General features: G+C 65.4%; 116 protein-coding genes, 1 tRNA gene, 5 pseudogenes and 1 CRISPR repeat array (1 of these 123 cut by a window edge). Of the genes and pseudogenes, 79 read left to right on the forward strand and 43 right to left on the reverse strand.

What is annotated here, in order from left to right:
- From BLV97_RS07045 to BLV97_RS07055, 3 genes are all read left to right on the forward strand, one after another.
- On the forward strand, nt 1-165 hold the end of the coding sequence (locus BLV97_RS07045; RefSeq protein ID WP_035843853.1) for a DUF484 family protein. Its footprint begins 543 nt before the window's first position; only the last 165 of its 708 coding nucleotides appear in the window; the start codon falls outside the window, past its left edge; its stop codon occupies nt 163-165.
- On the forward strand, nt 162-1,085 hold the full coding sequence (locus tag BLV97_RS07050) for a tyrosine recombinase XerC (protein ID WP_035843850.1): 924 nt from the start codon (nt 162-164) through the stop codon (nt 1,083-1,085). Before BLV97_RS07045 ends, BLV97_RS07050 begins: the two co-directional genes overlap by 4 nt.
- A gap of 132 nt (nt 1,086-1,217) precedes the next feature.
- Nucleotides 1,218-1,910 (forward strand): CDP-alcohol phosphatidyltransferase family protein, encoded by a 693-nt coding sequence (locus BLV97_RS07055; RefSeq protein ID WP_035843848.1) that lies wholly within the window; start codon nt 1,218-1,220, stop codon nt 1,908-1,910.
- Nucleotides 1,911-1,921: 11 nt separating this feature from the next.
- Here BLV97_RS07055 and BLV97_RS07060 read toward each other — a convergent pair whose 3' ends face one another.
- Nucleotides 1,922-3,496, reverse strand: a complete 1,575-nt coding sequence (locus BLV97_RS07060; RefSeq protein WP_035843847.1) for a 5-guanidino-2-oxopentanoate decarboxylase — start codon at nt 3,494-3,496, stop codon at nt 1,922-1,924.
- A gap of 129 nt (nt 3,497-3,625) precedes the next feature.
- On the opposite strand from BLV97_RS07060, the gene BLV97_RS07065 reads away from it, so the two are divergent.
- The 5 genes from BLV97_RS07065 to BLV97_RS07085 all read left to right on the forward strand — a co-directional run bounded on the left by BLV97_RS07065 (nt 3,626) and on the right by BLV97_RS07085 (nt 8,301).
- Nucleotides 3,626-4,390, forward strand: a complete 765-nt coding sequence (locus BLV97_RS07065; RefSeq protein ID WP_051646130.1) for an ATP-binding cassette domain-containing protein — start codon at nt 3,626-3,628, stop codon at nt 4,388-4,390.
- 79 nt (nt 4,391-4,469) lie between these two features.
- Nucleotides 4,470-5,816, forward strand: coding sequence for an IS5 family transposase (locus BLV97_RS07070; protein ID WP_092164001.1), 1,347 nt, complete (start codon nt 4,470-4,472; stop codon nt 5,814-5,816).
- 160 nt (nt 5,817-5,976) lie between these two features.
- Nucleotides 5,977-6,753, forward strand: coding sequence for a transporter substrate-binding domain-containing protein (locus BLV97_RS07075; protein ID WP_035843845.1), 777 nt, complete (start codon nt 5,977-5,979; stop codon nt 6,751-6,753).
- A 10-nt stretch (nt 6,754-6,763) separates the two neighbouring features.
- Nucleotides 6,764-7,516, forward strand: a complete 753-nt coding sequence (locus tag BLV97_RS07080) for an ABC transporter permease (RefSeq protein ID WP_051646129.1) — start codon at nt 6,764-6,766, stop codon at nt 7,514-7,516.
- Complete coding sequence (locus tag BLV97_RS07085; RefSeq protein WP_035843844.1) at nt 7,513-8,301, forward strand: ABC transporter permease; 789 nt, start codon at nt 7,513-7,515, stop codon at nt 8,299-8,301. The genes BLV97_RS07080 and BLV97_RS07085 overlap by 4 nt, the downstream gene beginning before the upstream one ends.
- 92 nt (nt 8,302-8,393) lie before the next feature.
- On the opposite strand, the gene trpA is transcribed toward BLV97_RS07085, so the two are convergent.
- Nucleotides 8,394-9,185, reverse strand: coding sequence for a tryptophan synthase subunit alpha (gene trpA, locus BLV97_RS07090; protein WP_035843842.1), 792 nt, complete (start codon nt 9,183-9,185; stop codon nt 8,394-8,396).
- 159 nt (nt 9,186-9,344) lie between these two features.
- Between trpA and BLV97_RS07095 the strand changes: the two genes are divergently transcribed.
- From BLV97_RS07095 to BLV97_RS07105, 3 genes are all read left to right on the forward strand, one after another.
- Nucleotides 9,345-10,169: a PhzF family phenazine biosynthesis protein gene (locus BLV97_RS07095; protein WP_035843840.1), complete on the forward strand. Its 825-nt coding sequence runs from the start codon at nt 9,345-9,347 to the stop codon at nt 10,167-10,169.
- Between the two features lie 94 nt (nt 10,170-10,263).
- Nucleotides 10,264-11,361: a redox-regulated ATPase YchF gene (ychF, locus tag BLV97_RS07100; protein WP_035843838.1), complete on the forward strand. Its 1,098-nt coding sequence runs from the start codon at nt 10,264-10,266 to the stop codon at nt 11,359-11,361.
- 53 nt (nt 11,362-11,414) lie between these two features.
- Nucleotides 11,415-11,504: transfer RNA gene (locus BLV97_RS07105), tRNA-Ser, on the forward strand.
- 319 nt (nt 11,505-11,823) lie between these two features.
- A CRISPR array of direct repeats spans nt 11,824-13,577; the repeat unit is 36 nt; unit sequence GTCCGGGCTTGGCCACGCCGCTTCTTCTGCTAGGAT.
- Between the two features lie 72 nt (nt 13,578-13,649).
- On the opposite strand, the gene cas2 is transcribed toward BLV97_RS07105, so the two are convergent.
- From cas2 to BLV97_RS20700, 10 genes are all read right to left on the reverse strand, one after another.
- On the reverse strand, nt 13,650-13,958 hold the full coding sequence (gene cas2, locus BLV97_RS07110; protein WP_210184771.1) for a CRISPR-associated endonuclease Cas2: 309 nt from the start codon (nt 13,956-13,958) through the stop codon (nt 13,650-13,652).
- Nucleotides 13,959-13,992: 34 nt separating this feature from the next.
- A complete protein-coding gene (gene cas1 / locus BLV97_RS07115) occupies nt 13,993-14,907 on the reverse strand; it encodes a type II CRISPR-associated endonuclease Cas1 (protein WP_035843795.1) in 915 nt (304 codons plus the stop codon).
- 56 nt (nt 14,908-14,963) lie between these two features.
- A complete protein-coding gene (gene cas9 / locus BLV97_RS07120; protein ID WP_081825100.1) occupies nt 14,964-18,203 on the reverse strand; it encodes a type II CRISPR RNA-guided endonuclease Cas9 in 3,240 nt (1,079 codons plus the stop codon).
- Nucleotides 18,204-18,339: 136 nt separating this feature from the next.
- Nucleotides 18,340-18,726 (reverse strand): hypothetical protein, encoded by a 387-nt coding sequence (locus BLV97_RS07125; protein WP_035843791.1) that lies wholly within the window; start codon nt 18,724-18,726, stop codon nt 18,340-18,342.
- Nucleotides 18,723-20,048, reverse strand: coding sequence for a recombinase family protein (locus tag BLV97_RS07130; RefSeq protein WP_035843788.1), 1,326 nt, complete (start codon nt 20,046-20,048; stop codon nt 18,723-18,725). Before BLV97_RS07130 ends, BLV97_RS07125 begins: the two co-directional genes overlap by 4 nt.
- Complete coding sequence (locus BLV97_RS07135; RefSeq protein ID WP_035843787.1) at nt 20,045-20,491, reverse strand: DUF2924 domain-containing protein; 447 nt, start codon at nt 20,489-20,491, stop codon at nt 20,045-20,047. Before BLV97_RS07135 ends, BLV97_RS07130 begins: the two co-directional genes overlap by 4 nt.
- A 187-nt stretch (nt 20,492-20,678) precedes the next feature.
- Nucleotides 20,679-23,003: a phage/plasmid primase, P4 family gene (locus BLV97_RS07140; RefSeq protein WP_051646127.1), complete on the reverse strand. Its 2,325-nt coding sequence runs from the start codon at nt 23,001-23,003 to the stop codon at nt 20,679-20,681.
- Entirely contained in the window at nt 23,000-23,227 is a 228-nt protein-coding gene (locus BLV97_RS07145) for a helix-turn-helix transcriptional regulator (protein ID WP_051646126.1), read from the reverse strand. The genes BLV97_RS07140 and BLV97_RS07145 overlap by 4 nt, the downstream gene beginning before the upstream one ends.
- A 222-nt stretch (nt 23,228-23,449) precedes the next feature.
- A complete protein-coding gene (locus BLV97_RS07150; protein ID WP_035843784.1) occupies nt 23,450-25,342 on the reverse strand; it encodes a 7-cyano-7-deazaguanine synthase in 1,893 nt (630 codons plus the stop codon).
- On the reverse strand, nt 25,335-26,117 hold the full coding sequence (locus BLV97_RS20700; protein ID WP_035843782.1) for a hypothetical protein: 783 nt from the start codon (nt 26,115-26,117) through the stop codon (nt 25,335-25,337). Before BLV97_RS20700 ends, BLV97_RS07150 begins: the two co-directional genes overlap by 8 nt.
- Nucleotides 26,118-26,507: 390 nt before the next feature.
- On the opposite strand from BLV97_RS20700, the gene BLV97_RS07165 reads away from it, so the two are divergent.
- The 6 genes and pseudogenes from BLV97_RS07165 to BLV97_RS07195 form a co-directional block, all read left to right on the forward strand.
- Nucleotides 26,508-27,809 carry a site-specific DNA-methyltransferase gene (locus tag BLV97_RS07165; RefSeq protein WP_081825099.1) on the forward strand — a complete coding sequence of 434 codons (1,302 nt, stop codon included), beginning with the start codon at nt 26,508-26,510 and terminating at the stop codon, nt 27,807-27,809.
- Nucleotides 27,806-28,066, forward strand: coding sequence for a DUF7220 family protein (locus BLV97_RS07170; RefSeq protein ID WP_176992636.1), 261 nt, complete (start codon nt 27,806-27,808; stop codon nt 28,064-28,066). Before BLV97_RS07165 ends, BLV97_RS07170 begins: the two co-directional genes overlap by 4 nt.
- On the forward strand, nt 28,066-28,497 hold the full coding sequence (locus BLV97_RS07175; protein WP_051646125.1) for a hypothetical protein: 432 nt from the start codon (nt 28,066-28,068) through the stop codon (nt 28,495-28,497). Before BLV97_RS07170 ends, BLV97_RS07175 begins: the two co-directional genes overlap by 1 nt.
- Complete coding sequence (locus BLV97_RS07180) at nt 28,494-29,012, forward strand: phage terminase small subunit P27 family (protein ID WP_081825098.1); 519 nt, start codon at nt 28,494-28,496, stop codon at nt 29,010-29,012. Before BLV97_RS07175 ends, BLV97_RS07180 begins: the two co-directional genes overlap by 4 nt.
- Nucleotides 29,013-29,125: 113 nt before the next feature.
- Nucleotides 29,126-29,830: a recombinase family protein gene (locus tag BLV97_RS07185; RefSeq protein WP_035843780.1), complete on the forward strand. Its 705-nt coding sequence runs from the start codon at nt 29,126-29,128 to the stop codon at nt 29,828-29,830.
- A 195-nt stretch (nt 29,831-30,025) separates the two neighbouring features.
- A pseudogene (locus BLV97_RS07195) lies at nt 30,026-30,487 on the forward strand (DUF6441 family protein); the annotation flags it as partial.
- Nucleotides 30,488-30,490: 3 nt separating this feature from the next.
- Here BLV97_RS07195 and BLV97_RS07200 read toward each other — a convergent pair.
- On the reverse strand, nt 30,491-30,856 hold the full coding sequence (locus BLV97_RS07200; protein ID WP_035843813.1) for a helix-turn-helix domain-containing protein: 366 nt from the start codon (nt 30,854-30,856) through the stop codon (nt 30,491-30,493).
- 5 nt (nt 30,857-30,861) lie between these two features.
- On the reverse strand, nt 30,862-31,215 hold the full coding sequence (locus BLV97_RS07205) for a type II toxin-antitoxin system RelE/ParE family toxin (RefSeq protein ID WP_035843776.1): 354 nt from the start codon (nt 31,213-31,215) through the stop codon (nt 30,862-30,864).
- 75 nt (nt 31,216-31,290) lie between these two features.
- Here BLV97_RS07205 and BLV97_RS07210 point away from each other — a divergent pair.
- Nucleotides 31,291-31,431 (forward strand): annotated as a pseudogene (locus BLV97_RS07210) (acyl-CoA transferase); the annotation flags it as partial.
- 53 nt (nt 31,432-31,484) lie between these two features.
- On the opposite strand, the pseudogene BLV97_RS07215 reads toward BLV97_RS07210, so the two are convergent.
- Nucleotides 31,485-32,763, reverse strand: a pseudogene (locus tag BLV97_RS07215) (IS256 family transposase).
- Here BLV97_RS07215 and BLV97_RS07220 point away from each other — a divergent pair.
- On the forward strand, nt 32,762-33,151 hold the full coding sequence (locus BLV97_RS07220) for an acyl-CoA transferase (RefSeq protein ID WP_244520982.1): 390 nt from the start codon (nt 32,762-32,764) through the stop codon (nt 33,149-33,151). The pseudogene BLV97_RS07215 and the gene BLV97_RS07220 sit on opposite strands and share 2 nt — an antisense overlap.
- A gap of 13 nt (nt 33,152-33,164) precedes the next feature.
- Here the strand turns inward: BLV97_RS07220 and BLV97_RS07225 are convergent, their stop codons facing one another.
- Nucleotides 33,165-33,536 (reverse strand): bactofilin family protein, encoded by a 372-nt coding sequence (locus BLV97_RS07225; RefSeq protein WP_035843774.1) that lies wholly within the window; start codon nt 33,534-33,536, stop codon nt 33,165-33,167.
- Between the two features lie 123 nt (nt 33,537-33,659).
- On the opposite strand from BLV97_RS07225, the pseudogene BLV97_RS07230 reads away from it, so the two are divergent.
- From BLV97_RS07230 to BLV97_RS07240, 3 genes and pseudogenes are all read left to right on the forward strand, one after another.
- Nucleotides 33,660-34,142, forward strand: a pseudogene (locus BLV97_RS07230) (phage tail tube protein); the annotation flags it as partial.
- A gap of 4 nt (nt 34,143-34,146) precedes the next feature.
- Nucleotides 34,147-34,251 (forward strand): annotated as a pseudogene (locus BLV97_RS07235) (transposase domain-containing protein); the annotation flags it as partial.
- A gap of 467 nt (nt 34,252-34,718) precedes the next feature.
- Nucleotides 34,719-35,570, forward strand: a complete 852-nt coding sequence (locus tag BLV97_RS07240) for a glycosyltransferase family 25 protein (RefSeq protein WP_035843772.1) — start codon at nt 34,719-34,721, stop codon at nt 35,568-35,570.
- A 19-nt stretch (nt 35,571-35,589) separates the two neighbouring features.
- On the opposite strand, the gene BLV97_RS07245 is transcribed toward BLV97_RS07240, so the two are convergent.
- The 7 genes from BLV97_RS07245 to rfbF are packed head-to-tail and all read right to left on the reverse strand — an operon-like array spanning nt 35,590 to nt 41,804.
- Nucleotides 35,590-36,360: a cephalosporin hydroxylase family protein gene (locus tag BLV97_RS07245; protein ID WP_035843770.1), complete on the reverse strand. Its 771-nt coding sequence runs from the start codon at nt 36,358-36,360 to the stop codon at nt 35,590-35,592.
- Nucleotides 36,353-37,408 (reverse strand): class I SAM-dependent methyltransferase, encoded by a 1,056-nt coding sequence (locus BLV97_RS07250; RefSeq protein ID WP_035843768.1) that lies wholly within the window; start codon nt 37,406-37,408, stop codon nt 36,353-36,355. Before BLV97_RS07250 ends, BLV97_RS07245 begins: the two co-directional genes overlap by 8 nt.
- Nucleotides 37,405-38,241 (reverse strand): NAD-dependent epimerase/dehydratase family protein, encoded by an 837-nt coding sequence (locus BLV97_RS07255; protein WP_035843765.1) that lies wholly within the window; start codon nt 38,239-38,241, stop codon nt 37,405-37,407. The genes BLV97_RS07250 and BLV97_RS07255 overlap by 4 nt, the downstream gene beginning before the upstream one ends.
- Nucleotides 38,238-39,461 carry a class I SAM-dependent methyltransferase gene (locus BLV97_RS07260; RefSeq protein ID WP_051646124.1) on the reverse strand — a complete coding sequence of 408 codons (1,224 nt, stop codon included), beginning with the start codon at nt 39,459-39,461 and terminating at the stop codon, nt 38,238-38,240. The genes BLV97_RS07255 and BLV97_RS07260 overlap by 4 nt, the downstream gene beginning before the upstream one ends.
- Complete coding sequence (gene rfbC / locus BLV97_RS07265; protein ID WP_035843763.1) at nt 39,458-40,006, reverse strand: dTDP-4-dehydrorhamnose 3,5-epimerase; 549 nt, start codon at nt 40,004-40,006, stop codon at nt 39,458-39,460. Before rfbC ends, BLV97_RS07260 begins: the two co-directional genes overlap by 4 nt.
- On the reverse strand, nt 40,003-41,055 hold the full coding sequence (gene rfbG, locus BLV97_RS07270) for a CDP-glucose 4,6-dehydratase (RefSeq protein ID WP_244520983.1): 1,053 nt from the start codon (nt 41,053-41,055) through the stop codon (nt 40,003-40,005). Before rfbG ends, rfbC begins: the two co-directional genes overlap by 4 nt.
- Nucleotides 41,037-41,804, reverse strand: a complete 768-nt coding sequence (gene rfbF / locus BLV97_RS07275; protein ID WP_035843761.1) for a glucose-1-phosphate cytidylyltransferase — start codon at nt 41,802-41,804, stop codon at nt 41,037-41,039. The genes rfbG and rfbF overlap by 19 nt, the downstream gene beginning before the upstream one ends.
- Nucleotides 41,805-42,165: 361 nt before the next feature.
- Here rfbF and BLV97_RS07280 point away from each other — a divergent pair, with 361 nt between their 5' ends.
- The gene (locus tag BLV97_RS07280; RefSeq protein WP_092163993.1) at nt 42,166-43,074 is read left to right on the forward strand and encodes a glycosyltransferase family A protein; all 909 of its coding nucleotides are present in this window, start codon (nt 42,166-42,168) and stop codon (nt 43,072-43,074) included.
- Between the two features lie 279 nt (nt 43,075-43,353).
- Here the strand turns inward: BLV97_RS07280 and tnpC are convergent, their stop codons facing one another.
- The 3 genes from tnpC to tnpA are packed head-to-tail and all read right to left on the reverse strand — an operon-like array spanning nt 43,354 to nt 45,694.
- On the reverse strand, nt 43,354-44,883 hold the full coding sequence (tnpC, locus tag BLV97_RS07285) for an IS66 family transposase (RefSeq protein ID WP_035843758.1): 1,530 nt from the start codon (nt 44,881-44,883) through the stop codon (nt 43,354-43,356).
- A 38-nt stretch (nt 44,884-44,921) separates the two neighbouring features.
- Nucleotides 44,922-45,293: an IS66 family insertion sequence element accessory protein TnpB gene (gene tnpB / locus BLV97_RS07290; protein WP_035843756.1), complete on the reverse strand. Its 372-nt coding sequence runs from the start codon at nt 45,291-45,293 to the stop codon at nt 44,922-44,924.
- A complete protein-coding gene (tnpA, locus tag BLV97_RS07295; RefSeq protein WP_035843799.1) occupies nt 45,290-45,694 on the reverse strand; it encodes an IS66-like element accessory protein TnpA in 405 nt (134 codons plus the stop codon). The genes tnpB and tnpA overlap by 4 nt, the downstream gene beginning before the upstream one ends.
- Nucleotides 45,695-45,928: 234 nt before the next feature.
- Here tnpA and BLV97_RS07300 point away from each other — a divergent pair, with 234 nt between their 5' ends.
- Nucleotides 45,929-46,222, forward strand: a complete 294-nt coding sequence (locus tag BLV97_RS07300) for a hypothetical protein (protein ID WP_035843753.1) — start codon at nt 45,929-45,931, stop codon at nt 46,220-46,222.
- 135 nt (nt 46,223-46,357) lie between these two features.
- On the opposite strand, the gene BLV97_RS21765 is transcribed toward BLV97_RS07300, so the two are convergent.
- From BLV97_RS21765 to BLV97_RS07365, 12 genes are all read right to left on the reverse strand, one after another.
- Nucleotides 46,358-46,591, reverse strand: a complete 234-nt coding sequence (locus BLV97_RS21765) for a type IV secretion system DNA-binding domain-containing protein (protein WP_280138174.1) — start codon at nt 46,589-46,591, stop codon at nt 46,358-46,360.
- Between the two features lie 295 nt (nt 46,592-46,886).
- Nucleotides 46,887-47,624 (reverse strand): class I SAM-dependent DNA methyltransferase, encoded by a 738-nt coding sequence (locus tag BLV97_RS07310; RefSeq protein ID WP_210184772.1) that lies wholly within the window; start codon nt 47,622-47,624, stop codon nt 46,887-46,889.
- A 155-nt stretch (nt 47,625-47,779) separates the two neighbouring features.
- Complete coding sequence (locus tag BLV97_RS07315) at nt 47,780-48,178, reverse strand: hypothetical protein (protein ID WP_035843750.1); 399 nt, start codon at nt 48,176-48,178, stop codon at nt 47,780-47,782.
- Nucleotides 48,175-49,482, reverse strand: a complete 1,308-nt coding sequence (locus BLV97_RS07320; protein WP_035843748.1) for a recombinase family protein — start codon at nt 49,480-49,482, stop codon at nt 48,175-48,177. The genes BLV97_RS07315 and BLV97_RS07320 overlap by 4 nt, the downstream gene beginning before the upstream one ends.
- Nucleotides 49,479-49,928 carry a DUF2924 domain-containing protein gene (locus tag BLV97_RS07325; RefSeq protein WP_035843747.1) on the reverse strand — a complete coding sequence of 150 codons (450 nt, stop codon included), beginning with the start codon at nt 49,926-49,928 and terminating at the stop codon, nt 49,479-49,481. The genes BLV97_RS07320 and BLV97_RS07325 overlap by 4 nt, the downstream gene beginning before the upstream one ends.
- Before the next feature lie 196 nt (nt 49,929-50,124).
- Complete coding sequence (locus BLV97_RS07335) at nt 50,125-51,807, reverse strand: DEAD/DEAH box helicase (RefSeq protein WP_035843746.1); 1,683 nt, start codon at nt 51,805-51,807, stop codon at nt 50,125-50,127.
- An 11-nt stretch (nt 51,808-51,818) separates the two neighbouring features.
- Nucleotides 51,819-52,415, reverse strand: coding sequence for a hypothetical protein (locus tag BLV97_RS07340; RefSeq protein WP_092163994.1), 597 nt, complete (start codon nt 52,413-52,415; stop codon nt 51,819-51,821).
- 3 nt (nt 52,416-52,418) lie between these two features.
- A complete protein-coding gene (locus BLV97_RS07345) occupies nt 52,419-53,315 on the reverse strand; it encodes an ATP-binding protein (RefSeq protein WP_035843731.1) in 897 nt (298 codons plus the stop codon).
- Nucleotides 53,312-53,602: a hypothetical protein gene (locus BLV97_RS07350; protein ID WP_035843729.1), complete on the reverse strand. Its 291-nt coding sequence runs from the start codon at nt 53,600-53,602 to the stop codon at nt 53,312-53,314. Before BLV97_RS07350 ends, BLV97_RS07345 begins: the two co-directional genes overlap by 4 nt.
- 152 nt (nt 53,603-53,754) lie before the next feature.
- Nucleotides 53,755-54,360 (reverse strand): helix-turn-helix domain-containing protein, encoded by a 606-nt coding sequence (locus BLV97_RS07355; protein WP_035843728.1) that lies wholly within the window; start codon nt 54,358-54,360, stop codon nt 53,755-53,757.
- A gap of 159 nt (nt 54,361-54,519) precedes the next feature.
- Nucleotides 54,520-55,623, reverse strand: a complete 1,104-nt coding sequence (locus tag BLV97_RS07360) for a hypothetical protein (RefSeq protein WP_035843725.1) — start codon at nt 55,621-55,623, stop codon at nt 54,520-54,522.
- The gene (locus BLV97_RS07365; protein WP_035843724.1) at nt 55,592-56,791 is read right to left on the reverse strand and encodes a hypothetical protein; all 1,200 of its coding nucleotides are present in this window, start codon (nt 56,789-56,791) and stop codon (nt 55,592-55,594) included. The genes BLV97_RS07360 and BLV97_RS07365 overlap by 32 nt, the downstream gene beginning before the upstream one ends.
- Before the next feature lie 234 nt (nt 56,792-57,025).
- Between BLV97_RS07365 and BLV97_RS07370 the strand changes: the two genes are divergently transcribed.
- The 10 genes from BLV97_RS07370 to BLV97_RS07415 all read left to right on the forward strand — a co-directional run bounded on the left by BLV97_RS07370 (nt 57,026) and on the right by BLV97_RS07415 (nt 64,768).
- Nucleotides 57,026-57,232: a DUF6511 domain-containing protein gene (locus tag BLV97_RS07370; protein ID WP_035843721.1), complete on the forward strand. Its 207-nt coding sequence runs from the start codon at nt 57,026-57,028 to the stop codon at nt 57,230-57,232.
- On the forward strand, nt 57,232-57,978 hold the full coding sequence (locus BLV97_RS07375; RefSeq protein WP_035843718.1) for a PD-(D/E)XK nuclease family protein: 747 nt from the start codon (nt 57,232-57,234) through the stop codon (nt 57,976-57,978). Before BLV97_RS07370 ends, BLV97_RS07375 begins: the two co-directional genes overlap by 1 nt.
- Complete coding sequence (locus BLV97_RS07380) at nt 57,975-60,344, forward strand: phage/plasmid primase, P4 family (protein ID WP_244520989.1); 2,370 nt, start codon at nt 57,975-57,977, stop codon at nt 60,342-60,344. The genes BLV97_RS07375 and BLV97_RS07380 overlap by 4 nt, the downstream gene beginning before the upstream one ends.
- Nucleotides 60,335-60,958: a crossover junction endodeoxyribonuclease RuvC gene (locus BLV97_RS07385; RefSeq protein ID WP_425285085.1), complete on the forward strand. Its 624-nt coding sequence runs from the start codon at nt 60,335-60,337 to the stop codon at nt 60,956-60,958. The genes BLV97_RS07380 and BLV97_RS07385 overlap by 10 nt, the downstream gene beginning before the upstream one ends.
- Nucleotides 60,955-61,212, forward strand: coding sequence for a DUF6378 domain-containing protein (locus tag BLV97_RS07390; protein ID WP_035843713.1), 258 nt, complete (start codon nt 60,955-60,957; stop codon nt 61,210-61,212). Before BLV97_RS07385 ends, BLV97_RS07390 begins: the two co-directional genes overlap by 4 nt.
- Nucleotides 61,209-61,418, forward strand: a complete 210-nt coding sequence (locus tag BLV97_RS07395; RefSeq protein ID WP_081825091.1) for a hypothetical protein — start codon at nt 61,209-61,211, stop codon at nt 61,416-61,418. The genes BLV97_RS07390 and BLV97_RS07395 overlap by 4 nt, the downstream gene beginning before the upstream one ends.
- Nucleotides 61,411-61,851: a DUF6362 family protein gene (locus tag BLV97_RS07400; RefSeq protein WP_035843710.1), complete on the forward strand. Its 441-nt coding sequence runs from the start codon at nt 61,411-61,413 to the stop codon at nt 61,849-61,851. Before BLV97_RS07395 ends, BLV97_RS07400 begins: the two co-directional genes overlap by 8 nt.
- A 342-nt stretch (nt 61,852-62,193) precedes the next feature.
- A complete protein-coding gene (locus BLV97_RS07405; protein WP_035843708.1) occupies nt 62,194-63,543 on the forward strand; it encodes a site-specific DNA-methyltransferase in 1,350 nt (449 codons plus the stop codon).
- Nucleotides 63,544-63,547: 4 nt separating this feature from the next.
- Nucleotides 63,548-64,534 (forward strand): DNA cytosine methyltransferase, encoded by a 987-nt coding sequence (locus tag BLV97_RS07410; protein ID WP_081825090.1) that lies wholly within the window; start codon nt 63,548-63,550, stop codon nt 64,532-64,534.
- Nucleotides 64,535-64,543: 9 nt separating this feature from the next.
- Complete coding sequence (locus tag BLV97_RS07415) at nt 64,544-64,768, forward strand: DUF7220 family protein (RefSeq protein ID WP_035843702.1); 225 nt, start codon at nt 64,544-64,546, stop codon at nt 64,766-64,768.
- Between the two features lie 51 nt (nt 64,769-64,819).
- Here BLV97_RS07415 and BLV97_RS07420 read toward each other — a convergent pair whose 3' ends face one another.
- The 3 genes from BLV97_RS07420 to BLV97_RS07430 form a co-directional block, all read right to left on the reverse strand.
- Entirely contained in the window at nt 64,820-65,344 is a 525-nt protein-coding gene (locus BLV97_RS07420; RefSeq protein WP_035843700.1) for a DUF3489 domain-containing protein, read from the reverse strand.
- A 137-nt stretch (nt 65,345-65,481) separates the two neighbouring features.
- A complete protein-coding gene (locus BLV97_RS07425; RefSeq protein ID WP_035843698.1) occupies nt 65,482-65,751 on the reverse strand; it encodes a hypothetical protein in 270 nt (89 codons plus the stop codon).
- A gap of 11 nt (nt 65,752-65,762) precedes the next feature.
- A complete protein-coding gene (locus BLV97_RS07430) occupies nt 65,763-65,945 on the reverse strand; it encodes a hypothetical protein (protein WP_035843696.1) in 183 nt (60 codons plus the stop codon).
- A gap of 110 nt (nt 65,946-66,055) precedes the next feature.
- Between BLV97_RS07430 and BLV97_RS07435 the strand changes: the two genes are divergently transcribed.
- The 45 genes from BLV97_RS07435 to hypB all read left to right on the forward strand — a co-directional run bounded on the left by BLV97_RS07435 (nt 66,056) and on the right by hypB (nt 103,829).
- Entirely contained in the window at nt 66,056-66,616 is a 561-nt protein-coding gene (locus BLV97_RS07435; protein ID WP_035843694.1) for a hypothetical protein, read from the forward strand.
- Entirely contained in the window at nt 66,564-68,594 is a 2,031-nt protein-coding gene (locus BLV97_RS07440) for a phage terminase large subunit family protein (protein WP_176992637.1), read from the forward strand. Before BLV97_RS07435 ends, BLV97_RS07440 begins: the two co-directional genes overlap by 53 nt.
- Nucleotides 68,594-68,803: a phage head-tail joining protein gene (locus tag BLV97_RS07445; RefSeq protein ID WP_028031038.1), complete on the forward strand. Its 210-nt coding sequence runs from the start codon at nt 68,594-68,596 to the stop codon at nt 68,801-68,803. The genes BLV97_RS07440 and BLV97_RS07445 overlap by 1 nt, the downstream gene beginning before the upstream one ends.
- Nucleotides 68,803-70,329, forward strand: a complete 1,527-nt coding sequence (locus tag BLV97_RS07450; RefSeq protein ID WP_035843690.1) for a phage portal protein — start codon at nt 68,803-68,805, stop codon at nt 70,327-70,329. The genes BLV97_RS07445 and BLV97_RS07450 overlap by 1 nt, the downstream gene beginning before the upstream one ends.
- A gap of 5 nt (nt 70,330-70,334) precedes the next feature.
- Entirely contained in the window at nt 70,335-72,401 is a 2,067-nt protein-coding gene (locus tag BLV97_RS07455; protein WP_092163995.1) for a prohead protease/major capsid protein fusion protein, read from the forward strand.
- Between the two features lie 79 nt (nt 72,402-72,480).
- A complete protein-coding gene (locus tag BLV97_RS07460) occupies nt 72,481-72,816 on the forward strand; it encodes a DUF2190 family protein (RefSeq protein ID WP_035843674.1) in 336 nt (111 codons plus the stop codon).
- Entirely contained in the window at nt 72,816-73,127 is a 312-nt protein-coding gene (locus BLV97_RS07465) for a head-tail joining protein (protein WP_035843671.1), read from the forward strand. Before BLV97_RS07460 ends, BLV97_RS07465 begins: the two co-directional genes overlap by 1 nt.
- Complete coding sequence (locus BLV97_RS07470) at nt 73,124-73,753, forward strand: DUF6441 family protein (protein ID WP_035843665.1); 630 nt, start codon at nt 73,124-73,126, stop codon at nt 73,751-73,753. Before BLV97_RS07465 ends, BLV97_RS07470 begins: the two co-directional genes overlap by 4 nt.
- A gap of 59 nt (nt 73,754-73,812) precedes the next feature.
- Nucleotides 73,813-74,070, forward strand: coding sequence for a type II toxin-antitoxin system ParD family antitoxin (locus tag BLV97_RS07475; RefSeq protein WP_035843661.1), 258 nt, complete (start codon nt 73,813-73,815; stop codon nt 74,068-74,070).
- Nucleotides 74,067-74,402, forward strand: coding sequence for a type II toxin-antitoxin system RelE/ParE family toxin (locus BLV97_RS07480; protein WP_035843660.1), 336 nt, complete (start codon nt 74,067-74,069; stop codon nt 74,400-74,402). The genes BLV97_RS07475 and BLV97_RS07480 overlap by 4 nt, the downstream gene beginning before the upstream one ends.
- Nucleotides 74,403-74,442: 40 nt before the next feature.
- Nucleotides 74,443-74,862 (forward strand): hypothetical protein, encoded by a 420-nt coding sequence (locus BLV97_RS07485; protein ID WP_035843658.1) that lies wholly within the window; start codon nt 74,443-74,445, stop codon nt 74,860-74,862.
- 24 nt (nt 74,863-74,886) lie between these two features.
- A complete protein-coding gene (locus BLV97_RS07490) occupies nt 74,887-75,825 on the forward strand; it encodes a phage tail tube protein (RefSeq protein WP_035843656.1) in 939 nt (312 codons plus the stop codon).
- Between the two features lie 2 nt (nt 75,826-75,827).
- The gene (locus BLV97_RS07495; protein ID WP_035843654.1) at nt 75,828-76,265 is read left to right on the forward strand and encodes a hypothetical protein; all 438 of its coding nucleotides are present in this window, start codon (nt 75,828-75,830) and stop codon (nt 76,263-76,265) included.
- 8 nt (nt 76,266-76,273) lie between these two features.
- The gene (locus BLV97_RS07500) at nt 76,274-76,504 is read left to right on the forward strand and encodes a DUF7697 family protein (protein WP_035843651.1); all 231 of its coding nucleotides are present in this window, start codon (nt 76,274-76,276) and stop codon (nt 76,502-76,504) included.
- Complete coding sequence (locus BLV97_RS07505; protein ID WP_092163997.1) at nt 76,485-78,647, forward strand: phage tail tape measure C-terminal domain-containing protein; 2,163 nt, start codon at nt 76,485-76,487, stop codon at nt 78,645-78,647. Before BLV97_RS07500 ends, BLV97_RS07505 begins: the two co-directional genes overlap by 20 nt.
- Entirely contained in the window at nt 78,647-79,273 is a 627-nt protein-coding gene (locus tag BLV97_RS07510; RefSeq protein ID WP_035843647.1) for a DUF2460 domain-containing protein, read from the forward strand. Before BLV97_RS07505 ends, BLV97_RS07510 begins: the two co-directional genes overlap by 1 nt.
- Nucleotides 79,270-79,617 (forward strand): hypothetical protein, encoded by a 348-nt coding sequence (locus BLV97_RS07515; RefSeq protein WP_035843646.1) that lies wholly within the window; start codon nt 79,270-79,272, stop codon nt 79,615-79,617. The genes BLV97_RS07510 and BLV97_RS07515 overlap by 4 nt, the downstream gene beginning before the upstream one ends.
- The gene (locus BLV97_RS21770; RefSeq protein WP_280138175.1) at nt 79,610-79,741 is read left to right on the forward strand and encodes a hypothetical protein; all 132 of its coding nucleotides are present in this window, start codon (nt 79,610-79,612) and stop codon (nt 79,739-79,741) included. Before BLV97_RS07515 ends, BLV97_RS21770 begins: the two co-directional genes overlap by 8 nt.
- A gap of 4 nt (nt 79,742-79,745) precedes the next feature.
- A complete protein-coding gene (locus tag BLV97_RS07520) occupies nt 79,746-80,393 on the forward strand; it encodes a lysozyme (protein WP_035843644.1) in 648 nt (215 codons plus the stop codon).
- A gap of 5 nt (nt 80,394-80,398) precedes the next feature.
- Nucleotides 80,399-80,629 (forward strand): hypothetical protein, encoded by a 231-nt coding sequence (locus tag BLV97_RS07525; RefSeq protein ID WP_035843641.1) that lies wholly within the window; start codon nt 80,399-80,401, stop codon nt 80,627-80,629.
- A gap of 128 nt (nt 80,630-80,757) precedes the next feature.
- Nucleotides 80,758-80,985 carry a hypothetical protein gene (locus BLV97_RS20705; protein WP_143037499.1) on the forward strand — a complete coding sequence of 76 codons (228 nt, stop codon included), beginning with the start codon at nt 80,758-80,760 and terminating at the stop codon, nt 80,983-80,985.
- Nucleotides 80,982-81,869, forward strand: coding sequence for a DUF2163 domain-containing protein (locus tag BLV97_RS07535; RefSeq protein ID WP_035843637.1), 888 nt, complete (start codon nt 80,982-80,984; stop codon nt 81,867-81,869). The genes BLV97_RS20705 and BLV97_RS07535 overlap by 4 nt, the downstream gene beginning before the upstream one ends.
- Nucleotides 81,866-82,327 carry an NlpC/P60 family protein gene (locus tag BLV97_RS07540; RefSeq protein ID WP_244520985.1) on the forward strand — a complete coding sequence of 154 codons (462 nt, stop codon included), beginning with the start codon at nt 81,866-81,868 and terminating at the stop codon, nt 82,325-82,327. The genes BLV97_RS07535 and BLV97_RS07540 overlap by 4 nt, the downstream gene beginning before the upstream one ends.
- Nucleotides 82,327-86,274, forward strand: a complete 3,948-nt coding sequence (locus BLV97_RS07545; RefSeq protein WP_035843634.1) for a baseplate multidomain protein megatron — start codon at nt 82,327-82,329, stop codon at nt 86,272-86,274. The genes BLV97_RS07540 and BLV97_RS07545 overlap by 1 nt, the downstream gene beginning before the upstream one ends.
- A gap of 7 nt (nt 86,275-86,281) precedes the next feature.
- Nucleotides 86,282-87,352: a DUF2793 domain-containing protein gene (locus tag BLV97_RS07550; RefSeq protein WP_035843632.1), complete on the forward strand. Its 1,071-nt coding sequence runs from the start codon at nt 86,282-86,284 to the stop codon at nt 87,350-87,352.
- A 205-nt stretch (nt 87,353-87,557) separates the two neighbouring features.
- Nucleotides 87,558-89,012 carry a sigma-54-dependent transcriptional regulator gene (locus tag BLV97_RS07555; protein ID WP_035843630.1) on the forward strand — a complete coding sequence of 485 codons (1,455 nt, stop codon included), beginning with the start codon at nt 87,558-87,560 and terminating at the stop codon, nt 89,010-89,012.
- Between the two features lie 14 nt (nt 89,013-89,026).
- Nucleotides 89,027-89,260 (forward strand): hypothetical protein, encoded by a 234-nt coding sequence (locus BLV97_RS07560; protein WP_035843629.1) that lies wholly within the window; start codon nt 89,027-89,029, stop codon nt 89,258-89,260.
- Nucleotides 89,261-89,452: 192 nt separating this feature from the next.
- A complete protein-coding gene (locus tag BLV97_RS07565) occupies nt 89,453-90,415 on the forward strand; it encodes an NADH-quinone oxidoreductase subunit B family protein (protein ID WP_035843626.1) in 963 nt (320 codons plus the stop codon).
- A gap of 21 nt (nt 90,416-90,436) precedes the next feature.
- A complete protein-coding gene (locus tag BLV97_RS07570; protein ID WP_035843624.1) occupies nt 90,437-92,038 on the forward strand; it encodes a nickel-dependent hydrogenase large subunit in 1,602 nt (533 codons plus the stop codon).
- A 73-nt stretch (nt 92,039-92,111) separates the two neighbouring features.
- On the forward strand, nt 92,112-92,492 hold the full coding sequence (locus BLV97_RS07575; RefSeq protein WP_210184775.1) for a hypothetical protein: 381 nt from the start codon (nt 92,112-92,114) through the stop codon (nt 92,490-92,492).
- A gap of 12 nt (nt 92,493-92,504) precedes the next feature.
- Nucleotides 92,505-92,837, forward strand: a complete 333-nt coding sequence (locus BLV97_RS07580) for a hypothetical protein (protein ID WP_035843622.1) — start codon at nt 92,505-92,507, stop codon at nt 92,835-92,837.
- Nucleotides 92,825-93,286, forward strand: coding sequence for a hydrogenase maturation protease (locus tag BLV97_RS07585; RefSeq protein ID WP_035843681.1), 462 nt, complete (start codon nt 92,825-92,827; stop codon nt 93,284-93,286). The genes BLV97_RS07580 and BLV97_RS07585 overlap by 13 nt, the downstream gene beginning before the upstream one ends.
- The gene (locus BLV97_RS07590) at nt 93,283-93,591 is read left to right on the forward strand and encodes a hypothetical protein (protein ID WP_035843620.1); all 309 of its coding nucleotides are present in this window, start codon (nt 93,283-93,285) and stop codon (nt 93,589-93,591) included. Before BLV97_RS07585 ends, BLV97_RS07590 begins: the two co-directional genes overlap by 4 nt.
- 98 nt (nt 93,592-93,689) lie before the next feature.
- A complete protein-coding gene (locus tag BLV97_RS07595) occupies nt 93,690-94,691 on the forward strand; it encodes a tetratricopeptide repeat protein (protein ID WP_244520986.1) in 1,002 nt (333 codons plus the stop codon).
- Nucleotides 94,692-94,705: 14 nt separating this feature from the next.
- Nucleotides 94,706-94,891 (forward strand): hypothetical protein, encoded by a 186-nt coding sequence (locus tag BLV97_RS07600; RefSeq protein WP_035843617.1) that lies wholly within the window; start codon nt 94,706-94,708, stop codon nt 94,889-94,891.
- A gap of 12 nt (nt 94,892-94,903) precedes the next feature.
- Complete coding sequence (locus BLV97_RS07605; RefSeq protein WP_035843616.1) at nt 94,904-95,125, forward strand: hypothetical protein; 222 nt, start codon at nt 94,904-94,906, stop codon at nt 95,123-95,125.
- Nucleotides 95,126-95,131: 6 nt separating this feature from the next.
- Nucleotides 95,132-95,995 (forward strand): NifU family protein, encoded by an 864-nt coding sequence (locus BLV97_RS07610; protein WP_035843613.1) that lies wholly within the window; start codon nt 95,132-95,134, stop codon nt 95,993-95,995.
- On the forward strand, nt 95,992-97,173 hold the full coding sequence (locus BLV97_RS07615; RefSeq protein WP_035843611.1) for an NHL repeat-containing protein: 1,182 nt from the start codon (nt 95,992-95,994) through the stop codon (nt 97,171-97,173). Before BLV97_RS07610 ends, BLV97_RS07615 begins: the two co-directional genes overlap by 4 nt.
- Complete coding sequence (gene hypF / locus BLV97_RS07620) at nt 97,170-99,527, forward strand: carbamoyltransferase HypF (RefSeq protein ID WP_210184776.1); 2,358 nt, start codon at nt 97,170-97,172, stop codon at nt 99,525-99,527. Before BLV97_RS07615 ends, hypF begins: the two co-directional genes overlap by 4 nt.
- 3 nt (nt 99,528-99,530) lie before the next feature.
- Nucleotides 99,531-99,824, forward strand: a complete 294-nt coding sequence (locus BLV97_RS07625; RefSeq protein ID WP_035843608.1) for a HypC/HybG/HupF family hydrogenase formation chaperone — start codon at nt 99,531-99,533, stop codon at nt 99,822-99,824.
- Entirely contained in the window at nt 99,821-100,963 is a 1,143-nt protein-coding gene (hypD, locus tag BLV97_RS07630) for a hydrogenase formation protein HypD (protein WP_035843605.1), read from the forward strand. The genes BLV97_RS07625 and hypD overlap by 4 nt, the downstream gene beginning before the upstream one ends.
- A complete protein-coding gene (hypE, locus tag BLV97_RS07635; RefSeq protein ID WP_035843603.1) occupies nt 100,960-101,994 on the forward strand; it encodes a hydrogenase expression/formation protein HypE in 1,035 nt (344 codons plus the stop codon). Before hypD ends, hypE begins: the two co-directional genes overlap by 4 nt.
- Entirely contained in the window at nt 101,994-102,713 is a 720-nt protein-coding gene (locus tag BLV97_RS07640; RefSeq protein ID WP_035843601.1) for a sulfite exporter TauE/SafE family protein, read from the forward strand. Before hypE ends, BLV97_RS07640 begins: the two co-directional genes overlap by 1 nt.
- A 1-nt stretch (nt 102,714) precedes the next feature.
- Nucleotides 102,715-102,957, forward strand: coding sequence for a hydrogenase maturation nickel metallochaperone HypA/HybF (locus tag BLV97_RS07645; RefSeq protein WP_035843600.1), 243 nt, complete (start codon nt 102,715-102,717; stop codon nt 102,955-102,957).
- Nucleotides 102,957-103,829 carry a hydrogenase nickel incorporation protein HypB gene (gene hypB / locus BLV97_RS07650; protein WP_035843597.1) on the forward strand — a complete coding sequence of 291 codons (873 nt, stop codon included), beginning with the start codon at nt 102,957-102,959 and terminating at the stop codon, nt 103,827-103,829. Before BLV97_RS07645 ends, hypB begins: the two co-directional genes overlap by 1 nt.
- A gap of 359 nt (nt 103,830-104,188) precedes the next feature.
- Here the strand turns inward: hypB and BLV97_RS07655 are convergent, their stop codons facing one another.
- Together BLV97_RS07655 and BLV97_RS21400 are read right to left on the reverse strand one after the other, a co-directional pair.
- Nucleotides 104,189-104,647: a hypothetical protein gene (locus BLV97_RS07655; protein ID WP_143037500.1), complete on the reverse strand. Its 459-nt coding sequence runs from the start codon at nt 104,645-104,647 to the stop codon at nt 104,189-104,191.
- 280 nt (nt 104,648-104,927) lie between these two features.
- The coding region (locus BLV97_RS21400; protein ID WP_210184777.1) for a hypothetical protein at nt 104,928-105,199 on the reverse strand (272 nt) is incomplete at its 5' end.

The following is a 105,199-nucleotide window of genomic DNA, read 5'->3' on the forward strand; positions in this document are numbered from 1 at the left end:
CGTTCCGAGGCGCTGATGCGGCTGGATCTGGGCTCCGGCCGCCTGCCCGGCATGCTGGTGATGGGCGCCGAGGACCCGCATCATTTCAAACCCGCGCAGGGCACCGATCTGCTGGCCTTCTTCGCGGGAGTGTTCGAGCGCTCGATGCGGCGCTGGCTGTCGTGAGCCTGGCGATCTCGCCGGCGCTGCGCGACGCGCTGGAGGGATGGCTAGCGCATCTGCGCGCGCTCGACGGGGCGGCAGAGAACACGGCCGAGGCGTACCGCACGGATGTGGTGGGCTTCCTGGGCTTTCTAGGCCGGCATCAGGGCGGCAGCGGCGGCCTGGCTTCGCTGCGCGGCCTGACCCCATCCGACCTGCGCGCCTGGATGGCGCATGAGCGCGGGCGCGGCATCGCCTCGCGCTCGTTGGCGCGCGAATTGTCTGCGGTGAAAAGCTTTCTGCGCTGGCTGTCCGATCGCGAAGGCTTCGACGCCACCGCCGTGCTGTCGGCCCGGGCGCCGGCCTTCCAGCGCAAGCTGCCCCGCCCGCTGGCCGAGGACGCGGCGCGGGCGGTGATCGGCCAGGTCGAAGCCCAGGCCCACGACGATTGGCAGGGCGCGCGGGATGCGGCGGTGGTGACGCTGCTGTACGGCTGCGGCCTGCGGATTTCCGAGGCGCTGGCGCTGACCGGCGCGGCCCATCCACTGCCCGACACTCTGCGCGTCACCGGCAAGGGGGGCAAGGAGCGCCTGGTGCCGGTGCTGCCCGCGGCGCGCGCGGCGGTGGCGCGCTATGTCGCGCTCTGCCCCGCCCCGCCGGCGCCACAAGGGCCGCTGTTCCTGGGCGCGCGCGGCGGGCCGCTTGGCCGCCGCCAGGTCGCCAAGGTGATGGAACAGGCGCGCCTGGCCCTGGGCCTGCCCGCCAGCGCCACGCCGCATGCGCTGCGCCATTCCTTCGCCACCCATCTGCTTTCCGCCGGGGGCGATCTGCGCGCAATCCAGGAATTGCTGGGCCACGCTTCGCTGTCCACCACCCAGGCTTACACGGCGGTCGATACCGCCCGGCTGATGGAAGTCTATGCCCGTGCCCATCCCCGCGCGTGACGAAGCGGGGCATGACGGAACAGCCCCCGTGAAAGCGGCCCGGGGGACGGGCGGAACCGGGTGCCGCCCGTCCCGACCCCGGCGGCCGGGGGCGCGGTTGCAAGTGGTACGATTCTTCTGCATGACGGGACCATGAACGCGCAGCAAAAAGCCTTTCTCGTCCACCTGCTCACCGGCACCGGCGCGGTGCTGTCGATGCTGGCCATGCTGGCCGCGGTCGAGGGCAAATGGGCGCTGATGTTCCTGTGGCTGGTGTTCGCCTTCGTGGTCGATGGGGTCGATGGGCCGCTGGCGCGGCGCTATCGCGTCAAGCAGAACGCGCCGCAGATCGACGGGGTGCTGCTGGATCTGATCATCGATTATCTGACCTATGTCTTCATCCCGGCCTACGCGCTGTTCAAATCGGGGCTGCTGCCGGGCTGGTCCGGATGGCTGGCGATCATCGTCATCACCTATGCCAGCGTGATCTATTTTGCAGATACCAGGATGAAAACAAAGGATAATTCCTTTGCGGGCTTTCCCGGTTGCTGGAACATGTTCGCCATCGTGATCTTCGCGCTTCAACCATCTTCATGGGTCACGCTGGGGCTGGTGGTGGTACTGGCGGGGGCGATGTTCACGCCGCTGAAATTCATTCATCCCGTGCGCACCGAACGCTGGCGCCAGCTGTCGTTGCCGGTGGCGCTGGCCTGGACGGGCTTCGCCGGCTGGTGCGCGGCGGCGAATTTCGAAGCCGGGCCGATCTCTCACGCGGGGCTGACGATCACCAGCCTTTACCTGGTCTTCGCGGGCATCGCCCAGCAGATCTTCCCCGCCCGGGGCTGACCGTCGGCGCCTTAGCCGACCGTCACCTCGATCATCGCCGGACCCGTCGTGGCGCGTGCGCGCGCCAGGGCCGCAGTCAAAGCGGCCGGATCGGCGGCAATGCGCTGATGCGGCAGGCCGCAGGCCCGGGCGAGATCGGCGAAATCGGGGGGCGTGGGATCGCAGCCCAGAACCTCGGCCCCCGCCGCCGCCATCGCCTGTGCGATCTCGCCATAGCCGCGATTGTTCCAGATCAGGAAGATGATCCCCAGTTCCTCATCGCGCGCGGTCATCAACTCGGCCAGGCTGAATTGCAGCCCGCCGTCGCCGGCAAGGCAGACGACGGGGACATCCGGCGCCGCCAGCGCCGCGCCGATCGCCGCGGGCGCGCCATAGCCCAGCGCGCCGTAGCCGGTGGCCGCGTTGAACCAGCCGCCGGGGCGGTCGTGATCGTAGTACAGGTTGCCGGCATAGACCGGTTGCGTGCTGTCGCCCACCACGATCGCCCCAGGCAGGGCGGCGCGCAGCGCATCAAGCAGCCCGACCATGGCGCGATAGCCGGGCCCGATCTCGTCCCAGGCCGCGCGGCGCGCGGCGGCGGCGCGGCCGGCGCCGTCGCGGTCGCGCGGTGCCAGTTCCTGCGCCAACCCCCGCGCCAGCCCCTGCAGCAGGGCGCCCGCGTCGCCGCGCAGTGCTTCTGCCGCCGGGTGGCGGGCCAGTTGATCGGCATCGGCGTCGATGCGGATCATCCCCGACAGGTCCGGCAATCCGCCTCGGCCATACATGTCATAATCGGTCGGCCCCAGTTCGGTACCCACCGCCAGCACCTGATCCGCCGCCGCGATCAACCCGCGCACCGCGTCGAGCGAGGGGCTGGCCGGCACCCCCAGCGGATGATCGTGCAGCAAGCCGCGCGCATTCGCCGTCATCACCACCGGGGCGTCCAGCGCCTCGGCCAGCGCGCGCAGCGCGGGTCCGGCCCGCTTCGCCCCACCACCGGCCAGGATCACCGGCCGCGCCGCGCGGGCCAGGCGCGCGCGGGCCCGCGACAGATCCGGCAGCGACGCCTCGGGCGCCGGGGCGGGCCCGGGCTGCGGCCCGGCCTCTGCCGGCAGCACATCGATCGGCACCTGCAGATGCACCGGCCCGCCGCGCCCCGCCATCGCGGCAAAGCAGCGATCGAGCGCCGGCGCCAGATCGGCGCCCAGCGCCACCTCTTCGGCATGCAGCGCGACCGAGGCCATGGTCGCCAGTTGATCGGGCAATTCGTGCAGATGCCCCAGCCCCCTGCCCTGCGCGGCGCGCGGGTTCACCCCCGAGATCACCAGGATCGGCACCGAATCGGCACGCGCCTGCGCCATCGGCGTCAGCGCGTTCGTGGCCCCCGGCCCGGTGATCACGAAGGCCACCCCCGGCCGCCCCGCGACCCGCGCGAAGCCGTCCGCGGCAAAGCCCGCCGCCTGTTCGTGACGCACGGTCACATGGCGCAGACCCGACCCGGGCAACGCGCGATAAAGCTCGACCGTGTGCACGCCGGGGATGCCGAAGACCGCCGTCACCCCCCGTGCCTTCAGCCCCTCGACCAGGGCCTGACCCATTGCCGCCATCAACGAACCTCCTGCGATTTCATGCCTTCGCGGCCGTTATTCAAACGGATAGCTGCCCAATTATGCGCTTGCGCTCCAAACTGGCACGATGATTTATTCGCCCGCACCCAATCACGGAGAAGACGCTGCATGACGGCTGCCACGGCCCAAAGCGCCCCGCAAGAGAGAAACGGCAATGACCGGTCCGAGGCGATCCGCGTCGAGAACCTGCACAAGACCTTCGGCGAATTGGAAGTGCTGAAGGGCGTTTCGCTGACCGCGCATGAAGGCGATGTGGTGGCGATCATCGGCGGCTCGGGCTCGGGCAAGTCGACGATGCTGCGCTGTATCAATTTCCTCGAAACCCCGACCTCGGGCCGCATCGTGATCGGCGGCGAGGAGGTCGCGATGCGCCCCGACGGAAGCCCCGCCTCGCGCCGTCAGATCGAACATATCCGGCAGCGGCTGGGGATGGTGTTCCAGTCCTTCAACCTGTGGTCGCACAAGACGGTGATGGAAAACCTGATCGAGGTGCCCGTCCATGTGCTGAAGGTGCCCAAGGAGGAGGCGATCGAGCGCGCCCGGACACTGCTGGCGCGGGTCGGGCTTTCCGACAAGGCCGATGTCTACCCCGCCTTCATGTCGGGCGGCCAGCAGCAGCGCGCCGCCATCGCACGCGCCCTGGCGATCGAGCCGCGCGCGATGCTGTTCGACGAACCCACCAGCGCGCTCGACCCCGAATTGGTGGGCGAGGTGTTGAACGTCATCCGCGACCTCGCCAAGGAAGGCCGCACGATGTTGCTGGTGACGCATGAGATGAAATTCGCCCGCGAGGTGTCGGATCATGTGATCTACCTCTACAACGGGCGTATCGAGTCCGGTCTGAACAAATCCTACGGCATTGATTTTGTGTGATTATGGCGACCTTTTGGTCGCTTATGCCTGCAAGGTTTCATATGATTTCTTTGGAAACCTTGCAGATTTGGAAGCCGCGATGAAACACCGTCCGCGCCCCGAGGAACAAGACGATCTCCTGCGCCCCCGCCTGGTCGACATGATCGACATGCGCCACGAACTGGCGAAGCTTGCGGAGCTGATCGACTGGGAGTTCTTTGAGAGCGAATGGGCCGGGTTCTTCCCTTCGTCCAAGGGCCGCCCGGCGACGTCGCCGCGGCTGGTGGCGGGTCTGATGTATCTGCAGCACGCCTATCGGCTCTCCGACGAGGCCGTGGTCGCACGCTGGGTGGAGAACCCATACTTCCAACACTTCACCGGTGAGACATTCTTTCAGCACCGCCCGCCGATCGATCCCTCGTCGCTTGTGCGGTGGCGCAAGCGGATCGGCGAGGACGGGGTGGAGTGGCTGCTGACCAAGACGATCGAGGCCGGGCGCAAATCAGGCGCGGTCGATGAGGGGAGCCTGTCGCGGGTCGCGGTCGACACCACCGTCATGGAGAAGACCATCGCGCATCCGACGGACTCCCGGCTCTACGAGAAGGCCCGGCGCCAGCTGGTTGCCCTGGCCGCGGAGGCCGGGATCGAGCTGCGGCAGAGCTACAATCGGCTCGCGCCCCGGCTGGCCATGCAGGTGGGCCGCTACGCCCATGCCCGGCAGTTCCGGCGCATGCGCAAGGCGCTGCGAAAGCTCAAGGGTTACACGGGTCGTGTCATGCGCGACCTGCGCCGCCACCTCGACGAGATCCCGGATGGCGCCTTGCGCGATCGCGTTCTCGAAGCTCTCTGGCTGGTTAGCCGACTCCTGCACCAGGGGCCGAAGAGCCAAGGCAAGATCTACGCCCTGCATGAGCCGGAGGTGGACTGCATCTCAAAGGGCAAGGCGCGGGTGCGCTATGAGTTCGGCACCAAGGTCAGCATCGCCACGACCCTGACAGGGGGCTTCGTGGTCGGCACGCGCAGTTACCCGGGCAACCCGTACGACGGCCACACCCTCGGTGAGTCGCTCGAGCAGGTCGAGACCCTCACAGACCGGAAGATCTCCTTGGCTGTCGTTGACCGCGGTTACCGCGGGCACGGGGTGGAGACGACGAAGGTGCTGATCAGCGGAACCCGAAAGGGCATCACGCCCGCGCTGGCGAAACTGCTCAAGCGCCGCAGCGCCATTGAGCCCGAGATCGGCCACATGAAATCTGACGGGCGTCTCGCCCGCTGTCCGCTGAAGGGCACCATCGGCGACGCGATCTTCGCCGTGCTCTGCGGCTGCGGCCACAACATCCGCAAGATCCTCGCCCACCTCCGAGCCATAATCACCGCGATTTTGACCGCCGTTCTGGCTGCGCTCGGCGACGGAAACCAGCGGCCCTACGCTGAACTCGGCGCCTGAAACCTTTGTTCATAGTCGACTATCGAGGAACAGGGACCGCCCGACCAGCTGTTCGGCGATCCCCGATCGGAACGGCTGCAGCAGTTCCTCAGAACGGTGGGCTGGTAAGGCCCGCCGCAACAACAGCGAAAAACCGAACGACCAACGGAGAGTGAAGATCATGAAACTCAAGACCCTCATCATCGCGGGTGTCGCCGCGCTTGGCCTCGTGGGCACGGCCCAGGCCAAGGTCATCAAGGTCGGCGTCGCGTCCGAACCCTACCCGCCGTTCTCGACGATGGACGCCTCGGGCCATTGGCAGGGCTGGGAAATCGACCTGATGCACGCGATCTGCAAGGATCAGAAACTGGATTGCAAGATCACCACCGTCGCCTGGGACGGCATCATCCCGGCGCTGACCTCGGGCCAGATCGACGTGATCATGTCGTCGATGTCGATCACCAAGAAGCGTGAGAAGGTCATCGCCTTCTCGAACAAGTACTATGAGACCCCGGCCGCCGTCGCCGCCCCCAAGGGCGCCAAGTTCAAGGCCACGCCGGCCAGCATGAAGGGCCTGACCATCGGCGTCGAGGTCGGCTCGACCAACCAGGCCTATGCGAAGAAGTTCTTCTCGAAGACCGCGACGCTGAAGACCTACCAGACCCAGGACCAGGCCAACCAGGACCTCGCCGCCGGCCGCATCGACGCGACCATCGCCGACGAGATGGCGCTGGACGGTTTCCTGAAGACCAAGCAGGGCAAGGCCTGCTGCGAACTGGTCGGCGCGCTGCCCTATGACAGCGAGACGCTGGGTTCGGGCATCGGCGCGGGCTTCCGCAAATCCGACACCGCGCTGCGCGAGAAGTTCAACAAGGGGATCGCCGACGTGCGCGCCAACGGCGAGTATCAGAAGATCACCAAGAAGTACTTCACCTTCGACATCTACGGCGGCAAGTAAGGCCTGAGGGATGAACTGGCTGTTCGGGCTGTTCGAGCCGGGTCACGCGCTGGGCCTTCTGGCGATGTCCCCCCCCGGTTGGGGGGGGGCTTTGCTGACGGGCCTGTCGCATACGCTGGAAATCGCCATCGGATCCTACATCCTGGGCACCGCCATCGGTGTGCTCGGGGCGTTCGGCAAGCTGTATGGCGGGCCGATCATCAAGGATCTGCTGGCGATCTACACCACCGCGATCCGGGCGATCCCCGAACTGATCGAGATCTTGCTTCTGTACTATCTGGTCCCCGATATCGTGAACCGTTTCCTGCTAAGCATGGGCCGGCCGCGCATCGACCTGCCGCCGATCCTGGTGGGTACGCTGGTGCTGGGCTTCGTGCTGGGCGCCTATATGACCGAGGTGCTGCGCGGCGCCATCCTTGCCGTGCCGCATGGCCAGGTCGAGGCCGCCCGCGCCTATGGCATGACGCCGCTGCAGATCGCGCGCCGGGTGACGCTGCCGCAGATGCTGGCCTATGCGCTGCCCGGCATGGCCAACCTGTGGCTGAACCTGACCAAGGACACCGCCCTGCTGGCGGTGATCGGCTTCAACGAGTTGACCGAAACCGCATTGCAGGCCGGTGGCACCACCAAGGCCTTCATGCTGTTCTTCACCGCCGCGGGGATCCTCTATCTGATCATCTCGGCGCTGTCGGGCCGGCTTTTCGCACTGGCCGAACGCCGGGCGCGGCGCGGCCAGCCCAATATTCGCGGAGGCGGGATATGAGGGCGCTGATCAAGCCGATGCTGCTGCCGCGCCGGCTGTTCCTGCTGGCCGTGGGCATCGCCATCGTGGCCTGGGCGATCCTGACCCTGGATTGGAGCTGGCTGCCCACCTATGTCGCGAACGGGCTGCTGCTGGAAGGGCTTTGGACCACGACCTACATGCTGGTGCTCAGCTGGGCCATGGGCCTTTTCCTGGCGATCTGGCTGGGCCTCGCCCAGGCCGCGGGGCCCTGGTATGTGGCGCTGCCGGCCAAGGGCTTTTGCTCGATGATCCGCGGCACACCGCTGCTGTTGCAGCTGTGGTTCCTGTACTACGGGCTCGGCTCTCTGTTTCCGCAGTTCCCGTGGATCCGCGAATCCTGGGCCTGGGCCTATCTGCGCGAAGCCTGGCCCTACGGGCTGCTGGCCCTGACCATGAGCTTCGCGGGCTATGAGGGCGAAGTCATGCGCGGCGCGCTGCTGGGCGTGCCCAAGGGCCAGTTGGAGGCCGCGCGCGCCTATGGCATGCCGCGCCTCACCATCCTGCGCCGGATCTGGCTGCCGCAGGCGATCCGCCGGGTGCTGCCCACCCTGGGCGGCGAGACCGTGCTGCAACTGAAATCGACGCCGCTGATCGCCACGATCACGGTGCTCGACCTCTATCAGGTCAGCCTGCAGATCCGACAGGATACCTTCATCATCTACGAGCCGCTGTTGCTGCTCGCGGTGCTATACATGTTCTATACCGGATTGATCGTGCTGGCCTTCCGCTTCATCGAGCGCCAGGTGCCCGCGAAACTCGGCTGAAGCCGCGGGCCGGGCCGGCCGCTCCGGCCCGCGCCAAATTCCTTCTCAAGGAATTTGCGAAAACGCTTGCCAAGCGTTTTTCCGCGCCCGGCTCAGGCCGAATGCGCCCCGGCGGCCAGCGCGCCGGCGAAGGCCGCCACCTCGGTCGGGGTCTTGCCGGCGGCGATCTCCTTCACGATCGCGGATCCTACGACGCAGCCGTCGGCCACGCCCGCGATCTCGCGCGCGGTTTCGGGGGTGTTGATGCCAAAGCCCACCACCACCGGCAGATCGGTCGCGGCCTTGATCCGCGCCACTTCCGGCCCGACCTGCGCCGCCTGCGCCGCCGCCGCCCCGGTTATGCCGGTGATCGAGACGTAATAGACGAAGCCAGAGGTGTTCTGCAGCACCTTGGGCAGGCGCGCGTCATCGGTCGTGGGCGTTGCCAGGCGGATGAAGTTGATGCCCGCGTCGCGCGCGGGGATGCACAGCTCGTCGTCCTCTTCGGGCGGCAGGTCGACGATGATCAGCCCGTCGATCCCGGCCGCCTTGGCGTCGGTCAGGAAGCGCGCGACACCGCGCGAATAGATCGGGTTGTAATAGCCCATCATCACGATCGGGGTGGTATCGTCGCCACGCCGGAACTCGGCCACCATGTCCAGCGTCTTCTGCAGCGTCTGACCGCCTTCCAGCGCGCGCTGCCCGGCCAGCTGGATCGTCGGGCCGTCGGCCATCGGATCGGTGAAGGGCATGCCCAGTTCGATGACATCGACCCCCTGCCCCGGCAGCGCCTTCATCACCGCAAGCGAGGTCTCCATGTCCGGATCGCCCGCCATGATGTAGGATACGAACGCCTTCTTGCCCGCGGCCTTGAGTTGCGCGAATTTGGTATCGATGCGGGTCATGCTGGCGTCTCCTCGGCGATGTCCGATCCGATGTGCCCGAGGGCCGCGGGAAAATCAATGTGTTCCGATGCGTTGATCCACCGCATCACCGGGTTTCATTTTCCTTCCGCCCACGGGGCGCTAGCTTCCTGGCAATGCCGGACATACGGGGGACTGGGGATGTTGCAGCGTATCTGTGCCTTTTCCAATGATGGCGCCGGGGGCAATCCCGCCGGCGTCTGGCTTGGGGCACAGTTGCCACCGGAGGCCCAGATGCAGTCGATCGCCGCCGAGGTAGGCTATTCCGAAACCGCCTTCGCCGCCAAACAGGCGGATGGCTACCGGGTGCGCTATTTCGCCCCACAGGGAGAGGTTCCGTTCTGTGGCCACGCGACGATCGCGCTTGGCGCGGCGCTTGCCCAGTCCGAAGGGCCGGCCCGCTTTACCCTGCGCCTCAACACGGGCGAAATTTCGGTCGAAGGACGCCGCGAGGGGGCCGGCTGGGGCGCCGAGCTTACCTCGCCCCCCACCCGGCATGGCCCGGTCGACGCCGCCGAGGCCGAGGCGGCGCTGGCGCTGTTCGGCCTCGAACCCGGGGATATCGACGCGCGCCTTGGCCTTGCGCGCATCAACGGCGGGGCGGATCACCTGCTGATCCCGCTCGGCCATGCCAGGCTGCTGCATGAGGCGCGCTACGCGTTCGACCGCGGCGCGCGTTTCATGCAGGCGGCCGGGCTGGTGACGGTCGCACTTGTCTGGCAGGAGGCGCCGGGGCGCTTTCACGCCCGCAACGCCTTCGCCGGACATGGCGTCTACGAGGATCCGGCCACCGGCGCCGCCGCGGCTGCGCTGACGGGGTGGCTGCGCGACACCGGCCGGCACCAGGGGCCCGTCCACATCCGCCAGGGGGAAGACATGGGCCAACCCAGCCTCATCCACGCCCAGGCCACCGAAGGCGCGGGCAATCCGGTGCGCGTCTGGGGCGCGACCCGGACGCTGCCCTGACCCGGCCCCGCCCCCGCCCTGACCCCCGCTGTACCTTGCGCGGGCGCACTGCCTTGCCTAAAAGCCCCGTGAAACCGGGTTCAAGGAGATGCGGATGGGCTTTCGCATGGGTATTGTCGGTCTGCCGAATGTCGGCAAGTCGACCCTTTTCAACGCGCTGACGCGGACCGCCGCCGCGCAGGCCGCGAACTTTCCCTTCTGCACGATCGAACCCAACGTGGGCGAGGTTGCGGTACCCGATGCCCGCCTCGACAAGCTGGCCGCGATCGCGGGTTCAAAGCAGATCATCCCCACGCGGATCACCTTCGTCGATATCGCGGGGCTGGTGAAGGGCGCCTCCAAGGGCGAGGGCCTGGGCAACCAGTTCCTGGCCAATATCCGCGAGGTCGATGCCATCGCCCATGTGCTGCGCTGTTTTGAGGACGGCGATGTCACCCATGTCGAGGGCCGGGTCGACCCGATCGCCGATGCCGAGACGATCGAGACCGAGTTGATGCTGGCCGATCTGGACTCGATCGAGCGTCGCCTGCAGGGCCTGTCGCGCAAGCTGCGCGGTGGCGACAAGGAGGCGGTGGTACAGGACAAGCTGCTGCGCCTGGCGCAGGCCGCGCTGGAAGATGGCCGCCCCGCCCGCACCGTCACCGTGCCCGAGGACGAGGCCCGCGCCTGGAGCCAGCTTCAGCTTTTGACCGCCAAGCCCGTGCTTTATGTCTGCAATGTCGAGGAAAGCGCCGCCGCCACCGGCAACGCGCAATCCGAGCGGGTGGCGAAGATGGCTGCCGAACAGGGCGCGGGCACGGTGGTGATTTCGGCCCGGATCGAGGAGGAGATCAGCCAACTCGACCCCGAGGAAGCGGCGATGTTCCTTGAGGAGATGGGCCTTGAGGAGGCCGGTCTCGACCGTCTGATCCGCGCGGGCTACGACCTTCTGGGCCTGCAGACCTATTTTACGGTGGGCCCGAAGGAGGCGCGCGCCTGGACTATCCGCCGTGGCACGCTGGCACCGCGGGCCGCGGCGGTGATTCACGGTGATTTCGAGCGCGGCTTCATCCGGGCCGAGACGGTGGGCTATGCGGACTATGTCGCCCACGGCGGCGAGGCCGGCGCGAAGGAGGCGGGCAAGTTCCGTGTCGAGGGCAAGGGTTACGAGGTGAAGGACGGGGACGTGCTACATTTCCTGTTCAACGCCTGAACCGGTGAATTCCCCCCTTGCCCCCTCTGGTCAGTGCCATTAAACGGGTCGGCGGAGACGTGGCCGAGTGGTCGAAGGCACACCCCTGCTAAGGGTGCAGGCGGGAAACCGTCTCGAGGGTTCGAATCCCTTCGTCTCCGCCACTTGCCCTTGCGAAAGAGTTCTCCCGATCCGGCTGCGGCCGGATTTTTCCGTTATATTCAAAGGTTATGCGGGGTGGGCTGTTCACCGTCCTACGCGCTCGGATGCCCGGAGGCGTGCTCTCGGGGCCGAAATTCTCCGGACCTGTTGCCTGCGCAATTTTGGTGAATTTCCGTAAGATATTGATAATAAGAAGATAATTGCGCCTTACGAATTGATCGTTTCGCAGTTCCATTTCCAGTGCAGGCGGCCCTGAAATCCAAACCCATTTCATGGATGTGCGCAGCGGGGGGGGGGGGAGGCGAGTTCACAGCAATGTTCGTCCGGGCTTGGCCACGCCGCTTCTTCTGCTAGGATGTTGGGCCACAGAACCCGCACCGGTTTGTAGTCCGGGCTTGGCCACGCCGCTTCTTCTGCTAGGATGGACATAAAGCACCGGTCGCTTGTTGTCTTCGTCCGGGCTTGGCCACGCCGCTTCTTCTGCTAGGATGACGGCAGGGAGTGCCATCGTAGACGCCCTGTCCGGGCTTGGCCACGCCGCTTCTTCTGCTAGGATCGCCACTTCCGGCGATGGCGCCATGGATCTGTCCGGGCTTGGCCACGCCGCTTCTTCTGCTAGGATAGGGAGGTATCACCACAGCCGCTGAGGTCAGTCCGGGCTTGGCCACGCCGCTTCTTCTGCTAGGATGCTTGGGGTGGTTGGCCGCTCAGCCTGGCTGTCCGGGCTTGGCCACGCCGCTTCTTCTGCTAGGATGGCCGTGCAGGTCGCGACTTCGGGCACCATGTCCGGGCTTGGCCACGCCGCTTCTTCTGCTAGGATCGGTGTCGGCCGCGCGCTCGCCCGGGTCGAGTCCGGGCTTGGCCACGCCGCTTCTTCTGCTAGGATCATGCGCTCAAAGACGCGGCAGCTGCCGTCGTCCGGGCTTGGCCACGCCGCTTCTTCTGCTAGGATAGAATAGCCGATGGCTACCACGATCACGCCGTCCGGGCTTGGCCACGCCGCTTCTTCTGCTAGGATTGGCACGACCGGCGGCGCTTATAGCGGTACGTCCGGGCTTGGCCACGCCGCTTCTTCTGCTAGGATAAACAGTTTGCGAAGGCGATTTCGCAGCTTGTCCGGGCTTGGCCACGCCGCTTCTTCTGCTAGGATTTCGCGCTTCTGCGATTGGGCCAGCGTGACGTCCGGGCTTGGCCACGCCGCTTCTTCTGCTAGGATGCAGGGTATCGACTGGGGTAGTTTGCGCCCGTCCGGGCTTGGCCACGCCGCTTCTTCTGCTAGGATCGGATACTGTATCAATGGCGAGTATATGCTGTCCGGGCTTGGCCACGCCGCTTCTTCTGCTAGGATGATGTTTGAGGCGCGTCGCTGCAAGTGACGGTCCGGGCTTGGCCACGCCGCTTCTTCTGCTAGGATCCTGAAAAACTGGACACCGCCGGCCATTCCCGTCCGGGCTTGGCCACGCCGCTTCTTCTGCTAGGATGATCGCCAAGCGCATCGGCAAGGAAAGCTAGTCCGGGCTTGGCCACGCCGCTTCTTCTGCTAGGATTCGGGGCGCGGCCACCGCGTCGGGATTTATGTCCGGGCTTGGCCACGCCGCTTCTTCTGCTAGGATCGATATTGACGAAGCCCTCGCGCCCTATGGGTCCGGGCTTGGCCACGCCGCTTCTTCTGCTAGGATCCCCGTGACCCGGCTGATGACGACGAAACAGTCCGGGCTTGGCCACGCCGCTTCTTCTGCTAGGATAGACCATTCACGACATCCACTCCTCAACCAGTCCGGGCTTGGCCACGCCGCTTCTTCTGCTAGGATATCACTGAACATGTCCCTGATGCTGATCGAGTCCGGGCTTGGCCACGCCGCTTCTTCTGCTAGGATTGACCAGATAGTCGACCGACCGGATGGTCAGTCCGGGCTTGGCCACGCCGCTTCTTCTGCTAGGATGATCATGATCGACATGATCCCGAAGGTCTAGTCCGGGCTTGGCCACGCCGCTTCTTCTGCTAGGATACAGGCGTCCCGTTTGAGCGCTCCATCCTAGTCCGGGCTTGGCCACGCCGCTTCTTCTGCTAGGATCTACCCCGCGCAACCTCTTGTTGCGCGGGGCTTTTTCTTGGCTGAGCCGCAGAAAAAACGCTCCTTGCCTGCTCAAAACAGCACGAGTTGAGCCGGTTTTTCTGCAGGGGCCTTCGATCTACGCTTGCCGTGGAAAACCTGACTGAGGGCATATTGCTTGTCCGTGAAGAACAGCACCTGCACATGGCCGGGGTCCGGGACGACGTCGCCAACATGTCTTGCATAGCTCTCGGCCTTTTCCTTGCTCCACGCGTGCCGAAGATAGACCGAAAACTGAACCATTTCAAAGCCAAGGTCCAACAGATCGTTGCGAAACCGCGTGGCCCGCTTGCGTTCGGCGCTGGTCAGCACCGGCAGATCGAAAAGCACCCATACCCACATGATTCTGTATCCTGAAAGCTGTTTGAAGCCATTTTCATTCATCGTCGTGGACTTCAGAGGCGATGGGGATTGGCCGGTCCGGGAAGATGAGGCGCAGTTTGCCGTTTTCACACGACTGGGCGAGACTTTGCGCAAGGCGCACAAGAACCTGAGAAAGCGGGCTTGCGCCTTGTGACGTCGGGAAATCGGCCGCAAGGCTGGCCACCAGTGCACCGCGCGCCTCGGCGACCTCGGTGATGCCCTCCGCGCAAAGGCGACGGACGATCAGGTCGACGGTGGGGCGGAAAGGCTCCATCAGATCATCGGCCAGCGCCAGCGCATCGCCGCCTGAGCGATGATGGACGGACAAGGACGGATGCAGCCCCGCGGCCACGATCGCGCGGCCAGTCGCTGCTCTCAGAACGGCATAGCCATAGTTCAGCAGGGCATTCGCGCCCGAGGTGTCGCGGTCACGCCGAAATGCCTTGTCCATCATCAAAGGCCAATAGGCCTGCGCAGCTTGGGCCTCGCGATTGTCAGGGTCGCCGGAGCGCACGGCTGTTGCCAGTCGTCGCAATCGCTCGGAGGGCTCGTTCACGCGCTCGAGCGCCTCCGCCTGTGCGGTGATCTTGTGGCGGACCAGAGTGGCCCAGGCCTGCTTGCGAAACGGCAATGACGCATCAGCCTGTGCCCTGATCCGATGCGCCTGCTGGAAATGCCCGTTGAGCGGCAACATTACCGCCACCGGGGTGAAGTCCTGGCCCAGCACCATGACTGGCACCTGCCGTGCCGCAAGTTCGGCAAGCGCTGTGTTCGACCAGACCATTCCGGGACTGGCCACCAGCACCGCCTCCACATCATCAAACGCGATGCGCCCGGCCTCGCCGTCGCTTGTATCTACCGCCAGGAACCCGCGGCGCTTGTGCACCGAAAGCCCGGGCTTCGTCAGTTCCAGTATCCGTCCAACCATGAGAGCCTCCTTTAGGGAATGCGCCCGAGCGGTTGGCCTGCCTGTTAGCCCATTTTCTAAACTGTCCCATGCGGGATCGTGTGAACCCGCCCCAATTCGTCGATCCGCACGCGCCGGGCGCGGCGGAGCTTCAGTTTGCTGATCGTGGCAAGATCCCAGCGGAAGGGATCGTTTGGCTCGTTGTGCCGTTCGTCAAACTTGCCTGCGTCGTTTATGCCGACGAGCCGCATTCTGTTGGCGCTCGGTTCCAAGCGTACGATCCTCTTGATCTGGTTGCTTCCTTCCACGACACACTTGTTTCTGTCGTCCCAATCGAACACTTGAATGGTGTCATTCTTGTGGACGCGCATGATGAAACGTGCGCTGGGGTGCGCGACGTTCCAGGGCTCGGCCCCACCCGAGTTTGCCGCCCAGATGTCTGTGGCGTGCTGAAACCATGTGCCGTCAGGCGCTTCTAGGATGTCGAGCCAGGAGATTTCACCGGGCACCAGCCATTTGTAGGGCTTGCCATCACGGTCATGAACGGGGCGAACGCCAGCTTCGGGCTTCAGGATACGCAGTTTGCGGTGGCCGGTTTCCTGAACCCATTTCGCCAGCGCCTCGGGCAGGCGCTTCTTGCGCTCTGCCTCCGGCAAGGATTTGTCGCGGGCTAAACTGGTGGCATCCTGCAGACTGAGGCGCATCTTGACGTCGCGCACCTGTCCGATTTCCTTTTCGGTCAAGCCGGTTATGGGTTTGCGCACAACGACATTGCCGATGGTGCGCTCGGCCTGGTTCTCTGGCACATCCCGCACAAGACCAAAGACTGTATCCTCATGCAGCCTGCCGCTGGTCTGCGATGGATCGGTTGGGTCGATGCTGCCGTGTTGCGCACGATGGCTGACGTTGACCTTTTCGACGGCAGCCAGCACGGCGTCGCGGAAACCTTCGAAGGGTTCTGGCGGCGCGGGTAACACGCGGTCCAGCCGCTCCACCCCCAGGTTCCGCGCATGGGTCTGCAACACCTGCACCATCCGCCGGTCGATCACGCCCACCACGGCGGCGTCGATCGCATGGTGGCGGTGATCGTCGCGTGACTTACGGTTGTGATCGCCCAGGTTCAGACCCCAGCGGTGCCGCAACATCGCGGTCATGCGACCGGGCAGGACCCAGACATGGCTGCGTCGCTTGCCCTCGGCATCGGTTTTCGGGAACAGCGCCTCGGTATAGGCGCGGACAACTCGGGCCAGATAGCCGGTGGCGTTCAACTGGCGATCCTCGAAACCGCGCGTCTCTTCCCATTTTTCCATGGCACCGGGCAGAAACCGCCAGGCCTTGTTGGCGGGCAGGTGTTTCGTGCGCCCGATGATGGCAGCCAGATCGAAGAAGTCTGGCTGCCGGTCGGCCGCTGCAGCCGGCGACAGCTTGCCCTTGCGGCGGTTGGCATCGCGGAAACACAGGCTCTTGTTGGCTGGACTGTCGTCGAAGGTTTGCTCGAAGGGCAGGATATGATCGATCTCGATCTCGTCGGAATGCAGCTGATGCAGCGCGATGGGGCGACCGGTGTAGGGACAGAGCCGATCTGCCGGGCCTCTGCCAATCTCCTCCCATAGGCGCATCCTCAAGAACCGGTCGCCGATCCGCGCGCCTTCCACCAGCAGCCCCGCTTTCTGAAGCTCGGCACGCCAGCGATCATTGCGTTTTTCGTTGTCGCGGATGGTTTTCTCGATCTTGTTCAGTTCCTCGGCTGACTTGGCCATGTCTCGCGTGGCCTCGATGACGACCTGCGCAGGCTTACCGTATTCTGCGATCAGCGCATTCATCACGCGCCGGAACTGGCCCAAGGCGATGTGCACGGTCGGGTTGGTGATCCGGCCATAGCGCAGCAGGTCCGTGTCTTTCGGATCGCTGGTTCCGTTGCCGATCATGCGCTGTAGAACGGGCAGCCGGTTGTAGGGCGGCAGGGTATCGACGCCTTCTTCGGCCTGAAAATCGGAGTGGTCCAGCCCCGCCCCGCCAAGCAAAGGCGCGCGCCGGACGGCTTCGTCATAGGGAATGACGTCGCAGCGCAGTTTTTCGACAATCGCCTGCGTCGCTGTCTTGCAGAAACGCAGGTGACCGTCCGGCAGTGGGATCTTCTCGACCCTTTCCGCCACCTCGCGAGAAAGCCCGAGCCTTTCCATAAGCCAGCAGATGAGCTCTTCCGGGTCTGCGACCTCCGATATCTGCCACAGGATTTCCTCTTGCGTGGCGCTGTCGAGGGTCGGCCAGAGCGTCGCCAGCGGTCCGGGTTTCTTCGTATCGCCCAGCAGTCGTGCCGCCACGTCATTCCGTGCAAGCTCCTTCAGGCCGCCCTTTTCGAGGTTGAACTCGGCCTGTGACGGCAGCTTCAGGGTCTTTTTCAGGCCCGACCATGACAGTTTTGTTCCAGCCATCAACGTACGCGCGACAAGATCCCGCGCGGTGATGTCCAGTGGCTGTTCGCCTTGATCGTCGACGATGCGCAAATGGTTGAGCTGTGACAGGATCAGAAACTCCTGTGCGGCCGGGTGCCAGCGCGGCAGCCGGTCCTGATCGGGGAAGAATGTGCATTTCCCCGGACGGACGGGGCGCAGGGGGCGCTGAAAGAAGATGGTGTCGCGCAGCCGCTCGTGCATCGCTTCGGTCAGGGACGGGTGGAAGCCCGCTTGGATGGCCCAGATGTGATCGAACTCGGCCTCCAGAAGAGCGCGTGTCGGGTAGAATTCGTAGGACAGCTTTGCGCCGTCGCCTGCCGGGCGTATGCGCGTTCCTTCACCTCGGACGAGGCGCGCGTGCAGAAAGGCGCCGTATGTCGGGTGCCCGTCTGCCCTCAGTCGCTCTAGAAGGGCGGCCGAGGCGATCGCGATCTTGCCCTTTTCATCCGCATCCTTGTCGGCGCGGCGGTTGCTCTTGAAACCGCGATGTTTCGACATGTGCCAGAGTGCCCGGCCAAGTTGTTCCAGAGCCACCTGTTCGCGCGCGGCCCGAGCCCGTGCTTCGATGGGATTTGCGGCAAAGACCGCGCTGCGGGCATCTGCATCTGATGGCAGCAGGCCAAACCCGATCAGGTCATCGAGCAGCCGCTTCCTTCGTCCCAGGCTTCGATCCTGCCTCCGCCTTGCGCCGCGCGGCATTCTGCGGCCAGCGGCATTCGACTCCTTCGACTGTGGATCCCGACCGTTTGGGAAGATCCTCACCCCTGTCCTTTCAATGGAAGCGGGCCGCGTGTCATTGGTCAAGCGATAGACGGCCCAGCCAAGGGAGTTGGTTCCGAGGTCGAAAGCGAAACGATACATAGGCCCTCCGAAATGCTTGCCAAGCCAGCATATTCCGGGATACCCTAAAATTCCTAGCAGAAGAAGCGGCGTGGTCTTTCCCGCGATAAGGTTAAAACCACACCATTGGGGCAGGCTGCGGCCTGCCCCATCTGTTTCAGACCGATTGCCTGGATGTCTGCGCTTTCCAATCCAGCGGAAACGGCTCCATCAAATTCGCCAGCGTCACGTCCGGCCCCTGTGTTCCGTCCACGATTGCCTCGACTATGTCCGGTGCCAGCAGCGTCAGACGTAGGACGCGCGTCATGTAGGACGGCGCGATCCCCTCGCGTTCAGTCAGTTCGGCGATGGTGGCAAACTCCCCGGAATCCACCATGCGCTTCCACCGGTATGCGCGTGCAAGCGCCTTGACCAGCGTATTGTCGTTCCGGCGCGACTGCGCGACTCCCTCCGGCAGTTGCATTTCCTTGCGGCCGCCGCGCTTCACGACACCGAATGGGACGTGGAGCGTCACCGTCTCGGGGATCGGCGCCCCGCGGGTCATGCGGCCGCACCCATATCGCCGGCCAGCATCTCGCGCGCGAGGCCGGCGAGACCGTCAACGCGCAGCCGGACATTCAGGCCGTCCGCGCCGATGTCTACGCGTTCGACCAGCAGCGCCACGATGCGCGCCTGCTCGGCGGGGAAAAGTTTGTCCCACAGCGGTTCGAGCTGCTGCAACGCCGCGCGGGCGTCGGCCTCGGTGATGTCGTCGGCATGGGCGCGGGCGGCCTTCCACGTCCCTGCGACGATCTCTGGCTGGCGGAATACGGCGCGAAGCTGGTCGATCACTGCGGCCTCGATCTCGCCCGCTGGCACGCGGCCGATGGGGCAGGATCCAGCACCATGCTTCAGCACGGTCTGACTGACATAGTAGCGGTAGAGACGATCCCCCTTCCGGGTATGCGTCGGTGAGAACGCGGCGCCATCTGGGCCGAACAGTAGCCCCTTCAGCAGCGCGGGCGTGTCGGCGCGTGTGCGGGCGGCGCGCTTCCGGGGGCTCTCCTGCAGGATGGCGTGAACCTTGTCCCACATCTCGCGCTCGATGATCGCGTCATGCTCACCGGGATAGCTGTCGCCCTTGTGGACCGCCTCGCCAATGTAGGCGCGGTTGTTCAGCATCCGATAGATGAACTTCTTGTCGATGCGGTGGCCGCGGCGGGTCGTGACGCCGCGCGCGGCCAGTTCCCGCGCCAGCACGGTGCCCGAGCCGATCTCGATGAAGCGGGCGAAGACCCAGCGGACATGTGCGGCATCGCCGGGGTTTTCCACCAACTTGCGGTCCTTGACCACATAGCCCAACGGCGGGACGCCGCCCATCCACATGCCCTTGCGGCGGGAGGCGGCGATCTTGTCGCGAATGCGTTCGCCGGTCACTTCGCGCTCGAACTGGGCGAAGCTGAGCAGAATGTTCAGCGTCAGCCGTCCCATGGACGTGGTGGTGTTGAAGGACTGGGTTACCGAGACGAAGGTCACCCCGTTCCGGTCAAACACCTCGACAAGTTTGGAAAAATCCATCAGCGAGCGCGACAGGCGGTCGATCTTGTAGACCACCACCACGTCGACGAGCCCGTCTTCGATGTCGGCCAGCAGCCGTTTCAGGCCGGGGCGTTCCAGCGTGCCGCCAGAAACCCCACCGTCGTCATACTGGTCGCGCACCAGCACCCAGCCCTCGGAGCGTTGGCTGGCGATGTAGGCCTCGCAGGCCTCCCGCTGGGCGTGGAGGCTGTTGAACTCCTGCTCCAGCCCTTCTTCCGAGGATTTTCGGGTATAGACGGCGCAGCGCAGCTTGCGGAGCACCTTCGATTTTTCCGGTGGCTTCGTCATGTCCGCCCCCTGTGGTTTTTCAGCCCGAAGAACACCCAGCCGTTCCAGCGCGTGCCGGTGATGGCCCGGGCGATCGCGGACAGCGACTTGTACGGCCGCCCCTGCCATTCGAACCCGTTCTGCAAGACGGTCACGACCTGCTCGACGCCTTGATACTCGCGGAGCAGCCTTGTCCCGGCGATCGGCATCATGTCGGCGCGGATGCGGCTCTTCTTCCGGTCGCCGCCGTCCAGGTCTTCGCCCAGCCGTTCGAGCCGCCGGATCGTCTCGGGCTTCAGCCCGCCATAGGCCAGTTCCTGGATACGATAGGCTAGGCGGCTTTCCAGATATCGCCGGTTGAACGGCGGTGGCGCGCTGTCGAAGAGCTCGCGCCACTGCTGCTTCAGGTCGGGCGTCGGGGTCGTCTTCAACGCGGCCAGGCGCGCGGGGATCGGGTCGGTCATGCAACTCTCCGTTTTGGGGTGGTTGCATGACCGCTCTGGTCGGGCGGAAAGTGAAGCGAAGTTTCTCCATCCACAGCAGATACTTCTGCCGCGTCTCTCATCTTCAATCGGCACAGGCCACGGGCGAGAATGGCGCAAAGCTCGGCGCGGCGTTCGAGCGGCTTCATAAGGGCTGCAGGATAGGGGTTCACGCCTCGGGCTCCCCGGTCATCCGGACAGAAATGCCCTGCCAACGTCGTGCACCGGGGCTGCGGGCCGGACGAAACCCTCGCTGCCGCATCGCTTCGCCTAGCGACTTCTGTGAACCTCTGGGAATGCCGTTCCGGTCGGCGAAGCTGGACCAACTGCCGAAGAGATCAGCCGCGGTGGCTCGTTGGGAGGGGCCAGTGATGCACTGCTCTGCAATCCACTGCCCGAAGAGATCCTCGTCCGCAAAATACTCTTCTACTGCTTCCAGAATCGTGGCCGGCGGCGCGAGTCCGATCCGCTGCCATTCGGTACAGCCCTTGAGCATCCAGCCGAGAATGCCGTCGCGTTCTGCGGTGAGAGCGTCTTCGATGGATGCGTCACGTCCTTGATCCGTGAACGTCACGGTGAAGGGCACGAGGTGCAGCCGCCGCCGCATCGCTTCGCCGACACCGTTCAATCGTGGGCGATGGTTTCCTGAGATGATCAGCTTGAACGAGGGGGCGAATTCGAAGAAGTCGCGGTGCATGAACCGCGCCTTGATCGGATCGCCACCGGTGATCGTCTTGATGCGGGTCTCGGCCCAGGCGCGTCCTTCTTCGGTCTCCGTGACAGTCACCAGGCGTGCGCCGCGCAGTCCTGCGAGGTCAGTTGGATGCCGTTCTCCTGAGGCCGCCATGAAGGTGTCGAGTGGCGCTGTGGTGGCATAGCTGCCCATGACGGCCAACAGCGTCTTCAGGAGTACGGATTTGCCGTTGCCGCCAGCGCCATGCAGGAAGAAGAACACCTGTTCCCGCATTGCCCCTGTCAGGCAATAACCGCTCAGCCGCGCCAGATAGGCGGCAAGTTCGTGGTCGCCACCGGTGATCTCGTCGATGAACCTCTCCCAGCGCGGGCAGCTGGAACCCGGGGATGCGATTGTGATCTGGGTGAGCATCCGCGCCGGATCGTGGGGAAGCACTTCCCCCGTCGCGAGGTCCACGATTCCATCGGGCGTATTGAGAAGCATCGGTGCCTGGTCCCAGGCGTCGCTGCTGGTGGCCGTCTGGGGATCCGTTGCGGCGATGCGGAGCACTGCGGCGATGGTCTTATCGGAGGCGATGCGGCGCGCCTCAGAGGGTTTGTCGTGGCCCACTACAGCGGCCCGGCAAACCTGCCGAACCGCTTCGCGAACCGCGCCAAGCTCGTCTTTCGCCCAGTACGTACCGTCCCAATACATCCAGGTGCCCCAAATCGCGACGTGGCGCCAGACTTGCCCGACGGTCGCAACGAAGCTGGCGGCAAGAGCATCCTCGCTCAGCTCAGGTATCGGCAGAACAAGGGCGTTCTTGGCCAGAGCGGCGGGGATTGGCCCGGTGCTCCTTGTGTCGCGCTGGAGGAGAGCGTCGAATTCCTGGCGGAGACGGTCGTCGGGCCAAGGCGGCGCAATCACGGCGGCATTGTGGTTCTGGACGGCGTCCCAGGCCTCGTCGAGAGTTATCTGCCCCGATCGCGCCTGCCGGATCCAGTGCCCGATGACCCTCGAGAGCGCGTCAAAACGCGTGGTCCCGTCGGAACCCCCTTCCCGGATCACGCGAGTCATCAATTGGCGTGCCGTTGGGCCCGGCTTTGCCGTGGGTGTCGATGCGGGGATTATCGCCTGCCCGGGGAGAACCGGCATTCTTGCCACCGCCTCCGCAAACTCGTCGAGGTCGTACTTTTGTGCAGAGCGGCCGACGATGCGCACGATCGCGCGGCGGCCCTGTTTGCCATGGATCGAGCCGGGCACGCGGATTGGCTGATGGGCGCTGCCGAAGGAGGGATCACCTCCGGCCTTCAGAGCAAGGACTTTGCGCAACCGACAGATGCGGCCAATGTCGTCACCCCGACCAGCTTCGGTCAGGCACCAGTAGATGTGAAGCTTGTCGGCGCCGTCGCTGGTCTTGCCGCCGGACGCAACCTCGAGCGTTGCCACGCCAAGATGCTCCACCAGATGGGCGCGCTTGGCCTCAATGTCGCCTTCGTCCAGATCGACGAGAATGACCGCCATCTCGCAAACTTCGCGCGCCTTTGCACTGCCTGGCTGAGCCACCGTCCCAGGCACGATGAAGATGCCGCGTCCCTCGCGCGCCGCGCGTTCGGCCTCAAGCACGATTGTGCCCGCCAGGTACTGGCCGACCGGAGGATACTTGCTCCAAGGCTTGCCAGCCTGCGTACCTTTCTCGGTCAGCAGGCGGACCGGAACGAAGCCATGAGTGTCGCCAAAGACGAGGTCGAGGAAGTCGGCGATCGCAGTTGCATCGGGAGAAAATTGGTCGGGATGTGGGGGCGTGCGAGAAGCGTTCATGCTGGTTCTCCCCCAATCCGGCGGGACGCATCCTCGAAGGCGATGATGTCGTTGGAGCGGTAGAAGACACTGCCGCCGATCTGCAGGTAGGCAGGGCCGGTGCCCGCCCGACGCCACCTTTGCAAGGTACGGACGGATTTGTTCCAGCGTTTTGCGACGATGTGTTCGGGTAAAATCGGGCCGTCCCGATGTCCCGCACCCTCCTGGTCACATTGATGTTGCATGCCTGATCTCCTGCGGCACCAAAATCGGCACCTAACTCATACATAATGACGTGAAATCAGTGTGTTACGCGAGGATCGTGGCGTGACGCCTCCCGTCGCGCTCCGTGACATTTTGGCGGGAAAAATGCAGGAAATACCGTGCGTCAAGCGTTGCTGCGTGACACGAACGCGCTGCTCCGTGACATTCTTGGAGAATCGGTCATCGTCGGGCGATTGCGTTTGCTACTTCGATTGGTCCCGATCCACGATCTTGCAGGTCGGATCGAGTCGGTAGCCGCGCTGCGGCTTGTTCTCGATTAGCAGATCCCGTGGCGGGTCATGCCCCTCAATTGCACGGTAGAATTCCGCCAGCGCGTCCCGGCAACGCTGCACGCATTTGCGCACAGCAGCTTTGCTGACATGAACGGGAAGGAACAGGGACATTGCCGGAACGAAGGTGTGGTTGTCGGAGTTCAGCCCTTTCTTCTGGTCCTCTTCGTAAGCCGGGCGCAGCAGGTGGGCGGCGCTGGCGGACCGCCCGCGTACCTCGCCGAGGCCTCTGACTGTGATGAGGTCATCCTTACCGTCATTGTGAAACGCAACCTGCAGGGGAAAGATGCCCGTATCGCGCGTGCCCGCGTCGAGGGTAGGCGCGGCGACAGAGGGCTCTGCAGAAACATACCTGCCACGCGCGAGGCGGGGCAGGCTTGGCGTTCCTGGCGGATCATTGAGATAAAGGCGCAGAAGGGAAGTCACAGGCAAACTTCGAGAGACAAGGTCGGGCGCATATTTGGCGACGGCGTCTTCGAGGGCCTTTTTGACAGTGTTCGAATGGCGCTGGTGCAGGGCAATGATCCGCTGCAAGGCGTCGGTTCCGGAAAGGTTTGGGAGGCCTTCGACGATCCGTAGCAACTCGCTGCCGAAGCGATCCATCCAGTCTCGCTGGCTGAGGTCTGCCAGCCGACAGGCATGTGCTATCCAATCGAGCGCAATGGTGCGCGATCGCCCTGCATCGCGCGCGCCGCTGATGACGTCGGTGAGGTACATATCGTCCGGTTCGTGAACGTGCAGACCGGTGGCCAGCATGGCAAAGCGCCGGTCGAGACATTGCGAGCAGGCTCCGCAGTGGGTGTGCAGTACCGATTGATCGCGGACCTGAGTGCAACTTATCGATGTCTTGATCAGATCGGCCCCGCCATTCTCGGTAAGACGCGTGATCACCTCCGCCTTGGTCAACCAGGCAAAGCGGTTCTCTATCGGGATGGGCGAGCCACCCAAGGTGTCGAGAAAGGCCCCGAGTTTGACGAGCGACAGAGGATGCGTGGTGCGGGTGGCCATGGTGCCGATCACCTGAGTACTGATCGGGAGGTTATGACTGACGATCCCGTTTTCGTAGAAGGCGATCCGTTTTGCGCCCAGCATGCGGGCCACCACATAGGCGAGCGATGCGAAGAGAAAGGATCGGGATCTTTGTGTGGTTTCTGCGGCCTCAGAACCCTTGCGTGTGGCGCGGATGGGGATGTGCAGGATGCGACCAGGAAAGCGCTTCTTCAACGCTTCTATGAGGAGTTTCTGATGCTTTATGATCTTGTTCGCCGAGAGGTGCGTGACGAGGGCGATGCGCCCTGGCCCTTGGGTCAATCGCTCTACCGCGCCGGAGAGCGAGTCGAGCCCCCCAGAAAACAGGAGGACATCCTCGATCTGACCACTATGCGCGGAATCCCCCGCAAAGTCGAAATACTGCTGCGGGCCAATGCTTTGGCGCCCTTTGTGAAACTCGAACGCCACCTCGTCGTCGGTCAGAAACTCGACGGCGTCGACAAGAGCCGCCGTGACTTCGGGACGATTCCAGATATCGGGGCTGCGCACAGGGATGCTGAAGGTCATTCGCCGCCGCCACCCCGCGCCGAACTCGGGCCGGGTCGCGCCACCGCGCGGAACGGAACTGTCGGCGGCGAAGACCGACGCAGCAACATCAAGAAGGTCGAGGAGAAGCTCGTTGGCGGGCACCAGCAATTGATGCTCGATTGGGTCTGTCTGCAGGTCGAACGTGGGGTTTGCGCCATTGATCCGGATGACCATGTCCCGCACGCGGTCTTGTGACCCAGTCTCGACCCGAACCAATGTCTCAGTCATCGGCACCCCGTTTGTGGCGGAGTTCTTCGGAAATCTTCTTGAAGGCCACGGCGCCAAACACCGTCGCCTGCTGCGTTGAGATGGCGCCGTCCCGATAGACGGTCTTGCCGTACCATCCGCCGGCAAACTCCCGAATGATGCGGGTGGCCTCAAAACAATACTGGGTCAGGGCGGCGTCGAAGCCCGAGCGAGCTTCCATGCTCCGAAAGCGCAGGCCGTCTCCGACATGTGCAGAGAGGGTCCGGTCGAGCCAAGAGTGCAATGTGTCAGACAGTAGCCGCGTGTAAAAGCTACGCGCAAGAGAAGAAAACCGTGCGGATTGCGCAAAGCCGCGCGCAGCATCCCGAACATCGCTAGGTGTTGCTTCGAACAGGCTCGGCATGGCGTCCGTCATTGCGCTCGAGAGGGTCGAGAGCAGCGCCTTGCGTGCGAGTTCCCCGAAATCGCTGCGGTGCCCGAGGCTGCGCGCGACAAGATCAAGGTGCCGCCCCGTGGCAGAGAGGATTTGCAGGAGGTCCGGCGACGAGGCGACAGCAATATCAAGATCGCGCAAACCTTGGCCGAAGTCTGGCGATCGGGCCGCTTGCGGGATCATGGCGAGCAGGCGAACGCATTCGACGAAGAGCGGATCGTGTGCGGCTCGATCCAGGTCACGCTCGGCGGCAAGCGCGCTGGCTTGCAGAACCTCTTCATCCGGAAGGCCGTCTTCCAGAAGTGCCACGACCTCGCGCCACTTCTTCGAACTGGGCAGAACGCCAAGATGAATATGGCCCATTGGTTCTGGTTCCCTAGCGCGTAAGGGATTTCAACCCTGCGGTGAGCGTATTGTCAATTCAAAGATGGCATGGGTGGTTCGGCCGCGGCGGAGGTCTTCGGTACCTCATGATCACATGACGGATGTGACAGTAGGATTGGTAATTGTTTCCACGTGCGCGCGTGAGACAGAAACCCTTTTCTTCTGTCATATCCGTCATACGCAATTACACCTCGGACTCTTGCGCGTTGGGAAGAGCGATGGCGCGAATGCTTTTGGCGTGGCATGACGCACAATGTCGAGAAATGTCAAATAATGTCATTTTTACAATAGTTTACGCCTTTGATATACTGCCCCTAAGGCATCCGTCCCCGCGATTTTGTCTAGCCGGGGGTCAGCAGGGGATCAGGCATGACGAAGGCAGTGCGAGGCGACGAGATCGGGGCTGTTCCGCAAGACCGGGCGGCACTGGCGAGCGGGGCGGGCCTCGCGATCACACACCGCCCGCTCGGGGATCTGGTGCCCTATGCGCGCAATGCTCGCACCCACAGTGAGGCGCAGGTGGCGTTGCTGGCCGGGGCGATCCGGGAATACGGGTTCACCAATCCTGTGCTGGTCGATGGCGAGAATGGCATTATCGCGGGACATGGCCGGGTGATGGCGGCGCGCAAGCTTGGCCTCGCGACGGTGCCGGTGATCGAGTTGGGCCATCTCACGGAGGCGCAGAAGCGGGCCTACATCCTCGCCGACAACCGGTTAGCGGAACAGGCGGGTTGGGACAGCACGATGCTGGCGCTGGAGGTGGGCGAGCTCGATGCGCTCGGCCTCGATCTTGGCACGCTGGGATTCGAGCCCCGTGAGATCGATGCGCTGCTGCGCGGCGATGCGGCCGACCCGCGCGAGGACGAGGTGCCCGAGGCGCCGGCCGTTTCGACCTCCCGGCTGGGCGATCTGTGGCAGTTGGGCGCGCACCGGCTGCTGTGCGGCGATGCCACGGACGCGGGCGGCGTGACGCGGCTTTTGGCGGGTGTTGCGCCGCACCTAATGGTCACCGATCCGCCCTACGGCGTGATGTATGATCCCGACTGGCGCAACCGGGCCGGGGCCTCTGAGACCAAACGGACGGGCAAAGTCCTTAACGACGACCGAGCCGACTGGCGCGCCGCCTGGGCGCTCTTTCCCGGCGACGTGGCCTATGTCTGGCATGGGGCGCTGCATGCCACCACGGTTGCGGACAGCCTCGAGGCCGCGGGGTTCAATGTCCGCTCGCAGATCATCTGGGCGAAGGAGCGGCTGGTGCTGAGCCGCGGCGACTATCATTGGCAGCACGAACCCTGCTGGTACGCGGTGCGCAAGGCCGCGACGGGGCACTGGAGCGGCGATCGCAAGCAAACCACGCTCTGGCAGATTGCCAGCCGCGATCAGGATGCCGAGACCATCCACGGCACGCAAAAGCCGGTCGAATGCATGCGCCGGCCGATCCTGAACAACTCCAGCCCGGGGCAGGCGGTTTATGAACCCTTCTCCGGATCGGGGACGACGATCATTGCCGCGGAAAGCACGGGACGCGCGTGCTACGCCATCGAGCTTGATCCGGCCTATGTCGATGTGGCGATCCTGCGCTGGCAGGCGTTCACGGGGCAGAAGGCACGGCTTGAGGGGGGCGAAAGTTTCGCCGAAATCGCAGTCGCGCGTTCGGAGGGCGCGCCATGAGACAGTCACACCGCCTTTTCACGCTCAAGGCCGCGGCCAATGTCGCGGTCGGCTATGGTGTCACCGCGCTGCTGCAACTCGCGCTGTTCCCGGTGGCGGGCCTTAGCCTGCCGCTGGTCCAGTCACTGAAGCTCGACCTCGCCTTCACGCTGGCCTGGCTCGCACGCATCTATGTACTCCGGCGTGCCTTCGCGCGGTGGGGGCGCGAGAGCAGGCGCGCAACTACCTCCCAGCCTGATCTCGCCGGGGGTGCTTGATGGCACGCCAGCCGATGCAGTTCTCGGATGTGCAGAAGGCCGAGGTCGAAACCCTGGCCGCAGTGCTGTCGTCCGAGCAGATCGCCGATTACTTCGGGATCGGGCGGCGCACCTTCTATGACATGATGGCGCGCGACGAGGAAATCGCCGCACGCTATAAACGCGGCAAGGCCAAGGCGATCGGGGCGATAGCCCAGGGTCTGATCACCAAGGCGCGCAGCGGAGATACAGCATGCATGATCTTCTATCTCAAGACGCAAGGCGGCTGGCGGGAGACCGCGGTCGTCGAACATGCCACCGTGCCTGATGACAGCACAGTAGCGCAGCGCCCGGTGAGGCAAATCCTGCTCGAGAGGTTGAATGCGCTGGCCCTCCGGCAGCAAGGAGTGCCGGACCTGATCGAGGGCGTGGTCGGGACGAGCGGGTCATGATGCGCGGTCGCAAACCAAAGCCCACGGCGATCCGGTTGATCGATGGTAACCCCGGCAAGCGCGGCTACAACGCTGACGAGCCGGTGGCGCCAGAGGGGGAGATCGACTGCCCGCCCCATCTGTCGGACGTGGCCACCGAGGAGTGGCGGCGTATCGCGGGGGCGCTTCAGGACATGGGCGTGGTGACGTTGGTCGACCGCGCGGCGCTGGCGGCCTATTGCCAGTCGTACGGCCGCTGGGTCGAGGCCGAGGAAAAGCTGAAGGAGACGCCGACGCTGGTGAAGACGGCCTCGGGCTACATCCAGCAGAACCCCTGGCTTACCGTCGCCAACAAGCAGCTTGAACTGATGGGGCGCTACATGGGCGAGCTTGGCATCACACCTGCATCGCGGAGCCGGGTCGCCGCGTTCCAGAAGGATGCCGGTCCGCAGGTCACGACGATCCGAATTATCGGCGGCCTGCCGCAGGACGGCGATGCCGGAACGATTGATGCGAGCGACATCGATCTTCTGTAGCCGCTTGGGGCCGCCGCCAGCCAAAAATCCGAATTCGGATCAATACCTTGCCGTACACTCTGCTCGCTTTTGATGGTACACAACTGCGCAACGAACGTTAGGCAGGTGTGTACATGGTCAGAGAGACTGCCCCATCCTTCCGGCTGATCGCCTACGAGCGGGTCTCGACCGCCCGGCAGGGGGCGAGCGGGCTTGGTCTGGAGGCACAGCGGCAGACGATTGACGGCTTTGCCCAATCGCGCGGGGCTGACCTGATCGGACGGTTCACCGAGGTGGAAAGCGGCAAGAACCCCGACCGGCCGGAACTCGGCAAGGCGATTCAACTGGCGCGCTTGACCGGCGCGACGCTGGTCATCGCCAAGCTCGACCGGCTCTCGCGCAACGCGGCCTTCCTGCTGACGTTGCGCGACAGTGGCGTGAAGTTCGTGGCCGTCGATATGCCGGAGGCGAATGACCTGACCGTCGGCATCATGGCGCTGGTAGCGCAGCAGGAGCGCGAGGCGATCTCGCGGCGCACCAAGGAGGCGTTGGCCGTGGCCAAGGCACGTGGGGTGAAACTGGGAAACCCGAATGGGGCTGCGGCGCTCCGGCGGGCGGGGAAGGGTGCGGCACCACTCCGGGCAGCGATAGCGTTGAATGCGGATCGGCATGCGGAAAGCCTCGCACCGGTTCTGGCGGACATCCGGGCGCAGGGCCACACGACATTGCGGTCGATTGCAGAGGCACTGAACGACCGAGGAATGCTCACCCGGCGCGGGGGACAGTGGCATGTGTCGAATGTGCGCAATCTGATCGGGCGTCTGACAGGTGCGCGCTAAATGAGCTCGTTCCCGCAGCCAGGCTTCACGATGTCAAAGAGCAGTAGAGACGAAAGTACCTGCTCCGATGCTACCGACCGAACGGTCTCGATGTCCAAGCCGGAAATGGGCACAATTGTGCACCCTCGGCCGGGGTTGGAGTAACAACACATTGTCGTCGCAACGAAACGGTGATGGCTTGCCATTATCGACCCCAACTCGACCCGCAGCCAGAACTTCCCGAGGTCGGGCGAGAGCCTGGATGCCGCTGCGCTGGTCTGGTCCAAGGCACCAGTCATCGTGGGAGCCCACGACACCGGCCCGCTTATCCGCTCAAAGGACGGGTTCTGGCTGGCGATTCCGCTGCCCGCCGCGGGCAAATCCCTGCGCGGCGGTCGGATCAAGCCCGGCGAATGGGAACGGCGACGCGGTCTGCGCCTGCGCTTCGTCTATCGCCGGACGGGTCCAAGCCTGCTTGTGGCGGAGGGACGGCTGAATACCAAGGGTCAGGCCGTGGTGTCCCGCTCGAAGACCGGACGCGGAAAGGTCACCGCGCCGATCTTCCTGCTGGTGGCGCAGGTGAAACTGCCGAAGCGGCTGGACCTGGCGCGGGACGCCGAGCGGGCGCATGAGGCCGTGCCGGGGCTGATCGTGGCGAACTGGGTGGAGGGGCGGTGATCCTCAATGCCGCGCCGCAGCCGTGTCCCTTCCACGGCGCCGACGACTGGGTGTTTCGGTGTCGCCCAAGCCTTCCAGTGCAACCGGTGCCTTGCCGGGGAACTCCACCATGAGCTTCAGCGAGCCACCCATCGCGCGGACATAGCTGGTCAGCGTCGAGAGCAGCAGGTCGCTCTGGCGTTCGTATTTGGCGACCGTGGCCTGCTGTATGCCGAGCGTCTCGGCCAGTTGCACCTGCGTCAGCGCCTTGGCTTTGCGCAGTTCCTGAAGCGTCAGATATTCGGTGTGCAGCCGCGCAGCCTCGGCCTCGATCCCGGCACGACGGGCGGGATCGAGGGTCGCCAGCTTGTCCTGAAGAGTACGTGCCATCGCCGTCATCCTTTCCGTGTCCCGAGGTGGCGGTCGAACCTTTCGTCGGCCCGTGCGATCAGCAGCTTGTAGAAGCGCTTCTCGCTGCCACCCGATTTGTCCCCGCCGACGAGCAGGATTGCCTGCCGGTCGGGATCGAATGCGAAGGCGATGCGCCAGACGCCTCCGGCGGCGGTACAGCGCAATTCCTTCATGTTCGCATGCTTCGACCCGGTCAGGGTGTCCGCATGCGGTCGCCCGAGCGAAGGCCCCTCGCGTTCGAGGAGCAGCACCCGAGCGAGGATTGCGTCCTGAACCTCGGCATCGAGTTCGTCGAACTCCGGCTCGAACTCGTCGGCGAAGGAAACGGCCCAGGGCATTCGGTCCTCATGTCTTGGAAGCTATATAGCCTTGAAGCACTAATTTTGCAATAACGACTCTCAGAGTGCTCGTAAATGCCAACCATCCGAGAAACCATCCTCACCGCGCTGCACACGCTGCTGCAGACGCTGCTTGCCACCGCCCTGCGCGGCGAGGTGCTGCCCGAGCGTGTGCCTGCTGCGGGCCTGCTGATCCTGCGCGACGGGGAACCCGGGAATGTCCCGCTTGATGTTGAAAAGCGCGGCGGGCGACGCTGCGTGGTTCATGGTTAGGCGGCCTCTGCGATCGGGTCAACGGCGGTCATGGGATCTTTTTGGCGGTGCTTCTCAAGCGCAGCCTTGAGGATGGGCAGCTGCTTATGGGCCTTGAGGCGGCGAAACCCCTTGGCGGCTTCGAGCATGCCGGCGGCGGTCCAACGCAGGCCCATCTTTGCGTTCCGCCACCGCTTCACGTTGCGGCAGACCTGGCGGATCACGCTGTTCATCGACTCGATGATATTGGTGCTGGCGAGCGATCGGCGCAGCTCAGGCGGCAGCCCGAGGCGGGTGACGGTCAGGATCTCGTCCAGCCCCTCGAGGAGGCTCTTGGACACCCCTGGTGCCTCGACTTCGAGCCGGCGGGCCAGATTGCGCACAAGTCGCTCGGCCTTCTCGGCATCGGCCATCTCCCAGGCCTGCCGCAGGGCCCGCCGGACGGCGGCGTGATGCTTGCGATCGAGGCGCTCCGTCACGTTTCTCGCCTTGTGAACCTGGCATCTCTGGATCGGGATGTCGGCTCCGAAGGTCCGCCGGATGGCCTTGGTCAGCGCCTTGGCGCCGTCGACGATGAAGAGGCGGCAGACCGCGGGATCGAGGCCGCGCTCGATCAGGTTGTCCAGGAGCGCCTGCACCGTCGTGGCGTTCTCGGTGGCCCCCTCCACGACGCCGAGCGGATGCTTGTTACCCTCGGCATCGACCCCAACCGCGCCGATCATCAGCAGGCTGTCGTCGAGGTGCAGCCCGTCGATCTGGATCACCAGAAGATCATGCTGTGACAGGTCGGTCGCCATCCACTCGGCCAGCCGCGCCTCCGTCAGTGCCTTGAACCGCCGCGAGACCGCCGACTTCGACAGCCCGGATCCCGCCGCTGCCGACACCCCGGCCTCCGGCAGGCGCACCGCACGACCGAACTTCCGCGTCGAGACATTGATCAGCATCAGGTTCATCGCCCATTGCCCCAGCAAGCCGGCTGAGGCGGCCTCTTGCCAGCTCCTTGCCGGTCGTCTTCGAGCGCACCCGGGGGCGCTCGACCGCGACCTTGCCGCCATGGAACCCGACCCGTCCCGTCGTGCGACCCCAGCGATAGCCCGGCTTCCCGGCATCGCGGGCGTGCGCTTCGCCCGCCAACTCCCGGGCGTCCTCTTCCAGCATCTGCGTCAGGCTCGATAGTCCCGCAACCAGGCAGAACTGCTCGAAGCTCGCGCCGACCGCCTCCCAGGCCTCTTCAACCGCGGCAGTCATCTCGGTCCTGCTGGCCAGCGCCAGCGCCGATGTGGTAGCTCTCTTCATGGTGTTGCTTCCTCTTGGATTTGACACCCCGAGCCTACGGCTCGAGGGAAGCAACGCCACCCCTCACTCCAAGTTCAACATCAGACGGGACATCCCCGGGGAACCCGGCGATCCGGAGGTAACGCTCTCGCCCCTGCGCTACCACTACCAACACCGGGCCGAGATCGAGGCGGTCGCGCGGGGCGTGGATCGTGACGCCGCCTTCGACACGCTCAGCGCCAGCATCGGCGCGGCCATCGCAGCGGATCGAACGCTGGGCGGGTTCTGCGACTGGGTCGAGGCCGAAGCGCCGCGCCCGGTCGATCTGCCGGTCGAGGGCGCGGCCAGCCTGAAGGCGGCCGTCATTTCGGTAGTGCTGCACTACTCCACGGCCGATCCGCTCGGCTGACTGGCCCGGAGTCTCATGCTTCGCTCGTTTTCTTGCAGGAACAGGCCGCGTTGACCTCGGCGCCGCTCTCGATCGTGAGGGTCTGGTAAAGGATTTCGCCGGAGGCCTTGGCGCCGGCGTGCAGCTTGACATCGCCGCCGAATATCTTGCCCTCGAAGCACCCTTTGACAGCAACGCTGGCGGCGTGGATTTCGCCGCTGGCGGATCCGCTGTCTTCGATCACAACCGCGTCCGCGGACATCTTTCCGTCGAACTGACCGCGCAGTTCCATCAGGCCCGGTGCGGACAGATCGCCGGAGAGTTTTGCGCCGGCGGCGAAATGCGATTGCCCCCCGCTGGCGCTGGCTGAGGATTGCTGACCCGGCGTGTCAGGGGGCTGTGACATGGTAGCGGATCCATTCGGCTGAAGTTCGGAATTTGCCGACAAAGACGGCATCGGCATCGCGCATGAGATTAGACGGCCGTCAGCCGCGGAAGATAGCCCAAAAACAAGTTCAAGGAGACCCCCATGGCACGTGCGCAAGGCGCGCGGGCGCAGATGGCGCTTGCGTTCGAGACGACTTATGGAACGCCGCCCGCGGGCGGCTTCACCAAGATGCCCTTCGCCAGCACCTCGCTGGGCGCCGAGCAGCCGCTGCTGAACTCGGAACTGCTGGGCTATGGCCGCGATCCGCTGGCCCCGATCAAGGACGCGGTGACGGCCGACGGCGATGTGGTGGTGCCGCTGGATGTCGAGGGTTTCGGGTTCTGGCTGAAGGCGGCCTTCGGCAATCCAGCAACCACCGGCATCGGCCCCTGGACCCACGAGTTTCAATCGGGGGCGTGGACGCTGCCGAGCCTGTCCATCGAGACCGGCATGCCGGAGGTGCCGCGCTTTGCGATGTATTCCGGCTGCGTGCTGGATCAGCTCAGCTGGCAGGTGCAGCGCTCGGGGTTGCTGACCGCGACGGCACGCCTGGTGGCGCAGGGCGAGACGGTGGGAACGACGACGAACGGAGCCGTTCGCCTATCTCAAGGCGACACTCGAAGCCATCGCGACCGGGCATCCGCAAAGCCGGATCGATGAGTTGCTGCCCTGGAACTTCAAGCTGTCAAGCTGAACCCGACGTGCCGTCCAGCTTACGCTTACGCTTCAACTCACTAATTCTCATTAGGTATGGCTCCGGGGAAGACAGAGGTCCGGAAAAGAGCGTCACATAATCAGGGGAGAAAAAACATGGCACGCATCACACCGTAAAGGATCGATCAGATCCGGGTCAGAGAAAGCAGCATTTGTGCAGGAGCCACCGAGCTCGGTCTGTTGATATGCCTCTGGTCCGCGCATCGCCATACCGGCCCGCGGTCACATCAGCGCCGCACACCGAGGCCTGATACATGACCGCACCTGATCACACGCTCGCGCCGTTCAAAAATCACTTGCACCAATGGGGGCATCCATACATGCACAAATCCCATGAGGGATTCATCTCGTGGCCGAATGCGTCGGAACAGGTGGCCGGATGTGATCGGAATGGGTGGCCGGATGTTCCGGAATACGCACATACGCTACAGGGAAAGGATCGAAAGAATGTTTGATACATACTTCATAAACTTGGATCGCGTGCCAAGACGCGCAGAGTTTATGACCCTCCAATGCCGGTCGGCCGGCATCACGCATCCTATCCGCTTCTCCGCTGTAGATGCCAAGGAGGCCGCACACGATACCTTCACTCGCTACGGGCCGCACGACCCGAACGCGCCCTATTGGGAGATGACCCCGACCGAGATTGCCTGCACAGAGAGCCACCGCGCCATTTGGGAAGCCGTCGCGCAGACAGGCAGACCCAGCGTCGTCCTGGAAGACGATGTACTCCTGTCCACGACTGCGGCAGATGTGATCGCTGGCTTGGCGAACCACGCGGCCAGCTTCCATCTGGTCAAGCTCGACGCGCTCTCGTTCGTGGTGCGGCTGGGACCCGCCGTGTCGCTCGGCCAGCAGAGGCTGCATCCTCTGACGCACCCGGTTCCGAGTGCGGCGGCCTATCTGCTCTCGCCGGCGGGGGCTGCAATTCTGCTCTCACGCAGCCAGAGCTATTGCGATCACCTCGACGACTTCATCACCCGCCCGGCGCCCGGCTATCGCGCCTTCCAGCTCTGGCCTGCGATTGCGGTTCAGGGGATGTTCGCCGCACTCTCCGGTGAGGCGGACATTCCGTCCGATGTGGCCGGCAGCGAACGGACGACTTCCGAGCAAGGCACGGTCCCCCGACCGGCACGCGGTCCCGCGCTCTACCGCCTGCGCAAGGACGCGATCCGAACGGGCCGGAAGCTGGCGCGGCGGCTGTGGCGCGACCGGTCCCTCCGCGCCGCGGGCGGGACAGTGGGCGTCGTTCCGCTGGCGGAGGACCTGCCCCCCTACCGCTCCGGCCCCGGCGGCTGACCCTCCGGCGGCCGCAGAATCATGCCTTGCGGCGCAGGAAGCCGTCGTGGGCGACGGTGATCAGAAGCTTCTGGGCAATGCTCTTATCGATCTCGAATTCCGGATGGTCGCGCAGGTAGGCGTGCAGCGCAGTCTTGGGGTTGTCGCCCAACCCCCAAGGGCGGTCGGTATAGGCATCCGCCGGCATGTCCTCGATCAGCGTGTCGAAGACGACGCAATAGCTTCCGGGCGTGACCACCGGCGCATAGGCCTCCAGTTCGGCAAGCACGTGGGCGTGGGTGTGCATCGAATCGAGGCAGACCAGCACCCGCTGTTTCCCCTCGGCGGCGGTCTGGACCTGCGCGATCACCTCGGGGGCGATGCTCGACCCCTCGATCATGTCGATGCGAGAGGCCATCGGATGGGCCTCGATGGCGGCGCGGTTGTGGGCGCGGATGTCGATGTCGATGCCCAGCACGCGGCGGTCCGACTTGGCGGGGTCCATCGTGGTGCCCGCCTCGATCGCCTCGGCCATGTCGAGAAGCGCCAGCATCGAGGCCGAGAAGATGAGCGAACCACCATGGGCGATGCCGGTCTCGACGATCAGGTCGGGGCGGATCTGCCAGATCAGTTCCTGCATGGCCACGATGTCCTGCGGGTACTGGATGATCGGCCGGCCGAGCCAGTGGAAATTGTAGGAATACTGCGGCCCGGTCGAGGCACGCAGGAAGGCAAGTGCCGCGTCGTTCAGCGGCCGGTCGGCGGCGATTGCGGCGATACGGCCGGGGATCTCGTCCTTGAAGTCAGTCATGTTCGATTCCGATGCAGGTGAATTTGTCGCCTGCCCGGTCGCGGATCTCGGGCAGGTAGTTGCTGTTCATGACCACGATGCGCGCGCCCTCGGGCAGGCGCTGCAGCACCGCCTCGGGCGCCTCGACCATCAGGCCGGTGGCGGCGAGGAAACGGCCCTGCTTGGCCGGGTTGATGTCGATGACGGCGCTGACGGGATGGCCGGCCTGGGCGCGCAGGAGCGAATAGATCACCCCCTTCGACGCGCCGCCCCAGATCACCGAAGGGCCTTCGGCGGCGGTGTCGGCGGCGAGCGTCGCGGTGAAATCGTCCGGCAGGCGCGCGGGATCGGTTGCGTCGCGCACCGGACGGCGCAGGCTGGCGAGATCGGCCACGACATAGAGGTATTGCCCGCCGAAGACGCGGCCCTTGTCGATGATCCGCCCGAACATCCGGTCGCAATCACCGAGGCGGAAGTAGTTGACGTGTTCGTAGAAGATGTCGAACCAGGCGCGGTGGGCGGCGATCCAGTCGAAGCAGGGCACCTCGATGTAGATCAGCCCGCCGCCGCCGTTCGCCCGCGCCAGCCCCTGCAGGAAGGCGACCGGGTCGGGGATGTGTTCCAGCACGTGGCGCAGGATCAGGCCGCGCGCGGCGAGGCCCGCGGCCTCGTCGAAATAGACCTTGCGGATGGCCGGGTTGTCGCCCTCGTAGGTCGGCTCGAAGCCGGTGATGCGGGCGCCCCGCGCGGCGAGCATCTCGAGGAAATAGCCCTTGCCGCAGCCGACCTCGACGAGGTCGTCGAAGCCCATGCCCGCCTCGACGATCCCGGCGACGCGCGAGAGGTGGTCGCGGAACGCCGCGTTGTGGCCCTGCTCGTTCTGGTACTGCGCGTCGTAGACTACCTTCCAGGGCTCGAAGGCGGCATTGTGGACCAGGCCGGTTTCCCCGTCCTCGACCAGGCGCATATCACCGCGCGGCGCGGCACGGGCGGCCTCGGCGCTGTCATACATGCGGTTCTGGAACACCGGCAGGCCGGTCTGGGTGTAAAGCACAGTCTCGCCGCTCATGGCAGGGCCTCCGCTTGCAGGGGAACGCCCACCACGTGGGGCGGATCGAAGAGGTTCTCGAGGCGCGCGCCGAAGCGCAAGAGGTCGCGCCGGCCGTAGCCGTCGGCAATGCGTTCGGCCAGCGCCCGCACCGTCACCGGGCGGCCCGTGCAAATGTTGACGGCGCCGGTCATCCCGCCTAGCGCGACGTCCGCGATCATCCGGCCGGCCTCGGCCACGTCCATGAAGTCGCGCACCTGGCTGCCTGCCGTCATCTCGACCGGCTCTCCAGCCGAAAGGCGCGCGTGCAGGAATGGGACGAGGCGGCGGGGATCCTCCCCCGCGCCGTGCAAATGGAACAGGCGGCACCACGCGAAACTCGCGTCTGTCCCCGCGAACCAGCCCGAGAGCGCGTGGAACGCCGCCGCCTTGGCGCCCGCATAGGGGGTTTTCGGGTCAAGCGGCACGGTGACGGCCAGCGGCCGCCCGATCATCGCGTATTCGAAGCAGGTGCCGATGCCGATTACCCGGCGTACGCCGGCCCGCGCCGCGCCGCGCGCCATTGCTAGTGTGCCGCATAGGCAGTGGTGGTTGAGTGGCGAGGCGAGGTATTCCCCTGGCGTTGCGATCCATGCGAGGTGGATCAATGTGTCGGTGCCGCTCAGCGCGCGCGCCCACCATTCCTCGGTTTCGGCGAACAGCGCGGGGGTGGCGATGGGGGTAACGCCCTCCCGCAGGCCGCCTTCCTGCCCCGGGCGAACGACGGCGCGCAATGGTCGGGTGTCGGCCAGCGCGGCCATGACGTGGCGGCCGACGAAGCCCGTGGCTCCGGTGAGGCAGACTGCTCTGCTCATGTCTCACACATCTCGGGCACGGCGGTGGCGAAGCTCGTGCCCTGCGCCGTCAGCGGGGCAAGCTGCTGGCGTACCTCGTCGGCGATGTTCCACGGCAGGATCAGCACCACGTCCGGGCGGTTCCGCTCCAAGGCCTCCGGCGCCAGAACGGGAATGCGGCTGCCCGGCAGGTACCGGCCGATCTTGGCCGGGGCGGCATCCGCGACGAAGGGCAGCAGGTCGGGTCGCACCCCGGCATAGTTCAGCAGCGTATTGCCCTTGGCGGCGGCGCCGTAACCCGCGACGCTGCGCCCGGCGGCCTTGCAGTCGAGCAAGAAGCGCAGCAGGCCATTCTTCACCGCTTCCGCTTCCGCCTGAAATCCCTCGTAATAGGGCGCGGCATGCATTCCGCGGCGGCGTTCCTCGGTCAGCAGCGCGGCGACGGCGGGGGTTTCTACATGCGCGGCGCTCCGGTGGCAGCCGTAGACGCGCAGGCTACCGCCATGCGTGGGCAATTCCTCGACATCGAAGACGCGCAAGCCCTGGGCGGCAAAGATCCGCGCCACGACAAGCAGCGAAAGATACGAGAAATGCTCATGGTAGACAGTGTCGAACTGCCGGAACTCGACCAGCCGCATCAGATGGGGGAACTCCAGCGTGATCATTCCCTCGGGCTTCAGGCAAGCAGCAAGGCCCGCGGTGAAGTCGTTGATATCGGGCACATGGGCATAGACGTTGTTGCCCGCGATCAGGTCCGCCTTGCGCCCCTCCGCGGCCAGACGGACACCGAGATCGCGCCCGAAGAAGGCGCGCAGGGTCGGCACGCCGACCGCCTCGGCCGCATCGGCTGTGCTGTCGGTGGGCTCGATGCCAAGGCAGGGGATGCCCGCCTGCACGAAATTGCGCAGCAGATAGCCATCGTTCGAGGCGACTTCGATGACGAAACTATCGGGGGTCAGCTGCGCGCGATCGGTCATTTTCGTGCAATAGGCTGCGGCGTGCGCCAGCCAGCCCTTCGAGGTGGAGGAGAAGTAGGCATATTCGGCGCTGAAGAAGGTGTCAGCGCTGGCGAAATCCTCGGTCTGGACCAGATGGCAAGTGTCGCAGACGAACAGGCGTAGCGGGAAATGCAGCTCGGGCGCGTGCAGCGACTCTGCAGAGAGATAGGCATTTGATGGCGGCGCAGCTCCGAGATCGAGGAAGCGGCGGCTCAGCGGCGTCTGGCAGTGGCGGCAATTCATGCGGTGATCGGCTCCAACTCGGCCAGCAGGGGGTTGTTCTGGTCGCGCGGCGAGAGGTTCGCCACGGGCAGTGGCCAGTCAATCCCGACCGCCGGGTCGTCGTAGCGTAGCCCGCCCTCATGTGCGGGAGAGTAAGCCGCAGAATGGCAATAGGTCACCTCGCTGTCCGGCGCCAGCGTCTGAAAGCCATGGGCGACACCTTGGGGCACGTAGACCGCGCTGCGATTGTCCGGCGTCAGTTCGACCGCGCACCACGCCCCGAAGCTTGCCGAACCCGCGCGCAGGTCGACGAGAACGTCGAGGATCGCACCCGCGGTACAGCGCACCAGTTTCGCGTCCGCCGCTGGAGGGCGCTGGAAATGCATACCGCGCAACGTTCCGGCCTCGCGGTTCAGCGAGACGTTCATCTGCACCCACCGCGCCACAAGACCATGGGCGCCAAATTCCTCGGCGCAGAAGATGCGGGCGAAGAGGCCGCGCGCGTCGCCGCGCGGTTCGGGATCAACCCGCCAGGCGCCTTGAAGGGACAGCGGGGCGAAGATCATGGCGCGCCGTACTCCGCAATCTGATCCTGGGTCAGGGCAACCGGATCAGAGCCGCCCAGCATCGCGCGATACCATGCGACGGTCTTCTCGACAGCCTCGGCGAAGGACCAGCGCGGCGCCCAGTCCAGCCGTTGGCGGGCGAGGTCGCTGGCCACGGCAAGGCGTCCGGCCTCGTGCGGGACCGCCCCCCCCGAGACATCCTCCCAACTGCCTGGCCATTTCGACAGCATGGCATCTGCCAACTCTTGCACACTGCGGAAGTCGCCGGGGGCCGGCCCGAAATTCCAGGCTCGGGCAAGTGCGGCGTCACCGTGCAGCCGCTCCGCCAGACGCAGGTAGCCGGCCAGCGGCTCCAGCACATGTTGCCAGGGGCGGACGGCCTCGGGATTGCGCAGGCTGACTGGATTACCAGCGTTCAGCGAACGGATGACATCGGGAACAATGCGGTTCTCTGCCCAGTCTCCGCCGCCGATCACGTTGCCTGCCCGCGCCGTCGCGATCCTTAGGTCGCCGCCGAAGGAGTCGCGCCAACTCGCGGCCAGAAGCTCCGTCGCCGCCTTCGAGGCGCTGTAGGGGTCGCGCCCGCCCAGACGGTCTGCCTCGCGGTAGGGGTGATCCCATTCGCGATTTTCATAGACCTTGTCGGTGGTGACGATCACCAGCGTCACGGGTCGCGCCGCCTTGCCGAGCGCGTCCAGAAGGTGCAGCGTGCCACCGACATTGGTGTCCCAGGTCTCGACCGGCGCCGCATAGCCCCGCAGCACCAGCGGCTGGGCGGCAAGGTGGAAGACGATGTCAGGCTGCACGGTCTCCACCTGGGCGCGCACCGCGTTTGGATCCCGCACGTCGACAAGTCCGTGGTCCATCTTGGACGCGAGGCCGAGTTGGTCGAACAGGGCCGGCGCAGTATCGGGCGCGAGGGCGAGACCCGAGACACCCGCCCCCATCTGGTCCAGCCAGAATGACAGCCACGCCCCCTTGAACCCGGTATGTCCGGTCACCAGAACCCGGCGCCCGGCCCAGAAACCGTTCATTTCCAGATCTTCCATGGCGCCGCACCGTCCTTCCAGAGCTGCTCCAGCGCCTGCTTGTCGCGCATCGTATCCATCGCCGCCCAGAAGCCCGAGTGTTTCCAGTGCGTCAGTTGTCCCTCGACCGCCAGAGATTCCAGCGGCGTGGCCTCAAGCGGGACCTCATCGCCGGCAATGCGGTCGATGATCGAAGGCTCAAGCACGAGGAATCCGCCCGAGACCCAGCGCCCGTCGCCTTGCGGTTTTTCCAGAAAGCGATGCACCCGTGTGCCCTGAATGTCCAACGCGCCATAGCGGCCCGAGGGCTGCACCGCCGTGATCGTCGCCTCGACACCCTCTGCCCGGTGATGCGCGATCAGACCGGCCAGATCGATATCGGCGACCCCGTCCCCGTAGGTCAGGCAGAAGGTGTCGTCGAGATGATCGCGTACTCGTCGCAGCCGCCCGCCAGTCTGGGTATGCTCACCGGTATCGACCAGTGTGACTTTCCACGGCTCCGCATAGCGCTGGTGGACCTGCATCGAATTCTCGGACAGATCGAAGGTCACATCGGACATGTGCAGGAAGTAGTTGGCGAAATACTCCTTGATCATGTAGCCCTTGTAGCCACAGCAGATCACGAAGTCGGTGATGCCTTGGGCGCCGTAGATCTTCATGATATGCCACAGGATCGGCCGCCCGCCGATTTCGATCATCGGCTTCGGGCGCAGGTGCGATTCCTCGCTGATCCGCGTCCCCAACCCACCTGCCAGAATAACGGCTTTCACGTCACGGTCTCCCTTGTTGGGCAAACAGGTATCGCTTTTGGAGTCTGGATTCTACCTCTATTGAGGCGCATCCGGGGTTCTCCGCCTCCATGCGATGGCGCGTGCGAGGCCGTGGTGTGCCGGCGCGGGCAAGGGGAAGCAGAGAGCTTGATCCCGCACCCGTTTTGGGCAAGTTTCCGGGTGGCTCTCGTTCGGCTTTGCCGGGGCATGGGCGGGTTCGGCCGATCGCGCCCCTCTCGCGTGCGAGAACGGCTCTGCGGCGTCTCCACAGAGCCCCGTGCGCAGAACAAAGAGAGCTTCGCGCACCCCGCGGCGGAGGTCGAAGGTTGCGCGCCGCGCAGGATAGTGAGAAGCAACCGCTATGAACGATGCAACGTCCGGAGAAGTAGAAGTGGGCGATGGCCCCGACATCGGGTATGCCGTGCCTGTTCATAACGGCGCGAAGTATCTTGAGGAGGCGCTGTCGTCGCTGGCAGCGCAAACCGTTCAGCCGCGCAAGGTCTATATCTTCGAGAATCACTCGACGGACGCCACTGTCGAGATCGCCCGGAAATTCGTCGAAAAGTACCCCCACTTCGAACTCCGCCCGGCGCCGACATTTCTTTCCGCCGCCGAGAATTTCAACAGAGCGTACGACTGCTTGGTCGATCGGCATGAGTTCTTCGGTCTGCTTGCCCATGACGACGTATTGTCCCCAAACTACATTGAGGCGCTCACACACCGCCTGACCGCGAACCCGAAATCGCTCATGGCGGTCGGTGACGTCGTGAACCTGGCAAACCCCGAGGCCGGCCCGATATGGTTCGACCTCCGCATCCTAGATGCCGGCAGCTATGTCGACCCGAAGCGCGGCTACAAGAGGATCGAGTTTCCGGCGTCCTGGTACTACGGGATCTACCATGGCAAGGCCGCGCGGAATCTGATGGTGCAGTCAGAGGCCCAGTTTCCTTCCCTCTGGGGCGGTGATCGCCTGCAGGTGCTGCACTTCCTACTGCGCGGCCAGTTGGAGTATGCACCGGGAACTCAGTTCATGTGGCGTCCGGGTTCCGACTCCTTTCGGGTATTTGCTGAAAAACGGGCGATCGACATGTTGCGCAGACGATGGGAATACCACTCGATCATGTGGTCGCAAAGGCACTACCTGCACCCGAAAGGTATCTGGCAGAAGCTTGCCTTGTGGCAACTCTGCTTTCACACGTCTGCCCGCGACACCTATCGACTGGAGCCGCTCCTACTGGGCAAATACCGGAAATATCACGAAATAACATAGCTCCGTCGCACAGATTCAAGGTTTCGAACGCCCCGATGTTCGGGGCGAAGATAACCGAGATCGTCTGACTTTACCTCGACCCGCTGAACCGCTCGGTCGTGCTGTGCGTGGCTGCGCTCGATCGGCCCGTCTTCGGCGTGCATGCCGAGCCATGGTCATGTTGGTCGCCGGGCGCCCGCACAGATGCGACGCCACAGCAGACGGTGGCCCCGTCGACATACCCTGCAACAAAAGGGGTGAACTTCTTCTGTATCCGTCCGGCGTGACCGCCGTTGACGTTCAACTTGGCTGCCAGTTCCAAGGTGCGAGTTCGTCGATGCGGTTGATCTTGTGATCGGCGATGTGGGTCAGCACCCAGGTCAGCCAGGCTTCCGGCTCGACGCCGTTCATGCGTGCGGTTTCGATAAGGGAATAGGCGATTGCGGCAGCCTTTCCGCCGCCTTCGGAGCCCATGAAGAGATAATTCTTCCTTCCGAGAGTCAGCGGTCTGATTGATCGCTCACAGATGTTGTTGTCCAGCTCGAGCTGGCCGTCTTCGAGATAGGCCCGCGCCTTGGGCATGCGGCCGAGGGCGTAGCGAATGGCCTCGGCCAGGCTGGTTTTCCCCGATATTTTCGGCAGCTGCTGCTTCAGCCAGGCCTCCAGCTCGTCGAAGATGGGCTTGGCCCTGGTCTGTCGCAGGGCGACGCGTTCGTCGGGCGGCCCGTAACGCGCGTCCTTTTCGACGGCATAGAGCCTGGCGATCCGTTCGATGGTTTCCTTGGCGATCGTGGAGCCGTCGCGTTCGAAGACATCCACAAACTTGCGCCGCACATGCACCATGCAGGCTTGTTCCGTGGCCAGCCCTTCACCGAACAGCCCGTTGAAGCCGGTGAACCCGTCGGCATGCACGATGCCCGTGTAGCCCTTGAGATGGGCGGCGGGATGTTCGCCCTTGCGATCCACGCTGAACCGATACCAGGCGCAGGGCGGGGCCTGGCCGCACCATGGCCGCTCATCTCGGACATAGCTCCACATCCGCGCGGTCCGGGTTCTGCCGGTCTTGCCTCCGATCTGCATCTTGACCGGGGTGTCGTCGGCAAAGAGCGTTGGACCGGCACGCGCCAGCTTGCCGATATGGTCGGCCAGAGGTTCCAGGAGTGCCGTCGATCGCCCGACCCAATCGGTCAGCGTCGAGCGGTGCAGATCGACCTTCTCGCGGGCGTAGATCCCGGACTGGCGGTACAAGGGAAGATGGTCGCAATATTTTCCGACCAGCACATGGGCCAGCAGGCCGGGGCCGGCACGCCCGCGGGTGATGGGGCGGCTCGGCAGCGGCGCTTGCGCGAAGGCCTCGCAGCAGGAGCAGGCCATGCGCGGGCGGATGATTTCGCGGACCACGAACCGCCCCGGGATGTAGTCCAGTTCCTGCGTCACATCCTCGCCAAGGGTCCGCAAGGTCCCGCCACAGTCGGAGCAGGTCTCGCCCGGAGACAGAACCTCGGAGTGCCGCTCCAGGTGGTCGGGCAAAGGGGCACGGCTATGTTTCCGTTTGCCGGGTTTGTCTTCATCGACCTGATCGTTACCGGCACCAGTCTCGCCCTGCTGGTCGGCAGCGGCTGCGGCGATCTCGGTCTCCTCCTGAAGATCCAAATGCAGCTGGTCCGCACTTTCGGATTTCGAGCCGAACCGCGCCTTGCGATGACCCGCCAGCTGATGTTCCAGCTTCTCGATCTTCAGCGCCTGGGACCTGGCCAGATCGCGCAATTGTTCCGCCACCGCACGCAGTTCGTCGGGGTCGGATGGCAGGGTTCCGGGCGTCTCCAGCATGGCTGGATTTATACCGCCGGGCCGCGCACAAGGGAAGCTTATGATGCTGGAGTCTCTGACAAATCTCCGGTCGTGAGAGGGCGCCAGGGCTTCTGCGGCATGCGCCAGTCAATGCCTTCCAGAAGCATTGCCAGCATCGATGGACTGAGGCTGACTTTGCCGTCCTTCGCAGCCGGCCAGACAAACCGGCCCCTCTCCAATCGCTTGCTGAATAGGCAGGCTCCCTGCGCATCCCACCAGATGATTTTCAAAAGATCACCCCGGCGCCCGCGGAACACGAACAGGTGGCCTGAATACGGGTCTTCCTCGAGCGTCTTCTCGGTCTGTGCGGCCAGCGTGTTGAACCCGCGCCGCATGTCCGTCACCCCGGCCGCCAGCCAGATCCGCGTGTTGCTCGGCACCGGGATCACGTCATCAAACCCTGGACCAGCCCCAGCACCGACGAGAGCTGCGTCGGCCGCTCCACCACCACCCGCCGCCCATCCGACAGCGTGATGTCGACCCGCTGCGCGAGAACGGGATCCCCCGTCGGCCCGTGCGCCTCAAAGTCAGATCCTGAACCAGGTTCGGCGGCCACGCCGGTGATCTCGACCGGCAGAAAGAGAGTCTCATCCTCAAGGTCACCAGACGCGTCGACCTCGGCCGGCGCGAAACGCGGATCCCGCAGCCACGTGAAAATCAGGTTAGAGTTCATCGCATACCGCCGCGCAACCTGCGCCACCGATACGCCGGGCGCCCGTGCCTGCCGGCAGATCGAGCGCTTCTCCTCGTCAGACCAGAACCGCTTCCTCTGCCCTTTCTTGCCCGCCATCGTGTGCCTCAAGATGTCCATTATCGATCATGGACATTATCGGCGGCCAGCTCCCAACGTCAGTGCGGCGACAACGGACGGATACCTTCTTCTGTGGAAAGTTCCTTCTTCCCCGCGTCGCTCCTTCAAGCACGTCCAAGACAGCAAAGTTGAGATTTTCACAAGAAAGGCTTTTCGATTTTCACCAGTGGTGGATAATTTTCCTGTCGGACATCTTTTACAGGAGAGACCGACATGACGAAACATGCCGACCTGATCAACAAGGACACGCTCGCAAAGATGCGGGCAACGTTCGCCGACTTGCCCCCGAAACTCAAGATCCAGTTCACGCGTCGCGAGGCTATTGCCGAGATGGCCGACGATATCCGGCGCGCACGCGATGAACTGGGCTATTCGCTGGAAGACATAGCCCGGATGCTGGCCGAGCATGGACATCCAATCAAGCCCGCGACGCTGCGCGGCCACGGGAGGCATTGGCTCGCCGTCGCGAAGCAGACGGGCGACGATAGTGTGATTAGGCAGCCTTAGGAGGGTTGCTGCTGAGACCTCGGGGCCGAGCCATTCGGCCAGCAGGGCAGCGTCCTTCGGGCCGACGCGGAAGACTGCGAGGTTGCCAGTATTCCCGAGGATCGCATGCGCGACGTCTCCAGCGCGACCGTCGATCTACGCGACGGACTGGTTGGCGAGCACGATCGAAAGGCCATATTTCCGAACTTCCGCGAGGGCCTCGGCCAGGACGCTGACGGCCCCGTAAGTCTGGAACTCGTCCAGGATCACCCGCGTTATTCGACGCTCGTTAAGGGGCAAACGGGCTCTTTCCATACCTGCGCCAGCCTTCGATGCCGTCGAGCAAACCGGCGCGCACGCGCGGCCTCTGCGCCCACAAATGACCAACACGGTTGCCCTAGACCCCCTCTACTTGCCCTACCGCGGGGCCCCCAACTTCGCTCTGAACCGCGCCCTTGTCGGGTTGTGCGAGGCGCGGATCGAGGTCGACCTGACGATAGACATCGCCTCCTTCGAATTGGACGCCTCTCACATCCGGGCACTCACCGGTGCCCAACAGCAGCTCGTCGCTGGGGCCTACGCTGGGGAGCCAGGAAACCGGGTGCGGGCGAAGGTTTCCCGCACGGGCGCAGAAGCCCGGCCGTGTGGACATCGCGGCCGGGCTCCATTTGTGGTACCTATGTCGTCAAGAAGCGCTGGCGCCGCCCGAGAAGTCGTGCAGGATCATGTTCATGCGGGCGAGACCAGCGGTGGTCACGTCTTTTTCCTGGCCTTCGAGGGTGATCCGTTTCCCGGCTTCGGCCGCGACCTTGAGCAGCAGCGAACCCGATCCGCATGTCGGGTCGTATGCGGTGGTTCCGGCAACGGTGTTTTTGGGTGAGATCCCGATCACCTTGGCAATGATCCGGCTGACCTCCGACGGGGTGTAGAACTGCCCCTTGCTCTTGCCGCTTTCGGTCGCGAAATGGCGCATCAGGTATTCGTAGGCATCGCCTAGAATATCGTCATGGTCCGCGCGGTTCTTCGCGAAATTCAGATCTGGGCTTGAGAAGATGGCAATCAGACGACCAAGCCGGTCAACACGGTCATTACCTTCGCCAAGCTTGTTCGGATCGTTGAAGTCAGGGAAATCCGTTCGCGCCAGCATCTCATTGGCATCAACAAGCGGCTGAATGACCTGCGTATTGATCAGATCGCCAATATTCGGGTTTCCCGTAAGGGCGGCCATATCGTTGAAGCTCGCGCCTTTCGGAATGACAATTGGCGGCTCGAGATCATCACTGTCCCCATATTTGTCGGACACGTATTTAATGAACAGCATGAAAAGGACGTAGTCTTTGTATTGACTGGCATCCATTCCTCCACGCAGCTCGTCACACGATGCCCAGAGCGAGGAATAGAGATCTGATTTCTTCACTGCCATTGTGTCTTTTTAGCCCGATGTCGTCGAAGAAGACCATTAAGGGCTCTTCGGAATGATTGTGATTTTCCGCGCCAGAATAGCGATCGAGAGCGCTGCCTTCCAGAGCCAACTGCCATGAAGTGCCAGTGGCTTACGTTGCGAGAACGCTGTGGCAGCTACGAGTGTTCGCGGTCGAGCTCGAAGGCTACACCTTGGTTTAACCACTCCACAGGGAACGGCTCCAGCACCCGCGCCAGTGTCAACTCGGGCCCCTGCCTTCCGTCCAGGATCGCATCAACGATGTCTGGAGCCAGCAGTGTCAGGCGCAGGACGCGTGCCATGTAGGTGAAGGCAATGCCCTCGCGCTCGGCCAGTTCGGAAATAGACGCGAACTCGCCCGATTCCAGCATGCGCTTCCAGCGGAAGGCGCGGGCGAGCGCCTTGATGAGGGTGTTGTCGGTTCGGCGCTGAACCGGCGCGCCGTCGGGAAGCTGCACCTCCTTGCGACCGCCGCGCTTCACAACGCAGAACGGGACGTGGATCGTGACGAAGTCGGGGGTGGCGGTCGGTTTCATGCGACTTGTTCCCTATTGCCCGCCATCATCTCACGCGCGAGCCCGTGGAGCCCGTCCACCCGCAACCGGATGTCGAGCCCCTCGGTGCCGATATCGATATGTTCCACCAGTAGGGCCACGATGCGGGCCTGCTCGGCGGGGAAGAGTTCGTCCCACAGCGGGTCAAGCTGCTGCAGCGCGGTGCGGGCGTCGACTTCGGTGATGTCGTCGGCGTGAGCGCGTGCCGCCTTCCATGTCCCTACAACGACCTCGGGCTGGCGGAACACGGCGCGGAGTTGGTCAATGACGGCGGCTTCGATCTCACCCGCCGGAATGCGGCCGATGGGGCAAGACCCGGCGCCATGCTTCAATACCGTCTGGCTGACGTAGTAGCGGTAGAGCTTGCCGCCCTTGCGGGTGTGGCTCGGCGAGAACGCCGCGCCATCCGGCCCGAAGATTAGCCCCTTCAGCAGCGCCGGCGTCTCGGCGCGGGTGCGCGCGGCGCGCTTGCGGGCGCTTTCCTGCAAAATGGCGTGGACGCGGTCCCACGTTTCGCGGTCGATGATGGCGTCGTGCTCGCCGGGATAGCTCTGCCCCTTGTGCACCGCCTCGCCTATGTAGGCGCGGTTGTTCAGCATCCGGTACAGGTATTTCTTGTCGATCCGGTTGCCGCGCGGGGTTCGGATGCCGCGCTTCGCGACCTCGCGCGCCAGTTCCGTGCCCGAGCCGATCTCGAGGAAGCGCGCGAAGATCCAGCGGACATGCTCGCCACGCTCATCGTCGACGACCAGCTTCCGATTCTCGACGCGGTATCCGTAGGGCGGCACGCCGCCCATCCACATCCCCTTCTTCCGACTGGCGGCGACCTTGTCGCGGATGCGCTCGGCGGTGACCTCGCGCTCGAACTGGGCGAAGCTGAGCAGGATGTTCAGCGTCAGCCGGCCCATTGAGGTGGTGGTGTTGAAGGACTGCGTCACAGAGACGAAGGTCACGCCGTTGCGGTCGAACACCTCGACCAGCTTGGCGAAGTCCGCGAGCGACCGGCTGAGCCGGTCGATCTTATAGACCACGACGACGTCGACCAGCCCGTCCTCGATATCGGCGATGAGCCGATGCAGGCCGGGCCGGTCCAGCGTCCCGCCGGAGATGCCGCCGTCATCGTAGCGGTCGCGCACGAGCACCCAGCCTTCGGAGCGCTGGCTGGCGATATAGGCCTCGCAGGCCTCCCTCTGCGCATCAAGCGAGTTGAACTCCTGCTCCAGCCCTTCTTCCGAGGATTTCCGGGTGTAGACGGCGCAGCGGCGCTTGATCTTCACCTCCGTCATGACCGCCTCCGCGATTTCAACCCGAAGAACACCCAGCCATTCCAGCGCGTGCCGGTGATGGCGCGCGCGATCGCCGAGAGCGACTTGTAGGGCCGCCCCTGCCATTCGAAGCCGTCCGTGGTGACGGTGACGACATGCTCGAAGCCCTGCCATTCGCGGATCAGCCGCGTACCGGCGATGGGCATGGCGTCCGCCCGGACGCGGCTCTTCTTGCGGTCGCCGCCGTCAAGTTCTTCACCCAGTCGTTCCAGGCGGTTCACCGTCTCCGGTTTCAACCCGCCATAGGCGAGTTCCTGGATGCGATAAGCCAGACGGCTTTCCAGGTAACGCCGGTTGAAGGGCGGCGGCTCGCTATCGAACAGATCGCGCCACTGGGCCTTCAGTTCCGGGGTCTTCATGGTCTTCAGCGCGGCCAGGCGCGCAGGGATGGGATCGTGGGTCGTCATGCGGTCCTCCGTTCGGTTGGACCTGCACTACCGCTCTGGTCGAGTGAGTTGTGTAGCGGAAATTCTCCCTTCTTCGCAGAGAGTTGCCCGTTCTCCCGCATCCGCAGCCGGACCAGCCCTGCCGCCAGCAAGCGGCAAAGTTCCGCGCGGCGCTCGGCCGGGCTCAGCATGTCGGGCGGCAGGGGATTGGGGCGTTTCATGCGGCGGCGCGGTCCAAGTCGCGGAGCACCGCTGCGCGGATCGCGGCGCGGTTCCAGCGGAAGTTCAGATGGCAATTGGCGGCGTATTTCGACAGCCCGAAATCCAATCCGCTGGTTTCGAAGCCCGCCCGTTGCAGCAGTTCGATCTGCCGCATGGTGGCGGGATCGTTGAGCCAGCGCTTGCTCTTGGCGGCCGCGCTGGAGGTCTCGGTCATGCGCAGAAAATCGTCGGCCGCGGCCAGTGCCTGCACCCGTGTGCCGACCGCAAGGGGGCGGATCGCCTGGCCCCTGGGTCGGCCGAGCGCATGCCACAGCGTGCCATCATGGAACACGCCGGCCCAGCCCTGGAAACCGCTGGCCATCAGAGCCTGGCCGTCGCCATGAAGGTCACACCAGAAGAACGGAGAGCGATCCAGAAGATCGATCTCGGTCATCTCGAAGGCGGTCAGCAGACGTTTCTCGCCGATCTCTCGGGTGAAGACGTGACCGCAGAGATCGCAGATGGAGGCGCCGAGGGGCAGCTCGGCCCCGCAGGACGGGCAGGTCTTCCACGGGCGCTCGCCGGGCAGGGTCTCGTCCTCGTCGAGGTCGATCTCCTGCTCGAGCGTGCCGTGGCGGAGCGCCGCGCCCGCAAAATCCAGCACGATGCAGTCGGTCTTGACGATGCCGGGGAAGCGCTCGGGGTCGACCCGGCGCAGACCGCGTCCGACCGCCTGAATGAAGGTGCCCTTGTGCAGCATGGGGCGCAGGATGCCGATGCAGCCCACGGGCTGGCTGTCGAAGCCTTCCGTCAGCACCATGCAGTTGGTGAGCACCTGAACCTCGCCCCGGTCGAAGCGGGCGATGAGGTCCGCGCGCGCCCGCGCCGGCATGTCTCCCGTGATCGCCTCGGCCGAAACGCCGGCGGCCCGAAACGCTTCGGCCACCGCTTCGGCATGGTCCACGGTCGCGCAGAAGAAGATCGTGCGCCGGTCGGCGGCCTTGTCCGTCCAGTGCTCGACCACGGCCTCGTTGAGCACCGAGCGATTGAGCACCTTGCCGGCCTGGCACATGTCGAAATCGCCGGCGGTGCTGTCGATGCCGGACAACTCGTCCTCGATCCCGAGGTCGATGGTGAAGGTCCGGGGCGGGACCAGCAGGCCACGCGCGATGAGCGTGCCGATGCGCAGGTGATAGCCGACATTGCTGAAGGTCTTGCGCAAGCTGCGGCCATCGCCGCGGCCGGGGGTGGCGGAGAGGCCGAGCAGCTTCAGGCCCGGGTTGGCCTCGCGCGCATGGGCGAGGATGGCCTGATAGCTCGCGGCGGCCGCGCGGTGGCATTCGTCGATCACCAGATGGCTCAGCTTGGGCATGGAGGCGCGGCGGTGTTCCCGGGCGAGGGTTTGCACGCTGCCGAAAATCACCGGGCCGTCCCAGCAATCCCGCTCCGCCTTTACCACCGAGGTGCCGAGGCCCGAGATCTGCCCGATTGCCGACCGGTTCTGCTCGATGAGTTCATCGGTGTGCTGCAGCACGAGCACCCTGGCATCGCGGTCCCGCTCGGCCTGTTCGCCGACATAGAAACCCGCGATGGCCGTCTTGCCGGCTCCGGTCGGCAGCACGAGCATGGTATTGCCATGTTCGGCCGTGCGGTCATGGGCGGCGTCGACCGCCGCCCGCTGATAGTCGCGAGGGATCATGGCGGCCTCCCTCAGCGCGCCCAGAAGGGTGCGCCGCTCGCGGAGGGCGCTGCGGGAGCGGACTGCGCCGGGGGCGTCTGCGGCGCGGGCGGCACCGCCCCCATCACGCTGGCATATTGCGCGTGCTCGGGACCGATCGCCGCCTTGATCACGTTGCGCCCGGCATCGTCGGGGTTGTTGCGGTCCTTTTCGACGCCGACCTTGGCCACGAAGTCGAGCCCGTTGAGATCGCCAAGGCTGCGGATCGTCCGGGCCGCGCGTGCCGACTCGGACTGATCGCTGGCCTTGATGCCGCGCGCCGATTCCAGAATGCCGCGGATCAGGGCCCGGCCGCGGTTGGCATAGGTGTCCTCGCCGCGTTCGTTGACGCTCTTTCCCTTGAAACCGATGCGCGTGTAGATGCGCCGCCGCGCATGGGGGCCTTCCAGGACCACGGCTTCGGTGTTGAGATAGAGCGCGGAACTGGTGCGGCTCTGGGTGAGCCAGCCCTCGGGGCCGGCGCCGCCGGGGCGGATGGTCAGCGTCACCTTGACGAGGGTGTTCGCGGGGATGAGGTCGAATGCGGCGTCCTGGGCCTCGGCGCCGTTGAAATCCATGTTGTCCGCCATGGGTCAGGCTCCTTTCGTCGTGGGTTTGGTCTGGGCCGGCTGCTGCGGCAGATCGAAGTCGAGATCGGCGCTCGGCTGCGCGCCGGAGCCCGCGCGGATCTTCGCCATCAGGCGGCCGAGATGGGCCTGCTCGATCATCGAGAGCCGACCGCTGCGGTCCTTCGCCGGAAAGCCGAAATCGTTGATCGTGGTGCAGACGAAGGCGCGGAACGGCTCGCCTTCCTGGGGGCGGATTTCGGCAAGGGTGATCACCTCGTCGACGATGCCAGGGAGTTCGAGCCCGGTCTTCGAGCCTTCGATCTGCATCGCGAAATACGGCTTGCCGAAGTCGTCGATCTTCCGGTCGAGCAGGCCCACGAGCCAGATGTTCTTGCGCGGCGTGTGCTGCAGATGGGTGAGCCAGCCGATCATTTCCTGGCCCAAGAGCCCGTAGGCGCCCCGCAGGTCGAGCTTGCCGCTGCGGTCCGACTGCGCCTGTGGCTGCCCCTTGCACCACTGCATGCAGATGCGCGAAGCGACGGAGATCGAGTCGACGAAGACGGTGTCGTACTTGTCGAGCAGGGAGGGATCGCCGAAGGCGGCGCAAACACGCTCGTAGTCGCGCTGGCTGTAGGGCTGATCCTCGCGCATGGCCGGGTTGGGGCCGCCGATCCAGCAGGCGAGATCGCGGGCGCGCTCCCAGTCGCGGACCCGGATTTCGTCGCCGGGCCAGCCCTGCACGGCGAGTTCGCCGGCCTCGAGATTGACGAACAGGGTGCGCTCTGCATCGAGCGTCCAAAGCTGGCTGGTCTTGCCGATGCCGGAGATGCCGGTGAGCACCCCCTTGATGCCGCGCGTCTCGCGCAGGCGTTCGTCGGCGGTGATGATCTTCAGCGGGGCGGGTTGGAAGGGCGCGCTCATTTGCGCGCCTCCAGATCGCGGACAGCCGCCGCGACGGCGTTGTCGCAGCCTTTCGCACCCTGACGTCGTGCCATGCGCAGCACGTCCTCCAGCGCCAGGATCGTCTGGCCGAGACTGCGGCGTTCTTCCTCGAGCGCGACGAGGGCAAAGGCGATGTCGTCGACGCTTGCACGGTCCAGAGGGCGCGTGCGCGCCGGGCGTTCGGCCAGCGACGGGACGGCGATGGTATCGGGAAATGACGCCGACCAGTGCGACTGGCGGAGTTTTTCGAGGGGGGATTTGAACATCTGCTGCTCCTTTTCGTCCTGCCCAGGGGTCGTCGTGATGTGTCGGCTGCCGGGCCCGACGCCGCCCTGGAGCTCGCGGTCGGGGTGTTTCCCTGAGGGTCTTTCATTCCCCCGAAGGCCCGGCATGAATTGGCTTGAGTGCTTGCCCTCACTTACCGGCGCGGGGCCGCAACTGTCGGGGCCGCCTCGAAATACCCGTCGAGGCCCATCTCCGTGGCGATCTCGCGGATCCTGCTCAGCCGCTCGTAGATGGTGCTCCGATGCACACCGAGCGCGCGTGCCGCCTCCGAGATGCTGAGCTGGCTGACGGCCATCGCGACCTGCCGCGTCGCCGGGCAGAGCGCGGCCAGAAGCCTGCCGACATCGCCGCGCAGACCGGGGCCATGGGCGAGCGAAAACGCGTCGACCGGATCGAGCGCCGCGGCTTCGGGCAGGACGTCGGAGAGGGTCAGCCCCTCGTTGTCGTCGCCGACCGGCGCGTCGATGCAGAGCATGGCCCGTTCGGCGCGCATCGCGGCGGTCGCGCTCGCAAGCGTGGCCACGCGGTTGGCGACGATGCGATCCGCGAATGTGTCGAAGGAGGATTTCGCCGGATCGAAGTTCCGTGCGCGCCTGATGAGATCGAGGCGCAGTTCCTGTTCGATGTCCTCGGCATCGAGCCCCGGCACGGCGCCCGAGCGCGCCAGGCGCGCCGCGCGGATGCGGATATTGCGGGAAATGCGGGTAGTGGGATCGGTAAGCTGTTGAAGCTGCTCCATGGTTTTCGCCTTCGTCCAGGTGGACGGGCACGCGGCCCGAGTACCCGGCTCCGGCGAAATTTCGCTGGGACGGCGGTTGGAGCGGCTTTCTTGCAAGAAAAAACCGCCGGCGAGTCTTGCTCTCCGGCGGTTTCAGGGCGCGATTTTTTTGAGATTTTTTCAGCGACGCCCGGCGAAATTTCGTTGGCGCTGACCCTGGCGGCCTTGTTCGAGATCATCCGCGCTGACGACGAAGCGGGTAACGTAGTCGCCGCCGTCGGTCGGGATGGGCTCGTCGGAAATCCCGAAGCTGTCGCGCAGCACCTTGGACAGGGCCTGCTTCTGTTTCTGGTGCTTCGAGGTTTCCGTTGGATTGCCCCTGTGCACCGCAAGCCGGCCGCCACTCAGCGCGAACGCCTTGAGATAGGTCCAAACGGCCTTCGGCTTGCCGTTCTTTGCGTTCTTCATGCCGAGTTGATCGGGTTCGAAACGCCGTGTCTCGCCCCGGAAGGTGACGTTCAGAACCTCGTCGGCAATGAAGCGAATGGTGATGTCTTCCCAGCGTGCATCGGGCGGAAGCGGCCAAGCCAGCCCCTGTGCCGAGCCCCCCGCATCGCGCAGGACGGCGTCACGCAACGCCGCGAAAATCTCGGCTGCGGGACGGGCGAGCGTGAGCGTTCCGTTTTCCACGATCATGATATCGGCAAGCGCCATGCGCACCACTCCCGCCCGGTCCAGGGCCGTGATCAAGGCATCGGGCAGCGATGAGCCTGTTGGGGTGAGAAGCAGCCGTGGACCGGGGGTATCGAGCACTTCGGCGAAAGGGCGAGGTTCGGCGTTGGCCGAAGGGCCCGGCAATGCGAGGAACACCGGAAACCCGTGGCCGGCGTAGACATCATGGGTTCCGATGCGGATGACCGGTCCAGGCGTGCCGTGACCCGGCTGATGCGGCAAAACTCCAAGCGCTCGGGCGATGCGCTTCGCCAGGTTGGTGCGATCCACGCGCAGGATGGCGATGTCGTCTGCATCGAGGTCGAGATCGGCACAGGCCTTGGGCCGGTCGCCGCAGACCGCTCGGATCGAGCCGTCGGCATGGCGGACGACGTGGCGTGGACAGCCCGCGCCGCCGGGCGAAGGACAGGGCAGCTCCCGCACCCGGCCTGCCTTGCTCAGCAGTTGTTCGGCACTTGCGAATTCCGCGCCGAGCATCGCCTGCCATTCCCATCGGCTGGCGGCGGCGCCCGAAAAATCGTCAAGCGCTTTCCAGAACCTCGAAATCCGCATCCTCGCCCGCCTCGCTTGGAATCCGCCAGAAGCCGCGGGCCCGCAGCCAGGCTTCGATGAGATGTTCATCCTCCTGCCGTTCGTAGCGGGCGATGTTGGCGGGGCGGATGGTCACAGAGCGCTCGCGCTTGGAGCCTTCGAAGGCGAAGCGGAAGGTCGCGTGCGTATACTGCCCGCCATTGAGGCGCTTTTGCCAGTTGTCGCCGAACGCCTTGAACAGATCCTCGGATTTCCGGATCTCCAGTTCCGAAACCTTGCCCGGCCACCGGCGGCCGAATTCCACCAGACGCACGCCGGCGATGCCATCGATGTCGTCGTGGACGAGCGCTTCGGGGCCGTGTTCCAGAAGCGGCGCGAGCGTATAGCGCTCCGCCAGGTCGAAATAGGCGTCGCTGCCGAACAGCACCTCGCCGAAGGTCTTGAGGTAAAGTTCGCGCTCGCCCTTCGTGGTGGCATTGACGCCCATCTCGTCGGTGGCGCTGTCATAGATCAGCACGTCGTGCTGCTGCGGGCGATAGAAAGCATGGCTGCCTTCGCCCTCGTCCTCGTGCTTGCCCTCGCGCCGCATCGGGCTGCCGTGCCGGACGAGGATCCAGACCTTTTCGTCGCGGGGAAAGACGAAGATGCGGCTGTTGCGACCCCGACGCTTCTTTTCGAACCAGTCGTCCATCCGGTCCTGGATCGCCTTTGCAACCTCGGGCGAGATGTCCGGCCGGGTCTTTGGGGCACCCTTCTTTCGAGAGCCCGCGAAATACATGAAGTTCGAGCGCTTGAAGGCCACGGTTTCGGCGTGCTGGCGCTGCAGGAGCATCGGGTTCGCGAGCCAGATCTGGACGGAAACATCGGCCGCGGTCGGCTCGTGCTCGGCATCGATCGCGATCCCTGCCGCCTCGGCCTGTTCGAGCAATTCCTCCATGCTCTCGTGGCTCGCGGTCTCGTGCACGTAATAGAGCGCATCGACCATCTCGCCGGGGACGTTTTCGTCGGGGTTCATGAGGATGGCCGCAATGTCCTCGAGCGGCAGCTCGTCGACCGGCGCGGCGGCAAGATCGAGCCCCCGGCCTTCGAAATAGACGTTCCATCTGGAGAGGAAGGTCTTCAGGCGTTCCGGGGAAATCTGCTTCAGGCGATCGGGGTTGGTGAAAATTCTTGGATTGAATGAAGGCATCAGAATCGCTCCGTCCAGACTGCGCGTGAGGCGAAACTAGGCACGCGCGGCGCTCGCCACAAGATTGTGTTCGCGAAAAGTTCCATCTTCCCCATCCGACAGGCTGAAGGCCGCGCCGGTATGTGAGGAAAGGCAGCTGGAGCTTTTCCCAATGATCGCAGTTCTCGATCGCGCCCGGCGCGGTCCCATCCCGTCATTTCTCACCCGTCTCGCGCGCATCGCGGGAGGCGTTTCATGATCGATCCGGACGAACGCGAGCGGCAGGCGCTTCAAACCGCCATGAAATTCATGGGCGAGCTGATGGCCGAGATCGGCTGGGCGACCCGTTTCAATGAACTCTCGGCCGAGCAGGCCCAGGCGCTCGCCGAGGCCGCCATCGACGGCTTCCAGGAGGCCATGGCCGCCTCGGCGCCGAAGACCGACATGGAGATTCCCTTCTGATGGCGGCGCTTCTGGACTTCAACCATCGGGAGAAGAAACCCGATTTCGCGGATGCGGTGAACGCGCTCATCGACGCCGCCCTGACAACCGAGAACGCGGGCCGACCTGCGCGTGACTATCTCGGGGGCAGCCGTCTGGGCGATGCCTGCCAGCGGCGGCTTCAATACGAATATCTCAAGGCGCCGAAGGACGACGGTGCGGACTTTACCGGACGCTCCTTGCGTATCTTCGCGCTTGGTCATGTTCTCGAGGATCTGGCCATCGACTGGCTGCGCAAGGCCGGCTTCGATCTCAGCACGCGCAACCGCCATGGCGAACAGTTCGGCTTCTCCGCCGCTGGCGGCCGCCTGCAGGGGCATGCCGATGGCGTCATCGTGGCGGCGCCGAACGGAATGGCGGTTCCGGCGCTTTGGGAGTGCAAGTCGGCCAATGCGAAGAACTGGCGCGAGATCGCCAGGCGCGGCGTGGTCAAGGCCAAGCCGATCTATGCGGCGCAGATCGCGCTCTATCAGGCCTATCTCGGCCTCACCGAGGCGCCGGCGCTCTTCACCGCGATCAACAAGGACAGCTGCGAGATCTGGCACGAGCTGGTCCCGTTCGATGCCGAGCGGGCGCAGGCCGCGAGCGACAAGGCGGTGCGGATCCTGCGCGCCTGCGACGCGGGCGAACTGTTGCCCCGGCACACGGAGGATCCCGAGCATTTCGAATGCCGCTTCTGCGCCTGGAAAGAGAGGTGCTGGGCATGACGGAAGTGCCACTGAACACCCCCGACACGACACCCGTTCCCGATCGCGACATGATCGCGACCTACGTCCAGGCGGTGTTCGGCTATTGCGAGCATCTGGTGCCGGTGCGGGCGCTGGCCGAGAAGGGCGCGGCGGACGCGCCCCCGCACACGCCGTTCCTGCCCGCCGACGACACGCTCGCCGAGATGCTCGCGCGCCAGGCGGATTGGGCGGCGCGCGCCGGCATGGCGCTTTTCGTGGTGCCGGGCACGGTCGAGAAACCCGGCGATGCCCGCGCGGAGCACATTCTGCAGACGCAGGTCGTGCTGGTCGATCTCGACCATGGCGACATCGCGGCGAAACGCGCCCATCTGGAATGCCATGTGGGACGGCCCACGCTGGTCGTCGCCTCGGGCGGTGTGACAACCGAGGGTCAGCGCAAGCTGCATCTCTACTGGCGCCTGACCGAGCCGGCGGAAGGCGAGGACATCGCGCGCGTGTGCCGGCTGCGGCAGACGATTGCCGCGAAGGTCGGCGGCGATCCGGCTTTCAAATCCGCCCATCAGCCGATCCGGGTCGCGGGCAGCATCCATGCCAAGGGCGGCAGTCGGCGGCTCGTCGAGATCATCGATCACGCCGAGATCGATCACGACCTTGGCGAACTCACCGAGTCCATCCTGGCGATGCCGCCGATGGAGGGGCTCTCGGATGACACGCTCGATTTCAACGGTGCAGGCCGCGGGGGCGACTCGGTTCCGGAACTGTTCGGGCGCCCCGTTCGCGAAGGCGGCGTCGACGGCACGACCCGCTTCGATGCGCTCTCTCGCGTCATCGGCTACTGGATCCGTCGCTGCCGCGAAGGGCATGTCACACCGGGCGAGGCCTGGGACGAGATCAAGGCCTACAATCTCGCCCGCATCGATCCGCCCTGGCCGGAGGACAGGCTGAAACGGGAAGCCGAGCGTTTGTGGCAGCGAGATCTCGAACGCAACGGGGCCTTCGACGACGATCTTCCCGAAGGCGCCGATGGCGGCGGCGGAGACAATGACGGCCCGACACCCGTGCGTTTCAGCGAGGACGCGCTGGCGGCGCGCTTTGCCGAGCGGCACGCCTATCGCTGGCGCTACGTGGCCGGATGGGGACAGTGGCTCACCTGGACCGGGGCGGTCTGGCGGCGCGAGGACACGCTGCAGGCCTTCGATCTTGCGCGCCAGGTCTGCCGCGAGGCGGCGGTGCGCGCGCCGTCTGCGCGTGTTCGCACCAAGCTGTCCACGGCCGCAACTGTGGCCGCCGTCGAGCGGCTCGCCCGCAGCGATCGCAGGCATGCCAGCACGACCGAGATCTGGGACCGCGACCCCTGGCTTCTGAACACCGGCGATGGCGTGATCGACCTTCGCACCGGCGCGCTATCCGCCCACGATCCGCAGCTCTTCATGACCAAGGTCGCGGGGGCCTCCTGCAAGGGCGCCTGTCCGACATGGGAGGCGTTCCTTCATACAGTCACGGGCGGTGACGCAGAGCTTCAGGCCTATCTGCGCCGGATGGCCGGTTACTGCCTGACCGGCGTGACCACCGAGCATGCGCTCTTCTTCCTCTACGGCACCGGCGCCAACGGCAAGTCGGTCTTTGCCAACACGCTGACCGCGATCATGGGCGACTACGCCACCGTCGCGGCCATGGACATGTTCATGGCCACCCATGGCGACAGGCATCCGACCGACATGGCGGGGCTCCGCGGCGCGCGGATCGTGACCTCCATCGAAACCGAACAGGGAAGCCGCTGGGCCGAGAGCAAGCTCAAGGCCCTCACCGGCGGCGACAAGATCACCGCCCGCTTCATGCGGCAGGACTTCTTCGAGTTCATCCCGCAGTTCAAGCTGCTGATCGTCGGCAACCACAAGCCGTCCATCCGCAACGTGGACGAGGCAATGCGGCGACGGCTGCACATGGTGCCCTTCACGGTCACCATCCCGCCCGCCAGACGCGACCGACGCCTGTCCGACCGGCTTCTGGCCGAGCGTGACGGCATCCTCGCTTGGGCGCTCCGGGGCTGCCTCGAGTGGCAGGAGACCGGACTGCGCCCGCCCGAGGCCGTGATGGCGGCGACCGAGGACTACTTCGAGGCCGAGGACGCGCTCGGGCGGTGGATCGAAGAACGTTGCGTGACGGGCCCGTCCTACTGGAGCGGGTCAAGCGCGCTCTTTGCAAGCTGGAAAAGCTGGGCCGAGGCGAACGGAGAATACGCCGGTTCGATGAAGCGTTTCTCCGAAACCCTGACCAACCGCGGCTTCGAGAAACAGAACACCCGCAGCGCTCGGGGCTTTCGTGGACTGGCTCTGCGGGACAGCGATGATGACCTATTCGGGGGAGAAGAAAAATGTCAGTAAAATCAATGGGTGCGACGGGTGTGACGGGTCATGACCATATAACCGTCACGCGTGCGCACACGCGCGCCCGTGAGAGGTTTACCGAACAACCCGTCACATCCGTCACACCCGCCACCGAAGCGAAGGCCACGGACGGCGACGTTCTCCCCGATACGGTGCTCGCGCTCGATCTCGGAACCACGACCGGCTGGGCGTTGCGCGGGCATGACGATCTTATCGCCACCGGCACGGTCTGCTTCAGACCGAGGCGGTTCGATGGTGGTGGCATGCGGTATCTGCGCTTCACCAACTGGCTGAGCGAGATCGACCGGATGTCGGGGCCCATCTCCGCCATCTGGTTCGAGGAGGTGCGCAGACACGCGGGCACCGACGCGGCACATGTATACGGCGGCCTCATGGCCACGCTGACCGCATGGGCCGAGCTGCGTGGCGTGCCTTACGAGGGCGTGCCTGTTGGAACGATCAAGCGTCACGCGACCGGCAAGGGCAATGCGGCGAAGCAGGCGATGATCGCGGCGGTTCGGGCCCGGGGCTTCAGCCCCGCCGACGACAACGAGGCCGATGCCATCGCGCTGCTTCTCTGGGCCATCGAGACGAAGGGAGGCATGGCATGATCCGTCCCGCGATCCTCGAGGAAGCCGCCCATGTGCTCGAAGCCCGTGCCGAGACCTATGGGCCGGCGACGGATGCCCTGCGCGCCATCGCGGCGCGCTGGTCCCTCACGCTGGGCGTGCCCATCAGCCCCGCGCAGGTGGCGCTCTGCATGATCGACCTGAAACTGGCGCGGCTTGCGCACGACCCCGCGCATCGCGACAGCCTCGTGGACGTGATCGGCTACGCGGCGCTGATGTCGGAGGCGGGAGGATGAAGGCGATGCGCTTCACCCCGCCGGGCTATGGCGGTCGGCGACGCGATCCCGATGAGGTCAAGCGCGACGGCTGGCGGGAACAGGGAATTTTAGCGGTGTCCGTCGACGACGACAGGCTGACCTGGCCCGAGCGGGAACTGGTGCGCCAGCTGGGCGAACGCCTCTACGGGCCGCGCCCCGCCGATGACGGAGAGCGTCATGGATAGGTGGACCCCGTCCCTCGTCGAGGCCCGGCTTTCCGAGGCGGCATTCGTGCTCAAACGGCTCCCCGAGCCACGACTTCGGGGGTATTTCAGCACATGGCCCGAGATCATCCACTCCTTCGCCGACCAGGTGGGCCAGGAGCCGAAACGGATGCGCGTACTGCCCTCGCCGCAGGCGATCAGCCGGATGGAGGAGACGCTGACCTGGACTGCCGGTCTCGACCCGGTCGACGGAAAGATCGTCTGGCTTCGCGCTTACGGCTATCGCTGGCGCGAGGTCTGCCGCGCGGTCGGTCTTCAGCGTGCCTCTGCCCATCATCATTGGGTCTATTCCTTGTGTCTGATCGCGCACCGGCTGAACAACCGCCGCCTCAACCCGCGGCTTTCCATGCAGCAGGTGATCGACCTCGCGCGCGCCGACGACCCGGCGCTGTGAGCGTTCCGAAGCCGGATGAATTTTTTTCCAGACACTTTCGCGATCATGCCGGTATGTGAGGGGTAAGTTCAATCGGTGCGTCGGAAGGTCACCCAGCCAAGGCCACGGTTCCTTCCTGGCTGAATACGTATGCTGGCGGGCTTGGCGCGCAATATCGCCAGCGACAGGGCCGGATTTTTGGGAAGCCACCCGGAATCCGGATCCATGAAAACCCCACGCAAACCCAATAAACACTGGCCTTCTGGCCGGATACCCCGGACGCCGCTGGACCCCGCGAGGAGTCCAGCGCGGCATCCGGAATCCACTCCGCCGGAATCCACCACCACTCACGGAACACCGCCCATGACGCTGAGCTTCGCCCCCGAGCGGATCGAAACCTGGCCGCTGGCCAAGCTCCAGCCCTACGCGAAGAACGCGAAGGTGCATGGGGCCGACCAGGTGGCGAAGATCGCCGCCAGCATGGCCGAGTTCGGCTGGACCGTGCCCTGCCTCGTCGGCGATGACGGCGAGCTGATCGCCGGACACGGCCGCGTTCTGGCCGCAACGCAGCTCGGGCTGACCGAGGCACCGGTGATCGTGCTCGGGCACCTGACCGAGGCGCAGCGGCGGGCCTATCGTCTGGCCGACAACAAGCTGACGGAGCTTGCCGACTGGAACGAAGCCGTTCTTTCGGCAGAACTGAATGACCTGCTGGCCGAGGACTTTGACCTGTCGCCGGTCGGCTTCTCCGACGGCGAACTCGACAAGCTGCTGGCCTTCGTGCCGGAGGGGGACGGTGAAACAGAAGATGGCGCCGGCGGCTCCGTGCCGCCGGTGACCATCCCGGAGCCGCCGCGCAACCCGGTGTCGCGGACGGGCGATCTGTGGATCCTTGGCGATCACCGGCTGCTCTGCGGCGACAGCACGAACCACGACGACGTGCGCCGTCTGATGAACGGCGAGCGCGCGGTGCTGTTCGCGACCGATCCGCCGTATCTCGTCGACTACGACGGGTCCAACCATCCGACCCGGAACAAGGACTGGTCCGCCTCCTATGGCACGACCTGGGATGACAGCTCGCAGGGCGCGGAGCTCTACGACGGCTTCATTGCCGCCGCCGTTGCGGAAGCGATCACCGAGGATGCCGCGTGGTATTGCTGGCACGCCTCCCGCCGCCAGGCGATGCTGGAAGCCTGCTGGGAGAAGGCGGGCGCCTTCGTGCATCAGCAGATCATCTGGGTGAAGGATCGCGGCGTCCTGACCCGGTCGCATTATCTTTGGAAGCACGAGCCCTGCTTCATGGGCTGGCGCCGCCCGAACCGCCCGCCGAAGGTGGCAGAGGAAACGCTGCCCTCGACCTGGGAGATGCCGTCCTTCGCCAAGGACGAGCGGCCCGACCATCCGACGCCGAAACCGCTCGACGCCTTCGGGATCCCGATGCGCCAGCACGTCGCCCGTGGCGGGCTTTGCTACGAGCCGTTCTCCGGCTCGGGCTCGCAGATCATGGCGGGCGAAGCCAACGGTCGCCGCGTCTACGCCATGGAGATCAGCCCAGCCTACGTCGATGTCGCCGTGGAGCGCTGGCAGGCGGAGACTGGCAAGGACGCGATCCTCGATGACGACGGTCGAACTTTTTCGCAGGTGAGGGCCGAGCGGCTGAAAAACACACAAGGTGCAGATACCGCCCAATCCGAACAGAAGGCCGCAGCCTGAGGCGATGCATGACCTGGCTCTACCTTCCCCCGGCCTGTCTGCCGGAGCTGGAGACCTGTTCGGCCTCTCGCTCTGCTCCGGCGCAGGCGGGCTCGACCTCGGGCTCGCCATCGCCTTGCCCGAATATCGAACTGTGGGCCATGTCGAACGGGAAACCTACGCCGCGGCCATTCTCGTGGCCCGGATGGAAGAGGCGGCCTTGGATCCGGCGCCTGTCTGGGACGACGTTGCCAGCTTCGACGGCCGCCCTTGGCGCGGTGCGGTGGACATCGTCACTGCGGGCTATCCGTGTCAGCCATTCAGCGTGGCGGGCAAACGCCGGGGTGTCGACGACCCCCGCCACCTCTGGCCGCATGTCGCCCGCATCGTCGGCGAGGTCCAGCCGCCCTTCGTCTTCCTCGAGAACGTCGCCCATCATCTCCGCCTCGGCTTTCCCGAAGTCGCCGGAGGATTGGTCGACATGGGCTACAGACTTGCGGCGGGCCTCTTCACGGCGGCGGAAGTCAGGGCGCCGCACAAGCGCGAGCGGCTCTTCATCCTCGCCATCCGCGAGGGAGACCACCTGGCCGACCCCGCGCGCTTGCTCCGGGACCCGCTCGAGCGGTGGGAACCGGACGGAGATGCTCGCCCGTTGGCCGACGCCGATGGCGAGCGACGGCCACAAGCCGAGCGCGGGCAAGCGGAAGCCGGCCGATCTGACGAATGCCAGCCGCATGTGGATGACGCCGACAGCGCGGGATCACAAGGACGGGGCGACGACATTGGCGAACACGCCGGTGAACGGCCTGCTTGGCCGCCAGGTCCTGGTGACGCCGACGGCTGGCGGGAGTACCTGCGACACGCCCCGGACGCTGAACCCAGCGTTCGTCGAGGCGCTGATGGGCTGGCCCACCGGGTGGACCGGCTTCGCCTCTGCGGCAACGGAGTGGTCCCGCTGGTTGCCGCGCATGCGGTCAGAACTCTCGCGGCTCAACTGCTGGCCGATGGATGAGAGTGAGGCATGAAGCAGTCGCGGCTCATGTCGATGGTCGAGGCGGCCACGAACGTTGTTGTCGGCTACGTTCTGGCCATCGCCACGCAGATCGTCGTGTTCCCGTGGTTCGGGATCGAGACCGGTCTCGCGGAGCATCTGACCATCGGCCTCGCTTTCGTCGGCGTCTCGCTGGTGCGGTCCTTCGCCCTGCGCCGGCTGTTCGAGGCGCTGCGGATGCGCGGGACGAAATAGGCACCGCCGCCCGTTTGGGGCGGCGGCTACAGAATTCTGGCGGACCGGGTGTCAATCGCTGGCGATGCGATAGACCCGCCCGCGCCCCTCGACCTTCTCAGAGGTGATCGTCATGCCCAGCTTCTTCTTTAGGGCGCCGGACATGGCGCCTCTCACTGTGTGAGCCTGCCATCCGGTGGCTTCGACGATCTCGTCGATGGTTGCACCGACGTCGTCGCGAAGCATTTCAATCATCCGCGCCTGCTTCGTGCCGGTGCGCGGTTTGCGAGTCTTGGGCGCGGGCTTGGTGTCCGGTTGCTCCGGCTCGATGCCGATGGCCGCGAGGCCCGCATCGGTGACGTGCAGGAGGATGGCACAACCATCCTCATCGTTGCGCCAGATGCGGTTCAGGGCGGGATCGGCCTTCGCGAGTTGATCCGTCACGGTTTCGGCGATCAGCCCGCGCTTCATGAGCGCGCCGATCACTTTCTGCGCGGCGCCTCCGCGCAAGCTGCCGGGGAGAGGCAGGACATTGCGATCGTCACGCTGCGCGGCGGCGCCGAGGATGATTGCTTGCGTGTCGGATAGCTTGGTCATCTGGGGTCTCCGTGTTCGGGGCCGCGACCGTCGCGACCCTCCTACGACCCGTTCGCCCGACTTACGCGGCCCCACTGGGGCCACGGTTCGGGCTCACCGCGCAGGGCGCGCGGCGGGAGTTCCGGCTGCGCCGGAGATCACTCGGCGTATTCGCCTTCGCCGAACAGGAAGTCGGTGATTTCCCTGAGGTCGCTGGCGACATGGTCGAGCGACCCGATGGCTCCCCAGTTGACCGCATCGGGGTCGAACCCGAAGTGGTCGTCGCTGAGTGCCTGCATCCGGGCGAGCATTTCGTCGATCTCGGCCTTCTTTCCGATGAAGGCGGCGAGGGCAGCCTCTTGGTTCTTCCGCGCCTTCTCGGCCCGGAGTTCATGGCGGGGCGTGGGTTGCGGGTTGAGGCGGGTCATTCGTGTTCTCCTCACTTTGTCCGCTCGATCATGGCGAGGATGGCGCAGGCCATGCCGCCGAGAAACTCGCCGCGGCGGAAGACGATCTCGTCGATCTCGCTGGCGCGGTCGATGGTGGGGTCAACCGCGAGGTCGTCGGCCATGTGCGGCAGCAGGTGGCGGGCTTCGGTGTTGTAGCGTTCGGCGAGGGTCATGGCGGGCTCCGTAGCTGAGTTGCATCGTCCTTGTGATGACACGTTCGCTCTGGTCGGGAGGCTTATCAACACCATAAGCACATGATTTTGAAAGATAATCGGAGCGCGCCATGGAGGGCTTGAGCGAGCGCCAATACGCCGCCCGTGTCGGCCTGTCACGCGGCGCGATCCAGAAGGCGAAAGCGACGGGGCGGCTGGTGCTGCACGAAGATGGCAGCATCGACGCGGAGGCCAGTGATGCCCTGCGCGCGCAGGCGACCGATCCTTCGAAAACCCGCAAAGCACCACAACCCAAGCTGAAGCCCGTTCCGGAAGCAGCGGTGTCCGCCGTCGGCGATACCCTGCGGGAACAGGGAATGGCCGCGCCACCGGTCGGCAGCGGCACCACCTTTCTGCAGGCCAAGACGGCGAACGAAGTGCTGAAGGCGCAGGAACGGCGCCTCCGGCTGCAGAAGCTGAAAGGCGAGTTGATCGACCGGGCCCGCGCATTGTCGCTGGTTTTCCGGCTGGCGCGGCAGGAGCGTGACGTCTGGGTCAACTGGCCCGCGCGGGCGGCGGCGTTGATGGCAGCCGATCTGGGCGTCGAGCCCGCCGTGATGCAAAAGGTCCTGGAGAAACATGTCCGAGCCCAGCTCGACGAGCTTGCCGAGATCAAACCCGATCTCCGGTGATGCGCACGCCTCAAGTAGCGAAGCGGTAGGCGAACAAATCGAAGACTTCGAGGGCGCGGCGGAAATCCTGCGCGCCTGGGGTGAAGGCCTGAAGCCGGATCCGGACCTGACCGTGTCGCAATGGGCGGATCGGCACCGGATGCTCTCGGGCCGGGCCTCGGCAGAACCCGGGCGGTATCGCACGGCCCGCACGCCCTACATGGGCGAGATCATGGACCGGCTAAGCCCGGGCGATCCAACGCAGCGGATCGTGTTCATGAAGGCGGCACAGGTCGGCGCGACCGAGGCCGGCAACAACTGGATCGGCTTCGTGATCCACCAGGCACCGGGCCCGATGCTGGCGGTCCAGCCGACGGTGGAACTGGCGAAACGCAACTCGCGCCAGCGGATCGACCCGCTGATCGATGAAAGCCCGGAGCTGCGCGAACGGGTCAAACCGGCGCGCTCGCGGGATGCGGGCAACACGATGCTCTCCAAGGAATTCGCAGGCGGCATCCTGATCATGACCGGGGCCAACTCGGCGGTCGGGCTGCGTTCGACCCCGGCGCGCTACATCTTCCTCGACGAGGTCGATGCCTATCCAGCCTCGGCCGACGAGGAAGGCGACCCGGTCACGCTGGCCGAGGCGCGGTCGCTGACCTTTGCCCATCGGCGCAAGGTGTTCCTGGTCTCGACCCCGACGATCCGGGGGCTGAGCCGGATCGAGCGGGAATACGAGGCCAGCGACCAGCGCCGCTTCTTCGTGCCGTGCCCCCATTGCGGGCAGATGCAATGGCTGAAGTTCGAGCGGCTGCGCTGGCAGAAGGGTCGGCCGGAAACGGCGGAATACCATTGCGAGGGCTGCGAGGCGCCCATCGCGGAACACCACAAGACGGCGATGTTGCAAGCGGGCGAATGGCGCCCGACGTCCGAGGCGGCTGATCCGAACACCGTCGGCTATCACCTCTCGGCGCTCTATTCCCCCATCGGCTGGCTGAGCTGGGAGCGGATCGTGCGGGCATGGGAAGCGGCGCAGGGGGCGGACGAGGCCATCAAGGCGTTCCGCAACACCATTCTTGGCGAGACATGGGTCGAGACCGGCGAGGCGCCCGATTGGCAGCGGCTTTACGACCGGCGTGAGCGATGGAGGCCGGGCATCGTTCCCGCGGGCGGGTTGTTCCTCACCGCCGGGGCCGACGTGCAGAAAGACCGGATCGAGGTCGATGTCTGGGCCTGGGGCCGTGGTCTGGAAAGCTGGCTCGTCGATCACATTGTCATTGAGGGTGGACCCGACCGGCATGAGGCCTGGGGCGATCTGACAGACCTGCTCGGTCGAACATGGCGGCATGAGCGTGGCGCACATCTGAAGATCGCGCGGCTCGCCATCGATACCGGCTATGAGGCCCCGGCAGTCTATGGTTGGGCGCGGGCGCAAGGCTTTGCACAGGTGTCGCCCGTGAAGGGCGTCGAGGGGTTCAATCGGGCCAGTCCGGTCTCGGGCCCCACTTACGTGGATGCGACCGAGGGCGGCAAGCGCCTGCGACGCGGCGCGCGGCTCTGGACCGTGGCGGTCTCAACCTTCAAGGCCGAGACCTACCGCTTCCTGCGGCTGGCGCGGCCGACGGAGGAGGATCTGGCCAAGGGGGCCGCGTTCCCGGCCGGCACGGTGCATCTGCCGGGTTGGGTCGAGAACGAATGGTTGAAGCAGTTCGTCGCCGAACAACTGGTGACGGTCGCTACCCGCCGCGGCTTTGCCCGGCTGGAATGGCAGAAGCTGCGCGAGCGGAACGAGGCGCTGGACTGCCGGGTGTATGCCCGGGCCGCCGCCTGGATCGCGGGTGCGGATCGCTGGACCGACGAGAAATGGCGCGACCTCGAGGATCAGCTCGGGGTGGCCGACGCTTCTGCGGATCCCGCGGGGCAGATCAACAGGCAGGCGCAGGCATCGCAGGGGAAACGCCGATCCGACTGGCTCGGACGGCGTGGAGGATGGTTCTAATGGCGGACTGGACGGAAACCGAATTGTCGGCGCTGCGCCGGGCCTATGCCAGTGGCACGACGCGGGTCAGCTATGACGGCAAATCCGTCGACTACGGCTCGGCCGAGGATCTGCTGGCGCGCATCCGGACCATTGAGCGGGCGATTGCGGGGACGACCCGACCGCTGCCGGTGGCGGGCCTCGCGGGCTTCAGCCGCGGGGATCGATAATGGCAACCAATTGGTTCGATAGGGCCATCGCCACGGTGGCGCCACGCACGGCGGCCCGCCGTGTGCTTGCCCGACAGGCGTTCGAGACTCTGGCACGGGGCTATGACGGCGCGGCGCGTGGGCGGCGCACCGAGGGCTGGCGCGCGCCGGGCAGTTCCGCCGACACCGAGATCGGCATCGCCGGGGCGCTTCTGCGCGACCGGATGCGGGATCTCGTGCGCAACAACCCGCATGCCGCCAAGGCCGTGGCGGTGCTGGTCAACAACATCGTCGGCGCCGGCATCATGCCGCGCGCCGCCAGCGGCGATGACAAGCTGGACCGCACGGTGGACACGCTCTTTGCCCGCTGGTCGGAGGCGGCCGATGCCGATGGCCAGCTCGACTTCTACGGGCTGCAGACGCTGATCTGCCGCGAGATGGTCGAGGCGGGAGAGGTCCTGGTGCGCCGCCGCTTGCGCCGATCCTCGGACGGGCTCCCGGTGCCGCTGCAATTGCAAGTGCTGGAAGCCGACTTCCTCGACGCCACGAAATCCGGGGCTGTCGGCGCGGGACGGCTGGTCCAGGGCATCGAGTTCGACCCGCTCGGCAAGCGCCGGGCCTACTGGCTGCACGCCGAACATCCCGGCGATGCCCATGGCGCCTTGCGCGGTGGCACCAACAGCCGCCCGGTCCCGGCAACCGACATCGCCCATGTCTATGAAAAGCAGCGCACGCAGGCGCGCGGCGTTCCATGGGGCGCGCCGGTGATCCGGTCCTTGCGCGATCTCGACGATTACGAGGTGGCCGAGATCGTGCGCAAGAAGACCGAGGCCTGTGTCACCGCAATCGTGTTTGGCGATGACGAGGCCCAGCAGGGCATCGCGCCCGCGGTGGTCGATGCCGATGGAAACCGGGTCGAGCAGTTCGAACCGGGCCTCATCGCCTATGCGCGGGGCGGCAAGGACATCCGGTTCAACCAGCCCGCCGCCACCGGCGGCTATGGTGAGTACAAGCGGGCCAGCCTGCACACGATCTCGGCCGGGTTCCGGGTGCCCTACGAGTTGCTGACCGGGGACCTGTCCCAGGTGAATTATTCCTCGATCCGGGCGGGGCTCGTGGAGTTCCGCCGGATGATCGACGCCGTCCAGTGGCAGCTCTTCATCCCGATGTTCTGCGCGCCGGTCTGGCGCTGGTTCACCGAGGCCGCATGGGCGGCGGGCCGGATCCCGACGCCCGACGTGCCGGTCGAATGGTCGCCGCCGAAGTTCGAGGCGGTCGATCCGCAGAAGGACGCGATGGCGAACCTCTTGTCGATCCGCTCCGGCACGATAACGCTGGCGGAGGTGATCGCGCAACAGGGCCGCAACCCCGATGCGGTGCTGGCGGAGATTGCCGCCACCAACGCGAAACTCGACGCGCTCGGGCTGGTGCTCGACAGCGATCCGCGCCGCGTCACCAAGACCGGGAGCGCGCAGACGAGTGACCCGGTGAACGATCCTTCCGCCGACACAACGGCTGATTCGGCGCCGACAGACCAACAGGACTGACGAACATGGACACGATGATCGAAATCCCGGCCCTGCGCCGGATGGCGGAGCTTGCGCCGAACTCGGCCGACACCGAGGCCCGCACCGTCGAGGTGATCTGGTCGGCGGGCGCCCGGGTCCGCCGGTCGACCCTCTTCGGCGAGCCCTATGACGAGGAACTGAGCCTCGATCCGGCCCATGTGCGGCTCGAGCGGCTGAACGCGGGAGCGCCGTTTCTGAAGGTGCACGAGATAGACACGCTGGATGCGGTGATCGGATCGGTGGTGCCGGGCTCGGCCCGCATCGAGAATGGGCGCGGCGTCGCGCAGGTGCGCATCAGCGAACGTGCCGATGTCGAACCGATCTGGCGCGATATCCAGGCCGGGCACATCCGGGCGGTTTCCATCGGCTACCAGGTGCACCGCTTTGAGGTCTCGAAGCCCGAGGCGGGCCGCGAGCTCTGGCGCGCGGTGGACTGGACGCCCTTCGAGGTCTCCGCCGTGCCCGTGGGCGCCGATCCCGCCGCGGGGTTCCGCGCCCGATCCCAACTTCACGATTGCGTCCTCCATCGCCGGGACGTGCAACCCACCACCACAGGAGCCATCCCGATGAGCGACAAGACCGAGACCCCGGCCAACGACGCCGCAACCCGCACCACCCCCCAGCCGATCGAACCGGTCGCGACCGAGGACACCGCCATGCCCGAACCGAAGACCCCCGCGACGGAGCTGCAAGCGGCTGCGGTCGAAACCCGTTCCCAGCCGAAACCGCAGAAGCCTGAGGTCACCCCGGCGCCTGACGCGGAAGCCGCCGCCACCCGGGCGCGCGAAGCGGAACGCAACCGCGTCTCCACGATCTACGATCTGGCCGGCCGCCTGAACCTCGAGCGCAGCTTCGCCGAGGATCTTGTGAAGCGCGGCACGGATATCGACGAGGCCCGGCGCCTGATCCTCGATCAGGTGGCCGCGAAGTCCGAGGAAACCCGCACTTTCAGCCAGGTGTCGATCCCGCTCGGTGGCCGCGATGAGGAGATCACCCGGCGCGAGGCCGTGGCCAATGCGCTTCTGCACCGCTACAGCCCGACGCTCTTCGAACTGGAAGATGCGGCGCGGCAATATCGCGGCATGACGCTCCTGGAACTGGCCCGCGAGAGCCTCGGCAATGCCGGCGTGAACACGCGCGGTCTCTCGCGTGACGAGGTGGCAACGCGGGCGCTGCATTCGACGTCCGACTTCCCCGAGATCCTGTCGGCCGTCACCAACAAGACGCTCCGGCAGGCCTACGAGGCTTATCCCCGCACCTTCATGCTGTTCTGCCGCCAGGTTCTGGCCACCGACTTCAAGGCCATGCACCGGGTCCAGCTTGGCGAGGCCCCGCAGTTGCTGGAGGTGGGCGAAAGCGGCGAGTTCAAGCGCGGCACGCTTGGCGAGAGCAAGGAAAGCTACAAGGTCAAGACCTATGGGCGCGTGGTCGCCATCACCCGCCAGACGCTGATCAACGACGATCTCGACGCCTTCACCCGTATCCCGGCGATGTACGGCAACTCCATCGCCCAGCTGGAATCGGACGTGGTCTGGGGCATCATCACCGCGAACCCGGCCATGGCCGACGGCAATGCGCTGTTCCACGCCACCCACAAGAACCTCGCGGGCACCGGCGCGGCGCTCGACGTGACCACCGTCGGCGCGGCCCGCGCGGCCATGGCCAAGCAGACCGGCCTCGACAAGAAAACGGTCCTGAACGTGCGGCCTGCCTTCCTGATCGTGCCGGCCGCGCTGGAGTTGAAGGCCGAGCAGCTGGTCGCCCAGAACCTCGTGCCCGCCGCGACCGCCAGCGTCGTGCCGCAATCGATCCGCACGCTCACCCCGATCAGCGAACCGCGCCTCGATGCGGCCAGTGCCACCGCCTGGTACCTGGCGGCCAGCCCGAACCAGATCGACACCATCGAATACGCCTATCTGGAAGGCCAGCAGGGCGCCTATATCGAGACGCGCAATGGCTTCGACGTAGACGGCGTCGAGATCAAGTGCCGCCTCGACTTCGGCGCCAAGGCGATCGACTGGCGCGGTCTTTACAAGAACCCGGGCGCGTAACCCCGGCCATTCCTGACATCTGAACCCTGACGGGCGGTCCAACCGGGCCGCCCGTTTCCCTTTGCAAAGGATCCCGCACATGAAGAACTACGTCCAGCCCGGCAACACCATCACGCTCACCGCGCCCTATGCGGTCACCTCCGGCGACGGCCTGCTCGTCGGCTCCATCTTCGGCGTGGCCGCCGGGGACGCCGCCAACGCCGAGATCGTCGAGGTCGCGCTCACAGGTGTCTTTGATCTCAAGAAAGTCGCCTCTCAGGCCTGGTCCGCCGGTGACAAGGTCTATTGGGACAACACCAACAAGGAAGCGACCAAGACCGCCACGGCAAATACCCTGATCGGCGTCGCCATCGAAGCCGTCGCTGGCGGCGCGGGCGACGTGATCGGCCGGGTGCGCCTGAACGCGAGCTTCTGATGACGGCGTTCTCCGCCGTCGTGGATGCGCTGTTCAATGACCCCAACATCGGCCGCGAAGCGATCTACACATCCGCTGGCGGCACGCCTGTTCTGGTGCGCGTCGTCGCCCGACAGGCCGATGCCATCACCGACTTTGGCGATGCGCGGCTCTGGTCGGAAACCACCCGTATCGACCTGCGCGTGGCGGAAGTGCCGACCCCGCGCCCCGGCGACCGGATCGAGATCGACGGCGAGGCCTTCCTCATCCAGGGCGAGCCCGTCCGCGACCGCGAGCGGCTGGTCTGGACTGTCGATCTGCGGCCAGCATGAAGCTGAAACTCGACATCACGCCCGACCTCGTCGCCGCCATGGCGGCCGAGGTGAAAGCGGGTGAGAAGGCCGTCACCGCCGCCATGCGCGAGGCCGGGACCGGGCTCAAGACCGCCTGGCGCGGCCAGATCACCGGCGCCGGGCTCGGGCGGCGGCTTGCCAACTCGATCCGGAGCCAGACCTACCCGAAGGCGGGCGAAAGCCTGAACGCGGCTGCGCTGGTCTGGTCCAAAGCCCCGGTCATCGTCGGCGCCCACGACACCGGCCCGCTGATCCGATCCCGCGACGGCTTCTGGCTCGCGATCCCGCTTCCCGCCGCCGGCAAGGGGCGGCGCGGGGCGAAGCTGACACCGGGCGAATGGGAGCGCCGCCGTGGCCTGCGCCTGCGCTTCGTCTATCGCCGGCGTGGCCCCAGCCTGCTGGTGGCCGACGGACGGCTGAACACCAAGGGGCTCGGCGTCGCTTCCCGCTCGAAGACCGGCCGAGGCCGCGCCACCGTGCCGATCTTCCTGCTGGTCCCGCAGGTCAAGCTGCCGAAGCGGCTGAACCTTGATCGGGACGCCGAGCGGGCGCTCGACAGCGTGCCGGGGCTGATCGTGGCGAACTGGCTCGAAACCCGCCTCTGAAGCCCATGGTCGACAGCTTCCCCTTATTGGCATATATTGCCAATGAAGGAGAAAGCACCATGGCCACGAGAAACGTCGTCCTCACCGAAAGCCAGTCCGCGCTGGTCGATCGCCTGGTCGCCTCGGGGCGATATCAGAACGCCAGCGAAGCCCTGCGCGCGGGGCTGCGGCTCCTGGAAAGCGAGGAGGCGCAACTCGACGCCTTGCTCGCGCGGCTCGAGAGCGGCCTCGACGAGGCCCGGCGCGGCGATCTGGCCGAGGGCTCGGGTGAGGACGCCATCCGGCGGGCCTTCCGCGCCGCTCGGACCGCGCTGTGAGCGGCAAGCCGTGGCGTCTGACGCGGGCGGCCGAAGCATCGCTCCTCGACATCGCGCTCTGGACCATCGAGACATTCGGCCCGCGACAGGCCGAGGCCTATGAGGCCGACCTGATCGACCGCTGCGCGGCGATCGCGCAGGGCGAGGCGCCATGGCAGAGCTGCGCCAAGATCATTGATCCGCGCCTGCCCGAGGAACTGCGTTTCACCCGCTGCGGCGAGCATCTGATCGTGTTCCTGGATGAGCCCGACCGGGTGATCATCGTCGATTTCCTGCATGGCCGGCGCGATCTGCCCGCGCGGTTGACAGAGCTGGCGCGCCGGGACGACTGACCGGACCCATCTAGACCCATCTCGACGCTCCGAGGCCTTGATGCCCACCCCCCGCGAAACCATCCTCGCCGCCTTGCACGCGCGGCTCTCGGCGCTGCCCGCAACCGTCTTGCGCGGCGATGTCCTGCCCGAGCGCGTCCCGGCCGAGGGCCTGCTGATCCTGCGCGATGGCGAGCCGGGGGAGCCGGAGGTGACGCTGTCGCCGCTCGCCTACCACTACCAGCACCGCGCCGAGATCGAGGCGGTCGTGCAGGGCAGCGACCGTGATGGCGATTTCGATGCGCTTTGCGCCAGCATCGGTACGGCGCTCGCCGGTGACCGCACCTTGGGTGGGCTTTGCGACTGGGCCGAGGCGGAAGCGCCGCGGCCGGCCGATCTGCCGGTCGAGGGGGCGGCGAGCCTGAAGGCGGCTGTGATACCTGTCATCCTGCACTACACCACGGCCGACCCCTTGGCCTGACCGCAACAACCTCAGGAGAACACCATGGCACGCGCCCAGGGGGCGCGGTCGCAGCTCGCGGCCGCGTTCGAGACGACCTATGGCACCGCGCCGGCCTCGGGCTTCATGCAGATGCCCTTCGCCAGCGCCTCGCTCGGGGCCGAGCAGCCGCTGCTGGCCTCGGAACTTCTCGGTTACGGCCGCGATCCGCTGGCCCCATTGAAGGACGCGGTGACGGCCGACGGCGCCATCACCGTGCCGCTCGACGCCGAGGCCTTCGGTTTCTGGCTCAAGGCGGCTTTCGGGGCGCCGACCACCACGGGCACCACGAACAAGACCCACACCTACAAGTCGGGATCGTGGTCGCTCCCGAGCATGGCGATCGAGGTGGCGATGCCGGAGATTCCGCGCTTCGCCATGTACACGGGCTGCGTGCTGGACCAGCTCAGCATCGCCATGCAGCGTTCGGGGTTGCTGACGACGGATGTGAAGCTGGTGGCGCAGGGCGAGAACGTTGCCACGGCGACAGCGGCCGGCACGCCAACCGCCTACGCGCTCCAACGCTTTGGCCATTTCAACGGGGCGATCAAGAGGAACGGCACGGCGCTTGGCAACATCGTCTCGGCGGACCTCACCTATGCCAACAATGTCGAGCGGATCGAGACCATCCGCAACGATGGCCGCATCGACGGGGCAGACCCGTCCATCGCCGCGCTCACCGGCAAGATCGACGTGCGCTTCGCCGACACCACGCTGATGGACCAGGCGCTGAACGGGACGGCGGCCAGCCTCGAGTTCTCCTGGACTATCTCGGCCAATGTCAGCCTGACCATCACCGCCCATGCCGTCTACCTGCCGCGCCCCCGAGTGGAAATCCAGGGGCCACAGGGCATCCAGGCGAGCTTCGACTGGCAGGCGGCCCATGACCCCGTGGCCGGGCAGATGTGCACAATCGTCCTCAAGAATGCTGTTGCGAGTTACTGATCATGCTGACCCTCGATCTTTCCAATGAGCCGCGCTGGCTCGAGCTGGCGCCTGGTGTCCGCGTGCAGCTGCGCCCGCTGACCACCGCGCTGATGGTGGCGACGCGCAGCGATCCGGCCGTGGAGGCGGTGCCCGAAGAGGCGTCCGACGAAGAGCGCGCGCTGGCGTTCGCGAAGGCGCTGGCGCGCAAGGCGGTGCTTGCCTGGGAAGGCGTGGGCGATGCCGACGGCAACGCGATCAACCCGAGCCCCGAGGCGATAGACGCCCTCTTGGACATCTGGCCGATCTTCGAGGCCTTCCAGCTCGCCTACGTCTCCAGGGGCCTGCTGCTGGAACAGGAAAAAAACGCCTCCGCGCCCTTGCCGAATGGTCCTTCGGCGGGGGCGAGCGATACTGCGAAGCCTGCCCGGGGCCGTGCCCGGACTGCCCGGCGCGGCTGAACCGGCCGTTGACCCTCGAGGGCTGGCAGGTCTGGGACCTGGTCGGGCGTCTCGGCGGCCAGCTGCGCGTGCTGCCGGGCGCGGTGATCGGCTGGGACATGAGCGCGGCACTGGCGCTCGGTGACGCTCTCGGATTGCCACCCGCCGCCACGGCGGAATTGTTGCCGATCATCGAAGCGGTGATGGTGACCAAGCTCAACGAACATATGGAACATTCCGATGGCGGAAAAACGGGTTAGCGTCCGCCTCGCGGCGGCCGGCGGCCGGCAGGTCCGCGCCGAGCTGGAGGGTGTCGGCGAGGCCGGCAAGCGCGGCTTCGGACGGCTTGCCCAAGAGATGGAGGCGGCCAACGCCCGGCTTGCGGGCTTCGCACGGCGGGTGCGGGTGGCCGCTGCCGCCGCCGTCGCGGCCGCCACGGCCGCAGGCGTCGCCATGGTCCGTTCGGGGCTGCAAACCGTGGATGCGCAGGCCAAGCTGGCGCAATCGCTCGGCACCACCGTTGCCTCGGTCCAGACGCTCGAGCGGGCGGGCAAGTTGGCGGGCGTGTCGATGTCCGGGATCGAACAGGCGACCAAGGACCTGACCCGGCGGCTGAGCCAGGCTGCGGCCGGAACCGGCCCGGCCGCGCAAGCATTGGAACGTCTGGGGCTGTCTGCGTCCGACCTGCTGGCCCTCCCGCTCGACGAGCGCGTCGGCGCGATCAACGCCGCGATCGAGGATTTCGTGCCCGCCGCCGAGCGCGCCGCCGTCGCGGGGCAGCTTTTCGGCGAGGAAGGCTCCATCGCCATGAGCCGCATGGACACCGCGACGCTGCGCCAGGCGACCGAGGACGTGCGCGCCTTTGGTGTCGTGGTTTCGGAGACGGACGCCGACCAGATCGAGCGGACGAACGACGCGATCTCCCGGCTGGGGCTGATCTGGCGCGGGCTCGCGAACCAGCTGGCTGTCGCAGCGGCCCCCGCGTTGGAAGCCGTCGCCGATGCCATGGCGACACTCGCGAGCCGCACCGGCCCGCTCGGCAAGGCCATCACCGGGCTCTTCGACAATATCGGCCGACTGACCACCTATGCGGCCACCTTCGCGGGTTTCCTCGCCAGCCGCTGGGTCGCCGGGCTGGCCGCTGCCGCTCTGTCCGTGCGCGGCCTTGCCACGGCTCTGGTCGTCCTGCGCGGGGCACTCATCCGCACCGGCATTGGCGCCCTGGTCGTCGGCGCGGGCGAGTTGATCTACCAGTTCACGAAGCTGGTGCGCGGCGCCGGCGGCTTCGGCGAGGCGCTCGAACTCATGGGCAATGTCGCGAAGGCGGTCTGGGACGGGATCAAGGTGACCGTCACCTCCTTCGTCGATGACTTCCGCGCCATGCGCGCCGACATCGAGGCGATCTGGCTGCGGCTCATGGCGTTCCTGTCCTCGAAGTGGGCCGACTTTCTCGCCCAGATCGGGCCAACCTTCAACGCGGTCTCGGAGCAACTCGGGGCCGATGCCCGGATCGATGTCTTCGGGGCGCAGAGCTACGCGTCGTATCTGGACCATGCAGCCAGCAATGCCGGCCACCAGGCCGATGCGCTGCGTTCCCGCGCCGCCGACACCCGCGCCCACGCCTTCGATGGCGTGCGCGAGGCCGTGGACGCGCTGAGAGCCGCGATGCAGGCAAGCGGTGAGGATGGGGCGGATGCACTCGACCAGGCGACTGCGGCGGCCGACCGCGTGAGCGAGGCGCTGGACACGGCCGGTCAGGCGGGCCGGGCCGCGGGAGCCGCCAATGTCGACGGCGCGGAGCAGGCGGCAACCGGTTGGGCGGCGGTCACCGCGACGCTCGCGGACTATGCCAGCAAGGCCCGCGACATCGGCGCCGATATCGGCCAGAGCCTCGTGGGCGCCTTCCGCAGCGCCGAGGACGCGGTGGCGGAATTCGTGAAGTCCGGCAAGCTGGATTTCCGTGATTTGGTGACTTCCCTGATCGCCGATCTGGCGCGGCTCGCGGCAAGGCGGTTCATTCTCGGTCCCATGGCCAGCGCCCTCGGTGGCATTCTCGGTGGCGCGGGCGGGCTCCTTGCCGGGGTGTTCCACGCGGGCGGTGTGGTCGGCGGGCCGGCACCATCGCGCATGGTCCCCGCCATGGCTTTCGCCGGGGCACCCCGGATGCATGCCGGTGGCGCGGTGGGCGCTCCCACCTGGGTCGGCCTCAGGCCCGACGAGGTGCCCGCGATCCTGCAGCGCGGCGAGCGGGTGCTGTCGCGCCGCGAGGCACAGAGCTACGGCGCCGACGGCGGCGTCACCATCAACATCAAAACCCGCGACGCCGAGAGCTTCCGGCAATCGCGCACGCAGGTCGCGGCTGACATCGCCCGGGCGGTGGCGCTCGGGCGCAGGGGGCTCTGATGGCATTCCACGAAGTCCGGTTTCCCGACAATATCAGCCGGGGCGCCCGGGGCGGCCCCGAGCGCCGCACGCAGATCGTCGAGCTTGCCTCGGGCGACGAGGAGCGCAACGCAAGCTGGGCGAACTCGCGCCGACGCTATGACGTCGCCTACGGCATCCGCCGCGCGGACGATCTAGCGGCGGTGGTCGCCTTCTTCGAGGCACGCAACGGTCGCCTCTATGGCTACCGCTTCAAGGATTGGGCGGATTACAAGTCCTGCACACCATCGCAGACGCCATCGGCGACCGATCAGGCGATCGGCACCGGAGACGGCGTGACGACCGATTTCCAGCTGGTGAAGGCCTACGCGTCGGGATCGCAGAGCTGGACCCGGGCCATCACCAAGCCGGTCGCGGGTTCGGTTCTTGTGGCCATCGACGGCACTGAACAGACCTCCGGCTGGTCGGTCGACACCACCACCGGCATCGTCAGCTTCACGGCCGCCCCGGCTTCTGGCGCCGTGATCACCGCCGGCTTCGAGTTCGACGTCCCGGTCCGCTTCGACACCGACACGCTCGACGTGACGCTCGACTTCGAGCGCCTCGGCTCCATCACCTCCATCCCGCTCCTGGAGATCCGGCGATGAACGACAATTCCGGCTTCGTGGCGACGGTGCTGCGCGACCTTGCGGCCTCGACGGCGGTGATCCTGGCCGCCTGGGGCGCGCTCGGGGGCGCCACTAACGCGCTGACCACGAAGATGCGCCTGCGCGATGCGCTGCGTCACATCCTGCTCGGCGGGTTGATCGCCGCCGGCATGGGCAGCTTCTCCATGGCCGTCATCACCAGCTGGCTGGGCCTGCCACCGCAGGCGATCCCGGCCGGGGGGGCAGCGGGCTCGGCCGCCTATCTCGTCGGTGTTTTCGGACCAGCGGTGATCGAACTGGTGCTGGCCCGCCTTCGCCAGGCGCGGGAGGGCGGCGATGACTGAACTCGTTCGCGTCCTGCGCGGCCTGCGGCGCCTCACCGACGACCCGCGTGACGCTTTTGCCCACCGTCTGCGCATCGGCCTCGCGGTCGCCGCGCTGATCCTGATCCTTTCGCTTCTGAGGTAACCCCATGCTTATGACAGACCGGGGCCTCATGGCCCTTGCCCGGCACGAGGGCATCGTGCCCGGGCCCTACCGCGATTCCACCGGCACCTGGACCTTCGGCATCGGCCATACCGCGGCTGCCGGGCTGCCCGATCCGTCCTCCATGCCGCGCGGCATGCCCCAGGACCTGGACGCCGGGATCCGCGAGGCGTTCCGGGTGTTTCGTGCCGACCTGGCCCGCTACGAGGTCGACGTCCTGCGCGCCGTGACCGTGCCGCTGGCGCCGCACGAGTTCGACGCACTGGTCAGCTTCCATTTCAATACCGGTGGCATTTCTCGCGCGTCGCTGGCCCGGCACCTTAATGCCGGCGATCGCGTAGCCGCCGCCGATGCGTTTCTGAACTGGCGCAAGCCCGCCTCGATCATTCCGCGCCGGGAGGCCGAGCGCGACCTGTTCCGCCATGGCCGCTATCCCGACGGCACCATCCCGGTCTGGTCCGTGGACCGCACGGGACGCGTGGACTTCTCGCGGCCGATCCGTCGCCTGACCGAAACGCAAGCGCTGGACCTGCTGCGTCCCGCCAAGCCCGCCATTTCCGCAACCCCCAATCTGCCGACCGGCTGGCTCGCCCGGCTGGCCGCCATCCTGCGCCGCCTGTTCAGAAGGAGCTGATCCCCATGCGCTATTTTCGGCCCAAATCCTTGACCTGGTGGGCGGGACTGCTCGCCATGCTCACCGGCATCGCGTCGCTTGTGCTGCCCGCCGCTGGACCAGTTGGCGAACTTGCCCGCTTCATCACGCTGCTGGCTGGCAGCGGCGACGCATCACCTGCAGGACTCATCTTCCTCGGTCTCGGCCTCATCGGTCTGCGCGACCGGATCGAGCGGGGGTTCCGTGGCGATGGTTGAGTTCCTGATCTGGCTGGTCGCGGCTCTGGGCGCGGTCGGAGGCATTGTCCTGGGACGGGTCTGGGGCCGCGTGGAAGGCAGACGCACGGGCAAACGGGAGGCGGAACGTGATGCCTTGGAGAATAGCCATGAGCGGATGGAGCGGGGCCGCGCGGCGGTGGCGAAGGGCCGCGCCGGCGGCGATGATCCTGCTCAGCGGCTGCGCCGCAACGATGGGCACTGGTGACGCGGGGTGCATTTCCTACGCCGAGGCCTGGCTGGCCCGGCCACCGGCGGAAACCGTGACGCAGGTTCCGCCGGACTGGGCCGACTGGATCGCCGATCTCGACGACCGCATGACGGGAACCTGCCGATGAAATCACTCTTGCCCGCACTGCAATCCCATCTCGACGAGGGCACGACCACGCTTGCCTGGTGCTGGCGGATCACGCGCGCTGACGGGCAGGTGTTCGGCTTCACCGACCATGATCGGGCGCTTTCCTTCGATGGAATCAGCTTCGAGCCGGAAAGCGGATTTGCGGCCTCAGAGCTTCGCGCCTCGGGTGATTTGGCGGTTGACGCGCAGGATGCAGAAGGCGTGCTGCGATCGGGCGTCATCACCGAGGCCGACATCGCCGCGGGGCTCTGGGACGGGGCGGCGGTCGAGGTCTGGCGGGTGAACTGGCAGGATACCAGCCAGCGGGTGCTCATGCGACGGGGTGCGATCGGCGAGATCCGGCGCGGGCGCGTGGCCTTCACCGCCGAGATACGCTCGCTTGCCCATGTTCTGGATCAGCCCGTGGGGCGGAGCTTCCAGGCCGGCTGCGACGCGGTGCTGGGTGACGGGCGCTGCGGGATCGATCTGGAGAACGCGGCCTGGAAGGGCGCCGGCACTGTCGCGGTCCTGTTGCGCGACCGGGCGTTCTCGGCAGCGGGGCTTTCGGGCTTCGCCGCGGGGCTCTTCACCTTCGGCACGCTGACCTGGGACACCGGCGCCAATACCGGGAGGTGCGTGGAGGTGGAGCGCCATGAGGTCGCCACGACGGGTGAGGCCGTCATCACGCTGCTGGAGCCGCCCGCGAGCCCCATCGCCGGGAACGACACCTTCACCATCCGCGCGGGCTGCGACAAGGCCTTTGCCACTTGCCGCGACCGCTTCGCCAACACCGTCAATTTCCGGGGCTTCCCGCATATCCCCGGTAACGACACGGTGTTGCGCTACGCGAGCCAGGGGAAGGCCAATGACGGGGGTGTGCTTTGACCACAGGTTTCATCCTTCGACCCGTCGCGCGGGCGAAGGTGATCGCGGCGGCGCGCGCCTGGCTCGGCACGCCCTATCACGACCAGCAGAGCGCGAAGGGCGTTGGCTGCGACTGCCTCGGGCTTGCGCGCGGCATCTGGCGCGAGGTGGTTGGGCCGGAACCCTTCCCGATCCCGCCCTACAGCCGCGACTGGGGCGAGGCCGGGCCGCGCGAAGTGCTCGCCGAGGGCGCGCGCGACTGCATGATCGAGGTGGGGAGGCATGATCCGCCACCCGGCGCGCTCCTGATGTTCCGCATGCGCGAGCGGGCCATCGCCAAGCATGTCGGCATTCTGACAGACACCGGCACCCTCATCCACGCCCGCGAACGGTTGGGCGTGATCGAGGAATCCTTCACTCGGTCCTGGCGGCGGCGTCTGGCCTTCGCCTTTCTCTATCCGCAACCCCGGAGGCGATAATGGCCACGCTCGTGCTCGGCCTTGCCGGTCAGGCCATCGGCGCCTCGATCGGCGGCGGTCTCCTCGGCATCTCCGCCGCCACCATTGGTGGCGCGATCGGCACCATGGCGGGCTCCGTCGTGGACAGCTGGATCGTGGGCTCCCTCCAGCCCGACCAGCGCTACGAGGGCGCGCGGCTCGACAGCCTGCGGGTCACCTCGGCCACCGAAGGCACGACGATCCCGCGCGTCTTCGGCCGCATGCGGATCGGGGGCAACATCATCTGGGCGACCGACTTCACCGAGCATGTGAGCACCACGACCCAGGGCGGCGGCAAGGGCGGTGGGCCCAAGGTCACCACCACCGAGTATTCCTACACCGCCTCCTTCGCGGTTGCGCTCTGCGAGGGCCCCATCACCGGCATCGGCCGGATCTGGGCTGACGGCGAGTTGCTCGATACCTCGACCGTCACTTGGCGCTGGTATCCGGGCGATGAGGCGCAGGCGGCCGACCCGTTCATCGCCGCCAAGATGGGGGCCGAGGGCGCGCCAGCCTATCGCGGCACGGCTTACGTGGTGTTCGAGGAACTCGACCTCACGCCTTTCGGCAACCGCATCCCACAGCTTTCCTTCGAGGTCTTCCGGCCGCTTGCCGACCCCGACACCGCCGAGGGGGCGATCCGCGCCGTCACCATGATCCCCGGCGCGGGCGAGTTCGTCTATGCCACCGAACCGGTGATGCGGGTGGAAGGCGCGAAGACAACGCCCGAGAACGTCCATGCCGAGACAGACAGGGCGGATTTCCTGGTCTCCCTCGACCGGCTCGAGGCGCTGGCGCCGGCGGTCGAAAGCGTGTCGCTGGTGGTTTCGTGGTTCGGCAACGACCTGCGCGCGGGCAACTGCACCATCCGCCCGGGCGTCGAGACCACCACCAAGACCACCACCCCGCAGGTCTGGCAGGTGAACGGCGTGGACCGCGCCTCGGCACATCTGGTGTCGACCGACGCCGACGGCCGGCCCGTCTATGGCGGCACGCCGAGCGACTCGGCCGTAGTGCAAGCGATCCGCGAGCTCAAGGCGCGGGGCTACCGCGTCACCTTCTATCCCTTCATCCTCATGGATGTCCCCGAGGGCAACAGCCTGCCGTATCCCTACAGCGACAACGCCGCGATCCTCGGCCAGCCCGCGCTGCCATGGCGTGGGCGGATCACCTGTTCACCGGCGCCGGGTTACGCGGGCACGGTCGACAAGACGGCAACGGCGGCCGGCCAGGTCGCGGGTTTCTTCGGCAATGCGCAGGTCTCTGACTTCGCCGTCTCCGGCGAGACGGTCTCCTGGACCGGCGGCAATGACTGGGGCTGGCGGCGGATGATCCTGCACTACGCCCATCTCTGCGCGGCGGCCGGCGGAGTCGATGCCTTCCTGATCGGCTCCGAACTGCGCGGGCTGACCACCATCCGCGACAGCGCGAAGAGCTATCCGGCGGTGGCGGAGCTCCGGAGCCTCGCGGCTGATGTGCGCGCGATCCTCGGGCCGTCCACCAAGGTCAGCTACGCCGCCGACTGGTCGGAATACTTCGGCCACCATCCGCAAGACGGCAGCGGCGACGTGTTCTTCCATCTCGATCCGCTCTGGGCGGACGGCAGCATCGATTTCGTCGGGATCGACAACTACATGCCGCTCTCCGACTGGCGGGACGGCTTCGAGCACGCGGATGCGGTTGCGGGCGCGCCGGCGGTGTATGACCGTGCCTATCTGCAGGCGAACATCGCCGGCGGCGAAGGGTTCGACTGGTTCTACGTGAACGCGGCGGACCGCGAGGCGCAGATCCGCACGCCGATCTCGGATGGGGCCTATGGCAAGGACTGGGTCTTCCGCTACAAGGACCTGGTGAGCTGGTGGTCGAACCCGCATTACGACCGCCCCGGTGGCGTTGAAAGCGCGACGCCGACGGCATGGACGCCACAGTCCAAGCCCATCCGCTTTACCGAGTTCGGCTGCCCCTCCATTGACCGGGGCACGAACCAGCCCAATGTCTTCCATGACCCGAAATCCTCGGAAAGCGCGGCGCCGTATTTCTCACGGGGGTGGCGGGACGATGCCATCCAGCGGGCCTATCTCGAGGCCACCGCGCTCTACTGGGGCGACCCGGCGAACAATCCAGCCTCGAGTATCACCGGCCTGCCGATGGTCGACACGGGCGACTGCGCCGCCTGGTCCTGGGACGCCCGCCCGCACCCGTTCTTCCCGGCCCTCACCGACGTCTGGTCCGACGGCGCCAACTGGCAACTCGGACATTGGCTCACCGGGCGGCTCGGCGCGGTTTCTCTCGCCGCGCTGGTGCGTCATCTCTGCCTCGCCGCTGGCATGGACGCCGCACTTATCGACGTCTGCGGCCTCTGGGGCGCGGTCGAAGGGTTGGTAATCCCCGCCATCGAAAGCCCGCGCACCACCATTTCCATGCTCGCCCGCCACTTCGGCTTCGATGCCGTGGAAAGCGAGGGCGTAATCCGCTTTGTCATGCGTGGCCGCGCGTCCGTTTCCACCATCACGCCCGACGACCTGGTCGCAGGAAACGGCGAGGACATCGAGCGCACCCGCGGCCAGGAGACCGAGCTGCCCCAAGTTCTGCGCTGGAGCGTTGCCCGCGCCGACGAGGATTACGACAGTGCGCTGGTCGAAGCCCGCCGCATCATCACCGGGGCCGTGCGCGTCACCGCCGAGAACTTCCCGGTGGCCGTCGCGCCAGAGGAGGCCGAGCGCCGCTGCCGCCGTGCTCTGATGGAAACATGGACCGCGCGCGAGCGGGCGACATTCGCCCTGCCGCCCTCGCGCCTCGCCCTCGATCCGGGCGACGTGGTGGCGCTCGAGGACCCCGGCACAACCGAGTTTCGCCTCACCCGCATTGCCGACGGGCTCGCCCGCCTCATCGAGGCCGTGCGCCAGGACCGCGAGGTCTACGACCTGCCGCCCGGGGCTGGGCGCACAGCCGCCGTGGCCCGCTCCGTGCCCCTCGGCGCGCCGCAGGTGGCGATCCTCGATCTGCCGCAGCTGACCAGCGCCCACACGTCACCGCGCCCCCTCATTGCCATCGACGCCGATCCCTGGCCTGGCACGGTTGCCGTGCTGCGCAGCCCTGAGACGTCCAGCTGGGCGAGTTTCGCCACCATCACCCGCCGGGCACGGATCGGGACGCTGGCCAGCGATTTTCCATCCGGACCCGCTTGGCGATGGGATCGGGGTGCGGTGCTGGAGATCGACCTCCCTTGGGGCCAGCTTGAAAGCGTCACCGACCTGCAACTCTTTGGCGGCGCCAATGCCTTCGCCGTGGAGAGTGCGCCGGGAACATGGGAGGTGCTGCAGGCCCGCGACGTGACGCTCATCGCCCCCGACCGCTATCGCCTGACCACGCTCCTGCGTGGGCAGCGGGGCACGGAAGCCGCGAATGGCAACCCAGCCCCGCCGGGGGCGCGGGTCGTGGTGCTGGACGGCGCCGTGACTGAGCTGCCGTTTACGGCCGGCGAGATCGGGCTGCCATGGAACCTCGCCGTGGGGCCCGCTACCCGGCCCGTGTCGGATCCCAGCTACACCATTCTGTCGCTGACGCCATCGGGTGCCTCGCTCCGCCCCTTCGCACCGGTGCATCTCGGGGCAAGGGCCGAGCCGTCGGGCGACATCATCCTTTCCTGGACCCGCCGCTCCCGCGACCCGGCCGCAGACAGCTGGGAGGCGACCGAGGTGCCGCTCCTCGACCAGCCCGAAGCCTGGGAGATCGACATTCTCGACGCCGCCGCCGTGAAGCGGACGCTGACGGCGGGCACCGCGACGGTCACCTACAGCACGGCCGATCAGATCGCCGACTGGGGCGCGGCGCTGGTGCCGGGCGCCACGCTGACCATCCGCGTGGCCCAGCTCTCGCCATCCCTCGGACGCGGCAGCCCTGCCGAGTCCTCCCTGACCATCGCATGAGGCATCCATGACCACCCCGAACCTCGCGCTTCCCTACATCACCGCCGCGCAGGCGCAGAAACACGTCACCCACAACGAAGCCCTCGACCGGCTCGATGGCCTCTTGCAGCTTTCCGTGAAGGACCGGGATCTGACCGCGCCGCCCGGCAGCCCCGCCGAGGGCGACCGCTACATCGTCGCCACCGGCGCCACCGGCGCATGGGCAGGTTGGGACGGCGACGTGGCGATGTTTTCGGGTAGCGCGTGGGTGCGGCTCGCGCCGCAAACAGGCTGGCGGGTCTGGATCGAGGATGAGGCGGTGCTGCTGGTCTTCGATGGCGCAGGGTGGATCGGCGTCACGCCGGACGCGCTGCAGAACATGACCCGTCTGGGTCTCGGCACCACCGCCGATGCCGCCAATCCGTTTTCGGCCAAGCTGAACGGGGCACTCTGGACCGCGCTCACCGCGCCCGAGGGCGGCAGTGGCGATCTGCGCGTCACCCTCAACAAGGAAAATGCCGCCGGGGTTCTGTCTTTCCTGCTTCAGTCGGGGTTTTCCGGGCGGGCGGAATTCGGGCTCCTCGGCTCCGACGATCTGACCCTGAAGGTGAGCCCGGACGGCGGCGCCTGGCGCGACGCACTAACCATTGATCGCGCCACCGGCATCATCGACCAGCCCCGACTGCCACGATTCAAGGCCTATACCAACTACGACAATTACGTCGCGCTCACCGCCTGGACGAAGATCGGCATCAACGCGGTCGAGGCCAACAATCAGGGTGCCTTCGACCCCGCAACCAATCTCTTCACCGCGCCCGTCGCCGGCACCTACCTGTTCGGCGCGAGCCTGCTCTACAAGGTCAATGCCAGCACCTCAGCCCGAATGCGCGGGCGTCTGGTCCTGAACGGCACCACCGAAATCCGGGGCTCGTTCGGCGAGGTCTCCAGCTCCCATCAGACGCTCGCCACGGCGCTCTGGCTGCAGACCATGGTGCCGCTGAGCGCGGGCGATACCGTCGAACTGCAGGGGTATTTCCGCGCGGCGGATGGGTATTTCGCGGCGGATCATACGTCTTTCTGGGGGGCGAAAGTGGGGTGACGACCTTGGATAATGTGCCTCCATTGAAGATCGGGCATGACGCCTTCTACATCAGATTGGTAACGGTGATCCAAAGGGGTGGACAGCCGTGCGAAATACCCGGCCGATTGCAATTTGATACGTCCGCACCGGTGTTGGAGGGCGTGGTCTTTGATCACTTAGTTTTCAATTTGCAAAGTATGTTTGCTAATAGTAATCATCAGGCATGTCAAATGACTCCACCAGTACGATCCTGGCCGTTACACAGGACAGCGACCTCCGGATGGTACTTGAGCGCGCTCTAAAACGCGATCGGGCCTACCGGCTGTCTATCGTTTCGACGGGGCGCGAGGCGCTGTCGCGGCTGGAAAGCCATGACGTGGATCTGGTGATCTGCGATTCCGACGGCGCCGGAGATCAGAAATCCGTCCTGCTGGCCAAGGTCCGGCTTTCGCATCCGCGCCTGCCGCGTGTCATTGTCGCTTCGCAGCGGTCGCTGGGCGAGGCGGACAAGCTGGCGCGTGACAGTGCCGCCTATCTTTTCCTGACCAAACCGGTGGTGGTCTCGCAAGTGAAACTGGCGGTCAAACGGGCGCTCGAACTGACGGAGCTGTCGCGCAGACATCGGATCGTGACGCGCGAACTGCACCTGTCCGTCGATGACGATCTGTTTGACGAAAACAGGCGGCTGTCGGTCTCGGGCGGTATCTCGAAATTCGAACGCCTGGTTTATGCCAGCCCGAAAATGGCCGATGTGGTGTCCAAGGCCAAAACGGCCGCAACGACCGAAATGCCGGTGCTGATTACCGGGGAAACCGGCACCGGCAAGGAGCTTCTGGCCAAGGCGATCCATTTCAACTCCGACCGCGCCGACTCGCCGTTGCACATTCAGAACTGTGGCGGCATCGACGAAACCACCCTGCGGGCGGAGCTCTTTGGCCATCTCGCCGGGGCCATTCCCGGCATCGCGGCCGAACGGCTGGGGCTGTTTCGCGCCGCCGACGGGGGGACGGTGTTCCTCGACGAGATATCCGAGGTCTCGATGACGTTTCAGGCGGCCCTGTTGCGCCTGCTACAGGAAGGCGAGGTCAAGCCAGTCGGGTCGGACGAGGTGTATCATGCCGATGTGCGCATCATCGCCGCCACCAACAAGCCGCTCGACGAAATGGTCGCGCGCGGGGAATTCCGCAAGGACCTCTACTATCGTTTGAACGGCTTCAGCCTGACAATTCCGCCTCTACGTGAACGGCGGGAGGATGTTAGCGCGTTGGCAGAGTTCTTCCTTGAAAAATATGCCGGCGTGATTGGGCGGCGGGTGCTGGGATTTACTTCCGAGGTTCTGGCGATCCTGTCGCGCCACCGATTCCCGGGCAATGTGCGCGAGTTGGAGAACGAGGTTCAACGCATGGTCGCGGTGGCCGAACAGGGCGGCTACATCTCGGAACGGCACTTGTCACCCGAGTTGGAAAAGCTCAGGTTCGCCGAAACGCTGCCGCAGGGTCTGGAGATCACCGGCGGCACGCTGAAAGAGATGGTGGAAGAGATGGAGGCCCGGATCGTGGAATCCACGCTGGCGCGGCATCAGTGGAACCAGACGCAGGCGGCGCAGGATCTGGGCCTTTCGCGGGTCGGTCTGGCCAACAAGATCAAGCGCTACGGTCTGGCCGAAAAGGCCCTGTAGGAAAGGCCGGTGACATGACCGATTCGGATCACACCGAGAACGACAAGACCGTGATACCGATGCCTTTCTCGCGGCGTTATCCGACATCCAGCCAGAAGGTAAAGGATCTTGGTCTGTCCGACCTGTCCCGGCAGGTCGAACCCTCGGGCCGCGGTGCCAAGGGCCACTGGTGCAGCCGCTGCCGGGGCATCTGGTACAGCTATTTCCTCGAGGCGGAATGCCCCAGATGCGGCAACCGGCACGGGTGATCCGCAAACTTTCTTTGCACATGCCAAGATGCTTTTCGCCTGCTGCCTGACGAAAAATTAGGCGCTGACAGAATCGCCCCCCCCGAATATCGTAAGACATGACGCCGCGCATCTTCCGATGGTCCGGCGCACGAAAACGCGGTGGCCAGCCGCGTAAGTCAAAGGGCGGTTCATCCGCCGAAGGGAGGAACAATGGCCAATCTGTTGTGGCTTCAGGGCGGAGCCTGCTCGGGCAATACCATGTCGTTTCTGAACGCCGAGGAACCCAGCGCCTGTGATCTGGTGACCGATTTCGGAATCAATGTGCTGTGGCAACCATCGCTGGGTCTGGAACTCGGCGACGATGTGAAGGCGATTCTGGAAAAGTGCATCTCGGGCGAAATCAAGCTCGACATCTTCGTGTTCGAAGGCACGGTGATCGACGCGCCCAACGGCACCGGCGAATGGAACCGGTTCTGCAACCGCCCAATGAAGGAGTGGGTCAAGGAATTGTCCGACGCCGCCGATTTCGTGGTGGCCATCGGCGATTGCGCCACCTGGGGCGGTATTCCCGCCAATGCACCCAACCCGACCAACAGCAAGGGTCTGCAGTTCCTCAAGCGGGACAAGGGTGGCGCGCTGGGGGCCGGGTTCACGGCAAAATCCGGTTTGCCAGTCATCAACATCCCGGGCTGCCCCGCGCATCCCGACTGGGTGACGCAAATCCTGGTGGCTGTGGCCACAGGCCGTGCTGGCGATCTGACGCTGGACGAATTCCAGCGCCCCAAGACGTTCTTCTCCAGCTTCACGCAGACCGGCTGCACGCGGAACATGCACTTTGCCTACAAGGTCTCGACCACGGCCTTTGGTCAGCGCAAGGGCTGTCTGTTCTATGATCTGGGCTGCCGTGGACCGATGACCCACAGCCCCTGCAACCGCATCCTGTGGAACCGCCAGTCTTCCAAGACCCGGGCCGGCATGCCCTGTCTGGGATGCACCGAGCCGGAATTTCCGTTCTTTGATCTGGCGCCGGGCACCGTCTTCAAGACGCAGACGGTCATGGGCGTGCCCAAGGACATGCCCGAGGGCGTGGACAAGAAAGGCTACATCAAACTCACGGCCGCCGCCAAGGGCGCAGCCCCGGCATGGGCCGAAGAAGACATATTCGTCGTCTGATACGCGACAGGGAGAAACAACATGGCTGAAGCAGCAGTTCAAACGCTCGACATCTCGCCCGTTGGGCGGGTCGAAGGCGATCTAGACGTCCGTGTCGATATCGAAAACGGCGTCGTCACCAATGCCTGGACCCATGCGGAGCTGTTCCGCGGGTTCGAGGTGATCCTGAAGGACAAGGACCCGCAGGCCGGGCTTGTCGTTACGCCGCGTGCCTGCGGCATCTGCGGGGCGTCGCACCTTACCTGTGCCGCCTGGGCGCTGGATACCGCCTGGGGCACCACGGTGCCGCGCAACGCGATCCTGGCGCGCAATCTCGGCCAGATCGTGGAATCGATCCAGTCGCTTCCGCGCCACCATTATGGCCTGTTCATGATCGACTACACGAACAAGAACTACGCCATGAGCCCCTTCTATGAAGAGGCGGTGAAGCGGTATTCGCCCTTTACCGGCACGTCTTACGAGGCGGGTGTCACGATCTCGGGGCGTCCGGTCGAGATTTACGCGCTTTTGGGCGGGCAATGGCCGCACAGTTCCTACATGGTGCCGGGCGGTGTCATGTGCGCCCCGACACTGACGGACGTTACGCGTGCCTGGTCGATCCTGGAACATTTCCGCCGGAACTGGATCGAGCCCCTGTGGCTCGGCTGCTCGATGGAGCGCTACGAAGAGATCCAGACGATGGAGCAGTTCGAGGCCTGGCTGGATGAGCGCCCTGAACACGCCAATTCCGATCTGGGCATGTTCTGGCGGATGTCCAAGGATATTGGCCTCGACAAATACGGCACCGGCCACGGCAAGTTCGTGACCTGGGGATATCTGCCGCATGAGGACAAGTACCAGAACCCGACCATCGATGGCCGCAACGATGCGGTGATCATGAAATCGGGCGTCTATGACGGGGCCTCGGATACGCACAAGCTGATGGATCAGGTACACACCCGCGAGGACCTGACCCATGCCTGGTATGACGAACAGGGTGAATTCCACCCGTTCGATCGCACCACCAAGCCGGTGGAAAAGAACCCGGTGGACCCCGAAGGCAAGTACAGCTGGTCCACCGCCGTGCGCCACGCCGAAAACGGCCGGCTGGAAGCGGGGCCGCTGGCCCGGCGTCTGGTGGCCGGCATGGATGGCGGCCACGACTTCCAGCATTCCGACGGTCTGGTGCTGGACATGTACCGCAAGATGGGCGGCCCCTCGGTCATGCTGCGCCATTTCGCGCGGATGCACGAATTGTGCATTCTCTACCGCGAGGCCGAACGCATCCTGCGCGAGTTCAAGCTGAACGACGAATGGTACATCAAGCCGACCGAAAAGGACGGTCGCGGTTGGGGCGCCACCGAGGCGATCCGCGGTGCGCTGTGCCACTGGATCGACGTGCAGGACGGCAAGATCAAGAACTACCAGATCATTGCCCCGACCACCTGGAATGTCGGCCCGCGCGCGGCGGATGGCGAACGCGGCCCCATCGAGGAGGCGCTGATCGGCACGCCGATCGAAAACCCCTCCGATCCGGTGGAAGTGGGCCATGTCTGCCGCTCGTACGACAGTTGCCTTGTGTGCACCGTTCATGCCCATGATGGCAAGACGGGCGAAGAACTGGCACGGTTCCGCACCGCTTGATGCGGGTCTGAACCAAGGGCGGAGCCTCTCGCAGGCTCCGCCGGCCTTTCGTGGCATTGGGGAGGTCCACGACATGTCGGACCAGAGCGACGCCGCCGCCAAGGCGCGCGACGGCTACATGGAAAAATACGGTCAGGCGCCTGCGGACGCCGATCACGCCACTCTGCTGAAGATGATCGAGGATCACTTCGCGGACGGGCTGACGACGCAGGTGGAACCGTTTCCCGAAACTGACCGGGAATTCGCCAAGATTCTGGATCGGCTGCGCACCATGAGCGCCGATCAGCTGCGCGACAAGCTGGTTGAGAGCGGCTGGTTGCTGGAGCCCTACGGTGAAGACCAGATGCGCTGCCAGGAATGCATGTACTACCTCGTACATCGCCGCTGGTGCGACCTTCCCGAACTGAACCTGCCGGCCGAACCGGACTGGTACTGTCGGCTCTGGAGGATCTGAGGAGGACAGCCGATGACCGATCGCGCATCCAGCCCCGAAGACGACGCCCTGCGCGCGCGCATTGGCGACATGCTGGCCTCGGGCCTGGAAACCGAGGTCTGGCCGCGCGCCGAGACCTCTGAAATGGTCAACCAGATCGTAGGTCGCCTGCGGACCGAAGCGGCCGGTGATCTGGAAAAAAAGCTGGTCATCGGCGGATTTACCGATCACACAATTACCGCCGAAGACATGGAGCAACCCTGCGAGACCTGCATGTACTACCTGATCCATCGCAAGTATTGCGAACTGCCGGAACTGGACGTGCCGGTTGAACCGCACTGGTCGTGCCGGCTTTGGCGCATCTGACGGCCGTCATAGGCTGCGGCAATCCCAATCGCTCGGATGACGGCGTGGGACCGCGCGTGATTGAATTGCTTCGCGGGCGCGATCTGGGTCCTGACGTAGCAATCTATGACGCGGGCACTGATGGCATGGGCGTGATGTACCAGGCCCGGGGCTGTGCGCGGCTCATCATCGTGGATGCCCGCGCACCAGAGGGTGACCCGGGCGCGGTTTTCGAAGTGCCCGGCGACGTGCTGGAACGCCCGCCGAACCAGAGCCTGAACCTGCATGATTTCCGCTGGGATCATGCGCTGTTTGCGGGTCGAAAGATTTATGGTGATGAATTCCCCGCCGATGTGACCGTCTTGCTGGTCGAGGCCAAATCGCTGGATCTGGGGCTGGGCCTGTCGCCGGAAGTCGGCGCTGCTGCCAAAACCGTGGCGGACCGGATTTCGCAAATGTGTTTGAAATGAACCGGGCAATCGAGGTCAAGCGCGGCTCGATCTATGTTCCGGTCGAAATCTACGATACCTACTTTGCCGGCCTGGAGGCAGTTATCGTCCTGATACGCGACGATAAGCTGATGATCCTGCCAGTGCGCCAGATGGCCGCCGGCGGCTGTTTGCTGAAGGTGCGCAATGCGCGCGGCGACCGGGTGGCAACCGCCCCAGATGTGTTCGAGGCGCATGGATTGGCCGAGTTTTCCATCGCGAATCTGGAAGTGCGGTGGTCTGCTGAAGATGGCGCTTTGGTCGCGGACTTGCCATCTCCACCTTGAGTGTAAACAAAGTTTGCATCATGAAAAACTAAGTTGCCACCCTACGGCGCGACGGTTTAGCTGGTCTCCAACACGACACGCAGAGGATTCTCGGGGGGATGGCGATGGTCGCGCGAAGCCGCACATCGGACGAAGTACTGGCCGCACGCCGCAGCGTGGACGAGGCGGACGCAACCACCGCCGAAAAGGCGGAAATGCTCATGGAAATGGCCATGGGCATCCAGCAGAAACCGAAAACCCCCGAAGACCTTCTGGCGGCTGTCGAACTTTATGAACAAGCAATCGACCTTTGCACAGCTGGCGACGCGCTGCTGTCTGCGCGCATCCGGGCGCGGATGTCGACCGCGTTGATGTCGGTGCCCAGCGACGACCCGGCCTTTCTGAAACGGGCGCGCGAGGAAATGGAAACCGCGCTGGCCACGCTGACGGCTGAGGGCAAGGACGAAGAAGTGGCCGAGGCGGAAATGAACCTCGGGCTGATCTGCCAGAACCTTGCCGGTATGGGCATGGGCAAGATCCAGGACGCCATCGGTGCCTATCAGCGTGCACTGAGAGTGTTTGATCGCACGCAATTCCCGGCGGAATTCGCCATTCTCCAGAACAATCTGGCCACCGCATTCCTGTCCATCCCGTTTTCCGACGACAGCGGCAAGATGCGCGAGGCGCTGGCGGTCCAGTCCTTTGAAGAAGGGCTGAAAGTGGTCAACCTGATCGACCATCCGACCGAATACGCGATGCTGCAGAATAATCTGGGCAATGCGCTGCAATATGCTTCGTCAAGCCACCCGGTCGAAAACGGGTTCCGCGCGCTGGAGGCCTATGACGAGGCGCTCAAGGTGCGCACCGAAAACGACACGCCGGGCGAGTTTGCCAACACCATCGCCAACAAGGCCAACTGTCTGGCCAACTTGCCAGACGACCCGGAAAACCCCGAAGGGGGGAACGCAGGCAACCTCGCACAGGCGCTGGGGCTCTACCACCAGGCCCGCAAGATATTTGCCGCCGTAGGCGAAACAGGGAAGGTCCAGATGCTGGCCGAGGCAATCGGCGAGCTTCAGGATCTGCTGAAGTCACTGAACACTCAAGAGACACTGCAATGAAAGGTTTGAGATAAATGGAACTGATACTCGCGCTGGTTCTGGGCGTGCTGGCGGCCCTGGGGGCCGGGGCGCTTTCGGGCATTCGCATCGGCGGGGCCGAACTTGGCAACGAACTCGCCGCTTACATGGGCATGCTCTATGGGCTGATCGCCGGTGGTGCGGCAGTGGTGATCGGCGTTGCGCTGGTCGCTTTGGTGTAAGGAGGCACGCTGATGCTGGGAATGGCACTCAATTCGGCAAAGCTCTTTCTTGCCGGCAAACTCTTTCAGGACCTGGGCAAGGTCATCCGCCAGATGCTGGTCGCGATCGTGATCGGCGTTGCTGTCGTCTACGGCGTTTCGCTGGTCGCACCAGTCTGGGTGGCGGCCATAGCCGGCGGCGCGGTGTCGGGCTTTTTGCAGCCGATCCTGTTCAAAGACCTGAAATACGCCTGATCCAGCATGGCTGACGGCGACCCGCATACCCCTGAGCGAACGCTCGACGAGATGCTGCGCGACATCGAGGCGCTGGCATCCCTGGCAGACGGCTGGGACGAGGCCGCGCGCAAGGGCGCGCAGGCCCGCGCCGAGGCGGTGGATGCGCTGAACGCCGAGGCGTTCCGGCGCCTGATCCGGCACCTGCAAGGGGTTGAAGGCATGGCGTCGGCTCTGCGCGAAGCGGCGGCGGATGAGGTGGTCTATGCGGTTCTGCGCCGTCACGGCATCCTGAAGCCCAGCCTGTTCGAGCGGGTCGACGCCGCGCTCGAAACGGTGCGCCCCATGCTGGCCAGCCACGGCGGCGATGCCGAACTGGTTTCGGTTGGGGAAAGCTCGGCAGTGGTCCGGTTCCTGGGGGCTTGCGACGGTTGCCCGGCCTCGGCGCTGACCTTCTATTCCGGCGTCAAGAAGGCGATTCAGGATGCGGTGCCACAGATCACCGAGGTGAAACAGGCCAAGGGGCTGGGCGGCGGCGGCGATCAGGTCCATTTCACCTCGCCCTTTGCCGCTTATCAGACAGATGGCTGGAGCCATGCGGCCGATCTGGGCGACCTGCCGGATGGCGCGACCAAGCTGTGCGATGTCGATGGGCATTCGGTGTTCCTGTCCCGTTTCGGCGACCGGGTGACCTGTTTCGAGAACGCCTGTGCCCACATGGGCATGGCGATGGATGGCGGCGAGATTGCGGACGGGTTCCTGACCTGTCCCTATCACCAGTTCAAGTATTCGCTGGAAAGCGGCGAATGCCTGACGGCGCCCGAAGTGCAACTGCAGCCCCACGGCGTGCGGGTGGTCGGCGATCGGATCGAAGTCCGGGTGACGCAATGAAAGTGTCGCTGTCCCCCTCGTTCGAGCCGGTAAAGGCACCGGGGACGGAACAACTAGGCGCGCCGCTCCTGCACCCAGACGGTCCAGAGCGTGTGCTGGGCTGGGTTGACGGGGATTTTGCCACAGCGTTGAAACCTGGCCCCGACACCTTGTTTGGCCCGCGCGGTGCCTGCCTGCATTCCGATGGCTCGCTCTGGGTGGCTGATACCGGGCATCACCGCCTGCTGGGCTGGCAATCGGTGCCCGAGGCCGACAACCAGCCGGCGGAGCTTCTGGTCGGGCAACCGAATTTCGCCCATGAAGGGCGCAATGCAAAGGCGCAGCCCAATGCCCACAGCCTGAACGTGCCCACCGGCGTCACCGAATGGCGCGGCGGGCTGGTGGTGGCGGATGCGTGGAACCACCGGGTTTTGATCTGGCACACGCCGCCCACGCGGCACAACCAGCTGGCGGATATCATCCTCGGGCAGGCGCGCGTCGACGAGGTTCTGGCCAATCGCGGCGCGGATGCGCCGACAGGTGCGACACTGCACTGGCCTTATGGCGTGGCCGAGGTGGACGGGCGGCTGGTCGTCTGCGACAGCGGCAATCGCCGAGTGTTGATCTGGAACGACGTGACCGAAACCGGCCAACCGGCCGATCTGGTGCTGGGGCAGGCCGATTTCACTTCGCGTGACGAAAACGCTGGCGGCGATGTCAATGCGATGTCCATGCGCTGGCCGCATGGGGCGGTCATGTGGAACGGGCAGTTTGCCGTGGCCGATGCCGGCAACAACCGGGTGATGCTGTGGTCCGGCGGTTTGCCGGGCAAGAACGGCGCCCCCTGTGACGGGCTGATCGGACAGGCGGGGTTCGCCGACTGCGATCACAACATGGTCAATTATTATCCGACGGCGCAGGCGCTCAACATGCCCTATGCGCTGGCCGAAAGCGGTGGGCTGCTGGTGGTGGCCGATACCGCAAATTCCCGGCTGGTTGGCTGGACCGAGGCGGGGATGGCACCCCCTGCGGCGCGGCTCACCGGGCAGCCCGATTTTGCTTCCAAGGGCGACAATGGCTGGGGCATCGCGCGGCGCGACAGCCTGTGCTGGCCCTATGGCCTCGGCGCGCGGGATGGTCTGGTAGCCGTCGCCGACAGCGGGAACAACCGGGTGTTGTTGTGGAAGATGGCGCCATGACCGGGTTGGCTGCGGAAAAGCTCTCGGGCCTCGGCCTGATCGTGCAGGGACAGGTGCAGGGGGTCGGCTTTCGCCCCACGGTCTGGCGGCTGGCCCGTGAAATGGACCTCACCGGCGATGTCAGGAACACAGCGCGCGGCGTGGAAATCCGTCTTTGGGGGGAAATGGCCGACCGGTTCGAGGTACGGCTGCGCGCGGCGCTGCCAAAGCTGGCCCGGATCGACACCGTTGAAGCCTATCGCATTTCCGACGATGCCCCGGACAATTTCGAAATAGCTCCTTCCGAGGCGGGATCGGACCGCATCTCGGTGACGCCCGACATGGCCGTCTGCCCCGACTGTCTGGAAGAGACCCGCGACCCGTTCCAACGGCGCTATCGCTATCCTTTTGCCAACTGTACGAATTGCGGCCCGCGCCTGTCGATCATCCGCGAAGCGCCCTATGACCGGGCCACCACGACGATGGCGGCGTTCGAGATGTGCCCCGATTGCCGCGCCGAATATGAAAACCCCGGCGACCGCAGGTTTCACGCCCAGCCCATCGCCTGCCATGTCTGCGGCCCCCGCGCCTGGCTGGAAAAGCTGGGCGGGGGCACCGTGAACCTCGAAGCGTTTTCGATGATGGACGATGTGGATGCCGCCGGCGGTGCGCTGATGAACGGCCATATCGTCGCCGTGAAGGGGCTGGGCGGCTTTCACTTGGCCTGCGATGCGACCCGCGCCGATGTGGTCCAGACCTTGCGTGAGCGCAAGCGGCGGTCCGACAAGCCCTTTGCGCTGATGGCGCGCGATCTGGATGTGATCCGCGCCCATGCCGAGGTGAGCGAGGCCGAGGCCGAGCTTCTCGCCTCGCCCGAGGCGCCCATCGTGCTGCTGAAGGCACGCCTCGAAACCTTGCCCGGGGCGGTGGCGCCGGGGCTGGATCGGCTGGGCTTCATGCTGCCCAACACGCCGATGCATCACATGCTGCTCAGGCGAATGAAGCGCCCCGTTGTGATGACCTCGGGCAACATGTCGGGCCGGCCGCAATGCACCGGCAACGACGAGGCACGGCGCGAGCTTGCTCCGATCGCCGATTTTGCCCTGTTCCATGATCGCGACATCGAAAACCGCATTGACGACAGCGTCGTGCGGCTGGATGGCGAGGCGCCGGCGATCCTGCGCCGCGCGCGGGGCTACGCGCCGCGTCCGATCCCGCTGCCCGACGATGCCCCCGACGCTCACACGGTCTTTGCCCTTGGCAGCGAACTCAAGAACACCTTCTGCCTGACCGATCAGGGCCGCGCGATCCTCAGCCAGCACATGGGTGATCTGGAGGACGTGGCGACCTTTGACGAGGCGGCGCGCAACCTTGATCTCTATCGCCGGTTCTACGGCCTCGATCCGGATGCCATCGTCGTCGATGCCCATCCCGAATACCTCTCGACCAAGCGCGGTTACGAGATGGCCGGCGGCCTGCCGGTGATCGAGGTCAACCATCACCACGCCCATATCGCCGCCTGTCTGGCCGATAACGGGCGCGCCTTTGCCGCGCCGCCGGTTCTGGGGGTGGCGATGGACGGGCTGGGGCTGGGCGATGACGGCACGATCTGGGGCGGCGAATTCCTGGTTGCCGATTATGCCGGTTATCGCCGCGCCGGCCTTCTGAAGCCCGTGCCGCTGATCGGTGGCGCGGCCGCGGTGCGCGAACCCTGGCGCAATGCCTATGCGCATCTGATGGCCGAAATGGGCTGGGCCGAGTTGAAGATGAATTTCGCCGACCTCGATCTGGTTCGGCGGCTCGAAGCGGCGCCGCGCGCGCAACTGGACGCGATGGTCGCTTCGGGCACCAACAGCCCGGCCTCGTCCTCTTGCGGGCGGCTGTTCGATGCCGCCGCTGCGATCACCGGGCTAGCCTGGGATCGCCAGAGTTACGAGGCACAGGCCGCAATGGCCTTTGAGGCAGCGCTGGATGAAGACGCTTTGAGCGAACCGGACGATCTGGCCTATCCGTTTTCCATACCGCTTCTGGGCGGGCGTGGCCTGCCTTATATCGAGCCGCTGGCAGTCTGGCGGGCGATGCTGGGCGATCTGGTGCTCGACACGCCGGTTGGCGTGATCTCGGCCCGGTTCCACCGCGGGTTGGCAAAGGCCATCGGCCAGATGATCCGTCGGATCACGGCCGACAGCGATATCGACACGGTCGCGCTCAGCGGCGGCTGTTTCCAGAACGCCACCTTGCAGTGGCTGGTTCTGGATCAGGTCGCCAAGCAGGGGCTGTGCGCCCTCACGCACAGGAACGTTCCCGCCAATGATGGCGGGCTGGCGCTGGGGCAGGCGGCTGTCGGCCTTGCGCATCTGAACAGGGGAGGATGAACCATGTGCCTTGGGATACCGGGCCAGATCGTCGAAATCGCGTCGGCGGAAAAGAAACTGGCCATTGCTGACGTCTCGGGCGTGCGCCGCGAGGTCAACGTCGCCTGCATCGCGGGTGACGCGCCGCTGGAGGATTTGATCGGCACTTGGACGCTGATCCATGTGGGCTTTGCCATGAGCCGGATCAACGAGGAAGAGGCCGCCAAGACGATGGAGGTTCTGAAAATGCTGGGCGAGGCGCAGGAAGAGATCGAGGCCATGCGGGCCAGTCAGCAGGCGATGGAGCGTGTGTCATGAAATATGCCGACGAATTCCGCGATCCCGCCGCCGCCAGGGCGCTGCTGGCACGGATCGCAAAGGTGACAGACGAGATTGGCGCGACTAAGGAAAAGCCGGTTCACATCATGGAAATCTGCGGTGGCCATACCCATGCGATTTTTCGCTATGGGCTGGACAAGCTGACGCCAGACGGGCTGGAATTCATCCACGGCCCCGGTTGTCCGGTTTGCGTGCTGCCGATGAGCCGCGTGGACGAATGCGTCGAACTGGCCGAGCGGCCCGAGGTCATCTTCACCACCTTCGGCGATGCCATGCGCGTGCCGGGAACGCGGAAATCCCTGCTTCAGGCCAAGGCGGACGGCGCGGATGTCCGCATGGTCTATTCGCCGCTGGATGCGCTGGAACTGGCGCGGCGCAACCCGGACCGCGAAGTGGTGTTCTTTGGCCTCGGGTTCGAAACCACGACGCCGTCCACCGCCCTGTCGATTCAGCAGGCGGCAGCCGAAAACCTCACCAACTTCTCGGTCTTCTGCAACCACATCACCGTGCCGCCGCCGATCAAGGTGCTGCTGGACGACCCGCACATGGTGCTCGACGGGTTCGTGGGCCCCGGGCATGTGTCGATGGTGATCGGGATCGAACCCTACCGGTTCATCGCCCGCGATTACGGCAAGCCCATCGTCGTGGCGGGGTTCGAGCCGATCGACCTTTTGCAATCGGTTCTGATGGTGCTGGAGCAGCTGCGCGACGGGCGCGCCGAGGTGGAAAACCAGTATTCCCGCGTCGTGCCCGATTCCGGCAATCCAGTGTCGATTGCCGCCTGCGAGGACGTCTACGAGCCGCGCCCCAGCTTCGAATGGCGCGGCCTTGGCGAGATCGACAGCTCGGGCCTCAGGATCCGGCGCAAATACGCCGCATACGACGCCGAAGAGAAATTCGGGGTCGGGTATGGGCAAGGCGCTGCCCGGTTCGTGCCCGAGCCCGAAGGCTGTGCCTGTGGTGACGTGATGACCGGACGGCTGAAGCCGCGCCAATGCCCGCAATTCGGCACGGGCTGCACGCCGGAAATGCCCCTGGGGGCGCTCATGGTTTCGTCCGAGGGCGCTTGTGCGGCATACTACCAGTATGGCGGCCTTGATCTGGAGCCGGCGGAATGAACCAGCCGATCCGCCGGATGAAGAGCGATACAGTTACGCTTGCCCATGGCGGCGGCGGCAAGGCCATGCGCGATCTGATCGAAGACGTGTTCGTATCGGCCTTCGAGCCAGACGGCATGGAAGATCAGGCGCGCTTGACCGATGCGGCCCTGGCCGAACCTGGCGCTCGGCTGGCCTTCACCACGGACGGTTTCGTGGTCAGCCCGCTGGAGTTTCCCGGCGGCGATATCGGCAAGATCGCGGTGTGCGGCACCGTCAACGATCTGGCCGTGGGCGGCGCGCGACCCCTGTGGCTCTCGGCGGCGTTCATCATCGAGGAAGGTACCGATGTGGCACTGTTGCGCCGCGTCGTGGCCTCCATGCGCGCGGCGGCGGCCGAAGCAGGCGTTCGGATCGTCACCGGGGACACCAAGGTCGTCGAACGCGGATCGGCGGACGGGATATTCATCACCACCTCTGGCGTCGGTGTGATACCTCCGGGGCGGGACCTGGCCGCTGAAAAGGTCCGCCCTGGTGATGTGGCCATCGTCAACGGTGTTCTGGGCGATCACGGTGCGGCCATTCTGGCGGCCCGGGGGGATATGGCGCTGAGCGTCGAGATCCCCAGCGACTGTCGGCCGCTGAACGCGCTGATGGAAGCAGCCTGCGACGCGGTCACGGTGAGGGCGGCACGCGATGCAACGCGTGGGGGGCTGGCCTCGGCGCTCAATGAGATCGCCGAAGCCGCGGGATGCGGCATCGAGATCGACGAAATCGCACTACCCTTGCGCACTGAGGTTAAGGGCGTGTGCGAAATCCTCGGGCTTGACCCGCTTTATCTGGCCAATGAGGGCACGTTGGTGCTGTTTGTCCCGGAGGCCCAAGCCGATGCCGCGCTTGCAGTCATGCGCGCTACGGAAGCCGGCGCAGGCGCCGTTGCCGTCGGGCGCGCCACTCAGACCCATCCCGGCCGGGTGGTGATGCAGACGGTGTTTGGTGGTGGGCGGATCGTCGACATGCTCGTGGGCGAACAATTGCCGAGGATTTGCTGATGCTGGGCTTTCTGTCACTCGGCTTTCTGATCGGCATGACCCATGCGCTGGAGGCCGACCATCTGGCCGCGATGGCGGCGATGTCCGCGGAAAAGACAGGCGGTCGGCGGCGCATGGCGCTGCGCGGCGCCTTCTGGGGCACCGGGCACACGATCACGTTGTTTGCACTTGGTGCCCTGGTTCTGGTGTTCGGCTATGCCCTGACTGATGTCCGCGCCGCATGGCTGGAGTTCGCCGTCGGGGTTATGCTTGTGGCCTTGGGGGTAAACCTGCTGTGGCGGCTGGCGCGGAAGCGGGTGCATTTCCATGCCCATTCGCACGGCAACGGCAATGTGCATCTGCACGCCCACAGCCATGCCGGAGAAACCGCCCCGCACGGGGCCTCGACCCACGCTCACGTACATGCGCAGGGCCTGCCCTGGCGCGCGCTTCTGGTCGGGCTGATGCATGGGGCGGCCGGCTCGGCCGGGCTCTTGGCCCTAGCCGTCGCCACCACGCAGAGCCCTACTGTGGCGCTGGGCTACATCCTGATTTTCGGGCTTGGATCGGTGGCGGGCATGGCTGCTCTGTCTTTTGCCGTCGCATGGCCCCTGGCGTCGATAGAACGCACGGCCAAGGTCTTGCATATGGGCGTTGTGGTTGCGGCGGCGGTTGTGGCCATCGGCATCGGCGCCGAGGTCATTGCCGAAACGGCCCCCATCGCCTGGGGCGGGCTTTGACATGCACGAACTGGGGTTGTCGCGAAACATCGTCTCGATCGTCAGCGAAAACGCCGGCGACAGGCCGGTGGCGCGGGTCAGGGTCGCAATCGGTCCGCTGGCTTGTGTCGAAACCCGGGCACTGCAGTTCTGCTGGGACATCGTGACCGAAGACACCTCGCTATCGGGGGCAACACTGGAAATCGTCGAAGCGGATGCGGACACGTTTCTGATCAAGGAATTCGAATTTGGGGAGATCGCCTGATGTGTGGAACCTGTGGATGTTCTGACCCGGCCAATGACGTGAAGATGGTAGATCCGGAGACCGGCAAGGAAACGCTGATCCGGCAGGGGGGGCTGCTGCACGATCATGATCACCATCATGGCCATGATCACGGGCACGAACATGGGCATGCCCATTCCCACGATCACCATCATCCCCACGAGGGCGATGACAAACCCCATGCCCACGGACCCAATGGCGAAATCATTTCGCTTGAACAGGCGGTGCTGTCCAAGAACGATTCAATCGCCGCGCGCAATCGTGGCTGGTTCGAGGGGCGGGGTGTCCTGGCGCTGAACCTCGTCAGCTCGCCCGGCGCGGGCAAGACAACGCTTCTGGAACGCACGATTGCCGAGATGGCCGGCGAACGCCCTATCTATGTGATTGAAGGCGACCAGATGACCACCAACGATGCCGAACGCATCCGGGCAGCCGGGGCGCGGGCGATCCAGATCAACACCGGCGCCGGCTGCCATCTGGAGGCGGATATGATCGCGGATGCCGTTGCCACGCTCGACCCGGAACCCGGCGCGCTTCTGTTGATCGAAAATGTCGGCAATCTGGTCTGCCCGTCGATGTTCGATCTGGGCGAGCACATGAAAGTCGCGGTGATCTCGACCACCGAAGGCGAAGACAAACCGTTGAAGTATCCGCACATGTTCCGCGCCGCAGGACTGGTGATCATCAACAAGATCGACCTGGCCCCCCACGTGGATTTCGACGAGGACCTGTGCCGGCGCAACATTGCCGAGGTCAACGGAACGGCCCGGATCCTTTCGCTCTCGGCCAGGACATCCGAAGGCATGGACAACTGGCTTGGCTTTCTGGACGGCGCGGTGGTCGGCCGCCGCTGAGCGACGTTTCCATTCTTTTTGACTGCTTTCGTTTCGGCAATTGGCCGGAACAACGCAGGGCCATTCCCGTTGCGTGCCTGGAGAACGTTCGCCCCCGGTCGCGTCCTCTCCGCCACTTGCTTTACGCAATGCATTGAAAACGCGTATAAAAATGGCATCACGTTTTTGCGCATCCCCCACCATTACAGAGACCAAGCCGGAACAAGCCGGATTTCAGCGGACGATCTGTCGCAATGCTTCACGCCCAGTTGCCGCGAACAGACCCAGCGCGTTGCATGGCGTTTGTCGTGGCTTTCGTCTGTGCGCAATAACGCTGTGAAATGTTCCGAACAGTTGGAGACGCAAATTATCTGCGTTGCTCAGTGGAGGTGGCCATGCGGCCCGTGGAGTGCATTGGGAGGGGGGAGAAGCTCATCGGGCGAAGGTATGCTCTCAGGGCGAGCCGTCGGTTTTGGGCTTCTGTGAGCCATGGCGCTTATAAAAAGCGCGCTGGGGTTCTTCATGCACACCCGCTCTACTTTCCCAACCAGATCAGAAATTGACGTGCCGGTTGCGACGGAAAAGCCCAGCAAATAGGCCCGCAGCACCTCCCAATCTTTGCCAACCTGAGAATTCAAGAACGCCTCCACGGTAGAGTTATTTCCGCCATCGGCCAGGGTCTGCGCCGCTTTAACCTCGCTGAACACTTCGAGAACTTGTGAGCAAGTCGCTTGGTTGGCCATCCAAGTAACGGTGTCGTCCATTCGGTTCTGGCCTAAAGTGCTGGCGTTCGATCCGTGTGCAGCTAACAATCCAAACGAGAGCGCCAACCACTTCATGCCATCCTCCATGCTTGGGGTAGATGTTGGCTCCATCGTTCTTGCACTGTCAATTCTCTCCACTCTCTCCGTTCTCTCGGCGCGAGCGACCGCCCGCAGAAAATTGGCTGTCTGAGCATTGAATTTCGGTTCTTCAAAATGCCCGTTCGGCGGACCTATCGGTGCCCTCGACGCGCGCGTTAGATGCCGACACGGCGGTGCCTATCACTCACTCGCGCGCGCTGTGCTGCCGAAAAGCGGGCACGCTCCTGCCGTTGCACCCCATGTCGCGTGCGCGCGGTCACGGCGCCCAGAAAACCGGCACGGCCAGCGCGCTCTTTTTATAGGCGGGAAAGTCCCGGTCGGCTCTGCCGTAAAATACGAGGCCAATACGGCGGTGCGGCTCTGATTTCGGTTGATTGTTTTTCAAAGCCCATCCGCGCGCTTCGTGTAGCGATAGCCTTGCCCGACAGAAAACTGAGCTACCCCCCGAAATTCGGACACTGACATAAGCTACGATTTGCAGTCTGCTGATCTTCGACGAGAAGGAGATCAGAGATGTCGAAACGCAAG

The sequence above is a fragment of the Allgaiera indica genome (assembly GCF_900106675.1).
Lineage (GTDB): Bacteria > Pseudomonadota > Alphaproteobacteria > Rhodobacterales > Rhodobacteraceae > Acidimangrovimonas > Acidimangrovimonas indica.

Coding starts and splice junctions, on each gene's coding strand:
- BLV97_RS07055 (WP_035843848.1), top strand. CDS start 1,218: ATGAACGCGCAGCAAAAAGCCTTTCTCGTCCACCTGCTCACCGGCACC.
- BLV97_RS07060 (WP_035843847.1), bottom strand. CDS start 3,496: ATGGCGGCAATGGGTCAGGCCCTGGTCGAGGGGCTGAAGGCACGGGGG.
- BLV97_RS07065 (WP_051646130.1), top strand. CDS start 3,626: ATGACGGCTGCCACGGCCCAAAGCGCCCCGCAAGAGAGAAACGGCAAT.
- BLV97_RS07070 (WP_092164001.1), top strand. CDS start 4,470: ATGAAACACCGTCCGCGCCCCGAGGAACAAGACGATCTCCTGCGCCCC.
- BLV97_RS07075 (WP_035843845.1), top strand. CDS start 5,977: ATGAAACTCAAGACCCTCATCATCGCGGGTGTCGCCGCGCTTGGCCTC.
- BLV97_RS07080 (WP_051646129.1), top strand. CDS start 6,764: ATGAACTGGCTGTTCGGGCTGTTCGAGCCGGGTCACGCGCTGGGCCTT.
- BLV97_RS07085 (WP_035843844.1), top strand. CDS start 7,513: ATGAGGGCGCTGATCAAGCCGATGCTGCTGCCGCGCCGGCTGTTCCTG.
- trpA (WP_035843842.1), bottom strand. CDS start 9,185: ATGACCCGCATCGATACCAAATTCGCGCAACTCAAGGCCGCGGGCAAG.
- BLV97_RS07095 (WP_035843840.1), top strand. CDS start 9,345: ATGTTGCAGCGTATCTGTGCCTTTTCCAATGATGGCGCCGGGGGCAAT.
- ychF (WP_035843838.1), top strand. CDS start 10,264: ATGGGCTTTCGCATGGGTATTGTCGGTCTGCCGAATGTCGGCAAGTCG.
- cas2 (WP_210184771.1), bottom strand. CDS start 13,958: ATGTGGGTATGGGTGCTTTTCGATCTGCCGGTGCTGACCAGCGCCGAA.
- cas1 (WP_035843795.1), bottom strand. CDS start 14,907: ATGGTTGGACGGATACTGGAACTGACGAAGCCCGGGCTTTCGGTGCAC.
- cas9 (WP_081825100.1), bottom strand. CDS start 18,203: ATGTATCGTTTCGCTTTCGACCTCGGAACCAACTCCCTTGGCTGGGCC.
- BLV97_RS07125 (WP_035843791.1), bottom strand. CDS start 18,726: ATGACCCGCGGGGCGCCGATCCCCGAGACGGTGACGCTCCACGTCCCA.
- BLV97_RS07130 (WP_035843788.1), bottom strand. CDS start 20,048: ATGACGAAGCCACCGGAAAAATCGAAGGTGCTCCGCAAGCTGCGCTGC.
- BLV97_RS07135 (WP_035843787.1), bottom strand. CDS start 20,491: ATGACCGACCCGATCCCCGCGCGCCTGGCCGCGTTGAAGACGACCCCG.
- BLV97_RS07140 (WP_051646127.1), bottom strand. CDS start 23,003: ATGAACGCTTCTCGCACGCCCCCACATCCCGACCAATTTTCTCCCGAT.
- BLV97_RS07145 (WP_051646126.1), bottom strand. CDS start 23,227: ATGCAACATCAATGTGACCAGGAGGGTGCGGGACATCGGGACGGCCCG.
- BLV97_RS07150 (WP_035843784.1), bottom strand. CDS start 25,342: ATGACTGAGACATTGGTTCGGGTCGAGACTGGGTCACAAGACCGCGTG.
- BLV97_RS20700 (WP_035843782.1), bottom strand. CDS start 26,117: ATGGGCCATATTCATCTTGGCGTTCTGCCCAGTTCGAAGAAGTGGCGC.
- BLV97_RS07165 (WP_081825099.1), top strand. CDS start 26,508: ATGACGAAGGCAGTGCGAGGCGACGAGATCGGGGCTGTTCCGCAAGAC.
- BLV97_RS07170 (WP_176992636.1), top strand. CDS start 27,806: ATGAGACAGTCACACCGCCTTTTCACGCTCAAGGCCGCGGCCAATGTC.
- BLV97_RS07175 (WP_051646125.1), top strand. CDS start 28,066: ATGGCACGCCAGCCGATGCAGTTCTCGGATGTGCAGAAGGCCGAGGTC.
- BLV97_RS07180 (WP_081825098.1), top strand. CDS start 28,494: ATGATGCGCGGTCGCAAACCAAAGCCCACGGCGATCCGGTTGATCGAT.
- BLV97_RS07185 (WP_035843780.1), top strand. CDS start 29,126: ATGGTCAGAGAGACTGCCCCATCCTTCCGGCTGATCGCCTACGAGCGG.
- BLV97_RS07200 (WP_035843813.1), bottom strand. CDS start 30,856: ATGGCACGTACTCTTCAGGACAAGCTGGCGACCCTCGATCCCGCCCGT.
- BLV97_RS07205 (WP_035843776.1), bottom strand. CDS start 31,215: ATGCCCTGGGCCGTTTCCTTCGCCGACGAGTTCGAGCCGGAGTTCGAC.
- BLV97_RS07220 (WP_244520982.1), top strand. CDS start 32,762: ATGGTGTTGCTTCCTCTTGGATTTGACACCCCGAGCCTACGGCTCGAG.
- BLV97_RS07225 (WP_035843774.1), bottom strand. CDS start 33,536: ATGTCACAGCCCCCTGACACGCCGGGTCAGCAATCCTCAGCCAGCGCC.
- BLV97_RS07240 (WP_035843772.1), top strand. CDS start 34,719: ATGTTTGATACATACTTCATAAACTTGGATCGCGTGCCAAGACGCGCA.
- BLV97_RS07245 (WP_035843770.1), bottom strand. CDS start 36,360: ATGACTGACTTCAAGGACGAGATCCCCGGCCGTATCGCCGCAATCGCC.
- BLV97_RS07250 (WP_035843768.1), bottom strand. CDS start 37,408: ATGAGCGGCGAGACTGTGCTTTACACCCAGACCGGCCTGCCGGTGTTC.
- BLV97_RS07255 (WP_035843765.1), bottom strand. CDS start 38,241: ATGAGCAGAGCAGTCTGCCTCACCGGAGCCACGGGCTTCGTCGGCCGC.
- BLV97_RS07260 (WP_051646124.1), bottom strand. CDS start 39,461: ATGAATTGCCGCCACTGCCAGACGCCGCTGAGCCGCCGCTTCCTCGAT.
- rfbC (WP_035843763.1), bottom strand. CDS start 40,006: ATGATCTTCGCCCCGCTGTCCCTTCAAGGCGCCTGGCGGGTTGATCCC.
- rfbG (WP_244520983.1), bottom strand. CDS start 41,055: ATGGAAGATCTGGAAATGAACGGTTTCTGGGCCGGGCGCCGGGTTCTG.
- BLV97_RS07280 (WP_092163993.1), top strand. CDS start 42,166: ATGAACGATGCAACGTCCGGAGAAGTAGAAGTGGGCGATGGCCCCGAC.
- tnpC (WP_035843758.1), bottom strand. CDS start 44,883: ATGCTGGAGACGCCCGGAACCCTGCCATCCGACCCCGACGAACTGCGT.
- tnpA (WP_035843799.1), bottom strand. CDS start 45,694: ATGGCGGGCAAGAAAGGGCAGAGGAAGCGGTTCTGGTCTGACGAGGAG.
- BLV97_RS07300 (WP_035843753.1), top strand. CDS start 45,929: ATGACGAAACATGCCGACCTGATCAACAAGGACACGCTCGCAAAGATG.
- BLV97_RS07310 (WP_210184772.1), bottom strand. CDS start 47,624: ATGGCAGTGAAGAAATCAGATCTCTATTCCTCGCTCTGGGCATCGTGT.
- BLV97_RS07315 (WP_035843750.1), bottom strand. CDS start 48,178: ATGAAACCGACCGCCACCCCCGACTTCGTCACGATCCACGTCCCGTTC.
- BLV97_RS07320 (WP_035843748.1), bottom strand. CDS start 49,482: ATGACGGAGGTGAAGATCAAGCGCCGCTGCGCCGTCTACACCCGGAAA.
- BLV97_RS07325 (WP_035843747.1), bottom strand. CDS start 49,928: ATGACGACCCACGATCCCATCCCTGCGCGCCTGGCCGCGCTGAAGACC.
- BLV97_RS07335 (WP_035843746.1), bottom strand. CDS start 51,807: ATGATCCCTCGCGACTATCAGCGGGCGGCGGTCGACGCCGCCCATGAC.
- BLV97_RS07340 (WP_092163994.1), bottom strand. CDS start 52,415: ATGGCGGACAACATGGATTTCAACGGCGCCGAGGCCCAGGACGCCGCA.
- BLV97_RS07345 (WP_035843731.1), bottom strand. CDS start 53,315: ATGAGCGCGCCCTTCCAACCCGCCCCGCTGAAGATCATCACCGCCGAC.
- BLV97_RS07350 (WP_035843729.1), bottom strand. CDS start 53,602: ATGTTCAAATCCCCCCTCGAAAAACTCCGCCAGTCGCACTGGTCGGCG.
- BLV97_RS07355 (WP_035843728.1), bottom strand. CDS start 54,360: ATGGAGCAGCTTCAACAGCTTACCGATCCCACTACCCGCATTTCCCGC.
- BLV97_RS07360 (WP_035843725.1), bottom strand. CDS start 55,623: ATGCGGATTTCGAGGTTCTGGAAAGCGCTTGACGATTTTTCGGGCGCC.
- BLV97_RS07365 (WP_035843724.1), bottom strand. CDS start 56,791: ATGCCTTCATTCAATCCAAGAATTTTCACCAACCCCGATCGCCTGAAG.
- BLV97_RS07370 (WP_035843721.1), top strand. CDS start 57,026: ATGATCGATCCGGACGAACGCGAGCGGCAGGCGCTTCAAACCGCCATG.
- BLV97_RS07375 (WP_035843718.1), top strand. CDS start 57,232: ATGGCGGCGCTTCTGGACTTCAACCATCGGGAGAAGAAACCCGATTTC.
- BLV97_RS07380 (WP_244520989.1), top strand. CDS start 57,975: ATGACGGAAGTGCCACTGAACACCCCCGACACGACACCCGTTCCCGAT.
- BLV97_RS07385 (WP_425285085.1), top strand. CDS start 60,335: ATGTCAGTAAAATCAATGGGTGCGACGGGTGTGACGGGTCATGACCAT.
- BLV97_RS07390 (WP_035843713.1), top strand. CDS start 60,955: ATGATCCGTCCCGCGATCCTCGAGGAAGCCGCCCATGTGCTCGAAGCC.
- BLV97_RS07395 (WP_081825091.1), top strand. CDS start 61,209: ATGAAGGCGATGCGCTTCACCCCGCCGGGCTATGGCGGTCGGCGACGC.
- BLV97_RS07400 (WP_035843710.1), top strand. CDS start 61,411: ATGGATAGGTGGACCCCGTCCCTCGTCGAGGCCCGGCTTTCCGAGGCG.
- BLV97_RS07405 (WP_035843708.1), top strand. CDS start 62,194: ATGACGCTGAGCTTCGCCCCCGAGCGGATCGAAACCTGGCCGCTGGCC.
- BLV97_RS07410 (WP_081825090.1), top strand. CDS start 63,548: ATGCATGACCTGGCTCTACCTTCCCCCGGCCTGTCTGCCGGAGCTGGA.
- BLV97_RS07415 (WP_035843702.1), top strand. CDS start 64,544: ATGAAGCAGTCGCGGCTCATGTCGATGGTCGAGGCGGCCACGAACGTT.
- BLV97_RS07420 (WP_035843700.1), bottom strand. CDS start 65,344: ATGACCAAGCTATCCGACACGCAAGCAATCATCCTCGGCGCCGCCGCG.
- BLV97_RS07425 (WP_035843698.1), bottom strand. CDS start 65,751: ATGACCCGCCTCAACCCGCAACCCACGCCCCGCCATGAACTCCGGGCC.
- BLV97_RS07430 (WP_035843696.1), bottom strand. CDS start 65,945: ATGACCCTCGCCGAACGCTACAACACCGAAGCCCGCCACCTGCTGCCG.
- BLV97_RS07435 (WP_035843694.1), top strand. CDS start 66,056: ATGGAGGGCTTGAGCGAGCGCCAATACGCCGCCCGTGTCGGCCTGTCA.
- BLV97_RS07440 (WP_176992637.1), top strand. CDS start 66,564: ATGTCCGAGCCCAGCTCGACGAGCTTGCCGAGATCAAACCCGATCTCC.
- BLV97_RS07445 (WP_028031038.1), top strand. CDS start 68,594: ATGGCGGACTGGACGGAAACCGAATTGTCGGCGCTGCGCCGGGCCTAT.
- BLV97_RS07450 (WP_035843690.1), top strand. CDS start 68,803: ATGGCAACCAATTGGTTCGATAGGGCCATCGCCACGGTGGCGCCACGC.
- BLV97_RS07455 (WP_092163995.1), top strand. CDS start 70,335: ATGGACACGATGATCGAAATCCCGGCCCTGCGCCGGATGGCGGAGCTT.
- BLV97_RS07460 (WP_035843674.1), top strand. CDS start 72,481: ATGAAGAACTACGTCCAGCCCGGCAACACCATCACGCTCACCGCGCCC.
- BLV97_RS07465 (WP_035843671.1), top strand. CDS start 72,816: ATGACGGCGTTCTCCGCCGTCGTGGATGCGCTGTTCAATGACCCCAAC.
- BLV97_RS07470 (WP_035843665.1), top strand. CDS start 73,124: ATGAAGCTGAAACTCGACATCACGCCCGACCTCGTCGCCGCCATGGCG.
- BLV97_RS07475 (WP_035843661.1), top strand. CDS start 73,813: ATGGCCACGAGAAACGTCGTCCTCACCGAAAGCCAGTCCGCGCTGGTC.
- BLV97_RS07485 (WP_035843658.1), top strand. CDS start 74,443: ATGCCCACCCCCCGCGAAACCATCCTCGCCGCCTTGCACGCGCGGCTC.
- BLV97_RS07490 (WP_035843656.1), top strand. CDS start 74,887: ATGGCACGCGCCCAGGGGGCGCGGTCGCAGCTCGCGGCCGCGTTCGAG.
- BLV97_RS07495 (WP_035843654.1), top strand. CDS start 75,828: ATGCTGACCCTCGATCTTTCCAATGAGCCGCGCTGGCTCGAGCTGGCG.
- BLV97_RS07505 (WP_092163997.1), top strand. CDS start 76,485: ATGGCGGAAAAACGGGTTAGCGTCCGCCTCGCGGCGGCCGGCGGCCGG.
- BLV97_RS07510 (WP_035843647.1), top strand. CDS start 78,647: ATGGCATTCCACGAAGTCCGGTTTCCCGACAATATCAGCCGGGGCGCC.
- BLV97_RS07515 (WP_035843646.1), top strand. CDS start 79,270: ATGAACGACAATTCCGGCTTCGTGGCGACGGTGCTGCGCGACCTTGCG.
- BLV97_RS21770 (WP_280138175.1), top strand. CDS start 79,610: ATGACTGAACTCGTTCGCGTCCTGCGCGGCCTGCGGCGCCTCACCGAC.
- BLV97_RS07520 (WP_035843644.1), top strand. CDS start 79,746: ATGCTTATGACAGACCGGGGCCTCATGGCCCTTGCCCGGCACGAGGGC.
- BLV97_RS07525 (WP_035843641.1), top strand. CDS start 80,399: ATGCGCTATTTTCGGCCCAAATCCTTGACCTGGTGGGCGGGACTGCTC.
- BLV97_RS20705 (WP_143037499.1), top strand. CDS start 80,758: ATGAGCGGATGGAGCGGGGCCGCGCGGCGGTGGCGAAGGGCCGCGCCG.
- BLV97_RS07535 (WP_035843637.1), top strand. CDS start 80,982: ATGAAATCACTCTTGCCCGCACTGCAATCCCATCTCGACGAGGGCACG.
- BLV97_RS07545 (WP_035843634.1), top strand. CDS start 82,327: ATGGCCACGCTCGTGCTCGGCCTTGCCGGTCAGGCCATCGGCGCCTCG.
- BLV97_RS07550 (WP_035843632.1), top strand. CDS start 86,282: ATGACCACCCCGAACCTCGCGCTTCCCTACATCACCGCCGCGCAGGCG.
- BLV97_RS07555 (WP_035843630.1), top strand. CDS start 87,558: ATGTCAAATGACTCCACCAGTACGATCCTGGCCGTTACACAGGACAGC.
- BLV97_RS07560 (WP_035843629.1), top strand. CDS start 89,027: ATGACCGATTCGGATCACACCGAGAACGACAAGACCGTGATACCGATG.
- BLV97_RS07565 (WP_035843626.1), top strand. CDS start 89,453: ATGGCCAATCTGTTGTGGCTTCAGGGCGGAGCCTGCTCGGGCAATACC.
- BLV97_RS07570 (WP_035843624.1), top strand. CDS start 90,437: ATGGCTGAAGCAGCAGTTCAAACGCTCGACATCTCGCCCGTTGGGCGG.
- BLV97_RS07575 (WP_210184775.1), top strand. CDS start 92,112: ATGTCGGACCAGAGCGACGCCGCCGCCAAGGCGCGCGACGGCTACATG.
- BLV97_RS07580 (WP_035843622.1), top strand. CDS start 92,505: ATGACCGATCGCGCATCCAGCCCCGAAGACGACGCCCTGCGCGCGCGC.
- BLV97_RS07590 (WP_035843620.1), top strand. CDS start 93,283: ATGAACCGGGCAATCGAGGTCAAGCGCGGCTCGATCTATGTTCCGGTC.
- BLV97_RS07595 (WP_244520986.1), top strand. CDS start 93,690: ATGGCGATGGTCGCGCGAAGCCGCACATCGGACGAAGTACTGGCCGCA.
- BLV97_RS07600 (WP_035843617.1), top strand. CDS start 94,706: ATGGAACTGATACTCGCGCTGGTTCTGGGCGTGCTGGCGGCCCTGGGG.
- BLV97_RS07605 (WP_035843616.1), top strand. CDS start 94,904: ATGCTGGGAATGGCACTCAATTCGGCAAAGCTCTTTCTTGCCGGCAAA.
- BLV97_RS07610 (WP_035843613.1), top strand. CDS start 95,132: ATGGCTGACGGCGACCCGCATACCCCTGAGCGAACGCTCGACGAGATG.
- BLV97_RS07615 (WP_035843611.1), top strand. CDS start 95,992: ATGAAAGTGTCGCTGTCCCCCTCGTTCGAGCCGGTAAAGGCACCGGGG.
- hypF (WP_210184776.1), top strand. CDS start 97,170: ATGACCGGGTTGGCTGCGGAAAAGCTCTCGGGCCTCGGCCTGATCGTG.
- BLV97_RS07625 (WP_035843608.1), top strand. CDS start 99,531: ATGTGCCTTGGGATACCGGGCCAGATCGTCGAAATCGCGTCGGCGGAA.
- hypD (WP_035843605.1), top strand. CDS start 99,821: ATGAAATATGCCGACGAATTCCGCGATCCCGCCGCCGCCAGGGCGCTG.
- hypE (WP_035843603.1), top strand. CDS start 100,960: ATGAACCAGCCGATCCGCCGGATGAAGAGCGATACAGTTACGCTTGCC.
- BLV97_RS07640 (WP_035843601.1), top strand. CDS start 101,994: ATGCTGGGCTTTCTGTCACTCGGCTTTCTGATCGGCATGACCCATGCG.
- BLV97_RS07645 (WP_035843600.1), top strand. CDS start 102,715: ATGCACGAACTGGGGTTGTCGCGAAACATCGTCTCGATCGTCAGCGAA.
- hypB (WP_035843597.1), top strand. CDS start 102,957: ATGTGTGGAACCTGTGGATGTTCTGACCCGGCCAATGACGTGAAGATG.
- BLV97_RS07655 (WP_143037500.1), bottom strand. CDS start 104,647: ATGAAGTGGTTGGCGCTCTCGTTTGGATTGTTAGCTGCACACGGATCG.